This window comes from Nonomuraea sp. NPDC049758 (assembly GCF_040674635.1).
Lineage (GTDB): Bacteria > Actinomycetota > Actinomycetes > Streptosporangiales > Streptosporangiaceae > Nonomuraea.
Genome location: NZ_JBFAMZ010000004.1, coordinates 57,672 through 168,400, shown reverse-complemented (window position 1 = coordinate 168,400; position 110,729 = coordinate 57,672). Strand labels below are relative to the sequence as shown.

Annotated in this window: 111 protein-coding genes, 1 tRNA gene and 1 pseudogene (1 of these 113 only partly in view); 57 read left to right on the top strand and 56 right to left on the bottom strand. The window is 71.5% G+C overall.

Features of this window, described 5'->3' with window-relative positions; genetic code table 11:
- Positions 1-163: 163 nt before the first annotated feature.
- Together AB0J46_RS12200 and AB0J46_RS12195 are read left to right on the top strand one after the other, a co-directional pair.
- Positions 164-592 (top strand): annotated as a pseudogene (locus tag AB0J46_RS12200) (hypothetical protein); the annotation flags it as partial.
- A gap of 285 nt (positions 593-877) precedes the next feature.
- Positions 878-1,753 carry an alpha/beta hydrolase gene (locus AB0J46_RS12195; protein WP_364330020.1) on the top strand — a complete coding sequence of 292 codons (876 nt, stop codon included), beginning with the start codon at positions 878-880 and terminating at the stop codon, positions 1,751-1,753.
- Positions 1,754-1,795: 42 nt separating this feature from the next.
- On the opposite strand, the gene AB0J46_RS12190 is transcribed toward AB0J46_RS12195, so the two are convergent.
- The 5 genes from AB0J46_RS12190 to AB0J46_RS12170 all read right to left on the bottom strand — a co-directional run bounded on the left by AB0J46_RS12190 (position 1,796) and on the right by AB0J46_RS12170 (position 4,289).
- Entirely contained in the window at positions 1,796-2,167 is a 372-nt protein-coding gene (locus tag AB0J46_RS12190) for a hypothetical protein (RefSeq protein WP_352352019.1), read from the bottom strand.
- 27 nt (positions 2,168-2,194) lie between these two features.
- Positions 2,195-2,566, bottom strand: coding sequence for a roadblock/LC7 domain-containing protein (locus AB0J46_RS12185; protein WP_364330017.1), 372 nt, complete (start codon positions 2,564-2,566; stop codon positions 2,195-2,197).
- A 32-nt stretch (positions 2,567-2,598) separates the two neighbouring features.
- Positions 2,599-3,423, bottom strand: coding sequence for a DUF4388 domain-containing protein (locus AB0J46_RS12180; RefSeq protein WP_364330014.1), 825 nt, complete (start codon positions 3,421-3,423; stop codon positions 2,599-2,601).
- A 3-nt stretch (positions 3,424-3,426) separates the two neighbouring features.
- Positions 3,427-3,801 (bottom strand): roadblock/LC7 domain-containing protein, encoded by a 375-nt coding sequence (locus AB0J46_RS12175; RefSeq protein WP_352352017.1) that lies wholly within the window; start codon positions 3,799-3,801, stop codon positions 3,427-3,429.
- 137 nt (positions 3,802-3,938) lie between these two features.
- A complete protein-coding gene (locus AB0J46_RS12170) occupies positions 3,939-4,289 on the bottom strand; it encodes a helix-turn-helix domain-containing protein (protein WP_358288175.1) in 351 nt (116 codons plus the stop codon).
- 54 nt (positions 4,290-4,343) lie between these two features.
- Between AB0J46_RS12170 and AB0J46_RS12165 the strand changes: the two genes are divergently transcribed.
- Positions 4,344-4,946 carry an NAD(P)H-binding protein gene (locus tag AB0J46_RS12165; protein ID WP_364330010.1) on the top strand — a complete coding sequence of 201 codons (603 nt, stop codon included), beginning with the start codon at positions 4,344-4,346 and terminating at the stop codon, positions 4,944-4,946.
- Here AB0J46_RS12165 and AB0J46_RS12160 read toward each other — a convergent pair.
- The gene (locus tag AB0J46_RS12160) at positions 4,940-6,157 is read right to left on the bottom strand and encodes a DUF4032 domain-containing protein (RefSeq protein WP_358288171.1); all 1,218 of its coding nucleotides are present in this window, start codon (positions 6,155-6,157) and stop codon (positions 4,940-4,942) included. The genes AB0J46_RS12165 and AB0J46_RS12160 overlap by 7 nt on opposite strands.
- 23 nt (positions 6,158-6,180) lie before the next feature.
- Between AB0J46_RS12160 and AB0J46_RS12155 the strand changes: the two genes are divergently transcribed.
- Positions 6,181-7,749, top strand: coding sequence for a DUF885 domain-containing protein (locus tag AB0J46_RS12155; RefSeq protein ID WP_364330007.1), 1,569 nt, complete (start codon positions 6,181-6,183; stop codon positions 7,747-7,749).
- 22 nt (positions 7,750-7,771) lie between these two features.
- Here the strand turns inward: AB0J46_RS12155 and AB0J46_RS12150 are convergent, their stop codons facing one another.
- On the bottom strand, positions 7,772-8,410 hold the full coding sequence (locus AB0J46_RS12150; RefSeq protein ID WP_364330004.1) for a class II aldolase/adducin family protein: 639 nt from the start codon (positions 8,408-8,410) through the stop codon (positions 7,772-7,774).
- Between the two features lie 54 nt (positions 8,411-8,464).
- Positions 8,465-9,049, bottom strand: coding sequence for a TetR/AcrR family transcriptional regulator (locus AB0J46_RS12145; RefSeq protein ID WP_357998699.1), 585 nt, complete (start codon positions 9,047-9,049; stop codon positions 8,465-8,467).
- A 71-nt stretch (positions 9,050-9,120) separates the two neighbouring features.
- Between AB0J46_RS12145 and AB0J46_RS12140 the strand changes: the two genes are divergently transcribed.
- The 4 genes from AB0J46_RS12140 (at position 9,121) to AB0J46_RS12125 (ending at position 12,529) form a co-directional block, all read left to right on the top strand.
- A complete protein-coding gene (locus AB0J46_RS12140) occupies positions 9,121-10,041 on the top strand; it encodes a carbohydrate kinase family protein (RefSeq protein WP_364330001.1) in 921 nt (306 codons plus the stop codon).
- Entirely contained in the window at positions 10,038-11,252 is a 1,215-nt protein-coding gene (locus AB0J46_RS12135) for an aminotransferase class III-fold pyridoxal phosphate-dependent enzyme (RefSeq protein WP_364329998.1), read from the top strand. Before AB0J46_RS12140 ends, AB0J46_RS12135 begins: the two co-directional genes overlap by 4 nt.
- A gap of 694 nt (positions 11,253-11,946) precedes the next feature.
- Complete coding sequence (locus AB0J46_RS12130) at positions 11,947-12,102, top strand: hypothetical protein (protein ID WP_364329995.1); 156 nt, start codon at positions 11,947-11,949, stop codon at positions 12,100-12,102.
- Positions 12,103-12,190: 88 nt separating this feature from the next.
- Entirely contained in the window at positions 12,191-12,529 is a 339-nt protein-coding gene (locus AB0J46_RS12125; RefSeq protein WP_364329992.1) for a hypothetical protein, read from the top strand.
- A 9-nt stretch (positions 12,530-12,538) separates the two neighbouring features.
- On the opposite strand, the gene AB0J46_RS12120 is transcribed toward AB0J46_RS12125, so the two are convergent.
- Positions 12,539-12,982, bottom strand: a complete 444-nt coding sequence (locus tag AB0J46_RS12120; RefSeq protein WP_364329989.1) for an NUDIX domain-containing protein — start codon at positions 12,980-12,982, stop codon at positions 12,539-12,541.
- A 92-nt stretch (positions 12,983-13,074) separates the two neighbouring features.
- Between AB0J46_RS12120 and AB0J46_RS12115 the strand changes: the two genes are divergently transcribed.
- Both AB0J46_RS12115 and AB0J46_RS12110 read left to right on the top strand, forming a co-directional pair.
- A complete protein-coding gene (locus AB0J46_RS12115; RefSeq protein WP_364329986.1) occupies positions 13,075-13,617 on the top strand; it encodes a sigma-70 family RNA polymerase sigma factor in 543 nt (180 codons plus the stop codon).
- Positions 13,618-13,703: 86 nt separating this feature from the next.
- Positions 13,704-14,684, top strand: a complete 981-nt coding sequence (locus AB0J46_RS12110) for a hypothetical protein (RefSeq protein WP_364329983.1) — start codon at positions 13,704-13,706, stop codon at positions 14,682-14,684.
- Between the two features lie 34 nt (positions 14,685-14,718).
- Here AB0J46_RS12110 and AB0J46_RS12105 read toward each other — a convergent pair whose 3' ends face one another.
- Positions 14,719-15,984, bottom strand: a complete 1,266-nt coding sequence (locus AB0J46_RS12105) for an alkyl sulfatase dimerization domain-containing protein (RefSeq protein WP_364329980.1) — start codon at positions 15,982-15,984, stop codon at positions 14,719-14,721.
- Between the two features lie 154 nt (positions 15,985-16,138).
- Between AB0J46_RS12105 and ngcE the strand changes: the two genes are divergently transcribed.
- The 6 genes from ngcE to AB0J46_RS12075 all read left to right on the top strand — a co-directional run bounded on the left by ngcE (position 16,139) and on the right by AB0J46_RS12075 (position 21,480).
- Positions 16,139-17,587: an N-acetylglucosamine/diacetylchitobiose ABC transporter substrate-binding protein gene (ngcE, locus tag AB0J46_RS12100; protein WP_358288139.1), complete on the top strand. Its 1,449-nt coding sequence runs from the start codon at positions 16,139-16,141 to the stop codon at positions 17,585-17,587.
- Positions 17,588-17,591: 4 nt separating this feature from the next.
- Positions 17,592-18,509: a sugar ABC transporter permease gene (locus AB0J46_RS12095; RefSeq protein WP_352352001.1), complete on the top strand. Its 918-nt coding sequence runs from the start codon at positions 17,592-17,594 to the stop codon at positions 18,507-18,509.
- Entirely contained in the window at positions 18,509-19,363 is an 855-nt protein-coding gene (locus AB0J46_RS12090) for a carbohydrate ABC transporter permease (protein ID WP_352326101.1), read from the top strand. Before AB0J46_RS12095 ends, AB0J46_RS12090 begins: the two co-directional genes overlap by 1 nt.
- Before the next feature lie 81 nt (positions 19,364-19,444).
- Entirely contained in the window at positions 19,445-19,990 is a 546-nt protein-coding gene (locus AB0J46_RS12085) for a superoxide dismutase family protein (RefSeq protein ID WP_364329975.1), read from the top strand.
- Positions 19,991-20,038: 48 nt separating this feature from the next.
- Entirely contained in the window at positions 20,039-21,145 is a 1,107-nt protein-coding gene (locus AB0J46_RS12080) for a low temperature requirement protein A (RefSeq protein ID WP_364329972.1), read from the top strand.
- Entirely contained in the window at positions 21,142-21,480 is a 339-nt protein-coding gene (locus AB0J46_RS12075) for a nuclear transport factor 2 family protein (protein ID WP_364329969.1), read from the top strand. The genes AB0J46_RS12080 and AB0J46_RS12075 overlap by 4 nt, the downstream gene beginning before the upstream one ends.
- Here the strand turns inward: AB0J46_RS12075 and AB0J46_RS12070 are convergent.
- The 4 genes from AB0J46_RS12070 to AB0J46_RS12055 all read right to left on the bottom strand — a co-directional run bounded on the left by AB0J46_RS12070 (position 21,473) and on the right by AB0J46_RS12055 (position 24,123).
- Complete coding sequence (locus tag AB0J46_RS12070; protein ID WP_364329966.1) at positions 21,473-21,838, bottom strand: hypothetical protein; 366 nt, start codon at positions 21,836-21,838, stop codon at positions 21,473-21,475. The genes AB0J46_RS12075 and AB0J46_RS12070 overlap by 8 nt on opposite strands.
- A complete protein-coding gene (locus tag AB0J46_RS12065; protein WP_364329963.1) occupies positions 21,835-22,383 on the bottom strand; it encodes a MarR family transcriptional regulator in 549 nt (182 codons plus the stop codon). Before AB0J46_RS12065 ends, AB0J46_RS12070 begins: the two co-directional genes overlap by 4 nt.
- A 64-nt stretch (positions 22,384-22,447) precedes the next feature.
- The gene (locus tag AB0J46_RS12060) at positions 22,448-23,419 is read right to left on the bottom strand and encodes a pirin family protein (protein WP_364329960.1); all 972 of its coding nucleotides are present in this window, start codon (positions 23,417-23,419) and stop codon (positions 22,448-22,450) included.
- Between the two features lie 65 nt (positions 23,420-23,484).
- Positions 23,485-24,123: a GntR family transcriptional regulator gene (locus AB0J46_RS12055; RefSeq protein ID WP_352326109.1), complete on the bottom strand. Its 639-nt coding sequence runs from the start codon at positions 24,121-24,123 to the stop codon at positions 23,485-23,487.
- Positions 24,124-24,235: 112 nt separating this feature from the next.
- On the opposite strand from AB0J46_RS12055, the gene AB0J46_RS12050 reads away from it, so the two are divergent.
- The 9 genes from AB0J46_RS12050 to AB0J46_RS12010 are packed head-to-tail and all read left to right on the top strand — an operon-like array spanning position 24,236 to position 35,632.
- Complete coding sequence (locus AB0J46_RS12050) at positions 24,236-26,182, top strand: beta-galactosidase (protein ID WP_364329956.1); 1,947 nt, start codon at positions 24,236-24,238, stop codon at positions 26,180-26,182.
- Positions 26,179-27,510 carry an aminomethyl-transferring glycine dehydrogenase subunit GcvPA gene (gene gcvPA, locus AB0J46_RS12045; RefSeq protein WP_364329953.1) on the top strand — a complete coding sequence of 444 codons (1,332 nt, stop codon included), beginning with the start codon at positions 26,179-26,181 and terminating at the stop codon, positions 27,508-27,510. The genes AB0J46_RS12050 and gcvPA overlap by 4 nt, the downstream gene beginning before the upstream one ends.
- Positions 27,507-29,063: an aminomethyl-transferring glycine dehydrogenase subunit GcvPB gene (gene gcvPB, locus AB0J46_RS12040; protein WP_364329951.1), complete on the top strand. Its 1,557-nt coding sequence runs from the start codon at positions 27,507-27,509 to the stop codon at positions 29,061-29,063. Before gcvPA ends, gcvPB begins: the two co-directional genes overlap by 4 nt.
- A gap of 3 nt (positions 29,064-29,066) precedes the next feature.
- On the top strand, positions 29,067-30,251 hold the full coding sequence (locus AB0J46_RS12035) for an NAD(+)/NADH kinase (protein WP_364329949.1): 1,185 nt from the start codon (positions 29,067-29,069) through the stop codon (positions 30,249-30,251).
- Positions 30,248-31,003 carry an SDR family NAD(P)-dependent oxidoreductase gene (locus tag AB0J46_RS12030; protein ID WP_352326115.1) on the top strand — a complete coding sequence of 252 codons (756 nt, stop codon included), beginning with the start codon at positions 30,248-30,250 and terminating at the stop codon, positions 31,001-31,003. The genes AB0J46_RS12035 and AB0J46_RS12030 overlap by 4 nt, the downstream gene beginning before the upstream one ends.
- Positions 31,004-31,038: 35 nt before the next feature.
- Positions 31,039-32,328, top strand: a complete 1,290-nt coding sequence (locus AB0J46_RS12025; protein ID WP_364329947.1) for a sugar ABC transporter substrate-binding protein — start codon at positions 31,039-31,041, stop codon at positions 32,326-32,328.
- A 3-nt stretch (positions 32,329-32,331) separates the two neighbouring features.
- On the top strand, positions 32,332-33,261 hold the full coding sequence (locus AB0J46_RS12020; RefSeq protein ID WP_364329943.1) for a sugar ABC transporter permease: 930 nt from the start codon (positions 32,332-32,334) through the stop codon (positions 33,259-33,261).
- Between the two features lie 10 nt (positions 33,262-33,271).
- Positions 33,272-34,093, top strand: a complete 822-nt coding sequence (locus AB0J46_RS12015; protein WP_364329940.1) for a carbohydrate ABC transporter permease — start codon at positions 33,272-33,274, stop codon at positions 34,091-34,093.
- Positions 34,094-35,632 carry a glycogen debranching protein gene (locus tag AB0J46_RS12010; RefSeq protein ID WP_364329937.1) on the top strand — a complete coding sequence of 513 codons (1,539 nt, stop codon included), beginning with the start codon at positions 34,094-34,096 and terminating at the stop codon, positions 35,630-35,632.
- On the opposite strand, the gene AB0J46_RS12005 is transcribed toward AB0J46_RS12010, so the two are convergent.
- Positions 35,627-36,979, bottom strand: a complete 1,353-nt coding sequence (locus tag AB0J46_RS12005; protein ID WP_364329934.1) for a serine hydrolase — start codon at positions 36,977-36,979, stop codon at positions 35,627-35,629. The genes AB0J46_RS12010 and AB0J46_RS12005 overlap by 6 nt on opposite strands.
- Positions 36,980-37,112: 133 nt before the next feature.
- Here AB0J46_RS12005 and AB0J46_RS12000 point away from each other — a divergent pair, with 133 nt between their 5' ends.
- On the top strand, positions 37,113-38,855 hold the full coding sequence (locus AB0J46_RS12000; protein ID WP_364329931.1) for an ATP-binding protein: 1,743 nt from the start codon (positions 37,113-37,115) through the stop codon (positions 38,853-38,855).
- Entirely contained in the window at positions 38,848-39,525 is a 678-nt protein-coding gene (locus AB0J46_RS11995; protein WP_364329929.1) for a response regulator transcription factor, read from the top strand. Before AB0J46_RS12000 ends, AB0J46_RS11995 begins: the two co-directional genes overlap by 8 nt.
- 1 nt (position 39,526) lies before the next feature.
- Here AB0J46_RS11995 and AB0J46_RS11990 read toward each other — a convergent pair whose 3' ends face one another.
- Positions 39,527-40,330: a fused MFS/spermidine synthase gene (locus AB0J46_RS11990; RefSeq protein ID WP_364329926.1), complete on the bottom strand. Its 804-nt coding sequence runs from the start codon at positions 40,328-40,330 to the stop codon at positions 39,527-39,529.
- A 67-nt stretch (positions 40,331-40,397) separates the two neighbouring features.
- Between AB0J46_RS11990 and AB0J46_RS11985 the strand changes: the two genes are divergently transcribed.
- From AB0J46_RS11985 to lat, 4 genes are all read left to right on the top strand, one after another.
- Complete coding sequence (locus tag AB0J46_RS11985; protein WP_364329923.1) at positions 40,398-41,930, top strand: penicillin-binding transpeptidase domain-containing protein; 1,533 nt, start codon at positions 40,398-40,400, stop codon at positions 41,928-41,930.
- Positions 41,931-42,005: 75 nt separating this feature from the next.
- Positions 42,006-42,653 (top strand): hemolysin III family protein, encoded by a 648-nt coding sequence (locus AB0J46_RS11980; protein ID WP_357978428.1) that lies wholly within the window; start codon positions 42,006-42,008, stop codon positions 42,651-42,653.
- Between the two features lie 58 nt (positions 42,654-42,711).
- Positions 42,712-43,254: an HdeD family acid-resistance protein gene (locus AB0J46_RS11975; protein ID WP_364329920.1), complete on the top strand. Its 543-nt coding sequence runs from the start codon at positions 42,712-42,714 to the stop codon at positions 43,252-43,254.
- A gap of 66 nt (positions 43,255-43,320) precedes the next feature.
- Complete coding sequence (gene lat, locus AB0J46_RS11970; RefSeq protein WP_364329918.1) at positions 43,321-44,589, top strand: L-lysine 6-transaminase; 1,269 nt, start codon at positions 43,321-43,323, stop codon at positions 44,587-44,589.
- 18 nt (positions 44,590-44,607) lie between these two features.
- Here the strand turns inward: lat and AB0J46_RS11965 are convergent, their stop codons facing one another.
- Entirely contained in the window at positions 44,608-45,864 is a 1,257-nt protein-coding gene (locus AB0J46_RS11965) for an NAD(P)/FAD-dependent oxidoreductase (RefSeq protein WP_364329915.1), read from the bottom strand.
- A gap of 87 nt (positions 45,865-45,951) precedes the next feature.
- Here AB0J46_RS11965 and AB0J46_RS11960 point away from each other — a divergent pair, with 87 nt between their 5' ends.
- Positions 45,952-46,620: a pyridoxamine 5'-phosphate oxidase family protein gene (locus AB0J46_RS11960; RefSeq protein WP_364329912.1), complete on the top strand. Its 669-nt coding sequence runs from the start codon at positions 45,952-45,954 to the stop codon at positions 46,618-46,620.
- 12 nt (positions 46,621-46,632) lie between these two features.
- Here AB0J46_RS11960 and AB0J46_RS11955 read toward each other — a convergent pair whose 3' ends face one another.
- The 8 genes from AB0J46_RS11955 to AB0J46_RS11920 form a co-directional block, all read right to left on the bottom strand.
- On the bottom strand, positions 46,633-46,824 hold the full coding sequence (locus AB0J46_RS11955; RefSeq protein WP_358288064.1) for a LuxR C-terminal-related transcriptional regulator: 192 nt from the start codon (positions 46,822-46,824) through the stop codon (positions 46,633-46,635).
- Between the two features lie 197 nt (positions 46,825-47,021).
- Positions 47,022-47,097 (bottom strand) — tRNA-His (locus AB0J46_RS11950).
- Positions 47,098-47,165: 68 nt separating this feature from the next.
- Positions 47,166-47,759, bottom strand: coding sequence for an oligoribonuclease (gene orn / locus AB0J46_RS11945; RefSeq protein ID WP_357978410.1), 594 nt, complete (start codon positions 47,757-47,759; stop codon positions 47,166-47,168).
- Positions 47,760-47,827: 68 nt separating this feature from the next.
- Positions 47,828-49,021, bottom strand: a complete 1,194-nt coding sequence (locus AB0J46_RS11940; RefSeq protein WP_364329908.1) for a DUF2510 domain-containing protein — start codon at positions 49,019-49,021, stop codon at positions 47,828-47,830.
- Between the two features lie 46 nt (positions 49,022-49,067).
- Complete coding sequence (locus AB0J46_RS11935) at positions 49,068-50,459, bottom strand: hypothetical protein (protein ID WP_364329905.1); 1,392 nt, start codon at positions 50,457-50,459, stop codon at positions 49,068-49,070.
- A 21-nt stretch (positions 50,460-50,480) separates the two neighbouring features.
- Positions 50,481-52,139, bottom strand: coding sequence for a protein kinase (locus AB0J46_RS11930; RefSeq protein WP_364329902.1), 1,659 nt, complete (start codon positions 52,137-52,139; stop codon positions 50,481-50,483).
- Positions 52,140-52,253: 114 nt separating this feature from the next.
- A complete protein-coding gene (locus AB0J46_RS11925) occupies positions 52,254-54,599 on the bottom strand; it encodes a protein kinase (protein ID WP_364329899.1) in 2,346 nt (781 codons plus the stop codon).
- 85 nt (positions 54,600-54,684) lie between these two features.
- Positions 54,685-55,323 carry a pyridoxamine 5'-phosphate oxidase family protein gene (locus AB0J46_RS11920; protein ID WP_364329896.1) on the bottom strand — a complete coding sequence of 213 codons (639 nt, stop codon included), beginning with the start codon at positions 55,321-55,323 and terminating at the stop codon, positions 54,685-54,687.
- A gap of 71 nt (positions 55,324-55,394) precedes the next feature.
- Between AB0J46_RS11920 and AB0J46_RS11915 the strand changes: the two genes are divergently transcribed.
- Both AB0J46_RS11915 and AB0J46_RS11910 read left to right on the top strand, forming a co-directional pair.
- On the top strand, positions 55,395-56,789 hold the full coding sequence (locus tag AB0J46_RS11915) for a PLP-dependent aminotransferase family protein (protein WP_364329894.1): 1,395 nt from the start codon (positions 55,395-55,397) through the stop codon (positions 56,787-56,789).
- 41 nt (positions 56,790-56,830) lie between these two features.
- On the top strand, positions 56,831-57,550 hold the full coding sequence (locus AB0J46_RS11910) for a hypothetical protein (protein ID WP_364329891.1): 720 nt from the start codon (positions 56,831-56,833) through the stop codon (positions 57,548-57,550).
- On the opposite strand, the gene AB0J46_RS11905 is transcribed toward AB0J46_RS11910, so the two are convergent.
- Together AB0J46_RS11905 and AB0J46_RS11900 are read right to left on the bottom strand one after the other, a co-directional pair.
- Positions 57,522-58,652 carry a DegT/DnrJ/EryC1/StrS family aminotransferase gene (locus tag AB0J46_RS11905; protein ID WP_364329888.1) on the bottom strand — a complete coding sequence of 377 codons (1,131 nt, stop codon included), beginning with the start codon at positions 58,650-58,652 and terminating at the stop codon, positions 57,522-57,524. The two genes, AB0J46_RS11910 and AB0J46_RS11905, sit on opposite strands and share 29 nt — an antisense overlap.
- Positions 58,649-59,731 carry a GNAT family N-acetyltransferase gene (locus AB0J46_RS11900; RefSeq protein ID WP_364329885.1) on the bottom strand — a complete coding sequence of 361 codons (1,083 nt, stop codon included), beginning with the start codon at positions 59,729-59,731 and terminating at the stop codon, positions 58,649-58,651. The genes AB0J46_RS11905 and AB0J46_RS11900 overlap by 4 nt, the downstream gene beginning before the upstream one ends.
- Positions 59,732-59,888: 157 nt before the next feature.
- On the opposite strand from AB0J46_RS11900, the gene AB0J46_RS11895 reads away from it, so the two are divergent.
- The 4 genes from AB0J46_RS11895 (at position 59,889) to AB0J46_RS11880 (ending at position 64,358) form a co-directional block, all read left to right on the top strand.
- Positions 59,889-60,926, top strand: a complete 1,038-nt coding sequence (locus AB0J46_RS11895; protein WP_364329882.1) for a phosphotransferase family protein — start codon at positions 59,889-59,891, stop codon at positions 60,924-60,926.
- A gap of 16 nt (positions 60,927-60,942) precedes the next feature.
- A complete protein-coding gene (locus AB0J46_RS11890) occupies positions 60,943-61,695 on the top strand; it encodes an SDR family oxidoreductase (RefSeq protein ID WP_364329879.1) in 753 nt (250 codons plus the stop codon).
- Positions 61,696-61,785: 90 nt separating this feature from the next.
- Positions 61,786-63,177, top strand: a complete 1,392-nt coding sequence (locus AB0J46_RS11885; protein WP_364329876.1) for a xylan 1,4-beta-xylosidase — start codon at positions 61,786-61,788, stop codon at positions 63,175-63,177.
- Between the two features lie 401 nt (positions 63,178-63,578).
- Positions 63,579-64,358 (top strand): class I SAM-dependent methyltransferase, encoded by a 780-nt coding sequence (locus AB0J46_RS11880; protein WP_364329873.1) that lies wholly within the window; start codon positions 63,579-63,581, stop codon positions 64,356-64,358.
- A 70-nt stretch (positions 64,359-64,428) separates the two neighbouring features.
- On the opposite strand, the gene AB0J46_RS11875 is transcribed toward AB0J46_RS11880, so the two are convergent.
- The gene (locus tag AB0J46_RS11875; RefSeq protein WP_364329870.1) at positions 64,429-65,004 is read right to left on the bottom strand and encodes a TetR/AcrR family transcriptional regulator; all 576 of its coding nucleotides are present in this window, start codon (positions 65,002-65,004) and stop codon (positions 64,429-64,431) included.
- Between the two features lie 52 nt (positions 65,005-65,056).
- Between AB0J46_RS11875 and AB0J46_RS11870 the strand changes: the two genes are divergently transcribed.
- Positions 65,057-65,521 carry a DUF2867 domain-containing protein gene (locus tag AB0J46_RS11870; RefSeq protein WP_364329867.1) on the top strand — a complete coding sequence of 155 codons (465 nt, stop codon included), beginning with the start codon at positions 65,057-65,059 and terminating at the stop codon, positions 65,519-65,521.
- On the opposite strand, the gene AB0J46_RS11865 is transcribed toward AB0J46_RS11870, so the two are convergent.
- The 14 genes from AB0J46_RS11865 to AB0J46_RS11800 form a co-directional block, all read right to left on the bottom strand.
- Positions 65,511-66,485 carry an NAD(P)-dependent alcohol dehydrogenase gene (locus AB0J46_RS11865; RefSeq protein ID WP_364329864.1) on the bottom strand — a complete coding sequence of 325 codons (975 nt, stop codon included), beginning with the start codon at positions 66,483-66,485 and terminating at the stop codon, positions 65,511-65,513. The genes AB0J46_RS11870 and AB0J46_RS11865 overlap by 11 nt on opposite strands.
- A gap of 9 nt (positions 66,486-66,494) precedes the next feature.
- The gene (locus tag AB0J46_RS11860) at positions 66,495-66,761 is read right to left on the bottom strand and encodes a hypothetical protein (RefSeq protein WP_352326042.1); all 267 of its coding nucleotides are present in this window, start codon (positions 66,759-66,761) and stop codon (positions 66,495-66,497) included.
- A complete protein-coding gene (locus AB0J46_RS11855; RefSeq protein WP_352351957.1) occupies positions 66,761-67,099 on the bottom strand; it encodes a winged helix-turn-helix domain-containing protein in 339 nt (112 codons plus the stop codon). The genes AB0J46_RS11860 and AB0J46_RS11855 overlap by 1 nt, the downstream gene beginning before the upstream one ends.
- A gap of 75 nt (positions 67,100-67,174) precedes the next feature.
- Entirely contained in the window at positions 67,175-68,380 is a 1,206-nt protein-coding gene (locus AB0J46_RS11850; protein WP_364329860.1) for a DUF418 domain-containing protein, read from the bottom strand.
- Between the two features lie 70 nt (positions 68,381-68,450).
- Complete coding sequence (locus AB0J46_RS11845; RefSeq protein ID WP_364329857.1) at positions 68,451-70,745, bottom strand: hypothetical protein; 2,295 nt, start codon at positions 70,743-70,745, stop codon at positions 68,451-68,453.
- Between the two features lie 950 nt (positions 70,746-71,695).
- Positions 71,696-73,012, bottom strand: coding sequence for a hypothetical protein (locus AB0J46_RS11840; RefSeq protein WP_364329854.1), 1,317 nt, complete (start codon positions 73,010-73,012; stop codon positions 71,696-71,698).
- Positions 73,005-73,808 carry a polysaccharide deacetylase family protein gene (locus tag AB0J46_RS11835; protein WP_364329851.1) on the bottom strand — a complete coding sequence of 268 codons (804 nt, stop codon included), beginning with the start codon at positions 73,806-73,808 and terminating at the stop codon, positions 73,005-73,007. The genes AB0J46_RS11840 and AB0J46_RS11835 overlap by 8 nt, the downstream gene beginning before the upstream one ends.
- Positions 73,805-74,746, bottom strand: coding sequence for a glycosyltransferase family 2 protein (locus AB0J46_RS11830; protein ID WP_358288006.1), 942 nt, complete (start codon positions 74,744-74,746; stop codon positions 73,805-73,807). The genes AB0J46_RS11835 and AB0J46_RS11830 overlap by 4 nt, the downstream gene beginning before the upstream one ends.
- An 11-nt stretch (positions 74,747-74,757) precedes the next feature.
- Positions 74,758-75,591: a glycosyltransferase family 2 protein gene (locus AB0J46_RS11825; RefSeq protein WP_357978338.1), complete on the bottom strand. Its 834-nt coding sequence runs from the start codon at positions 75,589-75,591 to the stop codon at positions 74,758-74,760.
- 150 nt (positions 75,592-75,741) lie between these two features.
- Entirely contained in the window at positions 75,742-76,857 is a 1,116-nt protein-coding gene (locus tag AB0J46_RS11820) for a GNAT family N-acetyltransferase (protein ID WP_358288003.1), read from the bottom strand.
- Positions 76,858-76,868: 11 nt separating this feature from the next.
- Positions 76,869-77,237 carry a hypothetical protein gene (locus AB0J46_RS11815; RefSeq protein WP_357998873.1) on the bottom strand — a complete coding sequence of 123 codons (369 nt, stop codon included), beginning with the start codon at positions 77,235-77,237 and terminating at the stop codon, positions 76,869-76,871.
- A 274-nt stretch (positions 77,238-77,511) separates the two neighbouring features.
- Entirely contained in the window at positions 77,512-79,083 is a 1,572-nt protein-coding gene (locus tag AB0J46_RS11810; RefSeq protein WP_364329845.1) for a sigma-70 family RNA polymerase sigma factor, read from the bottom strand.
- A gap of 139 nt (positions 79,084-79,222) precedes the next feature.
- A complete protein-coding gene (locus AB0J46_RS11805; RefSeq protein ID WP_364329842.1) occupies positions 79,223-80,905 on the bottom strand; it encodes a substrate-binding domain-containing protein in 1,683 nt (560 codons plus the stop codon).
- A gap of 224 nt (positions 80,906-81,129) precedes the next feature.
- A complete protein-coding gene (locus AB0J46_RS11800; protein ID WP_364329839.1) occupies positions 81,130-81,768 on the bottom strand; it encodes a hypothetical protein in 639 nt (212 codons plus the stop codon).
- Positions 81,769-81,909: 141 nt separating this feature from the next.
- On the opposite strand from AB0J46_RS11800, the gene AB0J46_RS11795 reads away from it, so the two are divergent.
- The 3 genes from AB0J46_RS11795 (at position 81,910) to AB0J46_RS11785 (ending at position 84,006) form a co-directional block, all read left to right on the top strand.
- Positions 81,910-82,683: a DUF4184 family protein gene (locus AB0J46_RS11795; protein ID WP_364329836.1), complete on the top strand. Its 774-nt coding sequence runs from the start codon at positions 81,910-81,912 to the stop codon at positions 82,681-82,683.
- Positions 82,676-83,491, top strand: coding sequence for an RNA methyltransferase (locus tag AB0J46_RS11790; protein WP_364329833.1), 816 nt, complete (start codon positions 82,676-82,678; stop codon positions 83,489-83,491). Before AB0J46_RS11795 ends, AB0J46_RS11790 begins: the two co-directional genes overlap by 8 nt.
- Positions 83,492-83,556: 65 nt before the next feature.
- Positions 83,557-84,006: a group II truncated hemoglobin gene (locus tag AB0J46_RS11785; RefSeq protein WP_352327053.1), complete on the top strand. Its 450-nt coding sequence runs from the start codon at positions 83,557-83,559 to the stop codon at positions 84,004-84,006.
- Between the two features lie 4 nt (positions 84,007-84,010).
- Here the strand turns inward: AB0J46_RS11785 and AB0J46_RS11780 are convergent, their stop codons facing one another.
- Positions 84,011-84,304, bottom strand: a complete 294-nt coding sequence (locus tag AB0J46_RS11780; RefSeq protein WP_364329829.1) for a hypothetical protein — start codon at positions 84,302-84,304, stop codon at positions 84,011-84,013.
- Between the two features lie 196 nt (positions 84,305-84,500).
- On the opposite strand from AB0J46_RS11780, the gene AB0J46_RS11775 reads away from it, so the two are divergent.
- The gene (locus AB0J46_RS11775; protein WP_364329826.1) at positions 84,501-85,112 is read left to right on the top strand and encodes a hypothetical protein; all 612 of its coding nucleotides are present in this window, start codon (positions 84,501-84,503) and stop codon (positions 85,110-85,112) included.
- Between the two features lie 57 nt (positions 85,113-85,169).
- On the opposite strand, the gene AB0J46_RS11770 is transcribed toward AB0J46_RS11775, so the two are convergent.
- The gene (locus AB0J46_RS11770) at positions 85,170-86,015 is read right to left on the bottom strand and encodes a serine hydrolase (RefSeq protein WP_364329823.1); all 846 of its coding nucleotides are present in this window, start codon (positions 86,013-86,015) and stop codon (positions 85,170-85,172) included.
- 111 nt (positions 86,016-86,126) lie between these two features.
- Between AB0J46_RS11770 and AB0J46_RS11765 the strand changes: the two genes are divergently transcribed.
- On the top strand, positions 86,127-86,318 hold the full coding sequence (locus AB0J46_RS11765) for a DUF1508 domain-containing protein (protein WP_364329820.1): 192 nt from the start codon (positions 86,127-86,129) through the stop codon (positions 86,316-86,318).
- Here AB0J46_RS11765 and AB0J46_RS11760 read toward each other — a convergent pair.
- On the bottom strand, positions 86,315-86,836 hold the full coding sequence (locus AB0J46_RS11760; RefSeq protein ID WP_352327048.1) for a VTT domain-containing protein: 522 nt from the start codon (positions 86,834-86,836) through the stop codon (positions 86,315-86,317). The genes AB0J46_RS11765 and AB0J46_RS11760 overlap by 4 nt on opposite strands.
- A 156-nt stretch (positions 86,837-86,992) precedes the next feature.
- Here AB0J46_RS11760 and AB0J46_RS11755 point away from each other — a divergent pair, with 156 nt between their 5' ends.
- Positions 86,993-87,508, top strand: a complete 516-nt coding sequence (locus AB0J46_RS11755) for a hypothetical protein (protein WP_364329816.1) — start codon at positions 86,993-86,995, stop codon at positions 87,506-87,508.
- On the opposite strand, the gene AB0J46_RS11750 is transcribed toward AB0J46_RS11755, so the two are convergent.
- From AB0J46_RS11750 to AB0J46_RS11740, 3 genes are all read right to left on the bottom strand, one after another.
- On the bottom strand, positions 87,477-90,881 hold the full coding sequence (locus AB0J46_RS11750) for a BTAD domain-containing putative transcriptional regulator (protein ID WP_364329813.1): 3,405 nt from the start codon (positions 90,879-90,881) through the stop codon (positions 87,477-87,479). The two genes, AB0J46_RS11755 and AB0J46_RS11750, sit on opposite strands and share 32 nt — an antisense overlap.
- Before the next feature lie 63 nt (positions 90,882-90,944).
- Positions 90,945-92,003 carry a lysylphosphatidylglycerol synthase domain-containing protein gene (locus tag AB0J46_RS11745; RefSeq protein WP_364329810.1) on the bottom strand — a complete coding sequence of 353 codons (1,059 nt, stop codon included), beginning with the start codon at positions 92,001-92,003 and terminating at the stop codon, positions 90,945-90,947.
- 49 nt (positions 92,004-92,052) lie between these two features.
- The gene (locus AB0J46_RS11740) at positions 92,053-92,871 is read right to left on the bottom strand and encodes a PIG-L family deacetylase (protein ID WP_364329807.1); all 819 of its coding nucleotides are present in this window, start codon (positions 92,869-92,871) and stop codon (positions 92,053-92,055) included.
- A 38-nt stretch (positions 92,872-92,909) separates the two neighbouring features.
- Here AB0J46_RS11740 and AB0J46_RS11735 point away from each other — a divergent pair, with 38 nt between their 5' ends.
- Positions 92,910-93,992 carry a glycosyltransferase gene (locus tag AB0J46_RS11735; RefSeq protein ID WP_364329804.1) on the top strand — a complete coding sequence of 361 codons (1,083 nt, stop codon included), beginning with the start codon at positions 92,910-92,912 and terminating at the stop codon, positions 93,990-93,992.
- Here AB0J46_RS11735 and AB0J46_RS11730 read toward each other — a convergent pair.
- From AB0J46_RS11730 to AB0J46_RS11715, 4 genes are all read right to left on the bottom strand, one after another.
- The gene (locus AB0J46_RS11730; protein WP_364329801.1) at positions 93,989-94,780 is read right to left on the bottom strand and encodes an NAD(P)-dependent oxidoreductase; all 792 of its coding nucleotides are present in this window, start codon (positions 94,778-94,780) and stop codon (positions 93,989-93,991) included. The two genes, AB0J46_RS11735 and AB0J46_RS11730, sit on opposite strands and share 4 nt — an antisense overlap.
- Positions 94,781-94,811: 31 nt before the next feature.
- Positions 94,812-96,275, bottom strand: coding sequence for a DUF2079 domain-containing protein (locus AB0J46_RS11725; RefSeq protein WP_364329798.1), 1,464 nt, complete (start codon positions 96,273-96,275; stop codon positions 94,812-94,814).
- Positions 96,276-96,390: 115 nt separating this feature from the next.
- Positions 96,391-96,759 carry a hypothetical protein gene (locus AB0J46_RS11720; protein WP_352351928.1) on the bottom strand — a complete coding sequence of 123 codons (369 nt, stop codon included), beginning with the start codon at positions 96,757-96,759 and terminating at the stop codon, positions 96,391-96,393.
- Positions 96,760-96,848: 89 nt separating this feature from the next.
- Positions 96,849-97,412: a TetR/AcrR family transcriptional regulator gene (locus tag AB0J46_RS11715; RefSeq protein ID WP_364329794.1), complete on the bottom strand. Its 564-nt coding sequence runs from the start codon at positions 97,410-97,412 to the stop codon at positions 96,849-96,851.
- 50 nt (positions 97,413-97,462) lie between these two features.
- Between AB0J46_RS11715 and AB0J46_RS11710 the strand changes: the two genes are divergently transcribed.
- A complete protein-coding gene (locus tag AB0J46_RS11710; RefSeq protein ID WP_364329791.1) occupies positions 97,463-98,557 on the top strand; it encodes an NAD(P)/FAD-dependent oxidoreductase in 1,095 nt (364 codons plus the stop codon).
- A gap of 63 nt (positions 98,558-98,620) precedes the next feature.
- Positions 98,621-99,733: an aromatic ring-hydroxylating dioxygenase subunit alpha gene (locus AB0J46_RS11705; protein ID WP_364329788.1), complete on the top strand. Its 1,113-nt coding sequence runs from the start codon at positions 98,621-98,623 to the stop codon at positions 99,731-99,733.
- Here AB0J46_RS11705 and AB0J46_RS11700 read toward each other — a convergent pair.
- Positions 99,703-100,257, bottom strand: coding sequence for a DUF1707 domain-containing protein (locus AB0J46_RS11700; RefSeq protein ID WP_364329786.1), 555 nt, complete (start codon positions 100,255-100,257; stop codon positions 99,703-99,705). The genes AB0J46_RS11705 and AB0J46_RS11700 overlap by 31 nt on opposite strands.
- A 179-nt stretch (positions 100,258-100,436) precedes the next feature.
- Here AB0J46_RS11700 and AB0J46_RS11695 point away from each other — a divergent pair, with 179 nt between their 5' ends.
- The gene (locus AB0J46_RS11695; RefSeq protein ID WP_364329784.1) at positions 100,437-101,369 is read left to right on the top strand and encodes an anti-sigma factor RsbA family regulatory protein; all 933 of its coding nucleotides are present in this window, start codon (positions 100,437-100,439) and stop codon (positions 101,367-101,369) included.
- A 10-nt stretch (positions 101,370-101,379) separates the two neighbouring features.
- Positions 101,380-102,519, top strand: coding sequence for a low temperature requirement protein A (locus AB0J46_RS11690; protein ID WP_364329781.1), 1,140 nt, complete (start codon positions 101,380-101,382; stop codon positions 102,517-102,519).
- On the opposite strand, the gene AB0J46_RS11685 is transcribed toward AB0J46_RS11690, so the two are convergent.
- The gene (locus AB0J46_RS11685; RefSeq protein ID WP_364329778.1) at positions 102,516-103,490 is read right to left on the bottom strand and encodes an aldo/keto reductase; all 975 of its coding nucleotides are present in this window, start codon (positions 103,488-103,490) and stop codon (positions 102,516-102,518) included. The two genes, AB0J46_RS11690 and AB0J46_RS11685, sit on opposite strands and share 4 nt — an antisense overlap.
- Positions 103,487-103,837 carry a MerR family transcriptional regulator gene (locus AB0J46_RS11680; protein WP_364329775.1) on the bottom strand — a complete coding sequence of 117 codons (351 nt, stop codon included), beginning with the start codon at positions 103,835-103,837 and terminating at the stop codon, positions 103,487-103,489. Before AB0J46_RS11680 ends, AB0J46_RS11685 begins: the two co-directional genes overlap by 4 nt.
- A gap of 216 nt (positions 103,838-104,053) precedes the next feature.
- Here AB0J46_RS11680 and AB0J46_RS11675 point away from each other — a divergent pair, with 216 nt between their 5' ends.
- The 7 genes from AB0J46_RS11675 to AB0J46_RS11645 all read left to right on the top strand — a co-directional run bounded on the left by AB0J46_RS11675 (position 104,054) and on the right by AB0J46_RS11645 (position 109,663).
- The gene (locus AB0J46_RS11675; protein ID WP_364329772.1) at positions 104,054-104,671 is read left to right on the top strand and encodes a DUF998 domain-containing protein; all 618 of its coding nucleotides are present in this window, start codon (positions 104,054-104,056) and stop codon (positions 104,669-104,671) included.
- A 110-nt stretch (positions 104,672-104,781) separates the two neighbouring features.
- Entirely contained in the window at positions 104,782-105,240 is a 459-nt protein-coding gene (locus AB0J46_RS11670; protein ID WP_357699338.1) for a universal stress protein, read from the top strand.
- Between the two features lie 96 nt (positions 105,241-105,336).
- Positions 105,337-106,584 carry an APC family permease gene (locus tag AB0J46_RS11665; RefSeq protein ID WP_364329769.1) on the top strand — a complete coding sequence of 416 codons (1,248 nt, stop codon included), beginning with the start codon at positions 105,337-105,339 and terminating at the stop codon, positions 106,582-106,584.
- A 92-nt stretch (positions 106,585-106,676) separates the two neighbouring features.
- Positions 106,677-107,180, top strand: a complete 504-nt coding sequence (locus tag AB0J46_RS11660) for a TrmH family RNA methyltransferase (protein ID WP_364329766.1) — start codon at positions 106,677-106,679, stop codon at positions 107,178-107,180.
- 162 nt (positions 107,181-107,342) lie between these two features.
- Positions 107,343-108,320, top strand: a complete 978-nt coding sequence (locus AB0J46_RS11655; protein ID WP_364329763.1) for a phosphotriesterase-related protein — start codon at positions 107,343-107,345, stop codon at positions 108,318-108,320.
- Between the two features lie 52 nt (positions 108,321-108,372).
- Positions 108,373-108,759 (top strand): STAS domain-containing protein, encoded by a 387-nt coding sequence (locus AB0J46_RS11650; protein WP_352327166.1) that lies wholly within the window; start codon positions 108,373-108,375, stop codon positions 108,757-108,759.
- A gap of 10 nt (positions 108,760-108,769) precedes the next feature.
- Positions 108,770-109,663 (top strand): sigma-70 family RNA polymerase sigma factor, encoded by an 894-nt coding sequence (locus AB0J46_RS11645; RefSeq protein WP_364329760.1) that lies wholly within the window; start codon positions 108,770-108,772, stop codon positions 109,661-109,663.
- A gap of 446 nt (positions 109,664-110,109) precedes the next feature.
- On the opposite strand, the gene AB0J46_RS11640 is transcribed toward AB0J46_RS11645, so the two are convergent.
- Positions 110,110-110,729: the 3' portion of a hypothetical protein gene (locus tag AB0J46_RS11640; protein ID WP_364329757.1), read on the bottom strand. Its footprint extends 433 nt past the window's final position; only the last 620 of its 1,053 coding nucleotides appear in the window; the start codon falls outside the window, past its right edge — the gene reads right to left on this strand; the stop codon is at positions 110,110-110,112.

Here is a 110,729-nt window from a genome sequence, read left to right as displayed (position 1 = left end):
TCTCTTCCCTGACTTCCCCCACGCGCCGCGTAACCACCTTTTCGGCGCTCTGCCCGGTTACGCACCGTAGTCACGCGCGTTCCCCCTGTCCCCTCGCGAAGGACTTCACTGCTTCATGTCTCGATTTGGCCTGCGCTCTCTCGCCCTGCTGTCCGTGTCCGCCATGGGCGCGCTGACGATCTCCGCCACCGGCGCCCACGCCGACACCGGCGACGACCAGAAGATCCTGCTCAAGGGTTCCACGAAGGCCTCCTACTTCTGGGACGACTCCTCCGGCCGGGCCGGCGACACCGGCCTCCCCGCCAGCGGCAAGCCCATGCAGAAGGGCCTGGCCGCCAGCCCGAGCTGGCCCCTCATGACCGAGGGTTACGTGACCTACAACGGCAAGAAGATGCCGTTCTTCGTGGGCGACCGCGGCCCCGGCGAGCCCTCCAGCCGTGGCGTCATGCTCGACCTCGACGCCAAGACCTTCGCCGAGCTGACCGGCGGCACCTTCAACCCCGACACGCTCGGCGTGGACGGCAACGGCGGCCAGGGCCACATCAAGATCGACTACGTCATCACCAAGTGGGGCGACGGCAAGGGCAAGAAGAACTACCCCGTGGCCTTCTCCACCGGCGCGTGGGGCAGGTTCGACGCCAACCCGGCCGAGCCCCCCAAGGTGCTGGCCGACAAGCCCGCCGAGGACGCGGCCGGTTCCGCCGGCGGCCAGGTCGGGAAGACCGTCGCGATGGGCGGCACCGTCATGGCCGGCGTGCTCGTGCTGGCCGGCGGCGGCGTGGTGCTCGGCGGCGAGCGCCTGCGCAAGCTGCTCAACGACTGATCTCCGGACAGACCGCTCTTTACGCCTCGCGACCAGAATGACATTCTGGTCGCTGTGATCCAGCGCGCAGCCGCCAACGGCATCGAGATCGCCTACGAGAGCTTCGGCTCACCCGCGGGCAGGCCCCTGCTGCTCATCATGGGACTCGGCGCCCAGCTCATCCACTGGGACGACGAGTTCTGCGAACTCCTGGCCGAGCAGGGCCACCACGTCGTCAGGTTCGACAACCGCGACGCGGGCCTGTCCACGCATCTCCACGACGAGGGCGTGCCCGCATGGGGCGCGCCCTCGCCGTACGTGCTGGACGACCTGGCCGACGACAGCGCCGGGCTCATGGACGTCCTGGGCCTGCCCGCCGCGCACGTCGTCGGCGCCTCGATGGGCGGGATGATCGCCCAGGCGCTGGCCGTCCGGCACCCCGCCCGCGTGCTGAGCCTGACCTCGATCATGTCCACGCCCGGCCCGCAGGCGGCCCCGCCGACCGAGGCGGCCGCCGCGGTGCTCCTCGCCAAGCCCGCGACCGACCGCGAGGGGGTCGTCGCCGGCGCGCTGACGACCTGGGCCGTGCTCGGGTCCCCCGGCTGGGAGCTGGACCGCGAACGCGTCACCAGGCTGGCCGGGCTCGCCTTCGACCGCTGCCACGACCCGGCCGGCACGGCCCGCCAGCTCGCCGCCATCATGGCCTCCGGCGACCGCACGTCCGCGCTGGGCGGGCTGAAGGTGCCCGCGCTGGTCATCCACGGCGAGGACGACCAGCTCGTGCCGCTCGCCGGCGGGCGGGCCACGGCCGCCGCCATCCCGGACGCCCGCCTGGTCACCTACCCCGGCATGGGCCACGACCTGCCCCGCGCCCTCTGGCCCGCGATCGTCGCCGAGATCACCGCCCACACCGGCTCCGCGGCGCCCGCCCGGCCCGAGCCCGCCGCGTGACCCGCCACGTGACCCGCTGCGGCGCCTCGCTGCGCGGGCCGGTCAGAGCTCCAGCTTCTCCTCGATGACCTTGAGCATGTGCCGGGCCAGGGCCAGGTTGGCCCGATTGCGGTCGAGGGCGAGGTAGAGGAACAGGCCCTTGCCGCTGCGGCCGGTCAGCGGGCGGATGATGTGGTACTGGGCGGTCAGCGTGATCAGGATGTCCTCGATGCCGTCCTTGAGGCCCAGCGAGTCCATCGTGCGCAGTTTGGCCTTGATGACCTCGGTGTTGCCCGCCGCCGCGACCTGCAGGTCCAGCTCCTTCGAGCCGCCGAGCGTGCCGAGCGCCATGCCGCTGCCGTGGTCGACGATCGCCGCCCCGATCGTGCCGTCGATGCTCATCATCTCTTTGAGGGAGACGTCCATGCCTGCCATGCTTTCCTCCGCTTCGGTGGGGATGGTTCAGTGCTTGCGTGCCACGGCGGCCACGGAGGCCGCCGTCTTCCTGCCCTCCAGCCGGAGGAGCCCGACGTTGGCGCCGGGTCCCGCCAGAACCGTGAGGACGATCGTGGGGCCCGCGGCGTAGAAGGCCACGAACCCGGCGCTGCCGGACACGAGGGTCTCCTCGAACGTCCCGCGCCCCGCCATGGTCAGCATCCGGCCGCTCATCGCGAGCAGCGCCGCCGACAGCGCCGCCACCTGCTCGCCGGTGTCTCCCTGCAGGTCGCAGGCGATCCGCAGGCCGTCGACGGTGCACGCGACGCTGCCGGTGACGTCCGGCGTGCGGCCGCGCAGGAGCTCCATCTCCGCCAGGACCTCTTGCCGTAGCTCCACGGGTGGCCTCCTCCTGCGTCGTGAGGGGAACCTCACGGCATCTCCTCCAGCGCCTTCTTCAGCCGCAGCAGCAGCGTCAGATCGGTCGGGTCGCCCGTCGGCACCGGCCCGGCGGCCCCCGCCCGCCCGTTCCCGGCGGGAGCTGCCACCGCGCCCGGCACCCGCCTGGGCAGCGCCTCCCCGTCGTCCGGACGGCGTTGCGCGGGCCGTACCGGATCCGGCGGGACGAGGAGGCCGGCGGCGGCCAGCCTCCTGACGGCCACCAGCACCGAGTAGCCCGACCGGCCCAGATGCCGGGCCAGCTCCAGCGGGGTCGCCTTGTGGTCGGCCCGTACGACGACCTCCCACTGCACCTGGCTGAGCGCCACCCCGTGCCCGGGCAGGCGCGGGACCGGCCGCACGGGCTGGGTGTCCACCTCCGGCGAGGGCCAGATGCCGGCCAGCTGCTCCCGGCGGCGGGCGGACTCCCGCACCAGCTCCTGGACGTCGAAGAACCACTGCCCGCCCAGCCAGTGCTCCTCGCCGGGCCGGAACTTCGGCCGCACGCCGGTCACCGGCAGCAGGAAGAAGGCGGCGTCCTGGACCACGCCGAGCACGGCGTACTGGAGCTCGGCCAGGGTGACCGGGCCGTCCTGGAGCAGCCGGGCGCGGCCGCCGTCGGCCTGCAGGGCGCGCAGGGCCGGCTCCGGCACCCGCCCCCTGGCCGCGAACAGCCGCTCGACGCCCGGCGTCTGGGCGCACTCCATGTACGTCACGCGCCCGTCCGACAGGTAGATCGTGCCGTTCCGGCCCACGCGGAGCGCCCCCGTCGCGCGTTCGCGGGCGAGTCCGGCGAGGAGTGAGTCGAGCGCGGCCATGGCTCAGGTGGTCAGCAGGTCGGAGATGGCCCGCAGGCGGTAACGGGCCAGGGCCAGGTTCGACCGTTCCGGGTCGAGGCGGACGTAGATGACCAGCGGCCCCTCGAAGACCGTCTCCAGCAGCCGGAGCAGGTGGTGCCCCCGGTCGGTGGTGACGAGCATGTCGTCGATGCGCACGATCTCGCCGGGACACGTCCGGGTCAGCCCGTCGGTCGTGGCGCGCAGCGCCTCGGTCAGCGCCGCGGCGGACCTGTCGGCGTCCACGCCGGACGCGCTGCTGAAGGCGACCGCCATGCCGCTCGTGCCGTCGACCAGCATGGCGTCGAGCGCGCCCGGTATCGACATGACCTCCGCCAGGCAGGTGTCCACTCCCAGCACCGCGAGCCTCCCTCCGTCGTGGGACGGGGAAAGCGTAGGGGGCCACAAGAGACCAGAAGGGAGGCGATTTACCGAGGGATACGTTTTTATACGGCCAGGACGAAGAAAAGCATCACTCGTGCGGAAATATGATCAATTCACGAGGTTTTTTCACGATGGCGGAGCATTTCGTGCACGTTCTCCTCGGCCCACCGCGCGACCACTGAGATCGGCGCGTGCAGCGAGCGGCCGAGGTCGGTCAGCGCGTACTCCACCCGCGGCGGTACCTCCGCGAAGACCTCGCGGGTGATCAGCCCGTCCAGCTCCATGGCCCGCAGCGTCTGGGTGAGCACCTTCGGCGTCACCCCGCCGATCCGCCCGCGCAGCACGGTGAAGCGCATCGGCCCGTCGCTGAGGCTGAGCAGCACCAGCACCGACCACTTGTCGCCGATCCGGTCGAGGACCAGCCGAGTCGGGCAGTTCGGGTCGAAGGCATCACCAGTATCCATAAGGTACTTATAGCACGATGAAGTAACCAGTATCCGTTGGATACTGTGCTTCTCATGAAGATCCTCGTGTTCGGCGCGACCGGAATGATCGGTCAGCGCATCGTCACCGAACTCACCGGCCGCGGCCACGACGTCACCGGTGTCAGCCGCCGCGGTCCCGTCAAGGGCGACGTCCACGACGCCGCCACACTCGCCGAGGGCTACGACGCCGTCGTCTGCGCCATCGCCCCGCCGCGTGACGGCACCGAGCCCGAGCCGCCGTTCCTGGCCGCCAACCGCGCCCTCATCGACGGCCTGCGCGCCGCCGGGGTGAGCCGGGTGCTGGTCGTGGGCGGCGCGGGCAGCCTCAAGGCCGGCCCGGACGTCGACCTGGTCGACACGCCCGGCTTCCCGGAGATCTACAAGAAGGAGGCCAGGGCCGCGCGGGCCGCGCTCGGGCTCTACCGGGAGGTGACCGACCTGGACTGGACCTACGTCTCACCGGCCGCCGAGATCGCGCCCGGCGAGCGCACCGGCGTCTACCGGATCGGCCGCGACGACCTGCTCAGCGACGCCGACGGCCGCAGCTTCATCACCGCCGAGGACTACGCGGTGGCGATCGCCGACGAGCTGGAGGAGCACGCCCACCCACGCACCCGCATCACGGTCGCCTACTGATCGTCCTCGTCCGGGTCGTCGGGTAACAGCGCCTTCTCGTCGGGCTTGTGCACCAGCACGTTGTCCACGTACGACTTCACCGCCGTGGCCAGCCCGACGTCGCCGCCCGCCGTCTCCGACAGGTACCAGCGGTGGTCGAGAATCTCGTGGAAGAGCTGCGCGGGCTCCAGCTTGCCGCGCAGCTCCGCGGGGATGTCGTCGACCGTCGGGTGGAACACCTCGGCCAGCCAGCGGTGGGCGACGATGGCCTCGTCCTCGTGGCGCAGGCCCTTGGCGACCCGGTAGCCGTCCAGATCGTTGAGCAGCCGCCGCGCCTGGTTCTCCTCCACGTCGAGCCCGGTCAGCCTGATCAGCCGGCGCTGGTGGTGGCCGGCGTCCACCACCTTCGGCCGGACGATCAGGCGGCCGGTGCCGACCTTGCGCCGCACCATCATCTCGGCGACGTCGAAGCCGAGCAGGTTCAGGCGGCGGATGCGCTGCTCCACGCGGTGCCAGTCGACCTCGTCGATGATCTCGCTGTCGGTGATCTCGGCCCACAGGCGGTGGTAGCGGGTGACGATGTCCTCGGCGGTCTCCATGGGGTCGATCGACGGGTGCAGCAGCCCGCCGGCCTCCAGGTCCAGCATCTCGCCGAAGATGTTGGTGTGGGCGACGTCGATGTCGGTCAGCCGCTGGCCCTCGCTGATCATCGGGTGCATCTCGCCGGTCTCGGCGTCCACCAGGTAGGCCGCGAAGGCGCCGGCGTCCCGGCGGAAGAGCGTGTTGGACAGCGAGCAGTCGCCCCAGTAGAAGCCGTTCAGGTGCAGGCGCACCAGCAGCACGGCGAGCGCGTCGAGCAGGCGGGTGAGCGTGTCGGGGCGCAGGGTGCCGGACATCACGGCCCGGTAGGGGAGCGAGAACTGCAGGTGCCGGGTGATCAGCGCGGCGTCCAGGCCCTCGTCGCGGCCGGTCACGTACGCCACGGGCTCGACGGCCGGGGCGTCCAGCCTGGCCAGGTCCCACAGGAGCTGGTACTCGCGCCTGGCGTACCGCTCGCTGATCTCCTTGATCGCGTAGACCTTGCCGGAGAGCCGGGCGAACCGCACCACATGGCGGGAGATGCCGCGCGGCAGATCGACCAGATGATGCTTGGGCCAGTCGGCCAGCGGGACGTCCCAGGGGAGCCGGATGAGGTCGGGGTCGCCTAGCGCGCCAGTGATCTGCAGGGGCATGAACGTCAGGATATGGTGCGTAGGTGGACGAGTTTCTCAACTGGTACTTTTCCGACCGTCCCGTCGTCGCCAGCCAATTGGGAGCCGACGGCTACGACCACACCCTCGGCGATTTCACCGCCTCCGCCTGGGAGAACAGAGCCCGGGAAGAGATCCGCTGGATCGACCGCCTCTCCGACGCCCCGGCCGACTCGCTCGACGACGCCATCGACAGAGACCTGGTCCTGTCCCAGCTGAGGGGCTCGGTCGCGCTCGAATCCTGGCCCGAGTGGCGGCGCAACCCGGGCCTGTACCTCTCGGCCGTCTTCGGGTCGCTGTTCAACGCCTTCCAGCAGCGGCTCAAGCCGGAGCCCGAACTGGTCGCCGCCGCGATCTCCCGCCTGGCCGAGGTGCCCGGCGTGCTGGCCGCCTGCCAGGCCAACCTGGACCCCGACCTCGCCGCGCCGCTGCTGGTCACGCGCGGGCTCAACCAGGCCCGTACGGGCCGCAACTTCCTCACCCGCACGCTCCCCGCGATGGTCGGCGACGAGACGCTGCGCGCCCGGCTGGCCGAGGCCGCCGGACCCGCCGCCGACGCGTTCGACGCGCTGGTGTCCTTCCTCGAAGGCTTCCAGTGCGGCGGCACCTGGCGGATGGGGGAGAAGCTCTACTCCACCCTGCTGCGCGAGCGCGAGATGCTCACGTACGGCGCCGCCGAGCTGCACCAGAAGGGCAGGGCCGCCTGGGCCGACCTGGACGCCCGGATGCGCCGGGTCGCCCTCGGCATGACCGGCGCCGAGGACTGGCGGGCCGCCATGGAGTCCCTCATGGACGACCACCCGCCGACCCTGGCGGACATGCGGGCCGAGTACGAGGCCGAGACCAGGCGGGCCCGCGAGTTCGTCCGCGAGCGCGGGCTGGTCACCTTCCCCGAGGGGGAGGAGTGCGAGGTCCTGCCCTCGGCCGAGTACGCCCGCCCGGTGCTGTACGTCGCCCACTACCTGGCGCCGCCGCCGCTCAGCAGCTCGCGCACGGGCATCTTCTTCGTCCCCTACACCCCCGACGACTTCACCGAGGAGCAGGTACGCCAGCGCCTGCGCACCAACGCGCGCGCCCAGATGCCCTCGATCGCCGTGCACGAGGCCTATCCCGGGCATCACTGGCACCTGTCGTACATGGCGGACAACCCGCGTACGGTCCGCAAGGTCTTCAGGACGCCGTACTTCACCGAGGGCTGGGCCCTGTACGTCGAGAAGGTGCTGCACGAGCAGGGCTACTTCGACACCCCCGCCACCGAGCTGGCCCACCTGGACTTCCGCCTCTTCCGCGCCGCCCGGATCATCGTGGACACCGCGCTGCACTGCGAGGACATGTCGATCGAGGAGGCCGAGACGTTCATGGCCACCCAGGCGTCGCTGTCGCCCGGCACCGCCCGGGGCGAGGTGAACCGCTACTGCGCCTGGCCGACGCAGGCGCCGTCGTACCTGACGGGGGCCATCGAGATCGACCGCATCCGGGAGTCGTTCACCGGGTCGCTGCGTGAGTTCCACGACCGGATCGCCGGCTCCGGCGGCCTGCCGCTGGGCCTGGCCGAACAGGCCGCGCTGGCCTGACCGGCCCGCTCGCGCTTCCCGGCTAGCTCGGGCGGCGCGGGAACGCCGGCGGGTTGGCCGCGCGGTCCACGACGGCGGCGAGCTGCTCGTCGGTCAGGACCGCCGGCCTGCCCACGGCCAGCCCGCGCACGTAGACCTCGCACAGCCACTCCAGCAGGCGGGTGGCCTCGAACGCCTGCTCCATCGTCGCCCCGATGGTCACCCCGCCGTGGTTGGCCATCAGGGCGGCCTGCTTGCCCTCCAGCGCCGCCCGCACGTTGGCGGCCAGCTCGGGCGTGCCGTAGGTGGCGTACTCGGCGACCTTGACCACGCCGCCCAGCAGCAGCGCGTTGTAGTGGACCGGCGGCAGCTCGGTCATCGTCGTGGCCACGACCGTCCCGAACACCGAATGCGTGTGCACGATCGCCTGAGTGCCCGTCGCCTGGTAGACCGCCAGGTGCATGGGGGTCTCCGACGACGGCTGCAGCTCGCCCTCGACCAGGTGGCCCGCCAGGTCCACGATCGGGCACGCCTCCGGCGTCAGCCGGTCGAGCGCCACGCCGGACGGGGTGACCGCCACCTGGTCGCCCCGGCGCACGCTCAGGTTGCCCGAGGTGCCGATGACCAGGCCCAGCTCGACGGCGCGCCTGCCGTAGTCGCACAACTGCTCGCGGAGGCTCATGGGTGGGCACAGTAGTCGGTCGTCCGAAATACTTCCAGCTCTGGCTTCTCTTTGTCAGAGGCGGTCGAGCGCCTGGAGCATGAGCCGTTCGAGGTCGACGCGGGTGAGCCGGCCCGGGTAGAGGAGCAGGTGCAGGCTGAGGCCGTCGACCAGGGCGAGCAGGTGCTCGGCGAGGTCGTCGAGGCTGCCGTCCGCGCGCACCTCGCCGGCCGCGCGGGCCTGGCCGAGCAGTTCCCGTACGGCGGCGCGCAGCTCGTCGGCCTCGGCCCGCTGGACCTCCGCCAGCCGGTCCGAGGCCAGGCTGCGGCTCCAGAAACTGACCTCCAGCCGGCTCTCCTGGGTGCGCTCGGCGTCCAGCGGCAGGTTGTCCAGCAGCAGCTCGCGCAGGGCGGCCAGGCCCGTGACGCCCTCCACCTTGCGCGTCAGCCGCTCCCTGATGCGCTGGTGCGACTGGCTCAGCGCCGACAGCAGGATCTCGTCCTTGTCGGCGAAGTAGTGCGCGAGCACGCCGTTGGAGTAGCCGGCCTCCTTGGCGATGGCCCTGGTGGTGGCGGCGTCGATGCCGTCCCTGACGATCACCCTGCGGGCCGCCGACAGGACCTCGGCCCTGCGCTCATCGTGATCGACGATCTTCGGCATCGGGATCCCCCTCTTCTCGCGGCGACTCCCACCATATTGACTTTTTATTCGGACGTCTGTCTATTTAGTCCATGACCGTCGCCACTGTCGGCGTGCACATCGTCGACATCCTCGCCAGGCCCGTCGAGCACATCCCCGAGGGCCAGGACACCGTACTCGTCGAGCAGATCCGCCTCACCGCCGCCGGCGCCGCCGCCGGAACGGCCGTGGACCTGGTCAAACTCGGCAACGACGTGATCACCATGGGCGCGATCGGGGACGACGAGCTCGGCGACTTCCTGATGGCCGTCCTCACCAAGCGCGGTGTGGACGCCTCCCGCCTGGTCCGCAGGGCCGGCGAGCAGACCGCCGCCTCGATCCTGCCCATCCGCCCCGACGGCGGCCGGCCCAGCTTCCACGTGCCCGGCGCCAACCTCGGCGTCACCCTCGCCGACCTGGACCCCGACGTCCTGCGCCGCGCCCGGGCGATCCACCTGGGCGGCATGGACGTCACCTTCGGCCTGGGCGACCCCGCCTTCTTCGCCCTCCTCGACGAGGTGCGCGCGGTCGGCACGATCGTCACGATGGACCTGCTGTCGGAGCTGCCCGACCTGCTCACGATGGCCCGCGCGTTCCTGCCCCACGTGGACTACGTGCTGCCCAACGAGTCGCAGGCGCTGCTCATGACCGGCGACCCCGACGTGGCCACCGCCGCGGCGACCCTGCTCGCCGACGGCCCCAAGGGCGTGCTGGTCACCCTCGGCGCGGCCGGCAGCCTCGTGCTGACCTCCGGCGGCGGGGCCGAGCGGGTGCCGGCGCTGGAGACGGAGGTCGCTGACACGACCGGGTGCGGCGACGCGTACTGCGCCGGCTTCCTGACCGGCCTGCTGCACGGCCGCGACGTCGTCGAGGCCGCCCGCTGGGGCACCGCCGCGGCGGCCCGCGTGGCCACCGGGCTCGGCTCCGACGCCGGCCTCACCGACCTCGAATCCACCCTAAGGACTCTCGCATGACTGACGCCGAACTCCGCGAGCGCGCGCTGAAGGTCGTCCCCGGCGGCATGTACGGGCACCTCAACGCGGCCATCTTCGCCCCCGGCTACCCCCAGTTCTTCCAGCGCGGCGAGGGCTGCCGCCAGTGGGACGTGGACGGACGCGAGTACATCGACCTCATGTGCAGCTGGGGGCCGGTCGTGCTCGGGCACCGGCACCCGCGCGTGGAGGAGGCCGCCGCGCGCCAGCTCGCGCTCGGCGACTGCCTCAACGGCCCAGGGCCGATCATGGTGGAGCTGGCCGAGCTGCTGGTCGACACCGTGCCGAGCGCCGACTGGGCGATGTTCTCCAAGAACGGCACCGACGCCACCACCCAGGCGCTCATGGTCGCCCGCGCCGCCACCGGGCGCACGAAGGTGCTGATGGCGCACGGCGCGTACCACGGCGCCGACCCCTGGTGCACGCCCTCGACCGCCGGCACCACCCCGAACGAGCGCGCCGACCTGGTCGAGTTCACCTACAACTCGCTGGAGTCCCTGGAGGCCGCCGCCGCCACCGTCGAGGGCGACGTCGCGGCGATCATCTGCACCCCCTTCAAGCACGACTCCTTCGAGGACCAGGAGCTGGTCGAACCCGCCTTCGCGCGCGGCGCCCGCGCCCTGGCCGACCGCCTCGGGGCGGCCCTGGTGATCGACGACGTGCGGGCCGGGTTCCGGATCGACCTGCGGGGGTCGTGGGAGCCGTACGGGGTGCGTCCCGACCTGACCGCCTGGTCCAAGGCCATGGCCAACGGCTACCCGATCGCCGCCGTCACCGGCACCGACGCCCTGCGCGGCGCCGCCCAGACGCTCTACACGACCGGCTCCTTCTGGTTCTCGGCCGTGGCGATGGCCGCCGCCAAGGCCACCATCGAGACCCTGCGCGACACGGACGGCATCGCCGCCATGGAACGCGCCGGCACCCAGCTCAGGGAGGGCCTGTACGCCCAGGCCAAGTCCCATGGCTTCGTCGTGAACCAGACCGGCCCAATGACCATCCCGTGGCTCAGCTTCGACGGCGACGCCGACCTGTCCACGGCCCTGTACTGGAGCGACGCCTGCCTGCGGCACGGGGTGTACCTGCACCCGTGGCACAACTGGTTCATGTCGGCGGCCCTGACGGAGCAGGACGTGGCCCGCGCCCTGGAGGCCACCGACCAAGCCTTCACCGAAACCCGCACCCACTTCGCCTAGTGGCCGGTCGGCGCTGAAGGCTGGCCCACCCGTGGGCTGGTTACCGGGTGGGCCTGCTGGATCCCGCCCGGTCGGCGCCTTCTGCGCCTGTGGTTGGCCTGCCCGCGGGCTGGTTACCGGGTGGGTCTACGGGAACCCACCCGGACGGCTCCTTCGGCACGTGGGGAAGGGCCGCCTGTTGCCTGGTTGCGAGGGGACGCATTGACCCTCGGCCCGGAGGCTGCGGCGCCTTGGCATCTATGGCGAGCCCGTTCTCTCGTCCGGGTACCAGCGGGCCCCGGAAGTCCAGATGCGGTCGCCTTTGAAGGCCCCAGACCGTCCGGCCCTCCGCGCGGGACCCATCCCGCGCACCGCTCCCAGTGGCGGAGGAGACCTGGACGAACGAGGCCGCGATGCCCTCCTGGACCGTGGTCACGCTGGGCGCTCGCCGTGTGACAATGAGTGTCATGCCATCCCCCCGACATGACGCCCCCAGACAGATGGTCGCCGACCGGTCCCAACTGGCGGTGGAGATCCTGCGTGACCTCATGGGCGTGCAGCCGTATCTGCGGCTTCGGCGTACACAGAAGGGATCATGATGTCCGCCGATTGGCCGGGCCACAGCCGCTTCGCCCACCAACACTTCGGCAGGGGCCACGCAGTGGGCCACGCGGAGGGCCACGCGGAGGGCAGTCACGAGACCGCACGGAGAATCGTGCTGTATCTGCTGGACGCGCGTGGAATCGATGTCCCCGAGGACGTTCGCGTGCGCGTCGATGCCTGTACCGACGTCGATCTGCTCATGCACTGGACCGTTCGCGCGAGCAGTGTTCAGTCCGCCCGCGACCTGTTCGACGATTCGGACGGCTGACGCACTTGGCGCCGGGTACTCAGGTGCACCCGGTTCAGGTTCTGATCGTCCTGTCTCGTTCACGGCAATCGGCGTTCGAGAGGAGACCATGGCGTCCATCAACTGGCCGGTCTACCGTCCTTGCGTTCGCGAGGCGTACAAGCAGCGCCGCACGGTGGCTGACTGGGCGCCCGAATGGATGCTCGGCTTGCTGGCCTTCATGGCGGGCTACAAGGAGGGCTACGGAGAGAACTACAAGGAGGAATACGAGGATCACGCTCGGCTGGCGGGCATGAAGTGTGTGCTCAAGTGCCTGCTGACCGAGCGTGGGATCGAGGTGCCGGACGACGTCCGTGAGCGGATCGATGCCTGTACCGAGGTCGACCACCTCGTGGCCTGGACCGTCCGCGCCAACGCCGGACGATCTCTTCAGCAGATCTTCTCCTGACGACCGGGATCACGGCCGGGCGACGGGCGGCGGCGTGATCCTGTAGAGCCCATCGCGGGAACCGGAGGCCGGGACGGCCAGGACGAGGGCGGTCGCCGGGAACAGCGGGGACGGCAGCCCGTCGTACGCGAACCACTGCCATGAGCGGAAGACGTGCGGTTCGGTCACCGCCGGAGCGTCGGCGCCCCGGAGCATGGCGACCGCCGCCGTCACCCGTACGGCTCCCTCCGGGTGGTCCAGGGCCACGCCGGTGACGACCGGCGGTCCGGCGTCGCGGATGCCGGTCTCCTCGGCCAGTTCGCGGACGGCCGCCGCCTCGAAGGTCTCGCCGGGCTCCACCGCCCCGCCGGGCAGGCACCACGACAGGGGCTCGCCCGCCTTCACCCGCTCGCCGAGCAGCACGCGCCCGTCCGGGTCCGTGAGCAGCACGCCGACGCCTACGATGCGATTCACCGTCAAAACCGACTCCTCCCGCCAAGGGCTGTAATGCTGCCAAAAATCCGGACATGGGGTGAGTGTTGTTGATGCTCACGTAAGGAGACCGGATGGGAGCCGATCCCGAGAGCCGGTTCGAGGAGATCTATGCATTCTCCTACAGACCCCTGCTCGGTTACGCGCTGCGCCGCTGCCCCGACCCAGACGACGCGGCCGATGTCGTGGCCGAGACGTTCATGATCGCGTGGCGGCGCATCGAGGAGGTGCCGAGCGGGGAGGAGGCCCGGCTCTGGCTGTACGGCGTGGCCAGGAAGGTGCTGGCCAACCACCGGCGCGGTGAGCGCCGCCACGAGCGGCGCACCGAGGCGTTACGGGCGGAACTGGCCGCCGCGCCCGTGGTCGCCGGGCCGTCCGTCGAGGACCTGTCGCCGCTGGCCCGGGCGTTCAAGACGCTTTCCGACGACGACCGGGAGCTGCTCGCCCTGGTCGCCTGGGAGAGGCTGGACACGGGCCAGATCGCCACCGCCCTCGGCATCACCCGCAACGCCGTACGGGTCCGCCTGTACCGGGCCCGTCGGCGCTTCGCCCGCCGCCTGACCGAGGCCGGGGTCGAGCGCACACAGGCCGTCGCCCTCGAAGGGAGCCCGTTGTGAACATCCCGGATCCCGCGAGCGGGCGCGACAGGGAGCCCGTTGTGAACAGCACAGATCCCGCGAGGGGGCGCGACAAGGAGTCCGTTGTGAACGTCGCCGATCCCGCGCGCAGGCGCGGCAAGGAGCTCGTTGTGAACATCGCCGATCTCGCCCGGGTGCGCGACGAGGAGCTGGCGGGCGTGCCCGCCGGGCAGGCGTCCGGCGCGGGGGCGCGGACGCTCATGAAGTCGATCACGTCCGAGCCGATCACGTCCGAGCCGATCACGTCCGAGCCGATCACCGCCGAGGGGCGCGGGCCCGTCGTGCGCCCGCACCGCAGGGCGCCGCGCAAGATGTTCCTGCTGGGGGCGGTGGCGGCCGGGCTGGCCGCCGTGCTCGCCGTCACGCTGCCGATCTTCGGCCCGGTCACCGAGTACGCCAACGCCGCCGTCACCGTCAAGACCGGCGACGACTACATCGACGTCGTCATCACCGACCCCGAGGCGGAGGCGGCGGCCTACACCGAGGCGTTCAGGGCCGTCGGCCTGGACGCCACGGTGAAGAAGATCCCGGTCGCGCCCGAGTACGCGGGCATGCTGTTCGGCCCCGCCACCCCAGGGAACTTCCCACCGGGGACCGGCGTGACCGTTCGCAATGTCGAGAGCTGCGCGTCGGTGTGGTGCGGCACGATCTCCATGCCGACCGGGTACCGGGGGAAGGTCATCTTCGGGATCGGCCGCCCGGCCGAGCCCGGCGAACGGTACGCCGCCGCCGCGCCGAGCACGGTGGGCATCGCCGCTGACGGCGTGGCGGGCGTCAAGCTCGTGGGCAAGCCCGTCTCGCACGCCAGGGCCGAGCTGTCGCGCCGCGGCCTCAAGATCGAGTACGAGGTGATGTGGTCGAACCCCGACGGCAGCGGCAGCGGTTACGAAGTGGCCGCGGAGCACGTCAAGGACGACTGGATCGTCGACAGCGCCATCAAGGTCGCCTCGGACACGGTCCAGGTGACCGCCGTGGCCTCCGCCGACGTCCCCAAGGACTCCCTTCCGCGGGCCACCAGCCCGCACAACGGCTGGGCCCGTCCCTGACTCCGGCGAACCCCGGCACCGGCCTCGGCGGTGTCTAGGCGCCTTCGAGGGGTGCCGGGGTTTCCCCGTCCGTCCGGGCCGTGGATTCCGCGGCCGCCCAGGTGAAAATGCCCTTCGCCATCAATGACTGTTCGCCGGCCGCCCGGGCGGCGAAAACCTGGGCCCTGACCCGGTGTACTCCCGAGTCGTCAGGAGCGGCCAGCGCGGCCATTTCCGCGAGATGTCCGGCGAGCCGCTCGTCGCCTTCGGAAAGGGCTTTGAGCGCCGCGTCGGCGAGCGCGTGCGGCCCGCCCGCGAGTTCCGCCACGGATTTGGCCAGCACCGCCTCGGGGGCCGGTTTGAGATGGGCCGGGTTGCCGTCGTACCAGCCGCCGTAAAGGCGCCAGAGATTGCGTACGACGAATTCCGGCTCGTCATAGCGGGCCCGCAGATAGGGCCGGTCGGAATGGCGCTGGGAGGGTTTCACCGAATGCACGATCTCGTCGAGCCGGGCGCCCGCGTTGAGCAGGTCGAGCGTCTGCGTGATGATCGACTCCAGCCATTCGGCCGTCTCCAGCAGCGCCTGCCGCACGCGGTCGGCGCCGAAGACGGGCGCGCCGTGGCTGGGCAGCATGATCTCGGCGTCGAGGGCCGCCATCCGGCGCAGCGCGTGCACCCACTCGCGCGGGTAACGCTGCACCTTCTGGGGGTTGCCGCAGTTGGGGGTCACCCAGATGAACAGGTCGCCGGGCAGCAGCAACCGGTGCTCGCGCACGTAGCCGACGGTGGCGTCATCGGTCTCGCCCTTGGCGTGCAGCAGGTCGAAGGTCAGCCCGCCGCGCCGTACGGTCAGCGCGTCGGTGTAGGTGACGTCGGGCCGCCGGTAGTCGGCGGGCCAGCGCAGGCGGGTGTTCTGGAACTGCCGCTGGTTGATCACCGTGTTGTAACCATTTGTCAGCACGTAGCGGTCGAACCGATCGATCACCGCCTGATGGGCGTAGACCGTGGCCCGAGGGCCCGACTCCTCGAACGGTCCCGTGCCGAAGACGTGGTCGATGTGTCCGTGTGAGTAGAACGCGGTGGTCAGCGGCGCCCGGGACCAGCGCCGGACGTCCTCGTGCAGGCGGGCGGCGGCCCACGGCCCGCCGGTGTCGAAGAGCAGCAGCTCGCCCTCGGTCTCGAAGGCGATCGCGTTGCCGAACCCGGCCCACCAGCCCACGCCTTCCGTCACGGTCTGGACGCCCTTGCCCTCCATGCCGGTGTCCACGATGCTGTCGTCAGACTCGCCGCGCCACACCCGGTCCGCGTACTCGATAATCATGTGACCCACCCTGCTTCTAGAACGTCGTTCTAGGCAAGGGATCACGGCAAGGTCACGTCTCGATTGCGCCCCCTTGACGCGTGTCGGCGGGCGTTCGTACGTTCGGGCAAACGTTTAGGAAACTTTCCTAACTGAATCCTCTTCGGGAGCCCCCATGACCCACCCGGGCGAGATCACTCGGCGTCAGCTGCTCCGCCGCATCGGCCTGACCGCGCTCGTGGCCGGGCCCGGCGCGAGCCTGCTGAGCGCCTGCGCGACCAGCGGCGGTGGCGGCGACCAGCCCTCGGCGGCGCCCGCCACGTCGATCGCGGCGTCGGCGGATCCCAAGAACCCCTTCGGCGTCGACGTCAAGAAGCCGCTCGAAGTGGTCATCTTCAGCGGCGGCTACGGCGACTCCTACGCCAAGGACCTGCACGAAGAGCTGTACAAGAAGGCCCACGCCGGCGTCACGGTCAAGCACACCGCCACCCAGCAGATCGGCACCCAGCTCCGGCCGCGCATCGTCGGCAACGACATGCCCGACGTGATCAACAACTCCGGCCCCGAGGCGCTCGACCTGGCCGCGCTGGCCGCCGAGGGCCACCTCGCCGACCTGACCCCGCTCTACGACGCGCCCTCCTTCGACGACCCGTCCAAGAAGGTCCGCGACACGATCACGCCCCTCGTGCTGCAGAACGGCAAGCTCGACGGCAAGGACCTGGTGCTCAACTACACCGTCTCCCACCGGGCGCTGTGGTACAACGCCAAGCTGTTCGCCGCCAAGGGCTGGAGCGTGCCGAAGACCTGGGCCGAGTTCACCGCGCTCGGCGAGACGGCCAAGAAGGAAGGCGTCGTGCTCTTCGCCTACCCCGGCAAGAAGGGCCCGTACTACCAGCTCTGGAACGTCCTCTACACGGCCGCCAAGATCGGCGGCAACCAGGTCATCATCGACATCGACAACCTCGTCGACAACGCCTGGAAGAGCGAGGCGGTCAAGCAGGCGGTCACCGCCTGGCTGGACGTCCAGCAGAAGTACGGCGACAAGGCGTACCTGGGCCTCGACCACACCCAGACCCAGGTCAAGCAGCTGCAGAACAAGGTGCTGTTCTACCCGTGCGGCTCCTGGCTCGAGAACGAGATGACCAAGGACATCCCGCTCGACTTCGAGTACGCCCTGGCCCCCATCCCCGACGTCACCGCCTCCGACAAGATGCCGTACGGCGCGATCCAGGTCGGCGTGGGCGAGAACTTCGTCGTCGCGGCGAAGGGCAAGAACCCGCAGGGCGGCCTGGAGTACCTGCGGATCATGTTGTCGAAGGAGGGCGCGGCGGGCTTCACCAAGAAGACCAACAACCTCACGGTGGTGACCGGCGCCGCCGACAGCTCCGAGTTCCCGCCCGGCCTGGTCAGCGCCGCCAAGGCGCAGGAGGCGGCCGGCGAGAACATCATCACCGACGCCCGGTTCGAGGGCTGGTACAAGGAGCTGTTCGACTACGGCTGGGAGCAGACCAACGTCCTGATGTCCGGCCGCATCACCCCCGACGAGTTCTGCGAGCGCATGCAGAAGAAGGCCGACGACGTCAAGAAGGACGACTCCGTCACCAAGCAGACGCGGAGCGCCTGAGCACATGGAGCGGTTGCGCAAGTACGGATTCGTCATCGGGTTCCTGGCCGTCCCGGTCACGCTTTACACGGTCTTCGTGATCAGCCCATATGTGCAGGCTTTCCAGCTCTCGCTGACGAGCTGGAACGGCGTCAGCTCGGTCGTCCGATACGTGGGGCTGGACAATTTCGGCCGGTTGTTCGAGGACGACAATTTCTGGCAGGCCCTGCGCAATCACGGAATTCTCCTGCTGGTGCTGCCGCTCCTGACGATCGTCATCGCATTGTTCCTGTCGTTCCTGCTGAATCTCGGCGGCGGCACCCGCGGCGCGGGAATGCGCGGGGTGTGGGGGTCGAATTTCTACCGGGTGGTGTTCTTCTTCCCCCAGGTTCTCGCCGTGGCCGTGGTCGGCGTGCTGTTCCAGGCCATCTACCGTCCCGACGAGGACGGTGTGATCAACGGCACGCTGGCCAGGCTCGGGCTGTCCGAGCCGATCGGCTGGCTCACCGAGCCGGGCCTCGCGCTCTGGTCGATCATCGCGGTGATGGTGTGGCAGGCGGTCGGCTTCTACGTGGTGCTGTTCTCCGCGGGCATGGCCGCCATCCCCAAGGACTACTTCGAGGCCGCCTCGATCGACGGGGCCGGCCGGGTGCGGCTGTTCTTCTCCATCACGCTGCCGCTGCTGCGCGACACCCTCCAGGTCGGCTGGATCTACCTGGGGATCGCCGCCTTCGACGGCTTCGCGCTGATCCAGGTGCTGGCGGGCGACCGGGGCGAGCCCGACGGGGCCACCACCATCCTGCCCATCACCATCTACAAGACTGCCTTCGACTACCACAAGGTCGGCTACGCCTCGGCGATGGGCGTGGTGCTGTTCTTCCTGACCGTGACGTTCGCCGTGCTGACGCTCCGCACGACCAGGCGTGAAAGGGTTGAGCTCTGATGGCTTCGCGTGGAGCGGGCAGGCCGCGGCCCGGCGTGCTGAGCGGGCTCTCCCATGTCGCCCTGGCCGTCTGGGCCCTGCTGATCATCCTGCCGCTGTTGTGGACGTTCCTGGCCTCGTTCAAGAGCAACACCGAGATCTTCGGCGACCCGCTCCAGCTCCCGGGGGCGCTGCGGCTGGACGCCTGGGGCAGGGCCTGGGACAAGGCGCACGTCGGGCAGTACATGCTCAACACGGTCATCGTCGTGTTCTTCGGCACGGCGGGCACGATGTTGTTCGGCTCGATGGCGGCGTACGTGCTGGCCCGCTACAAGTTCCTCGGCGGCAAGCTGATCTACTACTACTTCGTCGCCGGGCTCGCCTTCCCCATCTTCCTGGCGCTCGGGCCGCTGTTCTTCGTCGTCAAGCAGTTCGGGCTGCTCGACTCGCACATCGGCCTGATCATCGTCTACATCGCGTACTCGCTGCCCTTCACGATCTTCTTCCTGGCCGCGTTCTTCCGCACCCTGCCCGAGGCGGTCGCCGAGGCGGCGCTGATCGACGGCGCCTCGCACACCAGGACGTTCTTCCAGATCATGGTGCCGATGGCCAAGCCCGGCCTGGTCAGCATCACGATCTTCAACGTGCTGGGGCAGTGGAACCAGTACCTGCTGCCGCTGGCGCTCATGGGCGGCGCGCCGGACAAGTGGCCGCTCACGCTCGGCATCGCCAGGATCTCCACCAGGGCCGGTTACGAGGCGGACTGGCCGGGCCTGTTCGCCGCGCTGAGCATGACGATCCTGCCGGTGATGGTGGTCTACATCATCTTCCAGCGGCAGATCCAGTCCGGGCTCAGCTCGGGGGCGCTGAAGTGAGTTTCGCCGAACACGGCGTGTAGCCGTACGGCTACTCGTTAGAGTGAGGGACCTTTCGCCAGCACACCCGGAGGGTCCCTCATGCGCGTGCCCGCACTCCTGCTCGTCCTGTTCACGGCCGCCGCCTGCGCCGGGCCGCCGGCGCCGCTCCAGGAGGTCACCAAGCCGAGCCCGCCGGGCGTGCCGGAGCTGAGCGGCGGCGGTGAGTTCACCTCCGGCGACACCGCGGCGATCGCCTACGACCGCCGCCTGGCCCCCGAGGGCGCGCAGGCCAGTCTCACGGCCGAGTCCACCGGCGGCGAGACCCGCACCTCGCTGGTCGTGGAGGGCTTCCTGCCCCGCCACCACTACGGCGCCCACCTGCACACCGCGCCCTGCGGCGCCGACCCCGACGCCGCGGGCGGCCACTACCAGCACAATCCCGGCCACGCCGACCCGGCCAGCGAGATCTGGCTCGACGTCACCACCGACGGGTCGGGCGCGGGCCGTTCGACGGCCCGCCATCCCTGGAGCCTCGACCCCGCCGCCCTGCCGAAGTCGCTGGTCATCCACGCCAAGGCCACGAAGAAGAGCGGCGCCCACGCGGGCGAGGCGGGCCCTCGGGTGGCCTGCCTGACGCTGCACTAGCCGAAAGGCGTGCATAATTACACAATTACATATTGTGGAGGTCCCGCGTTGACTAGCCGCCAGTGGCAGCCGCCCCGTTTACGGTTGTTCGAGCAGGTGCACCGCCGGGCCACCTGGCTGGAGCTACTCTACGACCTCGTCTTCGTCGTCGCGGTCGCCGAGCTGGCCGACGTGCTCGCCGGCGGGGCCGACGCCGGTCGCGTCCTCACCTTCGTCGGCCTGTTCGTGCCGGTCTGGTGGTCCTGGGCGGGTTACGTCTTCTACGCCAACCGGTTCGACACCGACGACGTCAGCCATCGCCTGCTCGCGCTGCCGCAGATCCTCGCGGTGGCCACGATGGCGGCCAGTGTCAGCGACATCGAGCAACGTTCGGCCCTGTTCGCGATCTCCTACGCCGCGGCCCGGATCCTGCTGGTCGTCGCCTACCTCAGAGCCGGCCGGCACGTCCCCGAGGCCAGACCGCTCACCGTGCGGTACGCGGCCGGGTTCAGCGTCGCCGCGGTCATCTGGCTGGCCTCCCTCGCCGTCGATCCGCCGCAGCGGTACGCCTTGTGGGCCGTGGCGCTGGTGATCGACCTGGCCACCCCGCTGCTCAGCCGCGGCCACCAGAGCCGGCTCCCGCCGCAGAGCGAGCACCTGCCGGAGCGGTTCGGGCTGTTCGTCGTGATCGTGCTCGGCGAGGTGGTCGCCGCCGTGGTCACCGGGCTCAAGGGGCACGAGGTCACCCCGTCCGTGCTGCTGGTCGCGCTGGCCGGGGTGGCCATCGCGATGGCCTTCTGGTGGCTGTACTTCGACCACGTCGACGAGTCCGTCGTGCTGCGCACCAAGCTGGCCGGGCAGGTGTGGGTGTACTCGCACCTGCCGCTGTCGATGGGCCTGGTGGCGTTCGGCATCGGGATCGAGCACGCGATCATGCACCCGTCGGGGGCGAGCTGGGCCGTCGGGGTGCCGGCCGCCGTGGTCTTCGCCGTGCTCGGCCTTCAGCATCTGTGCTCGGCCGACCGCCGGGCGGGGGCCGTCCGGCTGGCCGCCGCCGCGCTCGCCCTCGCCTCCTCCGCACTGCCCGTCGCGGCGGCGCTCCCGCTCCTGCTGTTGTACGGCGCCGCGCAGGTGGGCCACGACCTGCTGCGCCCCTCCCCGGAAGGCACACCATGACCCAGGAAGCGACCCAGGACGTGTTCGACCGCCAGCTCGCCGCCATCGCCGACGGCGACCTGGCGGCGCTGCTCGCCCAGTACCACGACGAGGCGGTGGTCGTCCGGTTCGACCGGGCGGCCAGGGGCGCCGCGGAGATCCGCGAGCTGTTCACCGCCTACCTGGCGGCCGGGCCGCGGGTGGAGGAGATCACGTCGCTGCGCGTCGAGGACGACGTGATCTTCTACAACGCGGTCATGACCGTGGGCGGGAACCGGGTCACCACGTTCGGGACGCTGGTCGTCAGGGACGGCAGGATCTGGCGCCAGACCGCCGCCGCCCTGCCGCTCACCTGATCGCCGCCGCCATCGGCTGCCAGGGCGCGGCGTCGAAGATCAACATGATGGTCCGGATCCGCCCGTCCGGACCGAGTTCGAAGTGCTCGGCGGTGCGCTGCGTGCCGGCCGGTGTGGCGGTGTGCAGGTCGTAGACGAGGGTCGCCTCCGACTCGCCGTACAGCTCGCTGATCAGGTCGACGCCGGTGACCACGCTCACCAGGGCCTCGATGCCGGCCAGGTGGCCGGCGGGGTCGGAGGAGGAGACGAACGGGCTCCTGAACGAGAAGTCCTCGCCGATCAACGCCGCCGCGGCCGGCACGTCGCCGCGGAGCCTGGCCTCGTGGTAGGCCCTGACCACTTCGCGGGTGCCCGTCATCGTCCCTCCAGGTGTGCCGCGAGCCGCTGCTGGTTGTCGGCCAGCCGCAGGCACAGGTGCCGCAGCGCGGTCAGGTCCGCGGCCGAGAAGCCCTGGAACATCGCCCGCATCGCCATCTGCGACGGCGTGCGGAACGCCTCGATCCACGCCCGGCCCTCGTCGGTGATCACGGCCAGCACCGAGCGCCGGTCGCGGCTGTCCTGGACCCGGCGCGCCAGGCCGTCGCGCTCCAGGGTGTCGACCAGGCCGGTCACGTTGCGCGAGCTGACCCCGGCGGCCTGGGCCAGGTCGCCGATGCTGATGCCGGCGCCGGCGCCCGCCGCGCCGAGGCGCAGCAGGACGTCCATCGCGCCCGAGCTGAGCCCGCGGCCCTCGCTGCCGTGCGCGCGCATGCGCTCGACCGCCTGGTACGCCGTCCGCACGGCGGCGGCCGCCTCGAAGGCCGCGGTGTCGCCGCCGCCGGCGAACTCGCTCATGGCCGCCCTGGCCCGCGGGTCGAAGAGGGAGCCGTCCGGCTCCTGGTCAAATTTATGTACGTCCTTCACAATGAATGTCTACCAGAAAACGTGAAGGCCCGTGCGGAACGCACGGGCCTTCACGGCAGGACGGTCAGGAGTGGGCGTGCTCGGCCGGGATCGTGCCGAGGCGGCCCGCCTGGAAGTCCTCGAACGCCTGGACCAGCTCGGCGCGGGTGTTCATGACGAACGGGCCGTGGTGGGCCACCGGCTCACCGATCGGCTCGCCGCCCAGCACGATCACGTCGAGGGTGTCCTTGGCCTCGATCGTGATGGTCTCGCCCAGGGTGGTCAGGCCCGGCCGGTTGCCGAAGCCGTCGAAGACCGCGAGCTGGCCGCCGTGCAGCGGACGCCGCTCGGCGCCGACCGTGCCGCGGCCGGAGAGGGCGTACACCAGGGCGTTGTAATCCTTGCGCCAGGGCAGGGTCAGCCGCGCGCCCGGGGTGATGGTGGCGTGCAGCAGCGTGATTGGCGTCTGCGTGCTGCCCGGACCGCGGTTCCCGGCCAGCTCGCCGGCGATCAGCCGGACCAGCGCGCCGCCGTCGTGGCTGCTCAGCAGCGCGACGCTGGACCGCCCGATGTCCTGGTACTTCGGCGCGATCATCTTCTTGGCGCCCGGCAGGTTGACCCAGAGCTGGATGCCGTGGAACAGCCCGCCCTTCTGCACGAGCCACTCCGGCGGCGCCTCCTTGTGCAGGATGCCGGAGGCGGCCGTCATCCACTGGGTGTCGCCGTTGCTGATCGTGCCGCCGCCGCCGTTGGAGTCGAGGTGCTCCATGACGCCGTCGATCATGTACGTGACGGTCTCGAAGCCGCGGTGCGGATGCCAGGGCGTGCCCTTGGGCTCACCGGCGGCGTAGTCGATCTCGCCCATCTGGTCCATCATCACGAACGGGTCGAGGTATTCGAGCTTGATCGCCGCCAGGGCGCGGCGCACGGGGAAGCCCTCGCCCTCGAACCCGCTGGGCGCGGTCTCGACGGCGAGCACCTTCCGCTCGGGGACCCCCGCCACGGGCGCGGGCACGCGGGGGAGGGTGAGCGGGTTCTCAACGGTAACGGCGGGCATGTCGCGCTCCTTCCAGCGGGATCTGCCCCATGCAACCAAGTTGAGATTTCAACTATTCCATCGCGTCACGGGATGCGGGACATCATCCGTTCCATGCCGTTGATCCAATTGTCGCGCAGCGCCTGGACGGCCTTGGCCGGCTCGTCGGCCAGCAGGAACTCGGCGATGCGGCGGTGCTCGGCGGCCTCGCGCTCCAGGGGCGCGTCGTCACCGGCGATCAGGTGGGCGTAGCGGCGCATGCCGGCCTTGACGCTGGTGATGAGGTCGAGCAGGCGCTCGTTGCGGCAGCCGCTCAGCAGCAGGTCGTGCCACTCGTCGTCGTGGCGCTCGATGACCTGCTGCTCGGCCACGTTGTCGGGGAAGTCCTGGGCCAGCTTGAGCAGGTCGGGGGCGATCGAGCGCAGGTGGGCCGGGTCGGAGCAGTCGAGGGCCAGCGACTCCAGGGCGGCCACGATCTCGCACAGCTCGCGGAACTCGCGCCGGCTCACCGGGGCGAACCGGAAACCGCGCCCCTGGTTGCTCTCCAGCACGCCCTCGCCCGCCAGCGTGATCAGCGCCTCGCGCAGGGGAGTGCGGCTGACGCCCAGGTCGGCGGCGAGGGAGGCCTCGTTGATGTCCGTGCCGGCGGCGAAGTCGCCCCGGTCGAGCCGGCTCAGCAGCTCTTCCCTGATCTGCTCACGCAACGGTCGCCGCTCGATCGGCATGGGGGACTCCCTCTCGTTCAGGACAACCGAATCTTAACCCTTGACGTGATGCAAAATACTGCACTATGAATTCGGCATACAAAATATTACATTGCATGATCGAGGAGTTCGAGTGGGGCTGACCCGGATACCGGGGCTGCTGTTCGGCGGGGACTACAACCCCGAGCAGTGGCCGGAGGAGGTGTGGGCCGAGGACGCGCGGCTCATGGCCGAGGCCGGGGTCAACATGGCGACCGTCGCGGTGTTCTCCTGGTCGCGCCTGGAGCCCGAGCGCGGGGTCTACGACTTCGGATGGCTCGACCGGGTCATCGACCTGCTGCACGAGCACGGCATCGCCGCCGACCTGGCCACCGCGACCGCGACGCCGCCGCCGTGGCTGGTGCGCGAGCACCCCGAGATGCTGCCGGTCAACGCCGACGGCGTGCGGCTGGAGTTCGGCTCCCGGCAGGGCTACTGCCCGAGCTCGCCGGTCTACCGCGAGCACGCCGTACGGCTGGCCACCGCGATGGCCGAGCGCTACGGCGACCACCCGGCGCTGGCCATGTGGCACATCGGCAACGAGTACGCCGACCACACGCTGGAGTGCTTCTGCCCCGAGTCCGCCGCCCACTTCCGCCGCTGGCTGGAAGAGCGGTACGCGACCGTCGGCGGCCTCAACGCCGCCTGGGGCACCTCCTGCTGGGGCCAGCACTACACGTCCTTCGGCCAGGTCGAGCCGCCCAGGACGGCCCCGGGCCCGGTCAACCCCGCCCAACTGCTCGACTGGCGGCGCTTCTGCAGCGACGCCCTCCTGGAGCTGTTCCTGGCCGAGAAGGCGGCGCTGCGCGCGATCACGCCGGACGTCCCGGTCACCACGAACTTCATGAGCATCCTGCACGGCCTCGACTACTGGAAGTGGGCCGCGGCCGAGGACCTGGTGAGCGACGACGCCTACCCCGACCCGGCCGACCCCACCTCGCACGTGCAGGTGGCGCTCAGCTACGACCTCATGCGCTCGCTGCGGCAGGGGCCCTGGCTGCTGCTGGAGTCCGCGCCGTCCGCGGTGTCCTGGCGCGAGGTGAACGTCCCCAAGCCGCCCGGCATGATGCGCCTGCACAGCCTCCAGGCGCTCGCCCACGGCTCCGACGGCGTGATGTTCTTCCAGTGGCGCCAGGCCAAGTACGGCCCCGAGAAGTTCCACTCGGCGATGCTGCCGCACGGCGGGACGCGTACCCGCGGCTGGCGGGACACCCTGGCGCTCGGCGCCGACCTGCGGCGGTTGTCGGAGGTCGCGGGCAGTGACACCCGCGCCCAGGTCGCGCTGGTGCTCGACTGGCCGAGCTGGTGGGCCCTGGAGGCCCCCGAGTCCATGCCGTCCAACCGGCTCAGGCTCAAGGAGCTGCTGCTCGCCTGGTACGCCCCGCTGCACGCCCGGGGCATCGCGGTCGACCTCGTGCCGCCCGGCCGGGACCTGTCGCCGTACGAGCTGGTCATCGCGCCGAACCTGTACATGTGCACCGCCGAGCAGGCCAAGGCGCTGGAGGCGTACCGAGGCAGGCTCGTCGTGGGCCCGTTCAGCGGCGTCGTGGACGAGAGCGACCAGGTGCACGAGGGCGGCGCGCCCGGCCCGCTGGGCGACCTGCTCGGCATCGCCGTGGAGGAGTTCTGGCCGCTCGCCGACGGGGACGTCCAGCGCACCGGCCTCGGCGAGGCCCGCACCTGGGCCGAGTGGATCAGGTTGGAAGGCGCCGAGCCCGTCGCCCTGTTCGAGGGCGGCGACCTGGACGGCCTGCCCGCCGTCACCCGCAAGGGCACGGCCACCTACGTCGGCTGCCTGCTCGACGACGTGACGCCGGTGCTGGAGCCGCTGCTGGACGGCATCGACCGCATCGACGTGCCGCAGGGCGTGGAGGCCGTCAGGAGGGGCGGCCACCTGTTCCTCCTCAACCACACCACCGCCCCGCAGCCGGTCACGCTCCCGCACCCGGGGACGGACCTGCTCACCGGGGCCGAACTGCGGGGCGGCATCGAGCTGGCCCCGCGCGACGCCGTCGTGCTCAGGATCGAAGGAGACAAGTGACGCACCCGTACATACCCAACGCCGAGCCGGGCGTACGAGCCGAGATGCTCGCGGCGGTCGGCGCGTCGAGCGTCGATGAGTTCTACGCCGACATCCCCTCGGAGCTGCGGCTCGACCGGCCCCTCGACCTGCCGGCGCCGTTCACCGCCGAGCGCGACCTGGTGCGCCACATGAAGGGGCTGTTCGCCCGGAACACCGACACCGAGGAGGCGCTCAGCTTCCTCGGCCACGGCTGCTACCCGCACCACGTGCCCGCCGTCTGCGACGAGGTCAACTCCAGGAGCGAGTTCCTGACCGCGTACGCGGGCGAGCCGTACGAGGACCACGGCCGCTTCCAGGCCCTGTTCGAGTACGTCAGCATGATGGGCGAGTTGCTGGAGATGGACGTCGTCAACGTCCCCACCTACGACGGCTTCCAGGCCTCGGGCACCGCGCTGCGCATGGCCTGCCGCTACACCAAGCGGTCGAAGGTGCTGGTCACCGGGGCGATCGGCGCCGACAAGCTGAGCAAGCTGCGTGACTTCCTGGCCCCCGACATCACCATCGAGCTGGCCCCGGTGGCCGAGGACGGGCAGATCGGCGAGGTCGCGCTCGACGACTCCTACGCCGCCCTGTACCTGGAGACCCCGAACGTCTACGGCGTCGTCGAGACCCGTGGCCGGGAGCTGGCCGACCACGCGCACGCCGCCGGCGCGCTGCTGGTCGTCAGCGCCGACCCCATCTCCCTGGGCGTGCTGGCCCCGCCGGCCTCCTACGGCGCCGACATCGTCTGCGGCGACATCCAGTCGCTCGGCATCCACCAGAACTACGGCGGCGGCCACGCCGGCTACATCGCCACCCAGGACCACGAGCCGCTGGTCGCCGAGTTCCCCTCGCGCCTGTTCGGCATCGCGCCGACGAAGGTCCCCGGCGAGTACGGCTTCGGCGACGTCTTCTACGACCGCACCTCCTTCGCCCTGCGCGAAGAGGGCAAGGAATGGGTGGGCACGGCCGCCGCCCTGTGGGGCATCACGGCCGGGGTCTACCTCGCGCTCATGGGCCCGCAGGGCATGAAGGAGCTCGGCGAGACCGTCCTGGCCCGCACCCGGTACGCGATGGACGCCCTGGGCCGGTCGGTCACCGTCCGGCACGCGGGCTCGGTGCACTTCCGCGAGTTCGCGATCGAGGTGGCCGACTCCGCGTCGCTGCTCGCCGCGCTGCGCGAGCGCGGCATCTACGGCGGCGTCCCGCTGGACGAGCGCACGGTGCTGGTCTGCGTGACCGAACGCCACACCATCGACGACATCGACCGGCTCGCGGCAGCCGTACAGGAGGTTGTGCAGGCATGAGCGGGCACGGAGCCGAGTCCTTCGCGGAACTGCCGGTGGCGCCCAAGCCGCCGCTGCGCCGCTTCCACCAGGCACGCTGGGACGAGCCGATCATCTTCGAGCTGTCCAGCCCCGGCCGCCGCGGCATAGCCGTGCCCGAGCCGGGCGCGCCGAAGGTCGAGCTGCCCGAGGGCGTCGGGCGGGCCACCCCGCCGAAGCTGCCCGAGATGGCGCAGCCGCACGTGGTACGGCACTACCTGCGGCTGTCGCAGGAGAACCTGGGCGTCGACCTCAACATCGACATCGGCCAGGGCACCTGCACGATGAAGTACAGCCCGAAGGTCAACGACCAGTTCGCCAACGCGATCGCCGAGCTGCACCCGCTGCAGCACGAGGACACCGTGCAGGGCGTGCTGGAGGTCTACTGGCGGCTGGAGCGCATGCTGGCCGAGATCTCCGGCATGTCGCGGGTGTCGCTCCAGCCCGGCTCGGGCTCGGCGGCGATCTACGCCAACATCGCCATGATCAGGGCCTACCACGCCGCCCGCGGCGAGAGCCACCGGGACCAGGTCATCACCACGATGTTCTCGCACCCCTCGAACGCGGCCTGCGCCAAGGTCGCCGGGTACGAGGTCATCACCCTCATGCCGGACGCCAACGGCCTGCCCGACATCGAGGCCCTGCGCGCCGCCGTCGGCCCGCGCACGGCCGCCCTGATGATCACCAACCCCGAGGACACCGGCATCTACAACTCCCGGATCAAGGAGTTCGTGGACCTGGTGCACGAGGTCGGCGGCCTGGCCTGCTACGACCAGGCCAACGCCAACGGCATCCTCGGCATCACCAGGGCCCGCGACGCCGGGTTCGACCTGTGCCACTTCAACCTGCACAAGACGTTCTCCACGCCGCACGCCTGCGGCGGCCCGGCGGCCGGCGCCTGCGGCGTCTCGCCGGAGCTGGAGCCGTTCCTGCCCGGCCCGGTCGTCTCCTTCGACGGCGACTCCTACGGGCTGGAGACGCCCGCGCAGAGCGTCGGCAAGATCCGGCCGTTCCTCGGCGTCACCCCGAACATCGTGCGCGCCTACGCCTGGATCATGACCCTGGGCGCGAAGGGGCTGCGCGAGGTGGCCGAGACATCGGCGCTGAACAACAACTACCTGATGCACAAGGTGCTGCAGATCCCCGGGGCCTCGGCGCCGTGGAACCAGCGCCGGATCGAGCAGGTCCGCTACTCCTGGCAGGAGCTGTCGGAGGAGACGGGGGTGCACTCGGAGGAGATCGGCGTGCGCGCCGCCGACTTCGGCGTCCACTACTGGACCAGCCACCACCCGTACCTGGTGCCGGAGCCGTTCACGCTGGAGCCGACGGAGTCGTACTCGCGGGAGGACCTGGACGAGTACGCGGCGATCCTGGAGCACGTCGCCTCGGAGGCGCGGCGGGATCCGGAGTTCGTCAAGGGCGCGCCGTACAACCAGACGATCCACAAGATCGACCCGACGCCGCTCGACGACCCCAAGCAGTGGGCGCCGACCTGGCGGGCGTACGTGCGCAAGCACCTGGCCGCGGGCGGCTGAGCCATGACGTCCGGAGGGAACGGCGTGATCGGGCTGGTCGTCAACCCGGTCGCCGGGCTGGGCGGGTCCGTGGGGCTCAAGGGCAGCGACGGCGCCGACGTGCAGCGCGCGGCCCTGGCCAAGGGCGCCGAGCCCAGGGCCGGGCGGCGGGCCGCGCAGGCCGTCGCCACGCTGCTCGCCCGCCGTCCCGGGGCCCGGCTGGTGACGGTGGCGGGGGCGATGGGCGAGGACAGCGCCCGCGCCGCCGCGGTCCCGTACGAGCTGGCGCCCTCCGGCGTCCAGGACGACGACGTGAGCACGGCCGCGGACACCCGGGCGGCCGTCGCCGCGCTCGCCGGCGTGGACCTGCTGCTGTTCGCCGGCGGCGACGGCACGGCGCGCGACGTGCTCGACGCCGTGCGGGAGCTGGGCGGCCAGGCGCCGCCCGTGCTCGGGATCCCGGCCGGGGTCAAGGTGTACTCGGGGTGCTTCGCGCTCAGCCCGGCCACCGCCGGGTTCGTGGCCGCCGACTTCCTGGCCCGGCCGGACAGCGTCGAGGCCGAGGTGGTGGACCTGGACGAGGAGCGCTACCGCCGCGGGCTCGTCAGCCCCCGGCTCTACGGTAGCCTGCGCGTCCCGGCAGGCCGCGCGGCCCTGTCGGGACGCAAGGCGGGCTCCTCGGACGTGGCTCCGGCCACGGTCGAGGGCATCGCCCGGGAGGTCGCGGCCCGGCTGCGGCCGGGGGCGCGCTACGTGCTCGGTCCCGGCGCCACCACGGCGGCGGTGGGCAGGGAGCTCGGGCTCGCCACCACGCTGCTCGGCGTGGACGTGATCGAGGCCCGCGCGGGCGGTGGCGCCGACCTGGTGGCCGCCGACGTGACCGAGGGGGAGCTGTTCGAACTGGTACGCGGCCGGGAGACGGTCATCGTGCTGTCGGTGATCGGCGGCCAGGGCTTCGTGCTCGGCCGCGGCAACCAGCAGGTCTCGCCGCGGGTGCTCGACGAGGTGCTCGGTGACGGGTCCGGCGACCGGCTGGTGGTGCTGGCCACCCAGCAGAAGCTGGCCGGGCTCGGCGGACGGCCGCTGCTGGCCGACAGCGGGGACCAGGAACTGGACCGGAAGCTGGCCGGGCACGTACGGGTGATCACCGGATACCGCGAAAGCACGATTTATCGCATTTGTGCGGCAAGTGAGGAGTTCTACGGATGAACAGGCTCGATGGCAAGGTCGCGATCGTCACCGGCGGTGCCTCCGGCATCGGCCGGGCGACGGCGTTGCTCTTCGCCGAGGCGGGCGCCCAGGTCGTCGTCGCCGACATCGACGGCGCCGGGGCCGAGGCGACGGCCAAGGAGATCACGCGGACGGGGGCGGCCGCGGTGGCCGTCCAGGGGGACGTGTCCGCGGAGGAGGACTGCCGGCGCATCACCCGCACGGCCGTGGACACCTACGGCGGTCTGCACGTCCTGTTCAACAACGCGGGCATCATCCGCCGCACCACCGCGCTCGACCTCGACGCCGACGAGTGGGACCGCGTGATGGCGGTCAACGTGCGCTCGGTGTTCCTGATGTGCAAGCACGCCATCCCGCTCATGACGGAGGGCGGCTCGATCGTCAACACGGGCTCCGGCTGGGGCCTCAAGGGCGGCGGGAACGCGATCTCCTACTGCGCCTCCAAGGCGGCCGTCGTCAACATGACCAGGGCGCTGGCGATCGACCACGCCAAGGCCGGGATCCGGGTGAACTCCGTCAACCCCGGCGACACGAACACCCCGATGCTGCGGGACGAGGCCCGTCAGCTCAACGAGGACTGGGCCGCCTTCGAGGCCGACGCCGCCGACCGGCCGATGGGCCGCTCGGGCAGCCCCGAGGAGATCGCCCAGGCCGTCCTCTTCCTGGCGAGCGACGCCGCCAGTTACGTCACCGGTTCCGCTCTCGTCGTCGACGGCGGCGGGCTCGCGTAGCCCCCAACAGCACCACCCCCCCGAAGGAGCCCATCATGAAGCGTGCGCTGGCCGTACTGGGTCTGCTCGCCACCGCCGCCACCGCCTGCAGCGGCGGTGGCGGGAACGTTCCAGGCGTGAGCGGGAACGCCGCCGCAGGGCAGGTCACCATCCGCTGGTCCACGTGGGGATCGGCGGAGGACGTCAAGCTCTACGAGTCCTTCACCAAGGACTTCGAGCAGCGTCACCCCAACATCAAGCTCAAGCTGGAGTCCGTCGCCAAGTACGAGGACTACCACCCCAAACTGCTCGCCCAGCTCACCAGCGGCACGGCTCCCGACGTGTTCTTCGTGGGCGACGACAACATCGGCAAGTTCGTCTCCGCCGGTGTCGTCTCGCCGCTCAACGACCAGCTCGCGGGCCCGGACTCCAAGAGCAAGCCCGAGGACTTCTTCGAGGGCGTGTACGGCGGCGCCAAGAAGGACGGCCAGATCTACGGCGTCCCGAACGACACCAACCCCGAGGTCCTCTGGTACGACAAGAAGGCACTGAAGGCCGCCGGCATCACCGAGGACCCGGCCACCCTCAACGCGTCCAAGCAGTGGACCATGGCCAAGTACCTGGACATGAACGCCAAGCTCAAGGCCGCTGGCCTGGGCGGGTCCGTCTACTGGAACTGGTACGGATCCACGTACTCGGTCATCTCCGGTTTCGGCGGCAAGGTCTGGGACGGCGGCAAGTTCGTCGCCACCACCGACCCCAAGTCCCGCAAGGCGCTGGAGACGCTGGCCAAGGGCTACCAGGACAAGACGTTCCTGAGCGCGGACCTGCAGCCCGCGAGCAACAGCGGGAACACCCAGCTCATCAAGCACAAGGTCGGCTTCTACGCCGGCGGCCGCTGGGTGATCGACATCGTCAAGAAGGGCGGCGAGCTGGACAACTACGACATCGTCCCGTTCCCGTCCGAGACCGGCGAGCCGATGCCCGGCGCCGTGGCGGCCTCCTACCTGTCGCTCAACAAGGGCACCAAGCAGCCCAAGGAGGCCTTCACCTTCCTGACGGAGTTCGTCAGCAAGGAGGGCCAGCTCCTGCGGCTCAAGGACGGCGGCGCGGTGCCCTCGATCAAGGGCGCCGAGCAGGTCGTGCTGGCCGGCAACTACCCCGCGCACGCCCAGACGTTCCTCGACGTGCGGGACACCGGCTTCGCGAACTACCCCGAAGAGGTCGCGGTGCCCGGCCTGACCGCCTCGATCAACGATCACCTGATGAAGGTCTGGCAGGGCAAGCTCGGCTTCGAGCAGGGCATGACCGAGCTGCAGACCCTCGTCGACGGCAAGCTGGGCTAGCGGATGGCCGTGCTCGCCGGGCCGCGCGGCAAGACCGCCGCGCGGCCCGCCAAGAAGCTGCGCGACCGCGACGGCTGGTGGGCCGCGATCTTCCTCGCGCCGCAGGTCGGCGCGCTGGTGGTGTTCCTGGTGATCCCGCTCGGGTTCGCCGTGGTGCTGGCCTTCATGAACTGGGACGGGCTCGGCGAGAAGTCGTGGGCCGGGCTGTCCAACTTCGCCGCCCAGCTCACCGACCCGCTGTTCGGCCGCGCGGTGTGGAACACGGTCAAGCTGGCGTTGCTGACCGTGCCGTTCGGGCTCGCCCTGGCGGTGCTGATCGCGGTCGCCCTGAACAGCATCAAGGGCAGCAACGTCTACCGGGTCGTGTACTTCATGCCGGTCGTCACCAGCTCGGTGGCCGTCGCCCTGATGTGGCAGGTCATCCTGGCCGGCGACGAGAACGGCGTGCTGAACACCTCGCTCCAGCGCTGGTTCGGCGTCAGCGGCCCCGACTGGCTGCTCGACCCCGGCTGGGTCATCGTGGCGATCGCCGTGGTGACGATCTGGTCCTCGCTCGGCCTCAACGTGGTGATCTTCATGGCCGGGCTGCAGACCATCCCGCCGCAGGTCGTCGAGGCCGCCCGGATCGACGGCGCGAGCCCCTTCCGGATCTTCCGGTCGGTCACGCTGCCGCTGCTGTCGCCCACGATCTTCTTCTCCAGCGTGGTCGCGGTGATCAGCTCGTTCCAGGCGTTCGACCAGATCTACGTGCTGGTGGACCCCAAGGACAACGAGGGCGCGCGCACGATCGTGTACCACATCTTCGATCTCGGCTTCAAGAAGTTCGAGTTCGGGCCGAGCAGCGCGGCCGCCCTGATCCTGCTGGTGCTGACGCTGCTCGTGACACTGGTCCAGTTCGCCGCGCAGAAGCGCTTCGTCCACTACGACTCGTGAGGCGGTACGCATGAGATCACGGCAGATCGGTCTGCACGCCGCGCTCACGGTCGGCGGGCTGCTGATGCTGTTCCCGTTCGTGTGGATGTTGTTCACCTCCGCCAAGGGCGTGCGGCAGATGATCAACGATCCGACCGCCTGGCTGCCGGACCCCTGGACCTGGCAGAACTATCCCGACGCGCTGTCGACCATGCCGTTCGGGCTGGCGTACTGGAACAGCTTCTACATCGCCGCCCTCAACGTGGTGCTCACCCTGCTCACCTCGGCCATGGCCGCCTACGCCTTCGCCCGGATCAGGTTCAGGGGCTCGGGCGTGCTGTTCGTGCTGTTCCTGGCCACGCAGATGGTGCCGGCGCAGGTGACGATCGTGCCGCTCTACCTGATGCTGGCCAAGTTCGGCTGGATCGACTCGCACCTGTCGCTGATCGTCCCGACGATCGCGAACCCGTTCGCGGTGTTCCTGCTGCGCCAGTTCATCAGGGCGGTGCCGATCGAGCTGGAGGAGGCGGCCAGGATCGACGGCGCGGGCCGGTGGCGGTGCTTCTGGAGCATCGTCCTGCCCAACATCCGGCCGGGGCTCGGCGCGCTCGGCATCATCGTGTTCCTGGCGTCCTGGAACTCGTTCCTGTTCCCGCTGATCTTCCTGAACACGCCGGAGCTGTTCACCGTCCCGCTGCTGCTCAGCCAGTTCGCCCAGCAGCACGGCGCGACCGACTACGGGCAGATCCTGGCGGCCTCGGCGATCGCCGTGGTGCCGACGCTGATCGCGTTCCTGATCGGGCAGCGGAAGATCATCAACTCGATGGCCGCCTCCGGCCTGGGAGGAAAGTAAGTGCTGGACCTGCGTGAACGTCCCTTCACCGAGCGCGGCTCGCGGCTGCTCGTCATGGCGGCCGACGACGGCTCGCTGCGCGTCGCCGAAGCGCTCTACGAGACCCGGCTCGACGACACGACCGTCCGCGCCGGTCTGCGGTTCTACGCCGGTTCCCGGGAGCTGCGCGTGCGCCGGGCGCTGCCCCACCGGGTGGAGTTCGACGGTGACGTGACCCTGGCCTTCGCCGACCCCGACACCCTCGTCGCGGTCGGCGAGGGCGCCAGGGCCGTCTGGGACGGCGGTGAGACGGCCGTGGACGGCTGCGTCACCCTCGCCGGCGAGCGGACCGTCACCGACGGCGCGAAGGTGCTGGCCGAGGCCGCCGAACGCTGGGCCGCCTGGTTCGCCCGGATGCCCGCCGTCCCCGGCGAGCTGCGCGAACGCGCCGAGCAGGCCTGGTGGACGCTGGCCGTCAACCTGGTGCGCATCCAGGGCAGGGAATCCCTCATCCCCTCCAAGTACGGCTACGTCGGCCTGTGGAACTGGGACTCCTACTTCCACGCCATCGCCCTGCGGCACGCCGACCCCGCCCTGGCCAGGGAGCAGATCCGCATCCTGCTCGACAACCAGCGTCCCGACGGCCTGATCCCCGACGTGGTGCACGACCACGGCGTGCTCGCAGAGACCACCGACCTGCCCCGCTCCGACCTGGCCCGGCTGGCCCAGCACGTCGGCGGCGAGCCGATCCGGCACGTCGTGCCCGTCACCAAGCCGCCGCTGACCGCCTGGGCGGTGTGGAAGATCCACGAGGTGGACCCCGACCCGGGCTTCCTGGCCGAGGTCTACGAGCCGCTGGTCAGGTCGCAGCAGTGGTGGTTCGCCCACTCCGACCCGGACGGCGACGGCCTGGCCGAGTACCTGCACCCGTACTCCTCGGGCCTGGACGACAGCCCCATCTGGGACGGCGGCCCGCGCGCCGAGCCCCCGGACCTCAACTCCTACCTGGCCCTCCAGTACGACCGCCTGGGCGACATCGCCGCCGCGCTCGGCAAGGACCCCGGCGAGTGGCGGGCCAGGGCCCAGGCGCTCGTGGACCGCATGGTCGAACGCCGCTGGAACGGCCGCCGCTTCGTCACCAAGGTCGCCGGCGCGGCCGACGCCGACGTGCGGACGCCGCTCGACCTCATGCCGCTGCTCACCGGCCGCCTCCCGGCCGAGATCGCCGACCGGCTGGTCCAGGACCTGACCTCGCCCGCCTTCTGGGGCGAGCGGCCGGTCCCCACGGTGGCCTTCGACGACCCGCGCTTCGACCCCGACGCCATGTGGCGCGGCCCGGTCTGGCTGAACGTCAACTACCTGCTGATCGACGGCCTGCGCCGCTCGGGCCGCCCGGACGTCGCCGCCGAGCTCGCCGCCCGCACCCTGGCCATGGTGCGCGACGGCGGCGGCCTGTACGAGTACTGGAACCCCCTCACGGGACGGCGGGCGGGCCGCGCCACGACCGGCTTCGGCTGGTCCTCGGCCCTGTTCGTCGACCTCGCCCACGCCGCCCTATGAGGACTTGACCAGCCCGAACGCCCCCCGCGTCAGCACCAGCAGCTCCAGGGCCACCGGGCCCTGCTGGAAGGGGGCGTCCGGGTTCACGGCCGTCGTGGACACCACGTACGTCCGGCCGGCGGACGTACGGGCGAGGAAGCTCATGGCCAGCAGGCCCGGCTCAGAGCCGCCCTTGTGCCACACGACGGGCCACTGGTTCCTGTCCAGCCGCAGCCCCGCGTCGGTGATCGACAACACCTCGCCGACGCGGGCGTCCTTCAGCCGGGCCAGCCCGCTGTAGGCGCGGCAGACCTGGGCGGGCGTGGCGAACCACTCCAGCCGGTCCAGGTCGCGCGGCTCGGCCCACGGCCGCACCTTCGACAGCGGCACCTTGTCCACGACCCCGGCCAGGTAGCCGCGGCGCGCCGACGTGCCGAGCGACAGGTACCGCTCGGTGTGCCGGGGGTAGTCGGCGCCCTTGAGCACGAACAGCTCCCGGGTCGTCAGGAACGGCACGTTGCGCCGGTCGCCGCCCCACGCGCGCACGACCCGCTCGACCGCCTTGCGACCGGCCTGGTGGATCAGCAGGTCGGCGGCGGTGTTGTCGCTGATGGAGATCATCAGCCGGGCCGCCTCCAGCACCGTCACCTTGCTGTTGTCCGGGCGGTTCTGCAGCTCGCCGCTCGGCAGGCTCTTCAGCTCGGGCCTGATCGTCAGCTCGGTGTCCCAGCCGAACGCGCCGCTCCTGATGCGCTCGGCCACCGCGCCGAGGACGTACAGCTTGAACATCGAGCCGAGCGGGAAGGTCTTCTCGCCGGCCACCGCGTGGACCGGGCGGCAGCGGCCGTCGCCGGTCAGCTCGGCGGCCAGGAAGCCGGCCCGCGGCGCGGCCTGGCGCAGCCGCTGGTCCAGCTCCGACCAGCTGGCCGGCGCGACGCCGGTGAACTGGATGTAGTCGACCTTCCCGGTGCCGTCCACCCCGAGCGCGAGGGTGAACGCCTTGCCGGCCGCCGTGACGGTCGCCGACAACGTCCGCTCCTGGGCCTGGTCCAGCCGGTCCAGCCGCATGTTCCCGAACCCGGCCAGCGCCTGGTTGAGCTGCGCCGGCGGGATGTGGTCGAGGAAGCTCGGCGCGAAGTGCCCGGCCAGCTCGGCGTCGCCGACGGGCAGCCGGGTGACCGCCTCCAGCAGCCAGCGGAGCTGCCGGCCGACGGGGGTGTCGGGGATCTCGACCGCGGCGCTCGCCGTCGGCGTGGCGGTGGCGGACCCGGTGATGGTGGCCAGAGCTGGCACGGGCTGCGTCGCGCAGGCCGTGACCGCCACGGCCATGACGGCGGTGGCCAGTGCGGGGAACCTGTAGTGAGACATGTGCCCAGCCAACAGCCGCGGCCTGGCCCGCGCCCACCCTATGGGCCGCCGTCCTCGCAGGTGGGGCTGTCCGTACCAAATGTGCGGTTAACCTCATAGACGCCCTTTCGGTTCCCCCTGACGATGGTGGTTCATGAGTTCCAGGCTGCTCGCCGGGTCGCTGGCGACCATCGGGGCCGGCGGCGCCCTGGCGGGTGCGCTGCTGGGGTCCGGGCTGCCCGCGCCGCCGCAGGAATGGGCCTTCGGCGTCCTCGGCCTGGTGCTGCCCGCGCTGGGCTGGCTGCTCACCGTCCGCCGCCCCGACCTGCGGTACGGCTGGCTGTTCCTGGTCGCGGCCGCCTGCTTCGGGCTCGCCGCGCTGGGCACCGGCCTGGCCGTCAGGTTCCACTACAGCGGGCCGGTCGTCGTCTGGCTGTCCGCGCTCTATGCCACGTTCTACGGCCTGACCTGGATCTTCGTCCCGCTGCTCTTCCCCGACGGCCGCCTGCCGTCCCGCCGCTGGCGGCCCGTGGCCTGGATCGGCGGGGTCGCGATCGCCATGCACACGGTGGGAAACGGGCTGTTCGGCGTCGACCCGGCCCGGCCCGGCGACCTGCCGGCCGAGCTGACGACCGGGACGATCTGGGCGGCCCTGGCCGGCGCGCTGGGCCAGCTCCTCGCCTTCCTGACGGCCGTCGTCGTCCTCGCCGGCCTCGTGGTCCGCTGGCGGCGCAGCGAGCGGGCCGAGCGCGGACAGTACGCCTGGATGGTCGCCGGCACCGCCGTCCAGCTCTGCGCGGGCGTGCTGCTGCTGTTCCTGCTGGACGCCCGGTTGTGGGGGGCCGTGGTGATCGGCCTGCTCACGGTGATGGCGGCGCTGCCGGTCGCCGTCCTGGTGGGGATCGTGCGGCACCGGCTGCTCGACATCCGGCTCGGCCTGCGGGGCTCCCGCCTGCACCTGATCTTCGACCTGCGGCCCACCGTGGACGAGGTGCTGTCCGGCCTCGGCACCGCGCTGGCGGCCACGCCCGAGCCGGTCGAGCAGCTCGGCAGGCTCGCCGCCGCCGTCCGCGACGGTCTGGAGGCCAGGTGGGCGGCCGTGACGCTGGCCGACGGCACCCGGGTGGCCGCGGGCGAGGAGGAGGGCGGGACGGCGCTGACCGTGCCGGTGCGCGGCGGCCTCGGACGCATCGAGCTCGGCCCGCGCCGCGCCGGCCGGTACGACCGGGAGGACCGGCGCCTCCTGGAGGCCCTGGCCGTGCCCGCCGGGCTGGCCATCCAGAGCGCCGGTCTGGTCGCCCGCCTGGTCAACGCCCAGGAGGCCGAGCGGCGGCGGATCGAGCGCAACATCCACGACGGCGTGCAGCAGCAGCTCGTCGCGCTCATCGCCGGGCTGGAGCTGGCCCGCGTCACCGGCGCCGGCCCCGACGCGCTGGCCCGCCTGCGCGAGCAGGCCCGCCAGACGCTCACCGACCTGCGCGAGCTGGCCGCCGGCATCCACCCGTCGGCCCTCAGCCAGGGCGGCCTGGTGGAGGCCGTCGAGGAACGCTGCTCCGGGCTGCCCGTGCCCACGACCGTCACCGCCGACCCCGGGCTGCGGGCCCGCCGTTTCGCCGACGAGGTCGAGGGCGCGATGTACTTCACCGTCAGCGAGGCCGTCGCCAACGCGCTCAAGCACGCCGCCGCCGCCAGGATCGAGGTACGCCTGACCCTGGCGCCGGGCCGGGTACGGGCCACCGTCGCCGACGACGGCAGGGGCTTCGACCCGGCCACCGCCGGCCGCCGCGGCCTGGCCACGCTCGCCGACCGCCTGGACGCGCTGGGCGGCGGCATGGAACTCCACAGCGAGCCCGGAAAGGGGACACGCATGCACGCGTGGGTGCCGGCCGATGCCTGAGCCCGTCCGCACGGTCGTCGCCGACGACCACTACCTGGTGCGCGAGGGCACCCGGCAGCTGCTCGAACTGTCCGGCGAGGTGACCGTCGTCGGCGCGGTCGGCGACGCCGACGAGCTGCTGGACGCCGTCCGCCGGCTGGAGCCGCAGGTCGTCGTCACCGACATCCGCATGCCCGGCGGCGAGTGGCGGCCGGGCTTCGAGGGCATCGACGCGGCCCACCGCATCAGGGTCGGCCACCCCGGCACCGGCGTGGTGGTGCTGTCGCAGTTCTCCGACGCCCTGTTCGCCTTCGAGCTGTTCAAGCACGGGACGGCCGGGTTCGCCTACCTGCTGAAGGACCGCGTGGGCGACCTCGACGAGCTGCTCGGCGCGATCCGGGCGGTCGCCGGGGGCGGCTCGGTCATCGACCCCAAGGTGGTCGAGGGCCTGCTGGCCAGGCGCGAGGTCCGCGGGCAGGGGGAGTCGCTGACCCCGAGGGAGCGGGACGTGCTGCGCGAGATGGCCCACGGCCGCTCCAACGCCGGCATCGCCCGCGCCCTGCACCTGTCGATCTCGTCGGTGGAGAAGAACGTGAACGCCATCTTCACCAAGCTGGGGCTGGAGAACAGCGGCGACGTGCACCGGCGGGTGGCCGCCGTCCTGGCCTACCTCGGCCCGGCCGACCGCTGACTCAGCCGAAGACGGCCGGGGGCGGGACCGGGGCGAGCACGGCGTCGCCGTCCTTGATGGGGTAGGCGCCGCCGATGAAGTTCTGCAGCGTCTCCCCGTGCACGCAGCGCGCCTGGGTGAGGCCGCCGGCCGCGCGCCGGGACAGCAGGTCGAGCGGCAGCTCCGTGCGCGAGGCCGCGACGATCAGGTTGCCGAACCGGCGGCCCCGCATGATCCCCGGCTCGGCCAGCAGCGCCACGTGCCGGAACGCGTCGCACACCGTGGCCAGCAGCCGCTTGGCGAACGCCAGGCCCTTGCCGTCGGCCATGTTGATCAACAGCGTGCCGTCGGGGCGCAGCACGCGGGCCAGGTCGCCCATGTACTCCGCGGTGGCCAGCTCCACCGGCATCGTGGCGCCGGTGAACGCGTCGAGCACGACCAGGTCGGCCGAGTCGTCCCACACCTTGGCCGTGCCCTCGCGGCCGCCGGCCACGATGACCTTCAGCCGGGGGACCGAGCGCAGGTCGAGCTGCTCGCGGACCAGGTTGACCAGCAGGCCGTCGGGCTCGATCACGATGTGCCGGGAGCCGGGGCGGGTGGCCGCGAGGTAACGCGGGATCGTGCACGCGCCGCCCCCGACGTGGACGCAGCTCAGCGGCCCCTCCGGCAGGAGGTCGATGACGTCGGCCATGAGCCGGACGTACTCGAAATCCAGAAATGTCGGGTCTTGTAGGTCGACGTACGACTGAGGTACGCCATCCTTGGACAGCACCCAGCCGTCCTGCCTGTCCAGGTCCCGGAGAAGCTCGACCTCGCCGAACGTCACCGGATAAAGGCCAGGCATCGGTTCCCGCTGTCCACGTGCCACGCTGATCCCTCCCTGGGAGAACCGTATGCGACGCAAGAGGCTGATTGTGCTCGTCATCGCGGTTGTCGCGGTATTGGGGGCGGGCGCCTTCGCCGTTCTGGCCGCCGGGCAGGTCAAGGGCAGCGCCGCCAAGACCGCCGCCGCGTACTTCGACGCCTGGCGGAAGGGGGACGTCGCGGGCATGGCCCTGCTGGTCGACCGGCCGCCGGCCGACTTCTTCGACCGGCACCGCGAGCTGTCGCAGAACCTGCACGTCGAGTCGATCCGGCTCACGCCGGGGCCGGTGCGCGGCACGGGGGAGGAGACGGCCGAGGTGCGCTTCGCGGGCGTCCGGGAACTGACGGACCTCGGGCCGTGGCCGTTCGACAGCACGCTGCGGCTGGGCGTGCGCGACCGGGCCTGGCGGGTGCTGTGGACGCCCGAGACGCTGCACCCGCTGCTCAAGGACGGCGGCACGCTCGAGGTGGAGGAGGTCGAGGCCCCGGCGGCCGAGTTGGTGACCAGCGAGGGCGCCAAGATCCCCAACGACAGCTACGCCGACGCCTACCTCAATCCGCTCAAACCCGAGTTCGCCAAGGCCAACCACGGGCTGGAGCTGGTGTCGCGGATGCCGGGACGGCCCGACAAGGCGCTGCTGACCCGCCTGCCGAAGGCGAACGTCGAGCGCACCACCCTGTCGCAGCCGGTCCAGGCCGCCGCCGCGCGGGCCCTGGACGGCGTGGCGAACTCCTCGATCGTGGTGCTCAGACCCAGCACGGGCGAGATCCTGGCCCTGGCCGACCGGCTGGAGGACAACTTCAGCGCGGTGCGCGACGCCTTCCCGCCCGGCTCCACGTTCAAGACGATCGTCGCCGCCGCGCTGCTGGAGAAGGGGGTCGCCACGGGCGACGAGATGGGCTGCCCGGCCTCGTACGCGCCGGACTTCGCGGCGGCGATCAGCAACGACGGCGACGTGGACCGGGGGACCGTGACCTTCGCCGACGCCTACGCCTACTCCTGCAACACCACGTTCGTCGAGCAGGCCACCAGCCGGCTGTCCATGGAGGACCTGCGCAGGACCGCGGCCCGCTGGGGGTTCGACCGGCCGATGGCGACCGGCGTGGGCGGCCGGTGCGGCACGATGCAGCAGACCGACGACACGGACATGTTCTCCCTGGACGTCATCGGCCAGGGCACGGTGGTGGCCACCCCGCTGTGCATGGCCACCGTGGCCGCCGCCGTGCAGAGCGGCACCTGGCGCTCGCCCCGCCTGCTGTCGGAGGACGACGTGCGCCGCGTGGACGGCGAGCCGTTCCCCGACGTCAAGCTGGACGAGGGGGTGGTCGGGGCGTTGCGGGAGATGATGGCCGCCGTCGTGGACCACGGGACGGCGAGCCAGGCCGGCCTGCCGGAGGGCGTGGCGGGCAAGACGGGCACCGCCGAGGTGCAGGACCAGACGTCGCACGGCTGGTTCATCGGCTACCGGGGCGACCTGGCCTTCTGCGTGTTCGTCAGGAACGGCGGATCGGGCCGCTCGGCCGCGGTGCCGATCGCCGTGCGCTTCCTGAACGGCCTGTGACGGCTCGACCCGCCGGACGGGCTTGTGACCTTTGGCACTTCAGCTGAATCCGTAACCTACGGTACCGTAGGTTACATGACGACCATCACCGTGAAGCCGAGGCTGCGTGGCTGGTTGCACACCGGGGCGCTGCCGGTGACGCTGGTGGCCGGGTTCGTGCTCGTGGCGCTCGGCCCGACCCTGCAGGCCCGGCTGGCGGCCGGCGTCTACGCGATCACCTCGGGGCTGCTGTTCGGCATCTCGGCGACCTACCACCGGGGCACGCTGGGGCCGCGCCTGGCCGAGGTGCTGCGCAGGTTCGACCACGCCAACATCTACCTGATCATCGCGGGCACGTACACGCCGTTCGGGCTGCTCGCCCTCGACGGCGCGGCCAGGGTCGCCGTGCTCTCGGTGGTGTGGGGCGGCGCGCTGGCCGGGGTGCTGTTCCGGGTGTGCTGGATGAACGCGCCGCGCTGGCTCTACACCGTCCTGTACCTGGCGCTGGGCTGGACGGCGATCTTCGTGATGCCGCAGTTGCTCGAAGGGGCCGGGGTGGCCGCCGTCGTGCTGGTGGCCGTGGGCGGGGTGTTCTACTCGGCGGGCGCGATCGTCTACGGGCTGCGCCGGCCCGATCCGTCGCCGCGCTGGTTCGGCTTCCACGAGGTCTTCCACGCCTTCACCATCGCCGCGTACCTGGTGCAGTACATCGCGGTGTCGATCGTGGTCTATTCCCACATGTAGGTCGACATTTGACCCGGCACTGGTCTCTTTTCGCACGAATCGCGGAAAGCACACCAGCATGCAGGAACTTTCGCGTTCGTGGTGGCTGCTGCTCATCCGTGGCATCGCCGCGATCATCTTCGGTGTGCTGGCGTTGATCTGGCCGGGGATCACTCTGCTGGTGCTGGTGATCTTCTTCGGTGCGTACGCCATCGTCTCCGGCGTCTTCGAGCTCTTCGCCGCCTTCCGGCACGGCGCCCGGTCGCGGGCCTGGCTGATCTTCTCCGGCATCGTCGGCATCGTGGCCGGCATTATGGCCTTCGCCTGGCCCGGGATCACCTCGCTCGCGCTGCTCTACCTCATCGCCTTCTGGGCCATCATCTCCGGAATCTCCGAGATCGTGGCGGGCGTGCGGCTGCGCAAGTCCATCGAGAACGAGTGGATGTTCATCATCGCCGGCATCCTGTCGGTGATCTTCGGTGTGCTGCTCATCATCTGGCCCGGCGCCGGAATGCTGAGCCTCGTCTGGCTGATCGGCATTTTCGCGATCCTGTACGGAATCGCGATGATTGTGCTGTCACTTCGTTTGAAGAAGTTCACTCGCGGGGCAGGAATACCGTAAATTTTACGGATACGACCGGGTTCCCTGTATGGAACCTCCGGCCTGTCTCACGACATTGGAGAAGGCATGGACGTACACACCCGCCTTGCCCGTCACCTGCTCGTCGATGGCTACCGTCTCGTCCTCGATCTCGAACTCAGCCGTGGCTCCTGGTTGGTGGACGCCCGCAACGGCCGCCGCTACCTGGACTTCTACACCTTCTTCGCGTCCGCCCCGCTCGGTGTGAACCCGCCCTTCGACCCCGACTTCGCCGCCCTGCTCGGCCAGGTCGCCCGGAACAAGCCCGCCAACCCCGACATCTACACCGAGCACCTGGCCGACTTCGTCGACACGTTCGTCCGCGTGCTCGGCGACCCCGAGCTGCCCCACCTGTTCTTCGTCGAGGGCGGCGCCCTGGCCGTGGAGAACGCGCTCAAGACCGCCTTCGACTGGAAGAGCCGGCGCAACGAGGCCGCCGGCCGCCCCCGCGACCTGGGCACCAAGGTCATGCACCTGACCCGCGCCTTCCACGGCCGCAGCGGCTACACGCTGAGCCTGACCAACACCGAGCCGGGCAAGACCGACCGCTTCCCCAAGTTCGACTGGCCGCGCATCGACGTGCCGGCCATCCACCTCGGCGACGTCGAGGCCGCCGAGGAACGCGCGCTGGCCCAGGCCAGGGCGGCCTTCGAGCGTCACCCCCACGACATCGCCTGCTTCATCGCCGAGCCGATCCAGGGCGAGGGCGGCGACAACCACATGCGCGGCGAGTTCCTGCGCGCCATGCAGGCCCTGTGCCACGAGCACGACGCCCTGTTCGTCCTGGACGAGGTCCAGACCGGCGGCGGCACCACCGGCACGCCGTGGGCCTACCAGCAGCTCGGCCTGGCCCCCGACGTGGTGGCCTTCGCCAAGAAGGTGCAGGTCGGCGGGATCATGGCCGGTCGCAGGGTCGACCTGGTGGCCGACAACGTCTTCCGGCTCAGCGGCCGGATCAACTCCACATGGGGCGGCGGCCTGGTGGACATGGTCCGCAGCCGCGGTCTCCTGGAGATCATCGAGCGCGACGGCCTGATCGCGCGGGCCGGCACGCTCGGCGGCGTCCTGCTCGAACGGCTCACCAAGCTGGAGGCCGAGCACCCCGACACGGTCTCGGGCGTGCGCGGCAGGGGCCTGATGTGCGCCTTCGACCTGCCCGACCAGGCCGCCAGGGACGGCTACGTGACCCGGCTCAGGGAGGAGCACGGCGTGCTGGCGCTGCCCTGCGGGCCCCGGTCCGTCCGCCTGCGCCCGGCGCTGAACATCCCCGAGGCCGACCTCGAACACGGCCTGGGCGCGCTGTCGGCCGCGCTCTGAGCACCGCTCACTCGCCGCTCACTCGGTCGAGGCGATGCTGGTGGCGCTGCGGCGCGGCCCGCCGTAGCGCCAGAAGAAGTTCAGCAGCACGCTGACCCGGTTGCGCCCGCCCAGCAGGTACGCCACGTGCACGAAGATCCAGGCCAGCCAGGCGGGCAGGCCGCGCATGGTCAGCCCGTTGCGCAGCTGGAGCACCGCCTCGGCCTTGCCGACCGTGGCCATGATCCCCGGGTCGCGGTAGGAGAAGCGGCTGAGCGGTCGTCCGTGCGCCGCGGCCAGGATCTGCCTGCCCACGTGCCTGCCCATCTGGATGGCCGGCTGGGCGAGCTGGGGCAGCGGGTCCGGCTGCCCGGCCAGGTCGCCGGCCACGAAGATCTCCGGATGGCCGGGCACGCTGAGCGCGTCGGTGAGCGTGATCCGGCCGCCCTTGCCCTGCGGCAGCCCCCAGTCGGTCACCTCCTTGGGCGCGGTGACGCCGAGGGCCCAGACGGTCACGTCGCTCGGCAGGCGCGTCCCGTCCTCCAGGATGACGGCGTCCGGCTCCACGCCCGCCACCGTGGCTCCCAGGCGCATCCGGACGCCTCTCCTGCGCAGCGCCTCGGCCGCCGCGTCCCGCAGCCGCGGCTTGTACGGCGCCAGCACGTGGTCGAACCGCTCGACCAGGGTGACGCTCGTCTGGTCGGGCCGGATCTCGGGATGCGTCAGCGGCACCGTACGGCGGCGCAGCTCGGCCAGCGTGCCCGCGGTCTCCACGCCGGTCGCGCCGCCGCCCACCACCACGACGTGGGCGCTCTCGCGCCGGCCCGCCGCGGTGTCCTCCAGACAGTGCTGGAGATGCCGCCGCAGGTCGGCCGCGTCGCGCAGCGAGTAGATCGGCAGCGCGTTCTCCTCGGCGCCGGTCACGTGGATCCAGTTGGTGGTGACGCCGGTGGCGATCACCAGGTAGTCGTAGTCGAGGCTGGAGCCGTCCGCGAACTCCACCCGCCGGTCGGCCGGGTGCACCTTGCTCAGCGCGGCCCGGTGGGCGCGGACGTTCGGCCACTTCGCGGCGAACGTACGGATCGGGTAGGAGACGTCGGACGTGCCCATCCCCGCCGTGGCCACCTGGTAGAGCAGGGGCTGGAAGGTCGAGTAGGGGTTCCGGTCCACGAGCGTGACCAGGGCGCCGCCCTTGGCCAGTTCCCGCGTCGCGGCCAGGCCGGCGAAGCCCGCCCCCACGACGACGACGCGCGCTCTCCGCACCATGACCACGCCCCTTCCCGGATTGCGTTCCATGGTCCATATGGCACCCAGAGCATCGGTTAAACCATTTCTGCCACAGACACCACCGGGAAGTGGGGAGATCCGGGGTAGGGCACCGGTATGTCTGAGCAAGTGACCACGATGGAACGCCTGGGCCGCCGGATAGCCGAACGTCGCGAATCGCTGAACCTGAGCCGGCAGGAGCTGGCCGAGAGGTCCGGCGTGGCGGTCGGCTACGTCGCCTATCTGGAGGACCAGTCCGGCATCTCGGTGCGCGAGGCCCTGGCCCGCCTGGCCGAGGCGCTGGAGACCACCGTGGAGGGCCTGCTCGGGGAGGTGACCGAGCCCGCCGGCGCGGGGCCGGCCTCGGCGCACCCCGCGCTGGTGCCGCTGGCGGAGGAGGAGTGCCTGCGCCTGCTGCGGCCCGGGGGAGTGGGCCGGATCGCCTTCGAGGGCCGCTACGGACTGACCGTGCTGCCGGTGAACTTCCGGATGTCGGAGGGGGCGATCGTGTTCCGCACCGCGGCGGGCGGCAGCACCGACGAGGACCTGAGCACGGGTGTGGAGGACGTCGAGTACGAGGTCGCGTTCGAGGTCGATCGCATAGAGGAGCTGACGCGGGGCGGCTGGAGCGTGCTCGTCCACGGCTCGCTGCACCACGTCACGACCGAGGACGAGCAGGCCGAGGCGGCGAGCACGGGCGTCGAGCCGTGGGCCGGCGGGCGGCGCCAGCACTACCTGAAGATCAGGCCCACCCGCCTGACCGGCCGCCGGATCACGACCGGCTGAACCCCCGCCGGGTCAGGAGCCGTCCTTCCTGAGCGACAACCACAGTCCGATGGCCGTGACCCGGGAGTCGACGCCGAGCTTGGCGTAGATCCGGTTGACGTGGTTCTTCACGGTCTTCTCGCTGAGGAACAGGCATTGGGCGATCTGGCCGTTGGACCGGCCCGAGGCGATCAGATCCATGACCTCGGCCTCGCGTTTGCTCAAGGAGGTGATCACACTGTCGAACGCTGCGTCGTCGACTCTCATCCGGCCTCCGGGGGCGCGCAGACGGTCTGATCGCCGATGGCCCCCGTGCTTCCGGCGTTAGCGGTAGACAGCGAGCATAACTCGCATTGTCCTGATTTGGGGGCGTTGTCGGGAGAAAACGACAACAGCCGGTCCCGAGGGACCGGCTGTGTGCTTGGGGTGAGTGAAGGGACTTGAACCCTCGACATCCAGGACCACAACCTGGCGCTCTGCCAACTGAGCTACACCCACCATGGCCGCCCGCTCCGTGACGGCACAGGAAAAGTGTAGCGGGGTTCGGGAGTCTTTACGCCATCCAATTAGCCGCTGACCCGCTCGGCGAGTTGCCGGGCGGTCGCCGAGTCGGGGCCGGGCTGCGCCACGAAGATCGCCGCGCGGTAGTAGCGCAGCTCCCTGATGCTCTCCTTGATGTCGGCGAGCGCGCGGTGGCCGCCCTGCTTCTCGGGGGCCGCGAAGTAGACCCGCGGGTACCAGCGGCGCACCAGCTCCTTGATCGACGACACGTCGACCATGCGGTAGTGCAGCCAGGCGTCGACCCCGGGCATGTCCCTGGCGATGAACGTGCGGTCGGTGCCGATCGAGTTGCCGCACAGCGGCGCCTTCTTCGGCTCCGGCACGTGCCGCCGGATGTAGTCGAGCACGAGCGACTCCGCCTCGGCCAGCGTGACGCCGCCCGGCAGCTCGGGCAGCAGGCCCGAGGCGGTGTGCATCTCGCGCACGACCTGCGACATCTGCTCCAGCGACTCCGGCGGCGGCTTGATGACCACGTCGACGCCTTCGTCGAGCTGATTGAGCTCGCTGTCGGTGATGACACAGGCCACCTCGACCAGCGCGTCGCGCCCCAGGTCGAGCCCGGTCATCTCGCAGTCGATCCAGACCAGCACGTCACTCATTCGATCTCCTCGCCCAGCGGCTCGGAGCAATCCGCCCGCTTGTTACCCCACCAGCCTAGTGCCCCCGCTTACGCGGGCTTGAGCGAGCCGAGAACCTTCGCCACCACGTCTGTGCCCAGATTGTCGGGAACGGAGATGTACAACAACGTCGGACGCTGCCCGGCCCCGCGGTCCATGAGCACGATCGCGGCGTTCTCCTTCTTCCACTTGTAGCCGTTCTTCTCCGCGACGGCGGTGAAGTCGAGCTGGAACTGCATGACCCACGCGTCATGGTCGCCGATCTTCGTGGCCTTGTTCTCGATCAGCTTGGTCGTGTGCTGCGGCTCGTAGAACTGGGTGCTGAACTGCATGAACAGCGCCTTGGCCGTGTCCTCCAGCGCCGAGGCGCCGGTGTAGGGGATGAGCGCGGCCAGCGGGCCGGCGTAGGCGTTGCCGATCCAGTCCTTGTCGCCCTCGTAGTTCTCCTGCGAGCTGGCCTGCACGCCGCTCGTCCACATCTGCTGGGAGGGGTCGGTGCCGTTGACGTCGCCGTACGCGGGCACCTTCCAGCCGTCGGGCGCCTGGTAGGACAGGCCGCTCCGCGGGTCGGTGATGCGGCCGTCCTGCGGCTGCGGCAGCTCGCCGCCCTGCGGGGGCAGCTCGGTCGGCGGCCCGGCGGAGGGCGGTTCGGCCGTCGGGAACGGCTGCGGCTCCTCGGTGGTGGGCGAGGCGACCGGGGTGCTGCCGCCCCGGTTGAGGAAGAAGATCCCGGCGACCACGATCAGCGCGACCACGACCAGCGCGGCCAGGCCGCCGAACACCCACGGCAGCGGGTTGCCCTGCTTGGGCGGCGGCGCCTGGCCGGGGCCGGGCAGCGGACCGCCGGCCCACTGCGTGGGCTGCTGCGTGGGCTGCTGGCCGAAGGCGGGCTGCTGGCGGGTGGGCTGCCCGTAGGCGGGCAGGCCCTGGGCGGGCTGACCGCCGTAGGGGGGCTGACCCTGCGCGGGCTGCTGGTCGGCGGGCTGCCCGTAGGGCGGCTGGTCGGCGGGCTGCCCGTAGGGCGGCTGGCCGGAGGAGGGCCGGCCGTACCGGAGCGTGGGGTTCGCCGGGGTGGCCGACCAGTCGGGGGACGACTGGGGCTGCGGCCCGGAGGACGGCTGCTGCGGCTGAGGCTGCCGCTCCTGCGCGTGGGTGGCGTCCGTCCATTGGTTGCCGTCCCACCAGCGGAGCTGCGGCTCTCCGTACGGGTCGGGGTACCAGCCCGCGGGGGTCTGCGTGGTCATGCCCGTCAGATTAGTAAGAACCGCTTTGTTGCGCATTCAGGGAAGGTCAGCACTTGTAGGTGAAGCTCGCCTTGTCGGTACGCGCCGGGCCCGGCGAGAGCACCTTCAGCGTGGCCGTGGCCTTGACGGTGCTCTTGCCCGACAACGTCCAGCGCAGCGGCACCGAGTAGGACGTCTTGTCGGCGCTCGTGCGCAGGCTGCCCTTGACGACCTCCTTGTCCAGGTTCTTGCGCCACTCGTAGCGGATCTCGCCCACGCCGCCGTTGGTGACCACCGTCCCGGTCAGGACGATCGCGCCGCCGCAGCCCAGCGTCTTCTTCGGCGCCACCACGTCGATCGACCGCACCGCCAGCTCGGGGGCGTCCGTCAGCCTGAACCAGGCCACGATCGCGCCCGCCATGACGACCGCGAAGAGCGCCGTGGACAGGATCGTGCGCCGCCGCCGTCGCCGCGACACCTTGGCCACCCGGCCTTGGGACCGCTTCTCCGGCTGGTGGACGGTCGCGGCGCCGTCGCGTCCCTCGCGCCAGATGCGTTCGGCCGTCGTCTCGGGCTGCCGCACGGTGCCGGCGCCGGCTCCCGGACCGCCCAAACCCGGGCCGAACTGCAGGCGCGGCGGCGAGCCCGACGCCGGCACGTGCAGCAGCGTGACGATGTCGCCCTCGTCCTGGGGCGCCGGCGGCGGCTGCGCGGCGAACGACGGCGGCTGCGCGAACGCCGACCTGCCGCGCGCCGCCCGCGCCAGCGCGTCCCGGCTGATCAGGCCGCCGGGCAGCGCCGCGCGTTCCTGGCTCAGCATGGCGCGGGCCGGTTCGAGGCCGAGCGTGGTGGCCGTGCCCGCGGCCCGTTCGAACAGGCCGGCGGCCCGCGGCGCGGTCTGCGTGAAGGACGCGGCCAGCCCGCGGGCCAGCGACGCCCAGCCCGCGGCGTCCCGTTCGCGCGGCGAGACCTGGCCGCGGATCGCGTCGGACAGGCCGCGCTCCGACAGCAGCGCGGCCCCCTCGGCGGTGATCACCACCGTGCCCGGGTGCACCGAGCCGTGCGTGACCCCGGCGGCGTGCAGCGCGAGCAGCGTCTGCGCGGTCTCCGTCAGCACCGACGCCGCCCCCGCCGGATCGACGGGCGCGCCGGCGAGCAGGTCGGCCAGCGTGGGGCTGACCGCCTGCGCGGTGAGCAGCCACACCTGGTCGCCCGCCGCGACCACGTCGGCCACCGGGATCAGCCCGCCCATGCCGCCCAGCACGAGGTGCTGGTCGGTCATGACCGTGTTCACCACGCGCTCCCGGACACCGGGCAGGCCGATGACCCGCGGGTCGAACAGCAGCGCCCCGGCCCTGCGGCCGTCCGGCGAGATGGCGTCGATCCAGTTGCCGAGCTCGGTCATCCACGTGTGCTCGGTCAGCCGGAATCCGGCGATACCGTTCCTGTGGTTGTCCATCCCCCTTGCCCCCCGGCGGGTCTAGCGCTGCTTTCTGTGGCGTCCTGCCATGCGACGTTTCACCGCAAGTGTGACCGGAACCGCGCCGGACGTCATCAGGCCGAGCGCGAGGAGTCCGGCCTGCGCCTTGCCCACCTGGTCCAGGGTGGGCGTATCGGTGCCGCCGTCGCCGCCGCCGCTCGGCGTCCCGGTCGGGCTGGGCTCCTCCGTCTCCGAAGGCGGCGGGCTGCTCGGGGGCGTCCTGGTCGGCGGCGTCCTGGTGGGCGGGGCGGAGGTCTGGGTGGGCGTGGGAGCGGCCGAGGTGGGCTTGCTGCCGTCGCTGGTCGTGCTGTTCTTGCCGGTGATGTCCGGCTCGGGGGAGTCGGTCGGGGTCGGCTTCGGCGTCCTGACCGGCCGCCTGGTCGGCTTCCGCGTCGGGGTCGGCTTGGGCGTCCTGGACGGCGAGGCCGCCGCCGTCGCCGTCGCCGTCGGCAGGACGGGCGGCGGGGTCGAGAGGGTCGGGTCCGCGGAGGTCGGCGTCGGGTCCGGCTCCGGCGTGGTCTCCTCGGGGGTCGCGGTCGGCTCCTCCTCCGTGGGCTCCTCGTCGATCACCGGGTCGGTCGCGCTGGGCGTGACCTCGCTCGTCTGGGCCCGCAGCACCGGCTCGTCGGAGGAGGAGTTGACCAGGATCACGCCCACGGCCACCACCACGCCCACGGCGACCGCGCCGATCGCGATCTTGGCCGAGAGCTTGCTCAGCAGGCGGGCGGGGTCGGGGAAACGGGTCTCGGTGAGCGCGGTCTGCGTCTCGGCGGCATCGTGCAGGGGGCTCGGGAACAGCAGGATGAGCAGGCCGGCGAGCGCGGCCAGGCGGCGGCGTCCGCGCTCCTCCCAGTCGGCGCCGTACGCCTCGGCCGCGATGGCCTCCAGCTCGGTCAGGAACGCCTCGGCGGACGGCGGCCGTTCGCCCGGCTGCTTGGCCAGGCCGCGTTCGACCAGGCTCTGGAGCGCCGTGGGCACTTCCTCGACGGGCGGCGGCGCGCTTTGGTGCTGGCGGGCGAGCGCGGCGATGTTGGGCGCCCGGAAGGGCCGGGTGCCGGTCAGACACTCGAAGAACACGACGGTGGCGGCGTAGACGTCGGTCGCCGGCCCGGCGGCCCCGCCCGCCCACTGCTCGGGCGCCATGTACGGCGGCGTGCCCGCGGCGCCGGCCCCCTCGCCGGCCCGGACCGCGATGCCGAAGTCCACCAGCTTGCTGACCCCGTCGCCCTGGACCATCACGTTCTCGGGCTTGAAGTCGCGGTGGACGACGCCGATCGCGTGCGCGGCGGCCAGCCCCTGGAGCGAGCCCTTGAGCACGACCAGCGCCGCCTCGGCCCCGGTCGGCCCCTCGGAGCGCAGGATCTCGCGCAGCGAGACGCCGTTGACCAGCTCCATGACGATCGCCGCGCCCTGCCCCGACTCGACGTAGTCGATCAGGCGCGCGTGGTGCGAGCTCTGCAGGGTGCCGAGCAGCCGGGCCTCGTGCCGGAACCTGGCCACGAAGCCCATGTCGGACCTGAGCTCGTCGTTCAGATATTTGATGGCGACTTCCACGCCGTCGTGGTCGCGCGTGGCCAGGACCACCCGGCCGGCGGCACCGCTGCCCAGTTCCCGGACTTCGGTGTAGCCGGGGACCCCCCACTGCCCATCGCCGTGCATAAACGGTCTCCTCTGGAGTCATTCGGGCCCCCACCCGCATCAAACGCTGCGTAGCTTAACCAGAGGGAAGGGCTTTCCCACCACCGATATGCCGATATGGCCGAATTTGCGAGGTTAGTCCACCGTGCCGGGCTTATCGGATTGTGGGGATTCCTGCGGTTTGGGCGTTTCCTGTGGTTTTGGGGTTTCTTCTGGCTTGGGTGTCTCTCTGGGGCATTCTGGGGTTTTTCCGCTCGCCCGGTCCGGGCCGCCGGCCGGCTCCGGCGTCGTGCTCGCCGTGACGGTCCAGGTGGTGCCGCACGGGACGGTCCTGAGCGCCCGGCTCACTGTCCTCGTGTACGTCGTGTCGCCGGACAGCGTGACCCGCTCCGAGCCGGCCGGCTCGCCGCCGAGCAGGAACCCCACGTCCAGCGTCACCGGCCGGTCGTCGGCGGTGACCACCGAGACGGTCGCCACCAGGCCGCCCTCGCTCAGCCCGGCCCTGACGATCGAGACCCGTCGCACGGCGGGCGGGCAGGTGACCTCGACCCGGGCGGTCCGGACGCGGTCGCCGGCGCGGACCCGCACCGACAGGGTGGAGCCGCACGGGCGCGCGCGGAAGGAATGGGTGAAGACGCGGGAGTAGGAGGTCCGGCCGGACAGGCTCGCCGTACGGGTGCCGACGGTCTCGCCGTCCACCGCGAACGCGGCCTCGACCGGGATCTCGCCGGTGCCGTCCGCGGTCACGCCGACCCGGGCGCGCGCGGTCAGCCCCGGCGCCTCGGGCATCGCCAGCGAGACGAACAGCCCGTTCACCCGCGTCCGGCAGGCCGGCACCGGCGCCGAGGAGGACCGGGCGCCGCCCGGCGCGGCGGGGGAGGTGACGACGGTCAGCGTGACGGTCCCGCCGCACGGCCGTTCGCCGATGTCCCAGGTGAAGGCGCGGGTGTAGGACGTCGCGCCGCTCAGCCGCAGGCGCTGGACGTGGCCCTCGCCGCCCGGCGCGGTCCACGTCCCGGTGGCGTCGACCGGAGCGCCCCCGGCGGTCCGGACGGTGACGGAGGCGCGCGCGACGCCGTCGCCGTCGACCGTGACGTCACCCACGCTCACCCCGAGAACGGTCGCGACGGGCGTCGGCGTCGGGGTGGGCGTCGGGGTGGGCGTCGGTGTGGGGGACGGCGTCGGGGTCCGGGAGGGCGTCGGCGTGGCGGTCCTGGTCGGCTTCCTCGTGGGCCCGGCCGTCGGCGTGCGCGGCGCCCGGGTGGCGACGGGCGGCCTGGAGGTCGTCGGCGGCGGCAGCAGCTCGGGCGAGGACGCCGGCGACGGCGGCCCCTCGGGAGAGGTCCGCGGCGTCGCCTCGGGCGTGGCCGGCGGCGCGAGCACGGCCTCGGCCGTGCTCGGCGGCGCGGTCACCGCCTCCGTCGTGGCCGGCGGCACCGCGACGGCCGCGCCGACCGGCTGCTCGGCAGGCTGCCGCCGGGCGGCGAGCGCGACCACCACCGCCACCGTCACCACCGCCACCAGGGCGGTGCCCATGCCCACCCGCACCGCGTTGGACCGCAGGCCGCGGAAGACCGTCCTGGCCAGGGACGTGGTGACCTCGGGGGTGGGCTGCGGCGGGGCCGGCAGGAGCAGCGCGAGCAGGGCGACCAGCGCGGCCAGGCGCCGCCTGCCCCGCTCCTCCCAGTCCTCGCCGTACGCGGCCCGCGCCGTGGCCTCCAGCTCCTCGACGAAGGCCAGGGCGCTCGGCGGCCGGTCCCGCGGCTCCTTGGCCAGGCCGCGCCGGACGAGCTCCTGGACCGGCTCGGGCGCGTCGTGGAAGGGCACCGGCGCGTGCACGTGCTGGTAGCCGAGCACGCTGGGCTCGGTGGACCGGTACGGCCGGTGCCCGGTCAGGCACTCGAAGAAGACCGCGGTGGCCGCGTACACGTCGGTCGCCGGCGAGGCGGGCCGGCCGGCCCACAACTCCGGCGCCATGTACGGCGGCGTCCCCTCCGGATGCGTGGCCGTGCCCTGCGGCACCGCGACGCCGAAGTCCACCAGCTTACTCATCCCGTCGTCGCGGACGAGCACGTTCTCGGGCTTGTAGTCCTTGTGCACGACCCCGGACGCGTGGGCCCTGGCCAGGCCCAGCAGCGAGCCCTTCAGCACGACCAGCGCCGCCTCCGGCTCGGTCGTGCCGTTCTCACGCAGCAGGGCGCGCAGCGAGACGCCGTTGACCAGCTCCATCACGATGCAGGCGCCGTTCGGCTCCTGGATGTACTCCCACATCGTGGCGATGTTCGGGTCGCGCAGCGAGGTCAGCACCCGCGCCTCGGCCTGGAAGCGGGACAGGGCGGCGGGGTCGCGCAGCAGCGCCTCGGAGAGGTACTTGATCGCGACCTTCACGCCCGTCTCGTCGTGCACGCCCAGCACGACGCGCCCGCTCGCGCCCGCGCCGAGCTGTCTGATCTCCGTGTAACCGGGAGCACTCCACTCCATCGCCCTCTCCCATCAGGAGCCGGCCCACCTGATGAGACGCGTGATCAAGGAGTCGGGTTTGCCAGGTGGTTCCGGATTTATGGAACTACTCCCGACGGAGGATGTGAACCGGTATATCGATACCTTCTGGAAGTGCCGGATCCGGTTGCGGTTCGCCCCAGGACGTGACCAGCGGATGCACCCCGGCCCAGACCGGCAGCGCGTAGTCCTCCTCCTCGTCCTCCGGCGCCCCGCTGCGGATCTTGACCGACGCCTCGGCCAGCGACAGGGCCAGCACGGCGGTGGCGGCCAGCTCCTTGCGCGTGGGCGGCCGGACGTAGTCCCACTGGCCGGGGGCGAGCTGCTCGGTGAGCGCCCGCAGGGCCGCCAGCCGCTCGTCGGGGTCGTTCACCAGCCGGGCCCGGCCGTAGACGATCGCCGAACGGTAGTTGAGGGAGTGGTTGAAGACCGAGCGGGCCAGCACGATGCCGTCCAGGTGGGTCACGGTGACGCACACCTCGGTGCCGTCGCCGGCCCGCAGCGAGCGCGCGCCGGTGGAGCCGTGCAGGTAGAGGGTGTCGCCGATGCGTCCGTAACCCGTGGGCACGACCATGGGATGGCCGTCGGTCACCACGCCGAGATGGCAGACGAGCCCGCTGTCGAGCACGTCGTAGAGATCGTTCCGGTCGGTGCTGCCGCGGTGCTTCTCTCGGCCGAGAGCCGTGCGCGGGGTGGAGGAGAGCATGATTCGACGCTAATCGCGAAGTGGACCTATCCTGTAGGGCCACTAACCGACCCTTCCTAGAGACCACTTTCGTGCGCACCCACATTGACCTGCCGGTATCCCTGTCCCGCGACTCGGCCGTCCCGCTGACCACCCAGCTCGCCGGCTGGCTGCGGCACGCCATGATGGGCGGCGCGCTCGCGCCGGGCGAGCGGCTGCCGTCCACGCGGGCGCTGGCCGACCAGCTCAAGGTGAGCCGGACGGTCGTCACCGAGGCGTACCAGCAGCTCTACGCCGAGGGCTGGCTGGAGGGGCGCCACGGGTCCGGCACGTTCGTGGCGGCCATGGAGTCGCACGTCCCGCCGCGCGAGAGCCCGTACGAACCGGCGCCGCCCGCCCGCCGTCCCGAGGGCGAGTGGATCGACCTGCGCCCCGGGGACCCCTGGGTGCGCGACTACGACCGGGCCGCCTGGAAGCGGGCCTGGCGCAGCGCCGGCGAGCTGCCGCCCGGCGACTCGCCCGACCTGCACGGCCTGCCGCGCCTGCGCGAGCTGCTCGCCGACCATCTGCGCAGGGCCAGGGGCATGGCCGTCGGCCCCGAGAACGTCCTGGTCACCAGGGGCACCGGCAACGGGCTCGACCTGTGCGCGCTGGCCCTGCTGGCCGGCGGCGGACGGGCGGGCGTCGAGGACCCCGGCTACCACGTGGCCCGCACGGTGTTCGCGGCCAGGGGCGCCGAGGTCGTGCCCTGCCCGGTGGACGAGGACGGCGTGATCGTCGACGACCTGCCCCGCGACCTGCGCGTCCTCTACACCACCCCGGCCCACCAGTACCCGCTGGGCGGCCGGCTGCCGATCCCGCGCCGGGAACGCCTGCTGTCCTGGGCCAGGAGCACCGGCGCCACGATCGTCGAGGACGACTACGACGCCGAGTTCCGCTACGACGTCGCCCCCCTGCCCGCCCTCTACGGTCTCGACCCCACCCGCGTCGTGCTGCTCGGCTCGCTGTCCAAGACGCTGGCCCCCGACGTCGGCGTCGGCTGGCTGGTCGGCACGCCCGACCTGGTGAGCCGGATCGCCGCCCTCCGCGCCGCGGTCTCCGACCGCACCAGCGGACCGGTCCAGCAGGCCGTCGCCACCCTCCTGGAACGCGGCGACCTCGACCGCCACCTGCGCAGGATGCGCCTGGAGTACGCCCGCCGCCGGGCCGCCGTCGTGGAGATCCTCGGCCCGGTCTGCCGCCTGCGCGGCGACACCGCCGGGCTGCACGTGCTGGCCGAGCTGCCGGCGGGCGACGTCCAGGCGGTCGTGGAGCGGGCCAGGGAACGCGGCGTGCTGCTCGACCCCGCCGACCGCCACCACCACGACCGCGCCCGCCTGCACGGCCTGGTCCTCGGCTACGGCTCGGCCTCGCTCAGGGACGTCCGGCGCGGCTGCGCGGTGCTGGCCGGGCTGATCCGGGATGCTCAGACCGGATTGAGTATCTGAGCGCTGGTGCCCGCCGGGCCGCCGCCTGCAGGGTGGCGGGCATGAAACCCTGGCTCCTGCCGGCCTCGCTGATCGCCGCGGCGGTCACCGCCTGGCTCGTCCTGTACGCGGGCGTGCCCCTGTCCACCCTCCTGTCGCTGGGCCTGGGCGCGATCTGCCTGGTCTGGCTGGTCGTCCTGCTGACCTTCCCGTGGAACCTGTCCTTCGCCGCCCGGCAGGTGGTGCGCGACATCGAGGTCTCCCGCGAGACCGGCATCGACGTCCCGGCCCGCGGCGAGGAGGAGGCCAGGACGATCGCCCGCCGCATGCTCGTCCTCGCGGTCGCCGGGCACGTGGTCTCGGCCGTCGTGGTCGCGGTGGTCACGTTCTTCTCCGGGCGGCAGATCGGCTACTACTTCGCCGGGTTCTACCTGCTGGCCACCGCGTTCCGCCCGGCCGGGGCCTACGTCGGGCACCTGCGCGAGCGGGTCAGGACGCTGGGACGCGAGGTCCGCTACCCGCGCCTCGACGTGATCGCGCTGCGCGACCAGGTCGAGGCGCTGTCCGCCGCCGCCGAACGGCTCACCCGGCAGGCCGAGGAGATCGGCGGCGAGCTCGCGGCCACCAGGGCCGGCCTGGAACGGGCCGACCACGACCTGGACCGCCGGATCACACTGATGGCCCGCCGCTTCGAGGAGACCGTGGACGGCCTCAACGACAACCAGGAGATCATCACCGGGCTGCGCGCGTTCCTCAGACTGCTTCGCGCGGACCCCACATAGGCGGCTCCAGACCCCGCAGGACGGGCAGCGAGCGGGCCGCGTACAGCGGGTCGACGGGCAGCACGTGCCGGGCCCACCAGCGCGCGGGGCCCGGGTCCGGCGAGGCGTCGGTGAAGCCGAGGGCGTACTCGTCGTACGGCGGGTCGTACAGGTAGCCGGTGGCCACCCCGCGGCGCTCCAGCGCGGCGACGGCCGCGTCCCTGTCGCGCACCAGCAGCGGGACGCGGAACAGCGGCTGGTCCAGGTTGTCCAGCACGGCGGGCGCCACCGTGGGCAGCTCGGCCAGCCGGGCGATCCCGGCCAGCCGCCGCGCCCGCTCGCCGGGCACCTTGGCCAGGCGCCTGGACTGGTACCAGCGGACCAGCCGCCCCCGCCGGGCGCGGTAGGCCGCCAGGTCGGCGCGTACCCACGGGTCGAACGGCGGCAGCGCGGGCACCTGCTTGAGCGCCAGCTCCAGCGCGTCGGGCTCCAGGGCGATGCGGTATCCCTCGCGCTCCTCCTGCATGCCGAGGGCGCGCATGAGCGCGAGCGCCGGGCGGACGAGGTCGAGCCTGAGCGCCGCCTGCCGGGCCATGGAGGTGGCCACGCTGAACAGGTCGGCGCGCAGCGCGCCGGGGACGAGCAGCTCGTCGCGGGCGCGTTCGAGCGCTTCGAGGTCGGCGCGGTCGGTCACCGCGAGCACGCCGCCCGAGCCCGCGCCCGGATGTTTGGACAGGCTGAAGACCCCCGCCTGGCCGAACGTGCCCAGCGGGCGCCCGCCGGGAGCGGTCTCCAGAGCGTGCGCCACGTCCTCGATCAGGATCTTCCCCGCGAAGGCGGACACCTGGTCGGGCAGGCCGTACAGGTTCGTCGTCAGGACGGCGTCCACCGTGGACAGGTCGACGCGGGAGACGTCGATGTTGCCGTCACGCGGGGACAGCGGTGCGATCACCGGGCGCAGACCGGCCGCCAGCACGAGGAAGAGGATCTCGTCGGCCGAGACCGGAGACATGAGCAGCCGCTGACCCGGCAGGCACCAGTGGCGCAGCGCGAGGTAGAGGCCGAGGCGGTTGGATGGGAGCCACAGGCAGTGCCGCCCGGTGCGCTCCGCGATGAGTCTCACCCTTGTAGGACGGTACGCAATCGCCCAAAAGTTTTCAACGCTTTGTCCGCGGTCTTGAGCAGCAGCGGATTGGCCATCACCGTGGCGCGCGTCTTGCGCACCGGCACCCGCATCATCCAGTGGACCCCGGCCGCCACGCCGGCCCTGGCCACGCGGCCCTCGGCCACCTCCAGCTCGCCGTTCTTGAGCTTCTCCTTGTACTCCTTCTCACCCCGGCCCATGTCGATCACCTGGACGCCCGACGCGGCGGCCGCCTCGGCCATCGCCAGGTGGTGGATGAGCCCGGGGGAGTACTTGGCGTAGGCGGTGTCGTAGGCCGGGAACCAGCCGGCCAGCGTCGTGCGGGTGCGCACCCCGAAGTGCCCGGCCACCGGCACGTCGTCGACGTAGACCATGTCGAGGACGCCGGCGAAGCTGTCGGACCGGGTGGCCAGCAGCCGCTCGACCAGCTCGACGATCCACCGCTGGGAGAACCGGTCGGTGCGCCCGGTGCGCCGGTACTGGTCGGTCTTCCAGCCGAGCAGCGTGTGCAGCGGCCCGGTCTCGGCGATCGCGTAGTCGTGGCGCAGCGGCCCCGACTCGCGCTGCAGCTTGCGCGACTTGGCCAGGGTCGACTTGTACGTCTTGCCGGACCGGGCGCGCAACGTCTCGGTGTAGGGGCCCCAGCCGTCGCGCAGGTCGATGATCGGCGAGGGGTGTGTGGTGTGCCGCCCGTCGAGCAGCGGCTGGCCGGAGACCAGGTGGTCGAACTCGTAGACCGAAAGCCCGCAGTCCTTGATCAACCGGCGCGGGTCGAGGTCGAGGCCCTTGGCGTGGACCAGACCCTGGGCGTCGGTCAGCCCCGCGGCGACCGGCTTGCCGATGCCCAGCGGATGGCGTTCGAAGGGGAAGAAGCCGACGATGTCCGGCCCGTCGTACAGGACGGCCACCCGGACCAGGTCGCGGAGTTCGCCCACCGTGATCGTGAACTCCGGGGACAGGAAGGGGTTGTCGAAGGCGGCGTCGGACTCCTGCAGGGCGCGCCATCGGCTGAGCTCGGGCTGTCCCAGATCGCGAGGGTGGGCAACGGTGACGCGCATGGGCTCCTACTGTCGGCTTACCACAACCTGACCAGCATGCGGTCAGAGGTGTAGGGCCAGGTTAAAGGATGGGCGTCCATGCCTGGGATGTGCCGGGCCTACTGTTATGCAACTCTCAGCTGGCTTTCAGGACCGAGTGGCGTTCTAATGTGTGTCCATGACGGTACCAGGGATCGACTGGCCGCGGCTGGTCTCGTGGCTGGGCAGGAACGTGCCGGACGCCGGGGAGCCGCTGTCCGTCTCGCTGATCTCCGGAGGCAGGTCGAACCTGACCTACCTGGTGGAGGCGCGCGAGCGCCGGCTGGTGCTGCGCCGGCCGCCGCTGGGTCACGTGCTGCCCACCGCCCACGACATGCGGCGGGAGTGGCGGGTCATCTCCGCGCTGGCGCCGACGCCCGTCCCGGTGCCCGAGCCCGTCGCCTTCTGCGCCGACGAGGAGGTGGTCGGGGCGCCGTTCTATGTCATGGGGTACGTGCCCGGCGCCGCCGTCCAGACCAAGGACGAGCTGGGGCGGCCGACGCCCGCCCAGACGCGGCGGCTGTCGGAACGGCTGGCCGAGGTGCTGGCCGCCATCCACGCCGTGGACTACCGCGAGGCGGGGCTCGGCGACTTCGGCCGTCCCGAGGGGTACCTGGCCCGGCAGCTCGACCGGTGGTGCCAGCAGTGGGAACGGTCGAAGACCGCCGACCTGCCCGACTACGACAGCCTCGTACGGCGGCTGCGCGAACGGCTGCCCGCCGCGTCCGACAGCACCCTGGTGCACGGCGACTACCGGCTGGACAACACGCTGGTGCGCCTGGCGCCGCCGCCGGCCGAGATCGAGATCATGGCCGTGGTCGACTGGGAGATGTCCACGCTCGGCGACCCGCTGGCCGACCTGGGGCTCACGCTGACGTACTGGCACGACCGCGGGGACGACGAACGGGCCCGCATCCCCGTGTCGGGCGACGTGACGGTGGCGCCGGGGTTCATGAACGCCGCCGAGTTCGCCGCCCACTACGGCAAGGTCTCCGGCCGCGACATCTCGGACCTCGGGTTCTACGTGGCCTTCGGCAACTTCAAGCTGGCGGTGATCGTGGAGGGTATCCACGCCCGCTTCAAGCAGGGTAAGACCGTGGGGGAGGGGTTCGACCGCATCGGCGCGGCCGTGCCGACGCTGATCTCCCGCGCCCATCGCATGCTCGACCAGCCCTGACCCCGCAAGGAGCCCCATGAGCACAGTTGCACTCATCACCGGAGCGGCCAGCGGCATCGGGGCCGCGGTGGCCCGGCGGCTGTCGTCGGGCGGCGCGAAGTGCGTCCTCGTCGACCGCGACGGCGAGGGCGTCGAGCGGGTGGCCAAGGAGGTCGAGGGCGCGTGGCTGGCCGCCGACGTCAGCACCGAGGAAGCCTCCCTGGAGGCAGTCGCGCTCGCCGAGCAGCGGTACGGCCGCCTCGACCTGGTGCACCTCAACGCCGGCATCTCCGGGGGCGTCGACCTGGCGAACTTCGACCTGGAGCGCTACCGCGCGATCGTCGGCGTGAACGTGGACGGCGTCGTCTTCGGCGTGCGCGCCAGCGTGCCGCTGCTGGCCAGGTCGGGCGGCGGCGCGATCGTGGCCACGTCCTCGCTGGCCGGGCTGGTGGCCTTCGCCGGCGACCCGATCTACACCATGACCAAGCACGCCGTCGTCGGCCTGGTCCGGGCGCTGGCCGAGCCGCTGTCCCAGCAGAACATCCGGATCAACGCGGTCTGCCCCGGATTCACCGACACCCCGCTGGTGGCCGCCGCGCGGGAGATGTTCGTCGACGCCGGATTCCCGCTGCTCACGGCCGAGGACGTCGCCGCCGCCGTCGAGTCCGCCTTCTACGCCGAGACGCCGGGCACCCTGCTCGTCGTGCAGCCGGGCAGGCAGCCGGTGCCGTACCGTTACTCGGGGGTTCCCGGGCCCGCGGGCGGTCAGCGCCCACCCGCTTCCGATTGACAGCAAGTCTGCTGCAAGCGGAACGATTACCGTCATAAGGGCCGGGCACTGCCTGGCCTTTGTACGTTGCGTGATGGTAAGGAGCGTTCCGTGATTCCCACCGAGGGCAGACACGCGCGCAAACGGTCGCCATGGCCGATCGCCCTGGGGGCCGGCGTCCTCGCGGTCGTGCTCGTCGTCGGCATCATGGTCTACGCGGGCATGCGGTCGAGCCCCCGCGAGGGCTTCAGGGGCGGCGAGGTGGCCGAGGTCGGGCCCACCCAGGCGCCGCCGCGGCTCGAACAGCCGCCCGTGCTCCACGACTGGCCCCGGTGGGGCATCACGCACACGCAGTACAGCACCGAGACCGAGCCGCGCCCGGTCGTCGAACAGGCCAGGGGCATGCTCGGACGGGTGCCGATGCTGCAGAACCAGCACATCATGGGCTGGGGCGTGGGCAACCCCGAGCCGAGCCCCGGCCAGTTCAGCTTCCGCGACCTCGACCGGCGGCTGACGTTCATGGCATCGTCGCGGGCGGTGCCGGTGATCACCCTGTGCTGCGCGCCCGACTGGATGAAGGGCGGGCAGCCCGGACGCACCGACTGGAGCAAGAACCACACCGTCGCCCCCAAGCCGGAGCACTTCGACGACTACGCCAAGCTGGCCGCGCGGGTGGCCCGGCAGTACCCGACCGTCAAGTACTACATGGTGTGGAACGAGTTCAAGGGCTTCTGGGACCCCTCCACCAACCGCTGGGACGCCGAGGGGTACACCCAGCTCTACAACAAGGTCTACACGGCGTTGAAGAAGGTCGACCCGCAGATCAAGGTGGGCGGGCCGTACATGCCGATCGAGAGCGGTTCGGGCGGCGGGCCGTCCGAGCTGAAGGGGCCGTGGGGGACCGTCGACCAGCGGGCGCTCGACGCCATCGAGTACTGGATCGAGCACAAGAAGGGCGCCGACTTCATCGTCGTGGACGGCGCCTCGATGACGACCGACAAGGGGAACGTTCCCGACGACTTCGGCGCGCTCGGCAAGTTCGGCGCGATCACGAAGTGGCTGCGGGAGAAGAGCGGCGACCTGCCTGTCTGGTGGGCCGAGTGGTACGTCGAGCCGGAGAACTCCGGGTGGAGCGAGGAGCGGCGCACGGCCGTGCAGGCGGCGGCGATGATGGAGTTCGCCAGGAGCGGCGTCACCACCGCCCTGTACTGGAACCCGCAGGTGAAGGGGACGGGTCAGTGCGACGGCTGCCTCTGGGCGCCCGGGCGGGGGGACGAGATGCCGATGGCTGGGTTGCTGAGCGGGTTCACCCGGTGGTTCCCGGCGGGGGCGCGGCTCGACAGCGCGGTGACGTCGTCCGACCCGAAGGTGAAGGTGCTGGCGCAGGAGCAGCAGGTCGTCATGGTGAACACGTCCGACCGGGAGGTGACGGCCACGGTGGACGGCAAGGCGGTGACGCTGGGGGCGTACGAGATCAAGTGGGCGGGAAGAGGCGGCGCCTGACGGCACCCGACGCCTTCGGCGCCCATGGTCCACCCAGCCCGTTGCCTGGTTACCGGGTGGGCCTGCTGGAGCCCGCCCTCGCCTCCCGCGTTCGCCGCCGGCCTCCTGCGCCGACACCACGACACCGTCACCCCGCGTCGAACACCCACGAAAGCCCCTCAGCCGAGGCATCGCCCTCACCCGCCGGCCTGCCCCCAGCCTGCCTCGCCCCGCACCCCGCGACTCCTGACACCCGAGCCCGCACCCAGGCCCTCCCCACCTGCCCCCGGCTTCACAACCCCCGAGCCTGTCCCCGGGCAGCCGCCCGGCACGGTCCACCGCTTCACCGATCCCGACACCCATGAACGTAGAGTGGTGCTCCATAAGCTGAAAGTGACCGACTTGTGATGCCGGGGACCGTGATGACCGACAGCAACGCCGAGCCGCCCATCGTGCACATCCTCGACCCGATGAGCGCGGCCTACGACGCCGCCTTCGCCACCTTCCTGGCCCACACCGACCAGAAGATCCGGGCCCGCGAAGAACTGGCCCGGGTCGTGGGACGGCTGCCCCACCGCCGTACGCTCATCGACGCCGGTGCGGGGACGGGCGAGACCACCGCGTGGCTGGCCCCCAGGTTCGACCGGACGATCGCCATCGAGCCGAACGAGCACCTGCGGGCCGAACTGGCCCGCCGGTGTCCCGAGGCCACGATCCTCGGTCAGGACATCGCCACCGCCGACCCGGAGGAGACCGCCGACCTGGTGTTGTGCGCGCACGTCCTGTACTACCTGCCGCAGCAGTCCTGGCTGCGGGAGCTCCAGAGGCTGGCCTCCTGGACGGCCGAGGGCGGCTTCGTCGTGGTCGTCATGCAGAACCCCGACAGCGACTGCATGCGCCTGATGCGCCGCTTCACCGGCCACCGCTACGACCTGGACGCCCTCGGACGCGCCTTCGCCGCCACCGCAGGCACCGAGTGGGAGATCGGCATCAGCACCGATCCGGCGTCCGTGACCATGCCCGACCTGGAGACCGCCCTGGCCGTCGCGCAGTTCATGCTGAACGTCGTCCCGCTGTCGCAGCCGCCCGCCATGGACGAGGTCGCCGCCTACCTCCAGGAACACTTCCGCACCCCGGACGGCTACCGCCTGAGCTGCGACCAGGACTTCCTGGAACTCCAGCGCAACGGCCCAGACTCCTGACAACAGGCAGCCCGCCCGGACCGCCCAGCGGCGGCCCGACGCGGCCCTGACGGGCCTCCGCGATCGGCCCTCACTCGCCCTGGGCGGGTGGCGGCGTGACGGCCATCGTGAAGGCGGTCTCGGTGAGGAGCGCCTGGTCGAGCACGATGTGCGGGCGCGTGCCCCGTTCGAGCTGCTGGAGGCCGAGCACCACCGCCAGCGCGAGCAGCGCCCGCCGTTCCGCCTCCTCCTCGTCGAAGCCCAGCCCCACCAGGAGCCCGGCGACGAAGTCGACCCGGCGGCGGGTGACCCGGGTGACGATGTCGGCGACGCCCTCGCGTTCGGCGTCGAGGTAGAGGCGGCTCTCGCCGCCGCGCCGCCCCGCGCGGGCCGCGACCGTGCCGAACAGGGCGCGCAGCCGGGCGCGCGGCTCGGCCTCGGCGGAGGCGGCCGCGATGATGTGCTCGGTCTCCTCGGCCTCCCAGCGCTCCATGACCGCCCGGACGAGCGCGCCGCGGTCGGCGTGGTGCCAGTAGAAGGAGCCCTTGGTGGTGCCGAGGTCGCGGGCGACGGCCTCGACCCGCACCGAGTCCAGCCCGATCTTGGTGAACCGCGCGTACGCCGCGTCCACCCACTGTTCCGCCGTGATCCGGCCCCCTTGCGCCATTCGCCATACGGTACCGTATAGTCCTCACCATACGGCACCGTATGGAGGCGTCATGAGAACACCCGTCTACTGGTCGTCCGCCCTGGACGACATGCCCGCGCCCGACTACGCCGACGTGGTCGTCGGCGTGCTGCCGCCGCGCGCGACCGACGACCCGCGGGCCTGGGCGAAGGCCGTCTTCTCGATCAGGTCGATGCCCCGCTGGATCGCCGCGGGCCTGTGGTTGCGTCAGGCGGTCGTGCCGCTGGTCGGCATCCCGCGCGCGCCGCGCGACGTCTTCCGGGTCGCCCGGATCGAGGGGGAGGAGGCGCTGATCGCGGCCGACGACCGGCACCTGGACTTCCGCTGCGGGGTGGGGGTCGATCGCGAGGCCCGGCTCGTGCGGGTCACGACCACCGTCCGGCTGAAGGGCCGGCGTGGCCGGCTCTACTTCTGGCCGGTACGGCTCGTGCACCCCATCGTCGTCCGGGCCATGCTCCGCTCCGCCCAGCGCCGCCTGGGTGCGCCTAGAGGGTGACGACGACCTTGCCCGTGGCGTGGCCCTGCTCGACGTGGGCGATGGCCTCGGGCACCTGGTCCAGCCGGTACGTCCGGCTGACGACCGGGACGACCTGGCCCGCCTCGACGAGCCCGCGCACGGCGGCCAGCGTGTCCCGGTCCGCGGCCGTGACGAAGTTGACCAGGCGCTGCCGGACGAACGGCTTGGTCACGAGCACGCGCAGGATGCGCCCGGCCGGCCCGAGCAGCGACCCGCCGCCGGAGCCCCCGTTGGGGACGTAGGCGCCGGTGGGGGTGAGGGCCCGCCGGTAGTCCGCGAGACGCCGGTCGCCGACGTTGTCGAGGATGACGTCGTACCGGCCGGTGTGGCGGGTGAAGTCCTGTCTGGTGTAGTCGATGACCTCGTCGGCCCCCAAGGACGCGACCAGCTCCGCCTTGCCGCCGCTGCACACGCCGGTCACCTCGGCGCCCAGCGCCTTGGCGATCTGCACCGCGAACGTCCCCACCCCGCCCGCCGCGCCGACGACCAGGACCTTCTGCCCCGGTTTGACCTCGCCTCTGGTGGCCAGGGCCTCGTAGGCGGTCAGCGCCGCCAGCGGCACGGCCGCCGCCTGCTCGTACGTCGAACCGGCCGGCTTCTCCAGCAGCACCTTGTCCTGGGGGACGGCGACGTACTCGGCGAAGGCGCCCCGGAAGTGGCCGAACACCTCGTCGCCGGGCTTCAGCCGGGTGACGTTGCGGCCCGTCGCCTCGACCTGACCGGCCAGGTCCATGCCGAGCCCGTCGAACGTGGGGCGGCGCAGCCCGGAGACGGCCCGCATCACGTACGGCAGACCGCGCACGAAGTGCCAGTCGCCCGGGTTGACGGCCGCGGCCCGCACCCGGACCAGCACGTCGTCGTCGCCGACCGGCGGCGGATCGACCTCGCGCAGTTCGACGACGGCCTCGGGCGGCCCGTAGGCGGCGTAACGGATGGCCTTCATGGCACGCTCCTACTCGACGGTTCTGAGGATCTGCTCGATCGACGCCGTGCGGGCGCGCAGCTCGGCCAGGTCGGCGGCCGAGCGCTGCTGGGCGTCAAGGGTGTTCTCGGCGAGCTGCTCGAACCGGTGCACGAGCCGGCGCAGGTCGTCCTTCTGCAGGGCCTCCAGCTTCGCCTTGCGGAAGTCGAAGAGGCCGACGATGACCAGGCAGATCAGGAAGCCGGTCACGAGCAGCACGCCGAGGATGAAGATCACCTCGGGCCAGGCGGTGGGCATCAGGGGCGCTCCTTGGGCTCCGGGTCGGGCGCGGTGAGGGTCTTGGCCGCCTCGGCCAGCGCCGCTGCGGTGAGGTGGACGTCGAAGTCGGTGACTTCGTAGTACTTCATGGCCTTGCCGTCCTCGGAGAGCTCCAGCGTGCCGACGATCAGGCCGGCCGCTTCCAGCCGCCGCAGGTGCATGTGGAGGAGCGGACGGCTGACGCCGATCTCGCGGGCCAGATGGCTCACATAGTCGCGGCCGGCGGCCAGGGTCGCGACGATGCGCACCCGCAGGGGGTTGCCCAGCGCCGCCAGCATCTCGACCAGCTCGTCACCGGTCGGCCCGGCATCGGTCATGATTTCCCGTCACGTGAAAGATTTTCCTTACACATGAGAGCGTACCTCGCCCAGGAGGTCTTTGGGCAGAAGATTTCAGACGGTCTGCGCGGAGTCGGGAGCCTTGTCCCGCTCGCCCGTGGGCCTGCGCCAGTACGTCAGGAAGCGCAGCACCCACTCCACCGGCCCGTACCGGTGTCCCTTGAGCCACCAGTGGCTGTAGAGCACCTGGACGGTGAAGATGGCCAGCGCGATCAGCACCTCAATGGCGGGGCTGACCCGGTCCACCAGGGCCAGGCCGTAACCGGTGAAGATCAGCGAACAGATCAGCGACTGACCCAGGTAGTTCGACAGGGCCATCCGTCCAGGGGCGGCCAGGGCCCGGCCCACCCGCGGCAGGTACGGCAGCACCCGCAGGAACGTGGCCGCGTACGCGGCGGCCAGCAGCGGCGCGGTAACCAGGTCGATCGCCTCGCCCAGGAACTTGTTCACCGTGCCGTTCCAGGCCGACTGCGTGTAGACGAAGGCGCCGGCCAGCCCGACCGTGAACCCGGTCCACTGCAGCCTGCGCAGCGCCACCTTGTGCGCCGACAGGTTCCGCAGCGCGCCCAGCTTGCCGACCGCCAGCCCGATCAGGCACGCGGCCAGCACCGCCGGCCCCTGGAACAGCACCCGCAGCAGGACGATCAGCGACAGCTTGCGCATGTGCTCGGAGATGATCTGCCAGAACACCCCGCCGAGGGCGGTGTCGGACCTGGCGGCCTCGGCGGTGCCCTCGGCGACCGTGCCGGAGGCGTCCAGGCCGACCATCGCCAGCAGGGCCAGCATCAGGAAGCCGAACGCGAGCACCAGGGTCAGCAGCCCGGCCAGCACGATCGCGGTCTTGGGGCCGATCCGGCGCAGCACCAGCAGCGCGATCCCGACGAACGCGTACGTGGTGAGGATGTCGCCGGGGAACAGCAGCACCGCGTGGGCCAGGCCGATCAGCAGCAGCCCGCCCAGGCGGCGCAGGAACATCGGCACGAACGCCCGCCCCTGCCGGACGGCCGAGTCGAGCTGGAGCGTGAAGCTGTAGCCGAACAGGAAGGAGAACAGCAGGTAGAACTTGTTCTCCATGAACAGCGTCACGAGCCAGCGCACGACCCAGTCGAGCGAGGAGTCGAAGCCGGGCTCCGCCATCCCGGCCATCCGGTAACCGGAGGCCAGGAAGGCGATGTTGACGACGAGGATCCCCAGCAGCGAGAAGCCGCGCAGGGCGTCCACAGAAGTGATCCTCGCGGCCGCGAGTCGTGCATCGGGCATGGCGGGAAGTGTCTCCTGTGTCCTCATCAGGCCTACATCATCCCGCAAAACCTTAGCGTTTCCTGTGAATTCAGTTATTTAGTGCGATGTGGATAAATCTCTCCACGATCACTGCTATTGAGATCAAGAACGCCGGAATGGCCAGGAACATCAGGCCTCTGCGCGCCCGTCGTGCCCGGTTCGGCCCGTTCAGCCCGATGACCTCGTAGCCGAACAGCGCCACCCACGTCACGACCAGCGCCCCGATGCCGACGGGCGTCCACGGCGAGGTGGGGTCGCCACGTCCCTTGTAGGGGTTGGGATCGGGGATCTCCGTGCCCTTCACGAACTTCTTCCAGGTGTAGAGCGCGGCGTCGTCGTTGGAGAAGACCTTCTTCAGGTCGGGCGAGGCGTCCAGCGCGGCCCGGAACCGCTGCCCCCAGTCCTCCGGGAAGCCCTCGTTGAGCTGCAGGTAGCTGACCTGCCCGCGGCTCACCATCAGGTACGAGTTGCGCGGCTGCTCCTTCAGCTTGGCCACCGCGTCGGCGATCTGCGTCGGGTCTTTGTACACCCGCGCCTGGACGCCGAAGTTGACCAGCTCGACGTCCCGCTCGCCCCACGGCAAGGTGGGCGTGACCTCCGGGCCCTCCTTGGGCACCAGGTAGAGCACCTTGGCGCTCGGCTTGTCGTGGTCGTAGACGTAGTGCAGGGCGGCGACCTCGCCGGTGGTGACCCGTTCGAACTTCTCGTTGCCGTACCGGGCCAGCAGGAACGCGAAGGCGAACAGCACCGCGAAGCAGGCCGCGAGCACGACCGAGATCTTCCTGGTCAGCTCGGGGTTGAAGCGCACGTTCCGCCTGCGCAGCGGCACGGTCTCCTCGCGCACGTCCGCGCTGTCGGCCGGCAGGTTGGGGAAGAACGCGTAGGCGGCCAGCAGGCAGGAGCCCGGCAACGCGAACATGTAGATGCGCAGCCCGATCTCGCCGCCGTAGCTCTGCAGCCCCAGCGCCAGCACCGGCACGCACAGCAGGATCAGCGCGGACCGGTCGAACACCCCGCGGCGCAGCCGCCGGAACAGTCCGGCCGCCGCCAGCGAGAGGATGACCCCGAGGATGCCGAGCCGCGCCTGCAACACCAGCGCGTGCGCCGGGTCGCTGCCCTCGACGCGGTCGGAGGTGGCGCTGCCGATGTTCTGCAGGATCTTGCCCAGGCCGCCGAAGATCGCGTCGATCTGGCCCGCCCAGAACCCGACCGTCATGTAGCTGATCCACGCCAGCGTCACGAGACCGAGGAAGAACGGCAGCGCCCAGGTCAGCGAGGTCCGCTTGAAGATCAGGAACGCGGTCACCACGCCGAGCATCATGAACGGCGTGATCTGGTGCGAGGCCACCGACGCGAAGAACAACGCCAGCAACATCAGCAGCATCAGCAGCTTGTCGGCCCGGTAGGTGCCGGTGTTCACGATCTCGCCGGGCGTCATCGCGTCGAGCTTGCCCAGCAGCTTGCGCAGCCCCTTGGGCGGGACCGGCTTGGTACGCGGCTCCACCCGTCCGAACCAGCGCAACAGGATCGCCACGAACGCCAGATACAGGGCGAAGGTGAACCCCTGGGGCGAGAAGTAGTCCTGTCCGATCCACTGCACCAGGATGAACAGCAGCGCCGCGAACCAGCGGGCCCGCGTCGTCGCCACCACCTGGCGCAGGATCAGGACGAACGGGAGCAGGTAGAGCAGGTTCGACAGGAGCGGCGTCCACTGCAGGATCGTCGTCATGTCGGTGATGCCGGCGGCCTTGGTGACGAACGCGAACAACGCGAAGAAGCCCGGCCAGCCCATGCGGGCGTCGATGCTGATCGCCGTCTCGCCCGTCCTGGAGATGAACTCCACGAAACCGGCGTGGATGTACGCCGTGGGGAAGCGCGGCTCGGTGGCCACCAGGGCGCCCGCGCCGTGCAGGGCGAACGTGATGGCGGCGATCTGGAACAGCAGCAGGAACTTGCGGTCGGTGCTCTGGGCGACCGTGACGAAGAACGACACGATCATGATCAGGAGGGCGACGAACGCGGTCGCCGGCAGCGCCGAGATCAGCCCCAGGCCGTTGATGTTCTCCGGGTCCACACCCCACAGCGGGCCCGGGGGCACGCGCAGGGCGAGGATGTACATGAGCAGGCCCTCAAGCACGAGGACGACGGGCAGCCACTTGGGCGCGCTGGCGACCAGCGCCCCGACCCGCCCGCCGGCGGTCCGGCCCGTCTGCCCCGCGGCCACGGGCGCGCCATCGTCGCCCAGCGGGCCGCCCACGACCTGCCCGTCACCGGAAGCCGCCGGAGCGCGCTCGACCACCGGAGCCCCGACCCCGGACGCCGCGACGGCACCGGCATCGGCCACCCGGGAAGCAGGCGCCCGGAAGGCAACGGTCCTGCCGTCACCATCACCCTCGCCGTCGACGACAGCACCGGCCTTCTGGGGCCCGCTGCCCTGCGGACCGGACGCACCGGACGTACCGGCGTCGGCCGCACGGGCGGCATCCGCACCGGACGCACCGGCACCGGTGGCACGGGCGGCGTCCGCGCCGGATGCGCCTGCGCTCCCCGCGTCGGCGACCCCGGTACGGCCGGCGCCCGCCTCCCCGTTCGGCGAGGCGCCACCCGCGTCGGAGGAGCCCCCGGAACGAGCAGGCCCCGTCGCAGGCGACCCGGCCGATCCCGCAGCACCCGATCCAGCCGAGTCGGACCCCTTCGGGGCACTTCCCGCACCTCGGGGTGTCGCGGAGCTCTTCGAGGAGCTGTCGCCGCTGTCAGCAGTCTTGGGGGAGCCGCCCTTGGCAGCCCCGGCGGCGGGAGCCTGGGAAGACTCCGCCGCAGGCATCGGCATGGTCCCGGCGGTCGGTGAGCTCTTCGCGTCCGAAGCCGCGGGCCGCTCAGTGCCGGACGGCTCGGCCGGGGCGTGGGGTGCCCTGGCGGTGAACGCGTTGGGCCCCGCCGTCCTGGGCTGGGCCGCGCCGTCACGCTCCGCGAACGCCTGCGAAGGCCCGGAAGCGGGCTCGTCAGTCGTGGGAGGGTGGCCGATGTGCACGGCTCCGGGGACGCGGAAGGCCGTCGTCGTCTCGGCGTTCACCTCCGCAGGGGAGCCGGACGCCCCCGGCGCCTCCTCGTCCGACGCCGGCGGGGACGCCGGAGCGCCCCCTTGACCGTCGTCGAACGTCAGCCGCGGGATCACCCCCGTGGCCTCCGGATCGAAGGGCGTCTCTGTCTCCTCCCCGGCGTCCTTGCGAACGTCGGAGGAGCCGGTCTTCCCCTTAGTCATGCCATCGCCGTCCCGTTGCCTCACGTTGACCATCATGCGGCCCCGGACGACCCCTGAGTGACAGTCGGCTGCCCAGTTTCACCAAAATTGAGTATTTTGCGTAGATTTCCGAAGATCAGAAGTGCCACCAGCAGCTCGCTGAAGAGCAGTCCGTAACCCACGGCGTTCACCCCGAAGTGCGGGAAAAGGGCCACCGTGGACACCAGCACCAGCACCGCCAGCCCGATCTGCACCAGCGCCAGCGTGCGCGCGTGGCTCTGCGCCCGCAACGCGCTCAGGTACACCTCGATCAGCACCCGCGGCAGCACGGCCAGCGCCATCAGCCGCAGCAGCGTGGAGCCCTCGTCGGCGAACTCGGCGCCGAAGACGGTCAGGATCAGCGGCGCCCCGATGATCGCCACCGCGATGATCGGAGTCACGATCATGAAGCCGCGCCGCAGCGCCCGCCGGCAGTTCAGGGCCAGTTTGGAACGGTCGAACGACCCCTCGACCGTCAGCGACACCGCCATGTTCATGGCCAGCAGCTCGATCATGCTGGCCAGCGTGTGGGCCATCGAGAAGCGCCCGAACGTGGCCTCGCCCACCTTGGTCGCCACCACCACGGGCACCAGGTAGACGATCGCCAGGATCGACAGGGTGCCGGGGAAGTCACCGGCCAGGAACCGGCCGATCTGCCGCAGGCCGGGCGGCTCGTGGGCGGCGCCGAGGCTCTTGACGTGCCGGGGCACGACGACGCCGAAGATCAGCCAGTTGACCGGGATCAGCGCGAGGGCGGTGGGGATCATCCACGAGACGAAGATGCCGCCGTCGGGCAGCGCGCCGGCCAGCGCGACCAGCAGGCCCATCTTGACCAGGCCGAACACCAGGTTGTTGACCGGCACCCAGGTGGCCTTGCGCAACCCGGTGAGCACGACGTCCTGGAGCGTGAAGACGGCCCACACCAGCACCGAGGCCAGGAAGAACAGCCCCGGCCCGAACCCGGCCAGCACCGAGTACGTCTTCCCCCACAGCGGCAGCGTCAGCAGGAAGCCGAGCGCCGCGACCCCGCCCGTGGCGGCGGCCAGGCCGTAGCCGCGCAGGATGAGCTCGGGCGTGCGCCGCCCGGCCACCGGCAGGAAGCGGGCCAGCGCCCCCACGAAGCCGAGCGCGGTCAGCGACGCGAACAGCCGCATCGCGGTGATCACCGCCTGGCCGCGACCGAACTCCTCGGGGGTGTAGAAGTGTGCCGCGAGCAGCCAGTAGCCCATGCCGAGGGTGCCCGTGACGACCGTGTTGGCCATCAGGGCGTAACCCTGGCGGAAGAGCGGATTGCTGAGGTCGCGGAGGATCTTTTCCCGCAGGCTAGACATTTCCGCGCACCCGCTGCAGCCCGTACCTCGTCCGCCGGACGACCGCGTACCCCTTGGTGAGGATGCGTTCGCGCAGGTAGATGAGAGGTACGGCGTTGCCTTCGACGGCGCGCCTGAACATGCTGATGGTCGTCGGCTTGCCGACCGTCAGCCGGGGGATGGCGAGCATGTCGTGGCGGTCGGCCGCGATGGTGTTGCTCACGGCGCAGGCGGCGAAGTAGCCGGCCTTGCGCACCTCGTGGCGGACCCGGGCGCTGGAGTAGCCATAGGGGTAGGCCATGGTGGCGACCGGCGCGCCGATCTTCTCCTCCAGCAGGCCCTTGTTCCTGCGCAGCTCCTGCCGCAGGTCGTCGGTGCGGAGCTGGTCGAGCTGCGGGTGGCTGTGGCTGTGGCCGCCGATCTCGATGCCGTTCTGGGCGGCCTCGCGGGCCTGGCCCCACGACAGCATGTCGTCGAGCGGACGGCCCGCGGCGTCCTTGCCGGCGTCGGCCACCCAGCCGCTGGTCAGGAAGACCGTGGCCGGGAAGTTGTAGCGGTCGAGCAGGGGCAGGGCCTGGCTGTGGAAGTCGGCGTAGCCGTCGTCGAAGGTCAGGACGATCGGCTTCGCCGGCACCGTACGGCCGTCGATCTTGTTCAGTGCGGCCACCAGGTCGCCCAGCGTGAGCGGGGTGAACCCGCTCTCCGACAGGTAGGCGAGCTGCTCGGCCAGGTCGGACGGCCGCACGGCGTGCGGCCGCGTCTCGTCGTTGGGGCTGTCGCTGACCGAGTGGTACATCAGGATCGGAATGCGGATCATGAGCGTGCCACCTTCAGCCTTGCCGTGCCGACCACGTAACCCCAGGTCGTCCAGGCCAGGCCGACGACGATCGCGGCGGCCCTGCCGAGCCCGGACGGATCGCCGCGCAGGGCGTCGCCCACGCCGCGCAGCGCGCCGAGCGGCAGCGTCTTCATCGCGTGGGCGCGCTCGCTGGCCAGGCCGTCCTGGGTGCCGACCTCCCGCGTGACCAGGGCCTTCGACAGGCCCTCCGCGTAGCACCTGGACCTGAAGTAGGCGAAGCCCTCGCGCTGCCTGGACACCTTGTGCCCGATGACCGCGCGGGGCTCGAACAGCATGACCGAGCCCGGCTTGCGCTGGCTCAGCCTGATGCAGAACTCGGTCTCCTCGCAGCCCAGCGGGCGCGACTTGCGGCCCTGCACGCTGCGGCCGATGCCGCTGTGGAAGCCGCCGACCTCGGCGACGACCTCGCGCAGGAAGGCGGCGTTGCCGCCCATGACGTTGCGGATCGGCGCGCGTACCGCGGGCATGCCGCGGTACGTGCACCCGACCGTCCAGTCGAACTCGTACGGGAACCAGCGGGGCCGGCGCTTCGACGCCCACAAGGGGTCGGTACGCCCGCCCACGCCCACCACACCGGATTCCTGGAAGCCCTCCTCCAAAGCCTCCAGCCACCCCGCGTCGGCGACCGCGTCGTCGTCGAGAAACGCGACGATCTCACCTGTGGCCGTGGCCACGCCGGTGTTCTTGCCGCCGGACAGCCCCTGCTCGTGCGTGTTCTCCACCACGATGGCCTGTGGATAGGCGCGCTTGAGCTTCAGGTGCAGGTCCGGATTGTGGTCGACCACCAGGATCAGCTCGTGTGCCGGGCGGCTCTGGTTCTCGACCGACTCGACTGCCTGCCTGATGTCCTCCCAGCGCTCTTCTGTGTAGACGCAGATGACAACAGACGTGTTCACAACGGTTCCTCTTACGCGACGCCTCGGTCAGCGGCGGGAGTGGCGGTGGGCTCAGGCTGAGGTGCGGAGGGCTGGCGGCGCCACTCCTTCAGGATCGTCTTGAGCACACGGAAGCCATCTCGTACGGCACGCAGGTTGCTCTCGCCGTGAATGCGGTTGCGCTCGTGGCTGGGCACCTCGTGCACCTTCAGCCCGGCCTTGGCCGCCCGCACGTTCATCAGGGTCTCGACCTCGAAGCCGTCGCAGTCGAGGTCGAGCACGTCGAGGTGACGCGCCCAGAACGCGTTGTAGCCATAGCACAGGTCGGTGTAGCTGGTCTTGTACATCACGTTGACGATGCCGGTGAGGACCTTGTTGCCCAGGCGCCGGTTGAGCGTCAGGTCGTCGCTGCCGCCGCCGGCGGCGTAGCGCGAGCCCTTGACGAAGTCGGCTCCGGTCACGAGGGCGCCCACGAACGAGATGATCTCGCGGCCGTCCGTCGAGCCGTCGGCGTCGATCATGACGATGATGTCGCTCGTGCACGCGGCGAAGCCGGCGGACAGGGCGTCGCCCTTGCCCTTGCCGGTCTGCGTGACGATCTTCACGTTGGGCCGCAGGCGCTTGGCGACCTCGACCGTGTCGTCGACGGAGTTGCCGTCGACGAGCACGATCTCGTCGACCCACTGGGGGATCGTCGCGAAGACGTGCGGCAGGTTCTCGGCCTCGTTCATCGCCGGGACGACCACGCTCACCGTAGGGGAAATGGCCAGGTGAGGGGTGACGGGCGTGAAGCTCGAAGGGGGCGGCATGGAACGCAAGGGCGACTTCTGGACCTTGCCGTTGTGCTTGGTGATCTCGGGACTCATGGCGAGGGATATCCTTCCGGGACCCGGCCCTGCTCACCGCATGGAGTCATCCCCGGGTGCTGCGGGAATGGCGGAGCCGACGAGCGGTGCATTGTTGGGTCCTGTGGAGTGAGGGTGTGTGCTGGTGCCGGGGGGTGGTGCCGGGAGCGTTCAGCCGGCTCCCGTTGGTTCCTTGACTACATTGGGTGACTCCTGCTGCTGCTGCATAGAGGTGCGCACCCGACCAAAGCCCTTGAGGACGCGGTCGGCCGCCTTATAAAGAGACGGTCGATCCAACACGATTGTTCGAGCTTTGTTGAAAGGAGTTCGGCCCATCCAGTGGACGGCCGCTGTCGCGGACGGTCGTGAGATGCGGCCCTCGGCAACGTACAGGACCCCGCTCTTGAGCCAGTCTTTGTACTCCTTGCCGCCCTTGCCCATGTCAACCATGTGCATCCCGTCGTTCGCGGCGGCCTCGGCCATCTGCAGATGGTGAACGATGCCGGGCGAGTAACGGGCGTACTCGGTGTCGTAGGCGGGGAACCACCCTACAAGCGTCGTGGCCGTACGGAGACCGAAATGCCCGGCGACAGGCACGTCCCCGGCATAAAGCATGGTGAGGATGCCGGAGAAGTCCGATGACTTCTCGGCATGCATCATGTCGATGAGTTCGACGATCCAGGGCTGGGCGAACCGGTCGACCCGGCCGGTGCGCCGGTACTGGTCGGACTTCCAGGCCAGCAGCGTGCGCAGGACCTCGGGGTCGGTGGCGTTCCACTCGAAGCGCAGCCCGCCCTGCTCGCGGCCGAACTTGCGCTCCTTGTAGCGGACGGTCTTGAGGTTCTTGGGGGAGTTGGCCTTGACCTGCTCCAGCCAGGAGTCGAAGCCGGAGGTGAAATCCATCACGGGGGCCGGGCGCACGTCGGCCTCGTACGGGGCGAACGTCGGCTGGCCGGCGACCAGGTGGTCGAAGTCGAACACGCTGAGCTTGCAGGCGCGCAGCAGCTGCTTGGCGTCGAGGTGCAGGTCGGGGACGGCGATCAGGCCGTGGCAGGTGGTGAGGAAGCCGCCGAGCGGCTTGCCGATGCCGAAGCTGTGCCGCTCGTACGGGAAGAACCCGGCGATGCGGTTGCCGTCGGAGATGACCGCCACCCTCACGTAGTCACGCAAGCGGTCCATCGCCACGGCGAACTCGACGGAGAGGAACGGGTTGTCCAGACTCGGATCGGCCTTCTGGAGCTCGCGCCATCGGGCGCGTTCGGAGTCGCCGAGGTCTCTCGGGCGCACTACCTGGATGTTCACCTTGCCCTGGCCCCCTGTTCGGTCTGCATGTTCTTCCCCCGGTACAACACGCGAAGCACGTACATGAACCCTCCGAGCACGGCGACCGTCGCCACGCCGGCTCTGGGCGACCATGCGTCGAACAGCAGCATGGCTTCGGCGAGGAGCACGTTCAGGACGAGGCTGGCCGCGGCTCCTACTGATAGTGCGGCAAGGGGGTCACGATCGCGCAACAGTCCCACCACCGCCGCCCCCGGCACCACCATGAGGAACAGGGAGATCAAGAACGGGCGCAGCGGGGTGTCGAGGTCGAACAGCGCGACCACGGCCCCCGCTATGCAGGCGAGCGCCAGCAGCCATGCCAGCGCTCTGCGGTGCTTGAGCATCTCCTGTTTCTCTCCTGCTCTTTCTGGTCAAGACATGGTTGATCGATTTTCATGGGACCAATCCTGGTCCGGGCACGTCAATGCCGACGCTTGGTGAGCCGTTGAGGTTCACCGGCATGGCGAAGTTTCTCCTGTGACTTCCGCCACATGACGTGGTGACTCCGGGTTTTCGGGCGTGTTCCCCAAGCTAACCAGAATGCCCTATGTGGCCTATGATGTTCGAGCCAGGGTCCTGTTTATCCCGTTATGTCCGCTCTTCCAGGGGAGCTGTTCGTCACCCTTGTGGTGCGGCGTCCACATTCGAGGTCTGTTCCTCGCTCGGCGCCTCGGACGGCTCGGCGGTGGGCGTGGGCGGGTCGGAGGGGGGATCGGACTCCGGGGCGCGGTCGGCGTTCCAGGCAAGCGAGCAACTGGCGGCGCCGCCGTTCGAGGTGAACGAGACGCGGCCGCGGCCGCCGGCGCTCGGGTCCACGACGGTCACCCAGATCGACACCGAGCCGCCCGCCTTGACCGAACCGCTGGCGGGGAAGACGTCGAGGCCCTGTGACGCGGTCGCCACCCAGGAGACCGCGGCGTTGCGGGCGCGCAGCCCGATCTTGGCGGCGCCCGCGATCGAGGCGGGGCACGTGGTGCCGAGCCGGGCGACCGGCGCGGGCCTGCGGCGGCTCACCGTGGGCGCGGCCGGCCCGCCGCTGGGCCGCCGGGCGGGCCGCCGGACCGTCGGCGTGGCGGACGGGGACGCCTCCGGCGTGTCGGCGCTCGGCGTGGGCTCGGGCGTCACGTCCTCCTCCTCCTCCGGCGCCGGCTCCGGCGTGCGCTCGGAGGAGGGGGAGAGCGTGGGCGTGGGCGTCAGGGTGAGCGCGGTCTGCGCGGCGTCGCCGCCGTTCAGCACGACCACCGCCCCGGTCGCGGCCAGCACGCACGCCCCGGCCAGCACCACCGGCCCGAGACGGCGCGGACGGCGGCGGCGCGAGCGCCGTTCGGCGGCCACCGGGAAGCCGGTGCGGTCGAAGTTGTCGCCGCGGTCGGTGATCAGCGTCCTGGTCTGGTCGCGCCCGGGATCGACGCAGGTGTCCACCACCCGGCGGCGCAGCGAGAGCGGCGGGAACTCGACCGGCACCAGGTCGAGCAGGCGCGACGCCGCAACCTGCCGGTGCTTGCCCTCGGTGCACACCTCGCACCCGGCGATGTGCCCCGACAGCCGCCGCCGCAGCAACGGCGTGAGCGGCCCCTCCCAGGAGTCCACCATCGCCGACAGGTCCGGGCAGTGCGCCCGGCCCGTCTTCGCCAGGACGACCGCCGCGGCCGCGTTCTCCAGCTGGTCGCGGGCCCGGCCCAGCCGGGTGGCGGCCTGGCGGGAGGTCAGCCCCAGCACCGAGGCGACCTCGACCGGCGTCAGGCCGTGCCGCAGCGACAGCAGGACGATCTCGCGCTCGTTCCCGCTCAGCTCGCCCAGCGTCTCGCGGACCAGCCCGGCCAGCTCGGAGTTGGGCTCCCCGGACGGCGGCGTGGACGACGGCGCGGACGGATGCGCCTGCGGCAGGCCCCCGGCGGGCGTGCCGCGGTGGGCCATCCTGGCCCGGACCTGGAACCTGGTCAGCGCGTACACCCAGGCGCGCAGGCGGCCGGCCTCCTTCAGCCGGTCCACGCAGCCCTGCGCGGTCACCAGGGCGTCGTGCACGGCGTCGGCGGCCGAGTCCCGGTCGCCGATCAGCGAGAGGGCGTAGTCGTAGAGCCGTTCGCCGTAGGAGTCGTACAGGGCGGCGGGAGCGTCGGTGTCGGCCCGCCGCAGAGCGGCGACCAGTTCCTGATCGTCGGCGCGGCCGACCGTCGGCCATCCAGGCACGGATTCCCCTCCCCGCGGGTGGAACGGGCGCTCAGGCCCCCACGCGGGAGAGGACGCCGCCTCGATCGGCCAGGTTGACCGGCGCGGCGGCGGTCATGCCCAACCGGCATGACGTCGTGATCCGTGTGACGGGAGTGGCTCAGCCGTCGCAGTCGGGGGCGCAGAGGCGGCGTTCCATGCCCTGGAGGAAGAAGTCGCGGACCTGGAGCACGTCCTTGGCGATGTAGGCCTCGCCGTCGGTCGTCTTGGCCAGCGTGTCCATCTGCTTCCTGCCCGCCTCGGCCTCCGGCCCGAAGGCGATGAGCAGGATGCTGATCGGCCGCTTCGGGTTGTAGGTCTTCTTGAGGTACTGCAGGATCTGGGCGTTCGAGACGCCGCCATCGGGGTCGTCGTTGCCCGCGCCGTCCGTCAGGATCAGCAGGGTGTTGATCTTGTCTTCCTGGTACGTCTTCGTCAGCTCGCCGTAGGCGGCCTTGATGGTGTCGTTCAGGCCGGTGTCGCCGGTGGCCTTGGCCTGGATCTGCCCGAATTGCTGGACCAGCGCCTGCTTGCGGAGCACGCCGTTGGTGGACTCGGCGAGCGGGCCGACGGAGACGAGTTCCTGCCAGTCCTTGCCCTGTCCGTCCATGTGGGTGGAGAACGTCCACAGGCCCAGCTCGGAGTCGGCCGGGAACAGCCCCAGGCCCTCCATGGCGATCTTGTTGATGGCCTGCATGCGGGTCATGTTCGTGCCGGGGACGGGCAGCGCCATTGTGCCGGAGACGTCGAGCAGGGTGAGCAGCCGGGTGCCGAGGTTCAGCCGCGACCAGGTCTGGACCATCGAGGCCACGCTCTTGGCGTCGGGCTTCGGCAGCGCCTCCGGCTTGTCGGGGACGAACCCCTTCTCCTTCGTCAGCGTCTCGCCGGCCTTGCCGTCGGGGCTGCGGAAGCCCGCGTCGCGCAGGATCTTCTTGGCCGCGTCCGTGCCGAGGTCCTGCCTGAAGTCCGCGGCCGCCTTCTGGACCGCCGGGTCCTTGGTGACGATCGTGATCGGGTAGTCGAGGCTGAGCGTGCCCTCCTTGGGATAGAGGGCGACCACCGGGGCCTCGGGCTTCTTGGCGTTGTGGGCGTAGACGGCCTGCTCGGAGGCGACGCCGACCGGCACCTTGCTGCCCGACTTCACCGTCAGGCTGGCCAGCAGCGCCGCCGGGTCGGAGGCGAGCTGGCCGGAGATCTCCTTCAGCGCGCCGACCAGCGCCTTGTTCTGCCCGGCCTCCTTGGCCGAGGTGGCGGCGGCCAGCAGCGCGGCCAGCCCGGCGGAGTTCTTCTGCGGGTCGAGCGCCAGCACCCGGACCTTCCTGCCGGGGCCGTCGGGGTTGGCCACGTTGGCCGCCGCGATCATGCCCGCCCAGCTCGGCGTCAGGCTGCCGGACAGCTTCGCCGCGGCGGACTTGGCCGCGGCCAGCACGACGGGCGACAGGGCGACCGAGCCGGCCGGCTCCGGCAGCGCCGAGCCCGCGGGGGAGTTGCGGAGGTTGCTCACCAGCAGGCTGGAGTCGGCCACCCACACGTCCGCGCCGGACTTGCCGGCGGCCAGCCCGTTCGCGGTCTTGGCCGCCGCCTCCCTGGTCACGGTGACCTCGACGCACTTGCTGTCGATCGAGTGCAGGGCCTTGGTGTAGTTGGCGGCGATCTTGTTGAGCGCGGGGTGGATGTCGGGGGTGGCCACGACGCGCAGCGGCAGCTTGCCGGCCGAGCAGTCGTGCTCCCGATTGAAGATCACGAACGCCGCGACACCGAGGAGCACGGCCAGCGCGACGGCCCCGGCCAGCGGTACGAGCACCCTGCCACGCCCGCTGACCGACCGTCTGCGGGAGGGTGGTTCCTGGGCTCGGTAGCCGCCATCGAGCTCGTCTGTCCGGTGTCGCCCCACGATGTCCTCTTAGGTGTGTTGAGACCTTCCGGAGACCCTAGCGGGAGTTGCTCCGCAATACTCCGGGAACACTACTCGGTGGGCTCTGTGTGGCAAAACCGCTCTTTTGGTGCGCCTATTACGGAGAGTGGCGGTCAATGGCAGCAGGCGTGACCGCGCCAGGCGCGCGCTCCCTCACGCACCGCGACCGCCGCGAGGGCCACCGCCATGGCCGGATCCACCCACCACCAGCCCAGCGTGTTCAGCCACAGGCCGGCCAGCACGCCGGCCGCCATGGCGGCGCAGATCAGGTTCTGGGTGCCCTCGCCGGACGTCGCCGCCGACGCCAGCCGCGCCCCCAGCCGCCGCTTGACCAGCCCCAGCGCGGGCATGCTGACCAGGCTGACCGTCGTGACGACGATGCCGAGCACGGTCGGCGTGGCCCGGTGGCCGGCGTCGAGGTCGTGCGCGACGTGCGCGACGAGGTAGGGCGCGAGCAGCCAGAAGCTCACCGCCACCGCGCGCCTGGCGGTGGTCTCGGCGTGCGGTGAGAGCGTGCGGGCGCCGGTGAAGCGCCACACCACGATCAGGCTCGCCCCGGCCTCGGCGAAGGCCGACAGCCCCCACCCGATCAGCGCGACGGAATGCGCCGACAGCCCGGCGGCCAGGCCCAGCGTGCTCTCCACGGCCAGCCAGGCGAGCGTGGCCACCGACAGCGCACGCGCGGCGCGGGCGGCCCGCAGCCAGTCGGCCGTCGCGGCCGGATGCTCATGAATCCGCTGGTCAGACACCATGAACCCCCGAACTCCCGGCTATCCGGCCGTCGACAGCGTTACGTAACGTACCCATGACCCAGAGTGACTTTAAGCCCTGTGCGGCAAAGGATGTTCAAGATTCACCGGATAATGGCGGTGATCGCGTCCGGGGGAGGGATCGTGCCGTTCACGCCCAGTCACATCGCCGCCGTGCTGCCTCTGGTGGCCTCCGGACGGGCGCGGCGGTTCGCCGATCCGTGGGCGCTCGCGCTCGGGGCGATGGTCCCCGACCTGCCGATCTTCCTGCCGTTCCTGCCGGTCTACGGCGACTGGCACTCCTGGCAGGGCGTGCTCACCCTCGACCTGGCCGCGGTGCTGCTGCTCCTGCCGCTGTTCCACCTCGTGCTGCGCGATCCGCTGATCTCGCTGCTGCCGCCGTCCCTGGCCGGCCCGGCCGCGGCGCTCCTGCGGCCGGGCCGGCTCAGGGTCCTGCCGGTGGTGGCCGGCGGCGTGATCGGCTCGGCCACCCACCTGTTCTGGGACTCCTTCACCCACTCCTACGCCTCCGCCCGCTGGGGCGCCTGGCCCGACACCCCCGTCTTCGGCACGACCAGGCTCTTCAGCGTGCTGCAGTACACCTCGTCGGCCGTCGGGCTGGCCGTGGTCGTGTGGTGGGCCTGGCGCGCGTTGTCCCGCACCGAGGCGGCCGGCGTGCCGGGCCGTCTGCGGCTCGCGCCCGCCGTGCGGTGGGCCGTGCTGGCCGCCTGCGCGCTCGGCACGGTCGCCGGCGCCCTCGTGTGGCCGCTGGTGGACGAGCCCAACCCCGCCTTCGGCTTCCGGAGCGTGCTCACCAAGACGGGCGCGGGCACCGTGATCGGGCTCTCGGCCGTCCTGGCCTGCTACGCGATCGTCTGGCAGGTCAGGCGGCGCATGGCAGTATCGGAAGGTGCCTGACTACGTGTTCGACGCCGACGACCCCCGAATCGCCGACTACACCCGGCTGCGGGACGTCGAGCTGCGCAAGAGCCTGGAGGCGGAGCGCGGCCTGTTCCTCGCCGAGGGGGAGAAGGTGATCAGGCGGGCCATCGCCGCCGGCTACCCCATCCGCTCGGTCCTGACCACCCGGCGCTGGTACGAGTCGCTGTCCGACGTCCTCGGCGACGCCACCGTCTACGAGGTGAGCGACGAGCTGATGGCCGGCATCGCGGGCTTCCAGATCCACCGCGGCGCGCTGGCCTCCATGCGACGCCTGCCGCTGCCCACGGCCGAGAGCCTGATCAAGGGCGGGGCCCGCCGGCTGCTGGTCCTGGAGGACCTGGTCGACCACTCCAACGTCGGCGCGATCTTCCGCTGCGCCGCCGCGCTCGGCGTGGACGGCGTCCTGCTCTCGCCGCGCTGCGCCGACCCGCTCTACCGCCGGGCGGTGAAGGTCTCCATGGGCGCGGTCTTCTCGATCCCGTACGCGCGGCTCGACGACTGGTACACCGGCCTCGGCGAGCTGCGGGCGGCCGGGTTCCAGACCCTGGCGCTGACCCCCGACCAGAGCGCGGTCCCCCTCGACCAGGTCGCGATGGGCGAACGGGTGGCGCTGCTGCTCGGCGCCGAGGGCGACGGCCTGTCCTCCCACTGGCTGCACGAGGCCGACCACGCGGTCTGCATCCCGATGAGCCCGGCCGCGATGGACGCCGGCGTCGACTCACTCAACGTGGTGGCCGCGGCGGCGATCGCCTGTCACGGGCTGATGCGCTCGGCCGCGCGCTGACCGTCCGGGCACGGGCCCGCGAATGGGTCTGGCGGCGCGTCGGTCAGGCGGGTGACCCTGTCATCATGCAGACCCTGTTCGAGCACGCCGGCGGCGAAGAGGGCTTACGCCGCTTCATCGAGATCTTCTACCGCAGCCTGCTGGCCGACCCGCTGCTCCAGCCGCTCTTCGGCGAGGGCAAGGCGAGCCACGTGGACAACCTGACCGCCTTCACCGTCGAGACGTTCGGCGGCCCCGACACGTTCTCGGCGGAGATGGGCGGCTTCCCGCTGCTCATCGAGGCGCACCGCGGGCTGGGCATCGAGGAGGCCCAGCGGCGGCGGTTCGTCGAGCTGTACATGGAGGCCGCCGACGCGGCCGGGCTGCCCGGCGACGAGCCGTTCCGGGCCTCGCTCCGCTCGCACGTGGAGTTCGGCACGCAGGTCGCGTTGCAGAACTCCCACGCCGAGACCGACGACCAGCTCCACCCGCTGCGCGAGGTGCCGCGCTGGGACTGGGAGCGGCCGCCGGAGTAGCCGGTCAGGGGCGGTCGGTGTCCTCGGTGAGCCAGTCGGGGTAGGCGTCGATGTCGTGCAGCACCGGCTGGGCCTCGACGGTGCCGGCACCGCCGTTCGCGCCGATGTGCGCCGCCAGCTCGGCGGCCTGTTCGCGTGGTGTGATGAGGGTGAGCTGCCAGGAGACCCCGGCCTCCGCGGCCGGGACTTCCGCGATGTCGATCGAGGTGGCCAGCCCCGCGAGCAGGATGGTGTGCGCGAGCGCGGCGGCCTGCTCATGGCCTTCGATCGTCGTGCGGACTTCGATGAATTCCGCCATGATCTTCCTTATTGCGGAGGGGTACATTCACCACCCTATCTGCGCGAATCGACCGTGGGGTCGGCTTCGGGCGGCCGAAGTCGGCCTGGGCGGCGTCGGTTGCGACGAGCCGGTACCCGAGATCGGCGGCCTCAATCACGACGGGATGCGGCAAGATGTGATCCGCCGATCACCGAGAGCGACCGACGGAGGTCCCGTGAAGCCGACCTGGATCATCGCGGCCGCGGTCGCGGCCACCCCGCCCGCGTTCACGATCCCGCCCGCGTTCACGACTCCGCATGTTCCTCGTGCGGGAGCGGCCGTCCGTCCGGAGGCGGCCACGCATCCGCGGGCCGCCTCCGCCGATCGCAGCGCCCTGAGCTGTGCCGTCAGCTCCCCGGCCGGCCGGCCGCTGACCTTCAGCCCGCGCATCGGGCTGACCGCGAAGCCGGTGTCGGCCCGCGGCAACCTCCAGCTCACCGGCTGCCTGTCGGGCGACGGCTCGGCCCCCTACCTGCGCTCGGGCTGGGTCACCCTGAGGAGCGTCGGCCGGGCGTCGTGCGCGAGCGCCCGGCAGGTCCACGGCACAGCGCGCATCACCTGGTTCGGCCTCGACGGGCGGCCGGTCGGCACATCGGAGGTGCGTACGCGGGCCGACCGGCTGGCCACCCAGAGCCCGGCCGACAGCTTCCTGACCGGCACGGTCGTGTCGGGGCCGCTGGCCCGCGAGCGCGTCCGTGGCGCGATCACGCCCGCCATGGGCCTCCTGGCCTGCGCGACCGGCGGCCTGGGCACGCTGTCCGCAGCGGGCCGGCTCACCTTCGGCTGATCTCCGGCCGGCTCCCGCGGGTCAGCCGCCGGCTCGCCTCCGACTGGCTTCCGGCGGTCAGCCGCCGGCGATCTGCTCGCCCGCGAAGTCCAGCAGTTGCTCGGCGGTGCTGAAGCGGCGCTCGTCCCCGTCGTGGAGCAGGACGCCGAACACCCGCCTGCCGCCGCGGTCGCCCGCGAACAGCAGGCAGTACTGCGCCGCGTTCGTGTAGCCGGTCTTCACGCCCACGACGTCCGCTGAGCGGCCGAGCAGCTTGTTGGAGTTGCGCCAGGTGTGCGCCCCGTGCAGGGCGGACTTGGCGACCTTGTACACCTTGCTGCCCACCACCGTGCGGAAGACCGGGTCGGCCATCGCCCGCTGCGCCAGCGTGACCTGGTCCACGGCGGTCGAGTAACCGCCGTTGGCCGGCGTGGGCAGTCCGTCGGGGTTGGTGTAGCGGGTGTCGCCGAGGCCGAGCGAGCGCGCGGCCCGGTTCATCTTGGCCACGAACGCCGTCTTGCCCGGCCCGTACTTCCTGGCCAGGGCGTTGGCGGCGTCGGCGCCCGAGGGGAGCATGAGGCCGTACAGCAGGTCCCTGGCCGTGAGGCGCTCGCCCTTCCGCAGGCCGGCCGTGGTCGCGCCGTTGCTGGTCGCGTGCTTCGTGTCGGCGGCGGTGACGGTGATCGGCTCGTTCAGGCGTCCCTCGCGCAGGACGACGTAGGCCGTCATCACCTTGACCAGGCTGGCGACCGGCACCCGCCGGGTCTCCCGCTTCGCGAAGTGGATCGTTCCGTCCGAGTCCACTACATATGCCGCCTCCGCTTTCACGGTCGGGACGTCGGCGGCCCGTGCGGCGGACGCCGGGTAAGAGATCCCCACAACCAACGCGAGTACGGCAGAGCCGATGAAACCCCCAATACGCATGCCAGACATGTTCGCAGGAGATCAAGGGTTGGTTTGCGAAACTCGGCCGTAAGTGGCCCTCAGTTGGGGGTAAATGCTTGATAGATCCGACATCTGCGGGGAGACGAGGCCGTGGCAGGCAGGTTCATCATCAGTCAGGACGAGCGGGGCACGTTCCGTTTCGCGCTCGTCGCGAACAACGGGCAGACGCTGGCCGTGGGCGAGGGCTACCCGAGCAAGGCCGCCTGCGTCAACGGCATCGAGACCGTGCGCAGGAACGCTCCCGAGGCCGCCATCGACGACCAGACCCGGGCCGCGATCTAGGACGAGGCCAGGGCCTTGCGCCGGCGGCGGACGAAGAACCAGGCCACGCCGGCCGCGACCGCGAGCAGCAGGACCAGCGCGCTGACGGGCGAGCGGGCGGCCAGTTGCAGCCAGCCCCACACCAGCGCCGTGAGCCCGAACCACCAGATGGGCGCCCAGGTCAGGCAGCCGAGCGCGCTCGCCACCACGTACCAGGGATAGGACACCCGCAGCGCGCCCGCCACCCACGGCAGCGTGTGCCGCAGCATGGGCACCCAGAAGCAGCCGTAGACGGCCAGCGCGCCCCACTTCTCGACCACGCCCTCGATCCGCGCGATGCGCTCGCGGCCGAGCCGCACGCCGACCTTGGACTCGTAGAGCTTCTCGCCGAGCTTGCGGCCGACCCAGTAGTAGACCTGGAACGCGCCGAACAGCGCGAGGATGAGAACGGCCCCCACCAGCCAGTACGGCAGCCCGAACCAGAACGGCCGGGCGGGATCGGGGAGGGCGGCAGCCGCATGCCACATGAGCCCGCTCACCCCCACTCCAACGCCTTAGGTCAGCCTTACCTTAGTCAAGGAAGAGGCGTTCCGCCACATCAGCTTGCAAGGCCGGACCCCCGGCTGCAAGTAGCCGACAACCGCCCCTCAACCATCCCGCCCTATACCTGAACTGAGCAAAAGGGGTGTTTGATCATGTCGTCGAGAAGTGCGGTGGTCCTGGCCGGCGGTACCGCCAACGCGGTCAAGCTCTTCGTGGCCGCGCTCGCCTTCACCAGCGCCTACGTCGGCTTCTCCGCCTACAGCAGCGCCGGGTCGGCCGCCGAGCCGGTGCGGACCGTCACCCTCTCGGCCCGCGAGCTGCCCATCACCGCCCCGGCCCGGCAGAGCGCCCCCGCCCGCGCGGGCGAGATCGCCCTCAGCGCCCTGACCGACGGCGCCCCCGGCTGCGGCAAGTCGTTCCTGGCCCGCGGCCTGCTGGTCAACCCGCGGCCCGGCACGACGGTCCTGTACCGCTGGCGGCTGTCGCGCTGGAGCCCGGCGACCGGGACGTGGCGCACCTACCTGGCGGACCACTCCGGGTTCGCCGGCGGCAGCCAGAGCGTGGAGTGGCGGCCGCAGATCTCCGGCAACGCCGGGTGGTACCGGGTCGAGCTGATCGCCCGGCCCGGCGGGACCGTCACGAGCGAGCGTTTCCAGGTGAGCTGCTGACCGACCGGCGCGCCGCCTCCACCCAGCGCGGCACGCCCACCCGCTGGGCCACCTCAAGAGCCTTCTCGTAGTGCTCGCGCGCCGCGTCGGGCTGGCCCAGCCGGATGGCCAGGTCGCCCAGGGTCAGCGCCACCGGCCACAACGCCACGACGCCCGTGCCCGCGCCGGCCACCCGGTCGGCGAACGGCTTGAGCTTGTCGTAGCAGTCGACCATGCGCTCGCGGTCGTCGAGCAGCATGCCCGCCAGCGCCCGCCAGGTCATCACCAGCTCGTAGAGGAAGTCGGGCCGGACGGGCGGGCGGGTGGCGGCCACGGCCCTGGCGTCGTTGAGGTGCCCCGCCGAGGCCAGGGCGAGGGCGTAGGCGTCGAGCGTCCACTTGGCGCCGCGCTGATGGGCCGGCGCCAGCAGCTCGACGGTCTCGGCCGCCCGGCCGTCGACCAGGTGCAGGCAGAACGCGGTGATCAGCGGGAGGTCCTGGCGGCCTTCGAGCATGCCGGCCCGCGCGGTCATCCTGGCGGCCTCGCGGTAGGTGCGTTCGGCGCCCGCGTAGTCGCCGGCGATCATCATGCGCTGACCGGCGTACCAGACGACGACGGCCGCGGGAGCGGACAGGTCGTACTGCTTGGCCAGGCGGTCGGCGGCGGCGGCGTGCTCGTCGGCGGCCGCGAACTCGCCCCTGGCCGCCGCGCACTCCAGCAGCACCAGGTGGGCCAGGGCCTGCGTGGCCATCTGGCCCGAGCGCTGGGCGACCTCCAGCAGCTCCCTGCCGATGCCCTCGCGGGTGTCGACGGCCGGGATGTCGTAGGACTGGCGCAGCCGGCCGCTCAGCGCCGCCGCGATCAGCGTCGGGTCGCCGCTCTGCCGGGCCAGCTCCAGCGCCTCCAGCGACGCCTGCCGCCCGCGCTCGGGCGCGGAGGAGCCCTCCAGCTCCAGCGCCAGCGTGGTGAGCAGGCTCGCCCGCAGGCGCTGCTCACCCGCGGGCAGTTCGATGAGCGCCTTCTCGGTGACGTCGACGATCTCCCACGCGGTACGGGTGAAGTCGCGCGCCATGCCCTTGTGCGGCACCGCCAGCGACGCGGCCACCTTCGCGGTGATCTCCAGGTCGCCGAGCGGCAGCGCGGCGTCCATGGCCTGGCGGCGCAGCAGCCTGGCCGCCGTCATGTCGCCGCACAACGCCAGCGCTTTGATCTGCCGGAGCATCAGCCGCAGCCGCTCCTTGGCACGCTCCGGCTCGGACTCGCGGCCCTTGTCGTCCTTGCGCGGACCGCCGCGGTCGAAGGCCGCGATGGCCTGCTCCCACAGGGTGGCCGCCTCGCGGTGGGCGAAGCGCCGCTCGGCCTGCTCGGCCGCCAGACCCGCGTAGTGGACGGCCTTCTCGGCCGCGTCGGCCAGGAAGTAGTGGTGGGCCAGCGCCGCCACGTCGGAGGACGTGCGCTGCTCGATCACCGCGGCGACGGCGGCATGGAGGCGGGTGCGGCGCAGGCGGGAGGCGTCGGAGTAGATCGTGTCGCGCACCAGGTCGTGGTCGAAGCGCAGCAGCCCCGGGCCCGGCTCGGTCACCAGCCCGGCCAGCAGCGCGGCCTCGACCGCCTCGATCACCGCGTCTTCGTCGCCGGCGACCGTGACCAGCACGTCGAGGTCGACGTCGCGGCCGATCACCGCGGCCTGGAGCAGGATCTGCTGGGCGCCGGCGGGCAGCCGCGAGATGCGCCGCCGCAGCACGTCGCGCACGCCCGAGGGCACGCGCGAGAGCACCTGCGTGGCGCTGGCCCGGTCGGCCGCGCCCTCGGCGTCGAGCAGCCGGACGGTCTCGCGCACGAAGAACGGGTTGCCGCCGGTGCGCTCGACGATGGACTCGACCGCGTCCTCGTCGATCTCGCGGACGCAGGTGGCCTTGACCAGCTCGGCCACGGCCTTCGGGTCGAGGCCCGACAGGCCCACGCGCAGCGGCTCAAGACGGGCCAGGGCGGCCAGCACGTCGGACTGGCGGTCGTCGAGCTCGCTCTCCCGGCACGTCACGACCAGCAGCACGCGGCTGGTGGCCAGCAGGCTCGGCAGCGCGCGCAGCAGGGCCAGCGTCTGGTCGTCGGCCCAGTGGAGGTCCTCCAGCGTGAGCAGCACCGGCGCCCGGCGGGCCACGCCGGCGAGGTAGCCGCCGACCGCGCGGTGCAGGCGGAAGCCGCCCGAGACCTCGTCCTCGTCGGGGTCGGGGGCGGTGTCGTCGAGCAGGGGGGCCAGGAGCTGGGCGTACTCACCGGCGCCGGTCGTGCCGATCAGCGAGCGCAGGATCTCGACCCAGGCCCAGCCCGGCGGGGTGGCGCTGGAGTCGGGGCAGGCGCCGGAGGCGGTGATCCAGCCGTCGGCGCCGAGCCTGCCGTCGAGCTGGCGCAGCAGCGTGGTCTTGCCCGCGCCCGCGACGCCGGTCACGATCGCGACCTGGAAGCGGCCGGTGCGCGAGGCGGCCGTGGTCAGCCTGGCCAGCTCGGCGTCGCGGCCGACGAACGGCTCGGGCTCCAGCGGCGGCGGCTCGACGTGCGCGGCGGCCGGTCGGGGCGGCCAGGTGTCGGTGACCGGGGCGGGCCGGGCGGGACGCGGCGGCGCGGCCAGCTCCAGCTCGGGGGCCTGGGCCAGGATGTCGGACTCCAGTTTGCGCAGCGCGGGCCCGGGGTCGATGCCCAGCTCGTCGGCCAGCATGTTCCTGGCCCTGCGCAGCGCGGCCAGCGCGTCGCCCTGCCTGCCGCAGCGGTAGAGGCCCAGCGCCAGCAGCCGCCAGCCCTCCTCGCGCAGCGGGTGCTCGGTGGTCAGCGCCTCCAGGTCGGGGACGGTCTCGGCGTGCAGGGCCAGCCGCAGGCCGGTGTCGGCGTGCCGCTCGCGGGCCACCAGGCGCAGCTCGGCCAGCCGGTTGACCTCGGCCTCGGCCCAGGGCTGGTCGGCGAAGTCGGAGTAGGGGGTGCCGCGCCACAGCCCGAGCGCCTTCTCCAGGCGGCCGCGGGCGGACTGCGGGTCGCCCTCTTCGAGGTGCTCGCCCGCCGCCCTGACCAGCTGCTCGAAGCGCAGCGCGTCGACCTGCTCGGCGGCCACGCGCAGCGCGTAGCCGGAGGCGACGGTCACCAGCAGGCGGTTGGGGCCGCCGCGCGGCCGGCCCGGTTCGAGCACCCTGCGCAGGCGGGAGATGTAGACCTGCAGGCCCGACTGGGCGCCCTTGGCGGCGTCGTCGTCCCACAGATCGTAAAGAAGCGTGTCAACCGGCACGACCTGACCTCTGGCCACGAGAAGTCGGGCGAGGACGGCCCGCTGCCGCAACCCGCCGAGGTCGAGTTCGTCGTCGTGTTCGTACGCCTCGACTGGCCCCAGAACCCGGAACGCCACCATGTCAGCCGCCACGCTATGCGGGCTTCCGAAGGGCGCACAAGGTCTTTGATGGCTTTGGGATTGTCACTGCGGGGCCTTCGAGATCGCGGGCGGGGGTTCCGCGGCGGCGTTCCGGCCGTTGCGCCTGCGCAGGAGCGCCCACGCGCCGAGCGCGAGACCGCCGAACGGGATCTCGATAGTGTAAGTCCAGAAGCCGAAAAGTAGTGCTGTCGCGACGGCGGGAGTGCCCGGCACGCCGAACGTGATCAGCATCGCGGCGACCCCGCTCTCCATGATCCCGGCCCCGCTGGGCGTGACCACGGCGCTGGTGAGCACGCGGGACAGCGCGAAGACCGCGATCGACTGGGCCAGGCCCGGCCAGGCGCCGGTGGCCGTCATGCAGGCCGCCATGATCGCCCACTGGAAGCCCAGGAAGAACACCATGCCGAGCGACAGGCCGAGCGCGCGCGTGCGGACGACCTCGATGGTGTCGGCGCGCAGCCGGTGGAAGGCCTCGGAGGCGTGCACCTTCAGGCGCAGCAGCCGGGTGAGCCCGTCGAGCGCCCGGCCGAGCACGGCGGCGGCGCGGTCCCAGTAGAGGGCGACGGCCACGATGAGGCAGAGCACCAGGATGGAGATCGCGCCCGTCCAGCCCGCCTTGACGAACGTCGGGTCGAGCACCTCGCCCGCCATGAGCAGCGCGATGATGCCCACGGCCGGCAGGATGAACCTGAACAACGTGTTCCAGATGCCGCTGACCAGCGTCATCACCACGATGGGCCGGTTGGCGAAGCCCCAGCCCCTGGTCATGGCGAACGACAGCGCCACCCCGACCGCGCCGCCGAACGGCAGCAGGTTGCTGACCGCGCTGCCCGCCGCGTTGAGCGCCAGGCCCTGGAGGTTGTTCAGCCCCGGCAGCGAGTTGGTCAGCACGAACGTGTACGCCAGCAGGCTCAGCAGCCACAGGGCCGTCATCAGCGCGATCTGGCCGAAGCTGAGCGCCCCGAAGACCGCGCCGATCTCGCGCCAGGAGACCGGCTTGCCGGTGAGCGCGTGCACGATCTGCGGCAGGTAGACCACGAGCAGCACGGCCAGCCCGAGCGACAGGACGGACAGGGCGATCTGGAGCGGCTTGTTCTTCATCGCCCACCAGTCTGACGGGTCGCCGGAGCCGGCACGTCACCCTCAGGTGCTACTTCGGCCATGGGTCGAAAGGGTGAGTGAGACGAGTGCCGGGGGGCAGGTCGCGGCGTACGAACCACTCGGTGCCGAAGACCAGGCGGTAGAGCGGGCCGGGGACCTTCAGCATGACGGCGAGGGTGCGGTCGCTGTCGCCGCCGCTGGCCTGGGACGCGTGCGCGGCCATCGAGGCGCGCTTCTGCCGGGCGTAGCGGCGGACGTTGACCCGGTGGGTGATCGTGTCGCTCGCCGAGTACGCGCTCTCGAACGTGCGCACGTCGAACTCCGGCGGGAACTTGTACACCCGGCCCGCCATGCGCAGCAGCCGCACCAGCGGGTCGCGGTTGACCGTCGCCTCCAGGACGATCTCCGTGCCCGCGATCTGCGCCGCCCGCTTGCCCACCCGGTGGACCTGCACGTGGTCGGGGTGCCCGTAGCCGCCGGCCGGGTCGTAGATCGACAGCAGGTCGGCCTTCTCCTCCTCCAGGATCGCCGCGAGGGCCCTGGCCGCCGCCTCGGTGTCGGCGTCGATGAAGGCGTTGTCGGGCCGCTCCTCGGCGACGCCGCCCTTAGGGCTGAGCCCGGAGTCGCCGTAGCCCAGGCACTCGACGCGGGCGCAGCCGAGCAGCGCGGCCGACTCGTAGAGCTCCTTGAGCCTGGTCTCGCGCAGCTCCTCGCCGGGGCTGATCTCGGCCAGGCCGCGCTCGCCGGCGGTCGCGACCACGAGCACCACGCGGTGGCCCTCGGCCGCGAGCATCGCCATGGTGCCCGCCGTGAGCAGGGCCTCGTCGTCGGGATGGGCGTGGAAGAAGACCGCGGTACGTGGAGGCACACGCCCAGATTAGTCTGGGAGGGGTGCGGATCTTTCACGTGAGTGACTGTTACCTGCCGCGACTCGGGGGGATCGAGGTCCAGGTGGCCGACCTGGTGCGGGCGCAGCGCGAGGCCGGGCACGACGTGGTCGTGGCCACGGCGACCAGGGGCGAGGCGCTGCCGGGCGTGCGCAGGGTCGTCGCCAGGATGCCGTTCGACCTGCCGGTGCATCCGTTCGGAGTGGGGCATCTCACTCGGGGCATCTCCGTCGTCCGGCCCGACGTGGTGCACGTGCACACCGGCGCGGTCTCGCCGTTCGCCTGGATGGGGGTGCGGGCGGCGCGGCGGGCGGGGGTGCCGTGCGTGGTCACCGTGCACAGCATGTGGGACCCGGTCACGCGGGGGCTCTACCGGCTGCTGCGGCTGGCGTTCGGCTGGCAGCGCTGGGGGCTGGTGGCCACCACGGTGAGCACCGCGGCGGCGGTGCCCATCAGGGCGGTGGCCGGGCCCGGCGTGCCGGTGCGGGTGGTCTCCAACGGCCTCGACCTGTCGGGCTGGGCGCCCGCCCCCGGCGTGCCGGCCGGGCGGGCGGAGGTGCACGTGGTGGCCGTCGGCCGGCTGGCGCCGCGCAAGCAGCCCGTACGGCTGCTCAGGCTGCTGCGGGCCGCGCGGGCGCGGGTGCCCGACTCGATCCCGATGCGCGCCACGATCGTCGGCGACGGCCCCGCGCGCGCCCGGATGGAACGTTTCCTGGCCGAGCACGGCATGACCGGCTGGGTGTCGCTGCCGGGCCGCTATTCGCGGGAGCAGATCGCCAAGCTGCTGGAGTCGGCGGACGTCTTCGTGGCCCCGGCGCCCAGGGAGTCGTTCGGCATCGCGGCGCTGGAGGCGCGGGCGGCCGGCGTGCCGGTGGTGGCCAGGGCCCAGAGCGGCGTCGCCGACTTCGTCAAGGACGGCACCGAGGGGCTGCTCGGCCGCACCCTGGACGACCTGGCCGGGGCGGTGGCGCGGCTGTGCTCCGACGCGGGGCTGCGCCGGGAGATCGCCGCCCACAACCGCTCGACGCCGCCCGTCGCGGGCTCGTGGGCCGGGGTGCTGGAGGGGTTCGACCGGGCCTACGAGCAGGCGATCGCGCGTTAGGCCAGGCCGCCCCTGCGCAGCGTGTACTCCGGCGCGGCGAAGTCGCCGCCCTGCGGGGTGTCGTCGGTGAAGAACGCGGCCGGCGTGCCGGTGACGCGGGCGGCGTACGACTCGGCGTCGTCCTCGGGCTCGTAGCCGAGCTCGGGGGAGAGCAGCCAGAAGCGGCGGGTGTTGGCCGAGACGGCGTAGGCGGCCAGGAAGCGCAGGCCGGGCGTGGTGACGGCGGCGTGCACGAACCCGGCGCAGTCGCGCGGGCTCAGCCAGGTCGCCAGGTGGCGGACGTCCTCGGGCTCGGGCTCCAGGCTGCCGATGCGCAGGCAGACCACTTCGAGGCCGAACTTGTCGGCGTAAAGGCGGCCGAGGGCCTCGACGGCGGCCTTGCTGACGCCGTACAGGCCGTCGGGGCGCGGCGGCAGGTCGGGGGAGATCGTGGCGGTGGCCGGGTACATGCCGGTCAGGCGGTTGCTGCCGGCCAGCACCACGCGCGGCACGCCGGCCAGCCGGGCCGCCTCCAGCACGCGGTGGGTGGTCAGCACGTTGCCGTCGAGCAGGTCCGGCAGGGGCGCCTCGTCCGGCACCCCGGCCAGGTGCACGATCGCGTCGGCGCCCTTGACCAGCGCCACGGTCCCGGCCAGGTCCGACAGGTCGGTGCGGACGGCCTCCTCGCCCGGCCCGGCCTCCATGGGCGCCCGGTCGGCCAGGACGAGCCTGGTGGCGGACCGGCGGAGCCGCTCGCGGACGGCACCGCCCACCATGCCGGCTGCGCCGGTGAGAACGATCATCTCCATGCCGACATTGTGCGGCATCGGGCCGATGCGGTCAGTTCCGGCGGAGAACGACGTACCCGTCGCGTTCGAACACCTTGGTGTACCCCTCGGTCTGGAGCTGCTCGACCCGGTTGCGCTGGTCGTCGGCGGAGCCGAAGGGGAACTCCCAGCGGGCGGTGTCGGCCACGATCCACGGCGCGCCGCGCGGGGCCGCGCTCCACAGCAGGACGGTGGTGCGCGAGGACAGCGCCGGGCCCACGGAGTTGACCGCCTCGACCGTCACCCCCGAGTGCACCCTGCTCACCGCCTCGGCCGCGGCGGCGGCCTTGTCCTCCTTGTAGAAGGCGGGATGGTAGAGCTGGTCGAGCGCGAACCTGGGCACCAGCGTGAGGGCGACGGCGCAGGCCGCGGCGGCCCAGGCCAGCTTGAGCCCCTGCCGGTCGGCGCGGCCGGTCCAGCGCAGCAGCCTGGCCAGGCCGTCCACGCCGGCGCAGAACAGGATCAGCACGGTGAACGCGCTGTACTGGAAGTCGGCCTGCCACCACTGGGGACGGTCGGACAGCAGACGTTCGAGCACGTGCGGCAGCGCCGCCAGCGACAGCGGCGACAGCAGGCACAGCAGCAACGTCGGCCAGGCCAGCAGGAACAGGGTGTCGACCTTGGCCTCGTCGCTGAAGGGCAGCAGCAGGGCGGCGAGCGGGTCGCGCAGCATCGCCAGCAGCGCGGCGGGCGCGTCGGGGCCGAGGTGGCCGTAGGCCCAGAAGTCCTTGCTGTCGCCGCCGAACGAGGTGATCAGCAGGCCCCGGACGAGCACGACGGCCCCCGCGCCGACCAGCGCGCACACGACGCCGCGCAGGCGGTCGCCGACGACGAACAGGTACAGCCCCGCCCCGATCACCAGGAGCCCCATGTCCTCCTTGACGAGCAGGAGCCCGAGCATCGCCAGGAACGCCGGCAGCACGCGTCCGGCGTGGTAGCGCTCGATCATGATCGCGGTGAGCAGCGGGACGAACATCACCTCGTGCGCGTCGAAGGCGACGGCCTGGGCGATCGGCCACGACAGCGCGTACGCCACGGCGACCAGGTAGGCGGGCCCGGCGCCCAGCACGCGGCGGGTGAACAGCCACAGGAACGGGATCGCCCCCGCGAACAGCAGCGCCTGGGCCACGATGAGCGTCTCGGGCCCGTCGTGCACCCAGTAGAAGGGCGCGAGCAGTGCGTAGATCGGGGAGAAGTGGTCGGCGAGCTGGAGGTACTCCATGCCGCGCTCGTGGAAGACGCCGAGCACCGGCACGTACGGCGGCCGGAAGCGGGCGTAGTTGCGCACCGCCTGGTCCACGATCACCAGGTCGAACGTGGTCGCCCGGAAGGTGGCCAGCTTGACCAGCCCGAGAACGGCGTACGCCACCGCGGCGAGCAGCGCGATCGCGCCGACCCGCACGCGGTGGCGGAAGAGCACTCTGGCGGGGAGTGCGGTGCCTGCCGGAGGCCGTGCGATCACCGTTTCGTCGGTCACGGCAGCAAGCGTAAGGGGATCATCCGGTCCTGTCCGTACCCCGTACCGGCGGACCGGATGAGGCGGTCACCGCGCCGGCCTGCCCCCCGCAGGCGGTGCGGCGACCGCGGACCGGTCAGGAGCAGGCGGCGGTGATCTTCGAGGTGAAGCCGCTCATCTTGCCGCTGAACTCGGTCGTCTTGCTGATGTCGCCGCTCTGCAGGCTCTCGAAACCGGCGGCGAAGTCGTTCAGGGCGGCCGCGACGTCGCCGTCGTACTTGCCGGCGAGCTCCTTGGTCTTGGCGGCGGCGGCCTTCGAGGCGTCCCCGACCGCGGCGGCGTCCGTGGCGTTCTTCGTGATGGCGCCGCTCCACTCGGTGGTGATCTTCGAGAGCTCGTTGACGGCGGTGTTGCAGTCAACGGCCTGGCCGACACCGCAGGCGGTGGACAGAGCGGCAAGGGAGATCGTCGCGACTGCGAGGGCGAGTCGGCGAGGGGGAGTCATTTTTGGTGCCCTTCGTTGGTTTTCCGTACGAGGAGGACATTAGCGATCTCTGGTTGATCCCCGCTTGCACGCCACTAACATTCCGGCCGTCAGGTGGGTGTAAAACCGCGCACCAGCACGTGGACGACCTCCTCGGCGCCGGGCATGGGCAGGTCGAGCAGCCCGCGGTAGGTCACCAGGCCGGCGAACAGGTCCGTGAGGAGCTCCAGGTCGGCGTCCGGGGACAGCTCGCCGCGGTCGATCGCGCGCTCGTAGACGACCTGCGAGCGCCGCATCCGGGTGCGCATGCCGGTGCGGACGATCTCGGCCACGGCGGGGTCGCGGCCGGCCTCGCCGTACATCTGCCTGGTCAGGCGGGCGACGCCGGGGTGCCGCCACAGGGCGAGGGTGTCGGAGACCACCACGCGCAGGTCGCCTTCGAGTGAGCCGGTGTCCGGGACGGCGACGTGCGTGTCCATGAGCCCGCCGATTGATTCGAGCAGCATGTCGCGTTTGGTGGCGTAGCGCCGGAACACGCTCGCCCTGCCCACGCCTGCCGCTTTGGCGACGTCGTCCATGGTGAAGTCGAGGCCGTGGGAGAGCAGCAGCTCGGTGGCGGCCTGCCTGATGCGGTGGTCGACCGTGGGATCGGGCTTGCGGCCGCGCGCGGACATTGTGATACTCCCAGTATCTGATACTTGCAGTCTCTTAAAGTGGGGCTTCTATGAGGGTAATCGTGGCGGGGGCCGGGGTGGCGGGGCTCGCGGCGGCGCGCGGGCTGCTGAAGGCGGGTCACGACGTCGAGGTGTACGAACAGGCGCCCGAGCTGCGCACGGCGGGCGGATCGGTGACCCTCTGGCCCGGCAGCACGGCCATCCTCGACGAGCTCGGCGTCGGGTACGCGGGCCTGGGATGGCGGCTGGAGACCATGGAGTCGTGGGCCGACGACGGCCGCCGGCTGGTCACCGTCGATCTCACCGTGGCCGAGCGGCGCTTCGGGCATCCGTGCGTCCATGTGGCGCGGCGCGAGCTGGTCGAGGCGCTGTCGGCGGGCATGCCCGTCGTCTACGGCGCGGGCGTCGAGCACGCCGAGCCGGAACGGGCGCGGGCGCGGCTGGCCGGCGGCCGCACCGTGCGCGGCGACCTGCTGGTGGGGGCCGACGGCCGCAGGTCGGCGGTGCGCCGCGCCCTGTGGGGAGAGGATCCGGCCGCGTTGAGCGGCTGGGTCACCTGGCAGGGCTTCACCACCGCGCCGACCTCGTTGACGCACTCCCGCCGGGCCGTGATGATCGCCGGACGGCGGGAGCTGTGCGGGCTGATCCCGGCGGGCGCGGGCCGGTTGTTGTGGTGGTTCGACGTCCAGGCGTCGCCCGGCGGGCCGTTCTGGCAGGACGACCCCGACATCGTGCCGCGGCTGCGCGAGCGGTTCGGCGGCTGGGCCGACCCGGTGCCCGCGGTGCTGGAGACGACGGAGGACGTCGGCTTCTTTCCGCACCACCGGCAGGTGATCCCCCGGGTCTGGGGCAGGGGACCGACCACGCTGGCCGGGGACGCGGCCCACACCATGCCGCCCACCATGGCCCAGGGCGCCAACCAGGCCCTGGAGGACGCCTGGCTGCTGACCCGCTCGGCCGGCGGCGACCTGCGCGCGTACGAGCGGGCCAGGGCGCGGATCGCGCGGCGTCCCGCCATGATCGCCGGTACGGAGGTGACCAACCGGCAGCGTTCGTTCGCGGGCCTGGTCCCCGACTGGATGGCGACCAGGATGCACACGGCGTCGCTGCGCAGGTTCAGCACCTACCTCTTGACAGCCTCGTGAAGGCCGCCGGACGATGTCGCATATAGAGCAACTCGGTGCGTAATACGCAACAAGGGGTGTCGGTTGACCACCACGTCGAGCTTGATCTCCACGCTTCCCGGCCGCTCCTACACCGACCCCGACCTGTTCGCCGAGGAACAGGCCAAGATCTTCGAGAGCATGTGGTTCTGCGCCGTGCGCGCCGGGGACCTGCCGAGACCGGGCGCGTTCCGGACGGTCCAGGTGGGCACGGAGAGCGTGCTCGTGGTGCGCGGGCGCGACGGGCTGCTGCGCGCCTTCCTCAACGTCTGCCGCCACCGCGGCGCGCGGCTGTGCCTGGAGGAGCGGGGCGAGGTCAGAAGGACGATCAGGTGCGCCTACCACGCCTGGTCCTACGACCTGGACGGCAGGCTGGCCGCCGCCCCCAACCTGGCGAAGATGCCCGACATCGACCGCGTCGAGTACGGTCTGGTCCCGGTGAGCCTGCGCGAATGGCTCGGGTACGCCTGGGTGTGCCTGGCCGACGAGCCGCCGTCCTTCGAGGACACCGTCACCTCCGCGGCCACCGAACGCCTGGGCGACCCGGCCGCCATCGAGAACTACCACGTCGACCGGCTGGCCCTGGGCCGTCGGGTGGTCTACGACGTCAAGGCCAACTGGAAGCTGGTCGTCGAGAACTTCATGGAGTGCTACCACTGCGCCACGATCCACCCCGAGCTGGTGGCCGTGCTGCCCGAGTTCGCCGGCGGGTACGCCGCCCAGTACTACGTGGGCCACGGCGCCGAGTTCGCCGAGCGCGTCGAGGGCTTCACCGTGGACGGCGGCGCGGGCTTCGGCCGGCTCCCCGACGTGGCCCCGGAGCAGGACCGCCGCTACTACGCGATCACCGTCAAGCCGCAGGTGTTCGTCAACCTGGTGCCCGACCACGTGATCCTGCACCGGATGTTCCCCATGGCCGCCGATCGCACGGTCGTCGAGTGCGACTGGCTCTACCACCCCGACGTGGTGGCCTCGGGGGCCGACCTGACGCCGTCGGTCGAGCTGTTCCACCGGGTCAACGAGCAGGACTTCGACGCCTGCGAGCGGACCCAGCTCGGCATGGGGTCACGCGCCTACCGGGCGGGCGGCGTGCTGGTGCCGAGCGAGCACCACATCTCGGCCTTCCATCAGTGGGTGAACCAGCGCCTGCGCGGATAGCGCACCCGCAGGCCGCCGTAATTGGCCCGCCCGCCGATCACCAGGTAGAGGACGCCGGGCCGCCGCCTGCCCGGCACGTCGCCGACGACGGTCTGACCCCAGTCGGTCCGGAAGGCGTCCACGTTCACCGCGGCGCCCTCGGGCACGGTGATCCTGGCGGAGCCGTACCTGAGGTCGAGTTCGAGGTCGACGACGGGGTGGGGGATGACGGCCTGGGACAGGTCGAGGTCGACGCCGCCGTACTGGGAGGAGATCCGCAGCCGCCGCGGGACGGCCCAGTCACCCGAACGGCGCACGTGCCCGCTCTTGGACTCCAGCTCGACCACGTCGTCGGGCGGGGGCGCCGGGGCGGGCAGATCGGTGATCAGGCCGAGCAGGTCGCCGTAGGTCCTGGCGGTGAGCGCCAGCCCGAGCCGGTCCTCCAGCTCGGGACGCGTCAGGCGGCCCTCGACGAAGGCGTGCTGGAGCCGCTCCGCCGCGCGTTCCCGGTCCTCGTCGGAGACCCGCATGTGCATTTCCGACATGTCCTGAGCATAGGTTCGCGGCGGTCAGAACGGGAGGCGTCGCCCGGAAGGGGTCCGCAGATCGAGGTGGGAGTACCGGCGCCCCCGCGAGGGCCTGCGCACGAGCTGAAGTCGCTTCACGCCCTGTAAATACCCATTTGATTGTCTAAGAGTCCTCATGCGGAGGTACCGTGTGCCTGATGTCGGCGGACCCTTTCGTGCATCCGGCCCTCTTCTATCGAGGTGACCCGGAATATGTGGCTGCCACCACGGCTTTCGTGCGCGAGGGGCTGGCCGCCGGGGAGCCCGTGGCGGTGGCCGTGCCCGCCGCGAACCTCGCCAAGATCGAGGCTGGGCTGGGCGCCGACGCGGCCAAGGTGACCCTGCTCGACATGGGCGTGGCGGGCCGCAACCCGGGGCGGATCATCCCGGCCGTGCTGCGGGCCGTCGCCGACCGGCATCCTGACGAGCACGTACGGATCATCGGCGAGCCGATCTGGCCCGGCCGCTCGGCGACCGAATACCCGGCCTGCGCCCAGCACGAGGCGCTGATCAACCTGTCGTTCGCGGGGCGGCGCGTCACGATCCTGTGCCCGTACGACCTGGCAGGGCTGACGCCCGAGGTGCTGCGCGAGGCCGAGCGCACCCACCCGGTGCTGCGCGACGCCTCCGGCGAGCGGACCAGCCCCGGTTACGCGCCCGACGAGGTCGTCGCCCGGCACAACCAGCCGCTCCCCGAGCCGGCCGCGTGCGTCTCGCTGCGCTTCGACCACACCAACCTGGCCTCGGCCCGCATCCTGGCGGCCGGCCAGGCCGAGGCGGCGGGCTTCGGGGACGACCGGCTCGACGACATCCGGATCGTGGTGGCCGAACTCGGCGCCAACAGCCTCGACTACGGCGGCGGCGCCGGCCTGATCAGGGTCTGGATCGAGGACGCGCGGCTGGTCTGCGAGGTCGCCGACGGCGGTCACATCACCGATCCGCTGGCCGGGCGCCTGCCCGTCGAGGCACGCCGCTCCGGCTCGCGCGGCCTGCTCATCGTCAACCTGCTCGCCGACCTCGTACGCGTCCACAGCCGCCCCGGCGCGACCGCGGTCCGCGCCTATTTCGACCTGCCGGCCTCCCTGGTGTAGACATCGGAGGATGATCCGGCTGCGGCCCATGCGGGCGCGCGACGCGGGCGAGTCCCATCGCGTCGCCACCAACCTGGAACTCTTCTTCGACCTGTGCTTCGTCGTCGCGGTCTCGTTCGCCGGCTCCCAGCTCCACCACGCGCTCAGCGAAGGCCACCTGGCCGAGGGCGTCCTCGGCTACCTGACGACGTTCTTCGCCATCTGGTGGGCGTGGATGAACTACACCTGGTTCGCCTCGGCCTACGACAACGACGACTGGCTGTTCCGGCTGACCACGCTCGCCCAGATGGCGGGCGTGCTGGTGCTGGCCGCCGGGGTGCCCAGAGCGTTCCAGGAGCACGACTTCCGCGTGGTCTACGCCGGATACGTGATCATGCGCCTGGCCATGGCCGCCCACTGGCTGCGGGCGGCCTGCGGCGACCGTCCGGGCCGGCGGACGGCCGTGCGGTACGCCGCCGGCATCTGCGTCGCGCAGGTCGGCTGGATCCCGCTGCTGGTCGTGCCGGGGGAGTGGTACCTGGCGGCGTTCGCGTTCGGCGTGCTGCTGGAGCTCGCGGTGCCCGTGTGGGCCGAGCGGGGCAGCCCGACCGCCTGGCACCCGCACCACATCGCCGAGCGGTACGGCCTGTTCACGATCATCATGATGGGCGAGAACGTGCTGGCCGCCACGGTCGCCTTCCAGGCCGAGGCGCGCACCGCCGGCCTGCGGCCCGAGCTGATCGTGCTGGCCCTGGGCGCGCTGGTGATCGCCTTCGCCATGTGGTGGCTCTACTTCGACCCGCCGACCGCCGAGATCCTCGACTCCACCAGGCACGCCCTCCTCTGGGGGTACGGCCACTACGCGATCTTCGCGGCGGTCGGGGCGTTCAGCGCCGGGGTCGAGGTGAGCATCGACCACGCGTCGGGCGCGTCCCACCTGTCCGCCACGGGCGCGGCGCTGGCCGTGTCGGTGCCCGTCGCGGTGTTCCTGTCGATGCTCTGGCTGCTGCACGTGCGGCCCCACCGCTACGGCCCCGCCGACAGCGCGGCCTTCCTGGGCGCGGCCGTGCTCGTGCTGCTGTCGGCGCTGACGCCGGCGCCGATCCCGCTGACGGCGGGCGTCCTGGTCGCGCTGGTGGTCGTGACCGGCGCGACCAGGCGCACGGCCTAGCGCTCGACCTCCGACATGTTCGGGTAGCGGGCGCCCCGGACGGCGTCCGCGGGCACCGCCCTGGCCAGGGCGTCGAGCTGCTCGGCGGTCAGCGTGACGTCGGCCGCGGCGGCGTTCTCCTCCAGGTACGCCAGGCGTTTCGTGCCGGGGATCGGCACCACGTCGTCGCCCTGGGCCAGCAGCCAGGCCAGCGAGAGCTGGGCGGGGGTGATCCCGGCCTCCTCGGCGATCTCGCGCACCCGCTCGACCAGGCGGGCGTTGTGCTCGGCGTGCTCGCCGGACATGCGGGGCAGGTGCTTGCGGAAGTCGTCGTCGGGGAGCTGGTCGGCGCTCGGCAGCGCGCCGCCGAGCAGACCGCGGCTGATCGGCGAGTACGCCACCAGCGCGGTGCCCAGTTCCCTGGCCGCGGGCCGGATCTCGGCCTCCAGACCCCTCGTGAACAGCGAGTACTCGCTCTGCAGCGCGGCGATCGGGTGCACGGCGGCGGCCCTGCGCAGCGTGTCCGCGCTCACCTCCGACAGCCCGAGATGGCCCACCTTGCCCTGCTGGACGAGCTCGGCCATGGCGCCGACCGACTCCTCGATCGGCACGCCGGGGTTGCGGCGGTGCATGTAGTAGACGTCGATGTGGTCGACGCCGAGCCGCCGGAGCGAGGCGTCGCAGGCCGCCCTGATGTACTCGGGGCTGTTCTCGACCGTACGGGTGCCGTCGTGGCGGTTGATGCCGAACTTGGTCGCCAGGACGACCTCGTCGCGGCGGTCCTTGACGGCCCGGCCGACCAGCTCCTCGTTGTGGCCGCGTCCGTACATGTCGGCGGTGTCCAGAAAATTCATGCCAAGGTCGAGGGCGCGGTGGATGACGGCTATCGACTCTTTCTCGTCGCCTTGGCCGTAGAACTCCGACATGCCCATGCAACCCAGGCCGAGGGCCGACACCCGCGGGCCGCCGGTCCCCAGAACGCGCGTCTTCACATCCGCTCCCGATAATTGTCGATCTTGTGGTCGAGGACGTCCATGTCCGCGCTCAGCTCGGCGATCCTGGCCCGGACGCGCTCGCGGTGCAGCTCCAGCATGGCCAGCCGCTCGGCGGAGGTGTGCTCGCCCATCCGGCGCAGCTCCGCGTAGCGGCACATGTCGGCGATGGGCATGCCGGTGGTCCGCAGCTTGGTGAGGAAGTCCAGCCAGCGGAGATCCGCCTCCGCGTAGTCGCGATGCCCGCTGACGTTGCGACCGACCGAGTGGATGAGCCCGATGCGCTCGTAGTAGCGCAAGGTGTGGGCGCTGAGACCCGAACGCTGGGCGGCCTCTTGGATCGTCATGTCTCCAGAGTCACCCTTCGAGTGCACTCCAAGTCAAATCGGGGGTGCCGCCGACTGCACCCACCCTGAGGAGGCAGACCCTACCCAGGGTCGTCTTCCCGCAGGTCACGGGCTCGTCCCCCGACCTTGCCGACCAAGGTATTAGGGGACGGATCAGGGCCCGCTGGGGGCTCATCTCCGATGCCGGTCAAGGCCGCCTTACGCGAGCTTTAAGGCATGAAGGGATTGCTTGTCAGCGGATTCACGGCCATCGGCACCGGAGCGGGCGCGATGCTCACCTTGCACGCCGAGGCGGGCCTCGACCCGTTGCACAGCGTCATCAGCGAGTACGCCTTCCAGGCGTCCGGATGGCTGCTGCCGGCCTCGCTGACGCTGTTCGCCGTGGGGTCCGGGCTGATCGCCGAGGCGCTGCGCCGCTCGGGCGCCAACCGCTGGGTCGTCGCGCTGCTGGTGGCGTGGGGGGCGAGCATGTTCCTGATCGGTGCCTTCCCGACCGACCGTCCCGGGGTGCCGCTCTCGTTGTCCGGAGGCATCCACCGCTACGCCGCCTTCGCCGCCTTCCTGGTGATGCCCGCCGCGGGGTTCCTGCTGGCCAAGGCCAGGATCCGGTACGCCACAGCGATGCGCGTGCTGAGCGGCGTGGCCCTCGGGGCGCTGTTGCTGGTCGTGGTCCCGTACGTGGTGCGCATGTTCGGCATCCCCCTGAGCAACGACGACATCCCGGCGGGCCTGACCCAGCGCGTGGTGGTCGTGACCGAGATCGGGGTGCTGGCGCTGGCGGGCCTGTCGATGCTCAGGCCGGCGGCGCGGCGGGTGTCGGCCGTGCTGGCGTGACGCCTGGCCGGTTCGCGAGGGGTGGGATGATCTTCCCGCCCCTTTTCGCGTGAGAACGGTTCGCTCCTGGAAAGAGGGAGGGCTCTGACCTCGCCCAAGGAGCTGTGAAGATGACCATTTTGATCGCCTACGACGGTTCGGACGACTCCAAGGCCGCCATCGCGTTCGCCGGGCGGGCCGTGCAGGACAGGTCCGCAGTCGTGCTGACCGTCTGGGAGCGGCTGGCGATGACCTCCGCCCGCGCCTCGGCCGGGCTCATGATGACCCTCGACAACACCGCGGCCGAGGACGAGGCGATCGGCCAGGCGATGACCGAGCTGGCCGGGCACGGCGCCGAACTGGCCCGCGAGGCCGGCCTCGACGCGACGCCGCGGTGCGACCTGGACTCGGTGGCGGTGTGGTCGACCATCGTGGACGTCGCCGACGAGATCGACGCCACCCTCATCGTCACCGGCACGCGAGGACTGGGCGGCGTGCGATCGCTGCTGCTCGGCAGCACCTCGGACCGCGTCCTGCACCACGCCCGGCGTCCCGTGCTGGTGGTCCCGGGCCCCGAGGCGACCTCCTGACGGACCCGGCGGCGAGGATGTCGGTGGCGTGCGGCAGAGTGGGGCCCTCGGGATCTCCTGACCGGTGACCCGCTCAAGGGCGGTGGAGGGGGCGGCATGGCCGAGGGCCTGGCGCGGCGGCTGGGCACCGGCGACGCGGTCGTCGTCGGGCTGAGCGCGATGATCGGCGCGGGCGTGTTCGCCGCCTTCGCCCCGGCCGCCGCCGCGGCGGGCGGCTCACTGCTCGCCGCCCTCGCGATCGCCGCCGTCGTGGCGTACTGCAACGCGACCTCCTCGGCCCGCCTGGCAGCCCTCATTCCCGAGTCCGGCGGCACCTACGTCTACGGCCGGCGGCGGCTCGGCCCGCTGTGGGGCTACCTGGCGGGCTGGGGCTTCACCGTCGGCAAGACGGCCTCGTGCGCCGCGATGGCCCTCACCTTCGGCTCGTACGTCGCCCCGGGCGCGGCCCGGCCGCTGGCCGTCGCGGCGGTCGTCGCGCTCACGCTGCTCAACCTGTTCGGCGTCCAGCGTTCGGCTGCGGTCGCCCGGGTGATCGTCGTGCTCGTGCTCGCCGTGCTGGCCGCGGTGATCGTCGCCGGGCTGGCGGGGGCGCGGCCGCCCGGAATGCCGGGCGCGGGGCTGCCCGGCTCGGGCCCGTGGGGCGTGCTCCAGGGAGCCGGGCTGCTGTTCTTCGCGTTCGCCGGATACGCCAGGATCGCCACGCTGGGGGAGGAGGTGCGCGATCCGGCCCGTGCCATCCCGCGGGCGATCGGCATCGCCCTCGGCGTCACGCTCGTCGTCTACACGCTGGTGGCGGTGGCCGCCCTGCGCACGCTCGGGGCGTCCGGGCTGGCCGGGTCCCCGGCGCCGCTGGCCGACGTCGTGCGCAGGGCGGGGGCGGAGTGGCTGGTGCCGGTCGTGGAGGCGGGGGCGGCGGTGGCCTCGCTCGGGGCGCTGCTCGCGCTGCTGCTCGGCGTCTCCCGCACCGTGCTCGCGATGGCCAGGGAGCGTGACCTGCCTGGCGTGCTGGCCGCGGTCGACCCGGAGCGCCGGGTCCCGCGCCGGGCCGAGGCGGCGGTCGGGGCCGCGGTGGTCGTGCTGCTGCTGGTGGCCGACCTGCGCGGCGCGATCGGGTTCTCCTCGTTCGGGGTGCTGGTCTACTACGCGATCGCCAACGCCTGCGCGCTGACCCTCTCGCGGGCCGAGGGCGCGCCGGTCAAGGCCGTGCCGGTGCTCGGGCTGGTGTTGTGCCTGGTGCTGGCGTTCACGCTGCCGCTGGCGTCCGTGCTCGCGGGGGTGGCCGTCTTCGCCGTGGGGCTGGTCGTCTGGGCCGTACGCCGTCGCGCGAGCGGCTCACGGGCGTAGACTGGCCGTGATTCCTCTCGACGATGGCCCGGGCGTGCCGACGAAAGCGCCCTTCCCGTGAACGTCCGCGTAAGGAACCTCCGCCCGGCCGCATGAGCGGCATCCGGGTGCGCACCCGCAGAGAGCTCCAGGCCCAGCGGCGGCGCAGGCGGCCCCGGTGCCTCGGCCATCTCACCGTCGCCCCCTTGTGGCCCATGCACGGCGTCAACCTCGGCACCCTGCTGCGCACCTGCGACGCGGCCGGCGCGTGCCTGGCCGTGCCCCGCCTGCCCTGGGTCCCCGAGGCGCTGGCCAGGGGGAACACCCTGCGGGCCGGAGCGTGCGTCCACTGGGTCGCTCCGCTGCCGTGGCTGGCCTCCCGGCGCGACCGCGTGCTGGGCGTCGAGCTGGCCGAGAACGCCATCAGGCTGGCCGACCTGCCCATGGCCCGCGAGCCGACCGTCGTCGTGCTCGGCCACGAGGCCACCGGCATCCCCGGCGAGGCGCTCGACCTGCTCGACGCCGTGGTCGAGATCCCGATGATCGGCACCGGGGCCAGCCTCAACGTGGCGGTGGCCGGGTCGCTGGTGCTCTACAAGCTGGCCGGGCTGACCTGACGCCGGGTACGATGCCGCGGCCAGAGCCCCTGTTCCCGCGCCTGACCCGGTGAATCCCGACATGTGCCGACACGCCGATCGGGCTTCGCGGTGGACGGTTGACGGTGCGGCAGGGGCGGCCTACGTTGGGCGCACTTACTGACCAGTTGGTATGGAGGTCCCATGCCCACCGTCGAGACCGTCCGGGGCCCGATCGACGTCGAACGGCTCGGCCAGACGCTGATGCACGAGCACGTGTTCGTCGTGGCCGCCGAGCACGTGGACAACTACGGCCAGGGCGCCTGGTGGGACGAGGAGTTCCGGGTCGCCGACGCCATCGCCAAGCTCGGCGCGGTGGCGGCCAAGGGCGTGCGGACGATCGTCGACCCGACGGTGTGGGGCCTCGGCCGCCACATCCCGCGCATCCAGCGGGTGGCCGCCGAGGTGCCCGGGCTCAACATCGTCGTCGCCACCGGCCTGTACGCCTTCGAGGAACTGCCCCACCAGTACGAGCACCGCGGCCCCGGCCTGTTCCTCGACATGCCCGACCCGATGATCGACGACTTCGTCCGCGACCTCACCGAGGGCATCGCCGACACCGGGGTGAAGGCCGCGCTGCTGAAATGCGTGGTGGAGCACAAGGGGCTGACTCCCGGCGTCGAGCGCATCTGCCGGGCCGTCGCGCGGGCCCACGTGCTGACCGGGGCGCCGATCATCGTGCACACGAACGCCTTCACCCAGAGCGGGCTGCTCGCGCTGGACCTGTTCGCCAAGGAAGGGGTGAACCTGGAGAAAGTGGTCGTCGGGCACGCGGGCGACAGCAACGACCTCGATTACCTGATGCGCCTGGCCGACACCGGCGCGACGCTGGGCATGGACCGGTTCGGGCTCGACGTCTACAACCCGACCGAGCAGCGCGTCGCCACGATCGCGGCCCTGTGCCGGCGCGGATACGCCGACCGCATGGTCCTCAGCCACGACACCGCCTGTTTCATGGACTACTTCGGCGGCGCATGGGACGAGGCCAGAAACACGCTCGCGCCGAACTGGCGCTACGATCACATTCACGATGACGTTTTGGCCGCACTGCTCGGCTCTGGTGTCACCGATGACCAGATCGAACAGATGCTGGTGTTCAACCCGAGACGCTACTTCTCGTAAAGTGGTCGAGAAGTGACGACAAGTGGGAAACAACGCGGGTAGGTGGAGCTGGGTGACTTCGGAGCAGGCTTTGTCGATCAGCCTCGGACTCCAGGGCCCCTGCGTCATCGCACGCCTGACCGGGGATTTCGACTTCGGGTCCGCGGCCGAGGTCCGCGACCGGGTCACCAAGGCGCTCGACCTCACCCAGCCGCCGCTCCTCGTCATCGACATGCAGGCCGTCAGCGTCTGCGACTCCTCCGGCCTGTCCGTGCTGGTCTACCTGCACAAGGCCGTCACCGCCTCCGGCGGCAAGCTGCTGCTGTCCGGTCTGAACGGCCGGTGCAAGCACCTGTTCGCGATCACCGCGCTGGACAAGTTCTTCGACATCCGCAGCACGGCCGAGCTGGCCATCGCCGAACTCAACGAAGCCGGGAATTCGCCGCCGTTTACCGGGTAGTTGCCGGTGCATGTCGGCCGCAGAGCCCGACCTGCTCGGCATGTACCTGAAGCAGATCGGAAAGAACCCCCTGCTCTCCGCCGCGGACGAAGTCGACCTCGCCCGGCGGATCGAGGCAGGACTGTGCGCGGGCCACCTGATCGAGCGCGGCGCCGCGACCCCGGAGCTCGAAGCCGTCGTCCGCGACGGGCGGCGGGCCAAGGACAAGCTGATCAGGTCCAACCTCCGCCTGGTCGTCGCCGCCGCCAGACGGTACGCCTTCCGCGGGCTGCCGCTGCTCGACGTCATCCAGGAGGGCAACCTCGGGCTGATCAGGGCCGTGGAGAAGTTCGACTACACCCGCGGGTACAAGTTCTCGACGTACGGGATGTGGTGGATCCGTCAGGCCATCGAACGCGGCATCCACGACAAGAGCCGCACCGTACGGCTGCCCATCCACGTGGCCGAGGACCTGTCGCGGCTGCTCAGGGCCGAGCGGCAGCTCGCCGCCGACCTGGGCCGCGAGCCGACGGACGGGGAGCTCGCCGCATCGGCGGCGCTCACCGCCGGCCAGGTCGCCGCGTTACGAAGGCTCGGTCAGGAGGTAATCAGCCTGGACCTGCCGGTCGGCGAGTCCGGCGAGAGCCGCATCGCCGACATGATCGCCGACGAGGACGGGGTGGGGGTGCAGGAGATCGCCGAACGCCGCGCCATGAGCGCCGACGTCCGGGACGTGGTCACGTCGCTGCCGCCGCGCGAGGCGGTCGTCATCAGGCTCCGGTACGGCCTCACCGGGCAGAAGGCGGAGAGCTACAGCGAGATCGCGGACCGCCTCGGGCTCACCAGGGAACGCATCAGGCAGTTGGAGAAGCAGGCGCTGAAACGCCTCCGCCAGTACAGCCCCCTCCTGGCCTGGGCCTCCTGATCCTGGCCTGGGCCTTGTGATCCTGGCCTGGGCCTCCTGAGCGCCCGCCCCCGAATGCCATACTCCCTGCCGACCCGCTTACCTGCCCTTTTCATGCTCATGTGCCGCCCCCGGACAGTGGGCGTCGTGGCGCGGCCGCCCGGACAGCGGACGGGGGCCGAGCGTGTGCTCGGCCCCCGTTCTCCTCGGCTCTTGGGTCAGGCGGTGACGAGGAGCGCGACCCCGATCAGCACCGCAACCGGGACGAGCCACATGACGGCCTCGACAGCGAACTCCTTGTACATCGCGCAAGTCTCCCTCGAAACGCCCAAGTGGGGCACTGCTAAACGTCACTGCGCAGCATAGCCGCCCCCACCCCCGACTCGATCCACCCACATCCCGGCCGCCGCCCCCACGCCCCTAGGAGGAGCTCACAGCTGTTGACGGGCTCTTCGGGACGAGCCTGCTCAAAGCTGCTGGCGGGCGATGCGTTTGCCGAGCCCCGCCAGGGACTCGTCGGCCATCAGGGCGGGCAGCCGCGGGGCGTCCACGTCGATCTGGTGCAGAACGGCGGGATGGGCGCCGTTGAACCGGCTCCACGCCCGGACCACCTCCGGCATCGCCGCCACCGCCGTGTCCGACAGGATGGCCTCCCTCGGCAGCCACGACGTCAGGAACTGGCTCACCCGCGCCGGACTCCACCAAAGCGGACGCTCACCAACGAACTCCGCCAACTTCTCGAACGCCTCCCGCGCCCCCGGCACGTCGGGCAGATCGTGGAAATCGGCCATCGTGCCGTCGGGCGCCTGCCGTACGAGCCCGGGCACGGCCAGGGCCCGCGCGATGGCCAGCGGACGGACGGCGGGCAGCGTGTCGGCCACCTGAGCCCCCATGATCCGGTCGCCCAGCTCGAACGCGTCCAGCACCCGTCCGGCCACCACCCCCGGCTCGGCCGGGCTCAGGCCCAGGTCGTCGAGGAACTTGACCTCTTCGACGACGGCGTCCACCGCGAGGCCGCCGTTGGGCTGGTCGATGCCGACGACGAGGATGTGCGGCTCCTTGCCGTTCGCGTACCTGAAGGACAGGA

Excerpts from the sequence above, each read along its gene's own strand:
- AB0J46_RS12190 (WP_352352019.1), bottom strand. The coding sequence starts at position 2,167 with ATGGCAGGCATGGACGTCTCCCTCAAAGAGATGATGAGCATCGACGGC.
- AB0J46_RS12180 (WP_364330014.1), bottom strand. The coding sequence starts at position 3,423 with ATGGCCGCGCTCGACTCACTCCTCGCCGGACTCGCCCGCGAACGCGCG.
- AB0J46_RS12170 (WP_358288175.1), bottom strand. The coding sequence starts at position 4,289 with ATGGATACTGGTGATGCCTTCGACCCGAACTGCCCGACTCGGCTGGTC.
- AB0J46_RS12165 (WP_364330010.1), top strand. The coding sequence starts at position 4,344 with ATGAAGATCCTCGTGTTCGGCGCGACCGGAATGATCGGTCAGCGCATC.
- AB0J46_RS12160 (WP_358288171.1), bottom strand. The coding sequence starts at position 6,157 with ATGCCCCTGCAGATCACTGGCGCGCTAGGCGACCCCGACCTCATCCGG.
- AB0J46_RS12150 (WP_364330004.1), bottom strand. The coding sequence starts at position 8,410 with ATGAGCCTCCGCGAGCAGTTGTGCGACTACGGCAGGCGCGCCGTCGAG.
- AB0J46_RS12145 (WP_357998699.1), bottom strand. The coding sequence starts at position 9,049 with ATGCCGAAGATCGTCGATCACGATGAGCGCAGGGCCGAGGTCCTGTCG.
- AB0J46_RS12140 (WP_364330001.1), top strand. The coding sequence starts at position 9,121 with ATGACCGTCGCCACTGTCGGCGTGCACATCGTCGACATCCTCGCCAGG.
- AB0J46_RS12135 (WP_364329998.1), top strand. The coding sequence starts at position 10,038 with ATGACTGACGCCGAACTCCGCGAGCGCGCGCTGAAGGTCGTCCCCGGC.
- AB0J46_RS12125 (WP_364329992.1), top strand. The coding sequence starts at position 12,191 with ATGGCGTCCATCAACTGGCCGGTCTACCGTCCTTGCGTTCGCGAGGCG.
- AB0J46_RS12115 (WP_364329986.1), top strand. The coding sequence starts at position 13,075 with ATGGGAGCCGATCCCGAGAGCCGGTTCGAGGAGATCTATGCATTCTCC.
- AB0J46_RS12105 (WP_364329980.1), bottom strand. The coding sequence starts at position 15,984 with ATGATTATCGAGTACGCGGACCGGGTGTGGCGCGGCGAGTCTGACGAC.
- ngcE (WP_358288139.1), top strand. The coding sequence starts at position 16,139 with ATGACCCACCCGGGCGAGATCACTCGGCGTCAGCTGCTCCGCCGCATC.
- AB0J46_RS12095 (WP_352352001.1), top strand. The coding sequence starts at position 17,592 with ATGGAGCGGTTGCGCAAGTACGGATTCGTCATCGGGTTCCTGGCCGTC.
- AB0J46_RS12090 (WP_352326101.1), top strand. The coding sequence starts at position 18,509 with ATGGCTTCGCGTGGAGCGGGCAGGCCGCGGCCCGGCGTGCTGAGCGGG.
- AB0J46_RS12085 (WP_364329975.1), top strand. The coding sequence starts at position 19,445 with ATGCGCGTGCCCGCACTCCTGCTCGTCCTGTTCACGGCCGCCGCCTGC.
- AB0J46_RS12075 (WP_364329969.1), top strand. The coding sequence starts at position 21,142 with ATGACCCAGGAAGCGACCCAGGACGTGTTCGACCGCCAGCTCGCCGCC.
- AB0J46_RS12070 (WP_364329966.1), bottom strand. The coding sequence starts at position 21,838 with ATGACGGGCACCCGCGAAGTGGTCAGGGCCTACCACGAGGCCAGGCTC.
- AB0J46_RS12060 (WP_364329960.1), bottom strand. The coding sequence starts at position 23,419 with ATGCCCGCCGTTACCGTTGAGAACCCGCTCACCCTCCCCCGCGTGCCC.
- AB0J46_RS12055 (WP_352326109.1), bottom strand. The coding sequence starts at position 24,123 with ATGCCGATCGAGCGGCGACCGTTGCGTGAGCAGATCAGGGAAGAGCTG.
- gcvPB (WP_364329951.1), top strand. The coding sequence starts at position 27,507 with ATGAGCGGGCACGGAGCCGAGTCCTTCGCGGAACTGCCGGTGGCGCCC.
- AB0J46_RS12035 (WP_364329949.1), top strand. The coding sequence starts at position 29,067 with ATGACGTCCGGAGGGAACGGCGTGATCGGGCTGGTCGTCAACCCGGTC.
- AB0J46_RS12030 (WP_352326115.1), top strand. The coding sequence starts at position 30,248 with ATGAACAGGCTCGATGGCAAGGTCGCGATCGTCACCGGCGGTGCCTCC.
- AB0J46_RS12025 (WP_364329947.1), top strand. The coding sequence starts at position 31,039 with ATGAAGCGTGCGCTGGCCGTACTGGGTCTGCTCGCCACCGCCGCCACC.
- AB0J46_RS12020 (WP_364329943.1), top strand. The coding sequence starts at position 32,332 with ATGGCCGTGCTCGCCGGGCCGCGCGGCAAGACCGCCGCGCGGCCCGCC.
- AB0J46_RS12015 (WP_364329940.1), top strand. The coding sequence starts at position 33,272 with ATGAGATCACGGCAGATCGGTCTGCACGCCGCGCTCACGGTCGGCGGG.
- AB0J46_RS12005 (WP_364329934.1), bottom strand. The coding sequence starts at position 36,979 with ATGTCTCACTACAGGTTCCCCGCACTGGCCACCGCCGTCATGGCCGTG.
- AB0J46_RS12000 (WP_364329931.1), top strand. The coding sequence starts at position 37,113 with ATGAGTTCCAGGCTGCTCGCCGGGTCGCTGGCGACCATCGGGGCCGGC.
- AB0J46_RS11995 (WP_364329929.1), top strand. The coding sequence starts at position 38,848 with ATGCCTGAGCCCGTCCGCACGGTCGTCGCCGACGACCACTACCTGGTG.
- AB0J46_RS11985 (WP_364329923.1), top strand. The coding sequence starts at position 40,398 with ATGCGACGCAAGAGGCTGATTGTGCTCGTCATCGCGGTTGTCGCGGTA.
- AB0J46_RS11980 (WP_357978428.1), top strand. The coding sequence starts at position 42,006 with ATGACGACCATCACCGTGAAGCCGAGGCTGCGTGGCTGGTTGCACACC.
- AB0J46_RS11975 (WP_364329920.1), top strand. The coding sequence starts at position 42,712 with ATGCAGGAACTTTCGCGTTCGTGGTGGCTGCTGCTCATCCGTGGCATC.
- lat (WP_364329918.1), top strand. The coding sequence starts at position 43,321 with ATGGACGTACACACCCGCCTTGCCCGTCACCTGCTCGTCGATGGCTAC.
- AB0J46_RS11965 (WP_364329915.1), bottom strand. The coding sequence starts at position 45,864 with ATGGAACGCAATCCGGGAAGGGGCGTGGTCATGGTGCGGAGAGCGCGC.
- AB0J46_RS11960 (WP_364329912.1), top strand. The coding sequence starts at position 45,952 with ATGTCTGAGCAAGTGACCACGATGGAACGCCTGGGCCGCCGGATAGCC.
- orn (WP_357978410.1), bottom strand. The coding sequence starts at position 47,759 with ATGAGTGACGTGCTGGTCTGGATCGACTGCGAGATGACCGGGCTCGAC.
- AB0J46_RS11940 (WP_364329908.1), bottom strand. The coding sequence starts at position 49,021 with ATGACCACGCAGACCCCCGCGGGCTGGTACCCCGACCCGTACGGAGAG.
- AB0J46_RS11935 (WP_364329905.1), bottom strand. The coding sequence starts at position 50,459 with ATGGACAACCACAGGAACGGTATCGCCGGATTCCGGCTGACCGAGCAC.
- AB0J46_RS11930 (WP_364329902.1), bottom strand. The coding sequence starts at position 52,139 with ATGCACGGCGATGGGCAGTGGGGGGTCCCCGGCTACACCGAAGTCCGG.
- AB0J46_RS11925 (WP_364329899.1), bottom strand. The coding sequence starts at position 54,599 with ATGGAGTGGAGTGCTCCCGGTTACACGGAGATCAGACAGCTCGGCGCG.
- AB0J46_RS11920 (WP_364329896.1), bottom strand. The coding sequence starts at position 55,323 with ATGCTCTCCTCCACCCCGCGCACGGCTCTCGGCCGAGAGAAGCACCGC.
- AB0J46_RS11910 (WP_364329891.1), top strand. The coding sequence starts at position 56,831 with ATGAAACCCTGGCTCCTGCCGGCCTCGCTGATCGCCGCGGCGGTCACC.
- AB0J46_RS11900 (WP_364329885.1), bottom strand. The coding sequence starts at position 59,731 with ATGCGCGTCACCGTTGCCCACCCTCGCGATCTGGGACAGCCCGAGCTC.
- AB0J46_RS11895 (WP_364329882.1), top strand. The coding sequence starts at position 59,889 with ATGACGGTACCAGGGATCGACTGGCCGCGGCTGGTCTCGTGGCTGGGC.
- AB0J46_RS11890 (WP_364329879.1), top strand. The coding sequence starts at position 60,943 with ATGAGCACAGTTGCACTCATCACCGGAGCGGCCAGCGGCATCGGGGCC.
- AB0J46_RS11880 (WP_364329873.1), top strand. The coding sequence starts at position 63,579 with ATGACCGACAGCAACGCCGAGCCGCCCATCGTGCACATCCTCGACCCG.
- AB0J46_RS11875 (WP_364329870.1), bottom strand. The coding sequence starts at position 65,004 with ATGGCGCAAGGGGGCCGGATCACGGCGGAACAGTGGGTGGACGCGGCG.
- AB0J46_RS11870 (WP_364329867.1), top strand. The coding sequence starts at position 65,057 with ATGAGAACACCCGTCTACTGGTCGTCCGCCCTGGACGACATGCCCGCG.
- AB0J46_RS11865 (WP_364329864.1), bottom strand. The coding sequence starts at position 66,485 with ATGAAGGCCATCCGTTACGCCGCCTACGGGCCGCCCGAGGCCGTCGTC.
- AB0J46_RS11860 (WP_352326042.1), bottom strand. The coding sequence starts at position 66,761 with ATGCCCACCGCCTGGCCCGAGGTGATCTTCATCCTCGGCGTGCTGCTC.
- AB0J46_RS11855 (WP_352351957.1), bottom strand. The coding sequence starts at position 67,099 with ATGACCGATGCCGGGCCGACCGGTGACGAGCTGGTCGAGATGCTGGCG.
- AB0J46_RS11850 (WP_364329860.1), bottom strand. The coding sequence starts at position 68,380 with ATGCCCGATGCACGACTCGCGGCCGCGAGGATCACTTCTGTGGACGCC.
- AB0J46_RS11840 (WP_364329854.1), bottom strand. The coding sequence starts at position 73,012 with ATGTCTAGCCTGCGGGAAAAGATCCTCCGCGACCTCAGCAATCCGCTC.
- AB0J46_RS11835 (WP_364329851.1), bottom strand. The coding sequence starts at position 73,808 with ATGATCCGCATTCCGATCCTGATGTACCACTCGGTCAGCGACAGCCCC.
- AB0J46_RS11825 (WP_357978338.1), bottom strand. The coding sequence starts at position 75,591 with ATGAGTCCCGAGATCACCAAGCACAACGGCAAGGTCCAGAAGTCGCCC.
- AB0J46_RS11815 (WP_357998873.1), bottom strand. The coding sequence starts at position 77,237 with ATGCTCAAGCACCGCAGAGCGCTGGCATGGCTGCTGGCGCTCGCCTGC.
- AB0J46_RS11800 (WP_364329839.1), bottom strand. The coding sequence starts at position 81,768 with ATGGTGTCTGACCAGCGGATTCATGAGCATCCGGCCGCGACGGCCGAC.
- AB0J46_RS11785 (WP_352327053.1), top strand. The coding sequence starts at position 83,557 with ATGCAGACCCTGTTCGAGCACGCCGGCGGCGAAGAGGGCTTACGCCGC.
- AB0J46_RS11780 (WP_364329829.1), bottom strand. The coding sequence starts at position 84,304 with ATGGCGGAATTCATCGAAGTCCGCACGACGATCGAAGGCCATGAGCAG.
- AB0J46_RS11770 (WP_364329823.1), bottom strand. The coding sequence starts at position 86,015 with ATGCGTATTGGGGGTTTCATCGGCTCTGCCGTACTCGCGTTGGTTGTG.
- AB0J46_RS11755 (WP_364329816.1), top strand. The coding sequence starts at position 86,993 with ATGTCGTCGAGAAGTGCGGTGGTCCTGGCCGGCGGTACCGCCAACGCG.
- AB0J46_RS11750 (WP_364329813.1), bottom strand. The coding sequence starts at position 90,881 with ATGGTGGCGTTCCGGGTTCTGGGGCCAGTCGAGGCGTACGAACACGAC.
- AB0J46_RS11745 (WP_364329810.1), bottom strand. The coding sequence starts at position 92,003 with ATGAAGAACAAGCCGCTCCAGATCGCCCTGTCCGTCCTGTCGCTCGGG.
- AB0J46_RS11730 (WP_364329801.1), bottom strand. The coding sequence starts at position 94,780 with ATGGAGATGATCGTTCTCACCGGCGCAGCCGGCATGGTGGGCGGTGCC.
- AB0J46_RS11720 (WP_352351928.1), bottom strand. The coding sequence starts at position 96,759 with ATGACTCCCCCTCGCCGACTCGCCCTCGCAGTCGCGACGATCTCCCTT.
- AB0J46_RS11715 (WP_364329794.1), bottom strand. The coding sequence starts at position 97,412 with ATGTCCGCGCGCGGCCGCAAGCCCGATCCCACGGTCGACCACCGCATC.
- AB0J46_RS11710 (WP_364329791.1), top strand. The coding sequence starts at position 97,463 with ATGAGGGTAATCGTGGCGGGGGCCGGGGTGGCGGGGCTCGCGGCGGCG.
- AB0J46_RS11700 (WP_364329786.1), bottom strand. The coding sequence starts at position 100,257 with ATGTCGGAAATGCACATGCGGGTCTCCGACGAGGACCGGGAACGCGCG.
- AB0J46_RS11695 (WP_364329784.1), top strand. The coding sequence starts at position 100,437 with ATGTCGGCGGACCCTTTCGTGCATCCGGCCCTCTTCTATCGAGGTGAC.
- AB0J46_RS11690 (WP_364329781.1), top strand. The coding sequence starts at position 101,380 with ATGATCCGGCTGCGGCCCATGCGGGCGCGCGACGCGGGCGAGTCCCAT.
- AB0J46_RS11680 (WP_364329775.1), bottom strand. The coding sequence starts at position 103,837 with ATGACGATCCAAGAGGCCGCCCAGCGTTCGGGTCTCAGCGCCCACACC.
- AB0J46_RS11675 (WP_364329772.1), top strand. The coding sequence starts at position 104,054 with ATGAAGGGATTGCTTGTCAGCGGATTCACGGCCATCGGCACCGGAGCG.
- AB0J46_RS11670 (WP_357699338.1), top strand. The coding sequence starts at position 104,782 with ATGACCATTTTGATCGCCTACGACGGTTCGGACGACTCCAAGGCCGCC.
- AB0J46_RS11665 (WP_364329769.1), top strand. The coding sequence starts at position 105,337 with ATGGCCGAGGGCCTGGCGCGGCGGCTGGGCACCGGCGACGCGGTCGTC.
- AB0J46_RS11660 (WP_364329766.1), top strand. The coding sequence starts at position 106,677 with ATGAGCGGCATCCGGGTGCGCACCCGCAGAGAGCTCCAGGCCCAGCGG.
- AB0J46_RS11655 (WP_364329763.1), top strand. The coding sequence starts at position 107,343 with ATGCCCACCGTCGAGACCGTCCGGGGCCCGATCGACGTCGAACGGCTC.
- AB0J46_RS11645 (WP_364329760.1), top strand. The coding sequence starts at position 108,770 with ATGTCGGCCGCAGAGCCCGACCTGCTCGGCATGTACCTGAAGCAGATC.